Below are 113134 nucleotides of genomic sequence, written 5' to 3' on the forward strand. Positions count from 1 at the left end.
CCGGCGCGCCGACCTCCTCCGCGTAGCGCAGGATCAGCTCGACGTCGCGGTTCTGCCGGGCCGGGACGTACACCAGCACCGCGTCGTCGGCGGTCAGCGGGAGCATCGCGTCCGCGAGCCGGAAGCCGGTGTCGTCGCAGTGCCGCGTGACCAGCCCGCGGCGGGCGAGCCGGAACGCGGCGTACTCGGCGCAGACCGACGACAGCCCGAGTCCCCAGGTGAACACCATCCTGGCGGCGAGCAACAGCCGCGCCGCCTCCTCGACCGCTTCCGGCGCGAGCTGGCGCTGCATTTCCTGCAGCCGCTCGGCACTGTCGGCCATCACCCGGTCGATCTGGCGCGACCCGGTCGACCCGAGGTTCTCCATCGCCGCGCTCAGCCGGACGGTCGGCTCGGTGCGCGCGGTGAACGTCTGGCCGAGGTGGCGTTTCAGCTCCGGCAGCCCCGAATAGCCGAGCGCTTTCGCGGTGCGGACCACGGTCGCGTCGCTGGTCCCGGCCGCCGCGCCGAGGTCGCCCGCCGACGAGAACAGCACCTCGTTCGGATTGGCCAGCATGAACCGGGCGACCTGGCGTTCCGCCGGCTTGAGGTCGTCGAGCCGGGCGCGGACGTGGTCGTCGAAGTGGTCGCCGCCGAGATAGGTAGTGGACATGACACCCTTGACTGGACGTAGTGGCTACTACAAGATGCCGGAGGGTTCTCCGTTGTGTAGTGAACCCTACCCGCCGGCTCGACGAGGAGCACTCATGAGCACAGATCAGCCCCTGGTACGGCTGCGCGGCGTCGGCAAGTCGTTCGGATCGGCCCGGGTGCTGACCGGGATCGACCTCGACGTCCGGCGCGGCGAGGTCGTCGTGGTCATCGGCCCGTCCGGGTCCGGGAAATCGACGCTGTGCCGCTGCGTCAACCGGCTGGAGACCGCGGACGAGGGCTCGATCGAGATCGACGGCCGCCCGCTGCCCGCCGAGGGCGCGGACCTCGCCCGGCTGCGCGCGGACGTCGGCATGGTGTTCCAGTCCTTCAATCTCTTCGCGCACAAAACCGTGCGGGACAACGTGATGCTCGGCCCGGTCCGCGTGCGCGGGCTCAGCCGCGACGACGCGCGGAAACGGGCCGACGAGCTGTTGGAACGGGTGGGCGTCGGCGCGCACGGGGACAAGTACCCCGCACAGCTGTCCGGCGGTCAGCAGCAGCGGGTCGCGATCGCCCGCGCGCTGGCGATGGAGCCGCGCGTGCTGCTGTTCGACGAACCGACCAGCGCGCTCGACCCGGAGATGATCCACGAGGTGCTCGACGTGATGACCGCGCTCGCCGCCGACGGCATGACGATGATCGTGGTGACCCACGAGATGGGTTTCGCCCGCAAGGCCGCCGACCGCGTCGTCTTCATGGCCGACGGCCGGATCGCCGAATCCGCCACGCCGGACGTCTTCTTCGGCTCGCCGCAGACCGAACGCGCCCGCGATTTCCTCGCCCGCGTGCTCAGCCACTGAGCCTGGAGGCCTCCGTGTCCGCTCCCCTCACCCGCCGAGCCGCGCTGCTCGCCGCCGGCACCGTCCCCTTGCTCGCCTCGTGCAGCGGCGGAACCACCCGCACAGCAGGCAATCCCGCCTACGCCACGCTCGACCAGGCCGACGCCGTCGCGCGCGGACCGGTCGGCGTCGACCTGCCGGAAACGCCGACGCTGCGCCGGATCCGCGACCAAGGCGTCCTGCGGCAGTCCGCTTCGGTGACCACCCCCGGGTTCGGCATGATGAACCCGGCGACCGGCAAGATCACCGGCTTCGACATCGGAATCGCCCAGCTGCTGGCCAAATACCTGCTCGGCACGCCCGAGGTGGACAGCATCACCGGCGGCGCCGACACGCGCGAAGCGATCCTGCAGAACCGATCCGTCGACGTCGCCGTCTGTACTTACACGATCAGCAAAAGCCGGGCACGGCTTGTCTCGTTCGCCGGGCCGTACTACCTCGCGCGCTCCGGCATCGTCACCGCGGCGGACGGTCCGCAGGTCACCGCCGTGCGCGATCTGGCCGGGAAAGACGTCGCGGTACAGCCCGGCGCGGCACAGGAAGCGCTTCGGAAAGCGTGTCCGCAGGCACGTGCGGTGGTGTTCGAGGAGTCGAGCCAGTGCGCCGCCGCGGTCCGGCAGGGCCGGGTCCAAGCGTGGTCGGCGAACACCGCGATCCTGCTGGGCAAAGCGGCGGTCGACGCGCGGCTGCGGATGACGCCCGCGACGTACGGAAGCAGCCCGTTCGGCATCGGGCTGCCGAAGGACGATCCGGCGTTCAAGGAGATCGTCGTCGGATTCCTGCGGCGCATCGCCGCCGACGGGAGCTGGCGGCGGCTGTGGGAGCAGACCGTCGGCCCGCTCGTGTCCGGTCCCGCCCCCGAGCCGCCCGTGCCCGGCTCCGTCCCCGGCTCCTGAAGGGAGATCACCCGTGCTTTCCGGTCACGCCGGGGAAATCCTCGGCGGTTTCACCACCACTTTGCTGCTCACCGCGTGCGCCTTCCCGCTCGCGCTCGTCCTCGGCTGCGTCGTCGCGATCTGCCGGATCAGCCCGGTCCGGCCGCTGCGCGCCGCCGGACGGCTGTATGTCGACCTCGTCCGCAATTCGCCGTTGCTGCTGATCGCCGTGCTGCTCATCTTCGGACTGCCCGACGCCGGTGTGCTGATTCCGTTGTTCTGGTGCCTCGTGCTCGCGCTGGGCGTCTACTTCGGCGCGTACGTCTGCGAAACCGTCCGTTCGGGCATCCGCGCGGTGGATCGCGGGCAGGTCGAGGCGGCCAGGGCGATCGGGCTGCCGTTCCGCCGGGTCGTGCTCGATGTCCTGCTGCCGCAAGCGTTCCGCGCGATGGTGCAGCCGCTGGGCACGATCCTGATCAACGTCGCGCTGGGGTCGGCGCTCGGCGCGGCCGTCGGCGTGGACGAACTGACCCTCGAAACCCGCTCGTTCAACCTCGAAACCGCCGAACCGATCCTGGCCTTCGCCGTCGCGGCCTGCGGTTATCTCGTGATCAACCTGGCGGTCAGCGGGGTCGTGCGGCTCGTCGAGCGAAAGGTCCGGGTGCTCCGATGAACGACGACATCCTCTTCGACGCACTCGGCCCGAAAGCCAAGGCCCGGTTGCGCACCGTGTCCATCCTTTGCGGACTCGTCCTGCTCGGGCTGCTGACCCTCGTCCTCGTCAAACTCGGCGCCTCCGGCCAGCTCGACCCGGCCCGCTGGGCGATCCTCGTCGACGGCGCGATGCTGCGGTTCCTGGTGCAGGGCTTGGCGATGACGCTGCTGGTCGGACTGGTGTCCACGGTGCTGTCGGTCGCGATCGGCGTGCTGCTCGCGCTCGGCAGGCTGAGCCGGAAGCGGTGGCTGAGCTGGCCGTCCGCCGCGGTCATCGAGTTCTTCCGCGCGATGCCGCTGCTGCTGATCCTGTTCTTCTTCATGTTCGGGCTGCCGATCCTCGGCGTCCGGGTGCCGATCTTCTGGCAGCTGGTGCTGGCGATCGTCGCGCACGCCGGGGCGATCTTCGCTGAGATCGTGCGCGCCGGGATCCTCGCCGTGGGCCGGGGCCAGAGCGAGGCCGGGCACGCGATCGGCCTGCGGCACTGGGAGGTCATGACGTTCGTGGTGCTCCCGCAGGCGGCCCGCGCCCTCGCGCCCGCGCTGATCAGCCAGACCGTGCGGGTGATCAAGGAATCCAGCCTCGGCTACGTCGTCGGCATCGCCGAACTGCTCAACAACGGCAAGGTGCTCGGCGAGTTCAGCGGCGACTTCATCCAGGCCTACGTCGGGGCCGGGCTGCTCTACATCGTCGTCAACATCGCCCTCTCGCGGGTCGCCGAACGGCTCGCGAACCGCAAGAAAACACTCGTCCAGGAGCCTTCGTGACCTTCCCCTCCGCCGCCCCGTCCGACGCGGGCCTCGACGCCCAACGCGTGCGCGGCTTCCTGCACCGGCTGACCGCCGACGGGATCTCGCTCGACAGCCTGCTCGTCTACCGCTCGGGCAAGCTGGCCTTCGAACACTACTGGTGGCCCTACCGCAACGACCGTCCACACACGACACACTCGGCGACGAAGTCCTTTGTCGGCACCGCAATCGGCCTCGCCCTGGACGAAGGCGTGCTGCGCCTGGACGACCGTCTCGTCTCGTTCTTCCCGGAACTCGTTCCGCCCGACGCGTCGGAGCACCTGCGCGCCATCACCGTCGAAGACCTGCTGACCATGCGAACCGGCCACCGCGTCGGCCTGTCCGGCAAGACCTGGCGACTGCTGAAAACCAGCTGGGTGCGGGAATACCTGCGCACGCCCGTGGACCTGCCGCCGGGCAAGACGTTCACCTACTCCAGCGCGACGTCGCACATGCTGTCCGCCATCGTGCAACGGGCATCAGGCCTTTCTGTCTACGACTACCTGCAACCACGGCTGTTCGAGCCGCTCGGTTTCGCCGGACACACCTGGGACACCGACCCGGAAGGCATCTGCTCCGGCGGGAACGGCTTGAGCCTGCGCAGCATCGACTTCCTGAAATGGGGCGTCCTGCACCTGCACGACGGCCTCTGGCAAGGCGACCGGATCCTGCCCGCCGGATGGGTGCGCGAGGCCACCGCGTGGCACGTGCAGAACGCCGACGCCGGAAGCTGGAACGGCACCGAATTCGTCCCGTCCGCCTCGGCCGGAGACGAACGCCCGGAGGGTTACGGATACCAACTGTGGCTCGACGCCGACGGCGGATACCGGGCGTCTGGAATGTTCGGCCAGGACGTCTTCGTACTCCCCCAACACGACGCCGTTGTCGCCACGACAGGCAGCATCACGCACGGGAAGCACCGCCTGTTGTCCGGTCTGGTGCATGACCTGCTGGTGCCCGCCTTTACCGGCACTCCTTCCCCTGCCGCCGATGCTTCGTTGGCTACCGAACTCGCTGTTGCTGCTCCCGCGCTTTCGCCGACCACCGTCGAGTTGGACGGCCAGCGGTACGAATGCGAGTCCAATGAGGACGGACTGTCTGCTATCTCGTTCACTGTGGACGGTGATGTCCTTGTGGTGACCTTGGACGACGATCGCGGCTGTCATTCAGTCCGTTGTGGACTGTCCACGTGGGTCGAGTCGGATACCGGAGTTACCACCTGGCAACTGCACCACTCGTATCAGGCCGAATCGACGCGTGTCCTCGCCGCCGCGCAGTGGAGTTCCCCGGGGATGCTGGTGCTGGAGTGGTACTTCGTGGAATCGCCGTTCCACGACACGATCACCATCGAGTTCGGTGACGGCCAACTGCGGTGGCATCGTCGGACCAATGTGAACAGCGGGCCGACGGAGCGTCCGGTGGTTACCGCCAAGCTCGTCTGACGGCGTACGATCCCGCGGATGAGCCGGGTGGCCGGGATCGCCGAGCTCGTGCGGACGCGCGGGCGACGGATGGTGAGCGCCGCCGACGACGTGGACGAGGTCGTCGGCGCGTGCAGCACCGCCCTGCGTCCGCACGCGTTGCTGGTGCGCGATCGCCGGCTGTCCGCGCGGCTCGATCACCTCGCCGCCGGCTCGGTTTCGGTGAACCGGCTGCGGTACGGCGCGGCTGTGCGCATCTCGGAACTGGCTCCCGAACAGGACGAATTCCTGCTTTCGCTGCCGGTGAGCGGCCGGGCGCGGTTCGCTTACGGCACCACGAGCGCGGTGCTGCGGCCGGGGGCGGCGTCGGTGGTGAATCCGTACCGCTCGTTCCAGCTCGACTTCGACGACGCGTTCGACCAGGTCGTGCTGCGCCTCGACCGGCCGCTGGTCGAGCGGACCGCCGCACTGCTCGCCGGGACGCCCGGCACGGTCGCGGTGCAGTTCGACCTCCGGGCGGACACCGTCTCCCCCGGCGTGCTGGCACTGGTCGAAGCGGCGGTCCACCTTTCCGCCGAGGGCGCGCGGCCCGGGCATCTCGAGGCGCTGCTGGCCGAGGCCCTGTTGCTCGGCCACCCGAACACCCTCAGCGAAACCCTTGCCGCCGAGACGAAAGCTCCCTCGTCGGCGCGGGTCCGGCGCGCGATGGACTACCTGCTGGCGCACCTGCCGGAGTCGTTTTCGATGGCCGAAGTGGCCCGGCATTGCGGGGTGTCCCTACGCAGCCTGCAGATCGGCTTCCGCCGCGAAACCGGGCGGACCCTCAGCGAATGGCTCCGCGAACAGCGTCTCGACCGCGCCCACGCGCTGCTGGCCGCGGCGGATCCCGCCGGCGCCACGGTGACCGCGACCGCGCTCGCTTGCGGCTTCGTGCATCTCGGCGATTTCGCCACCCAGTTCAAACGCCGGTTCGGCGAATCGCCGTCCGCCGTGTTGCGCGAAACCGACGACGGCAGTTCGCGCAGGCGATAGTCCTGGCACGGCGGGCCGCGCAGACTCTGCGCAACGCAAGTCCGCGCTGCTAAAGGAGAACGCCGTCATGCCACTATCCACTGAGGACAAGCTCGCGATCGTCGAGCTCTCGAACGCCCAGATGCGCGCCCTCGACAACCACGACGTCGACGGGTGGGTCGATGCCTGGATCCCGGACGGGCAGTTCGTTTCCACCTACGGCACCTTCACCGGCCGCGCCGAGCGGGTCGAGTTCATCAAGGGCCACATCGCGGCGGGCAAGGAGGACGGCGCCCGCCACCTGCTGACGAACTACGTCGTCACCGGCGAAGCCGACCGCGCGACCGTCACCTGCCTGGTCGCCAAACTGCAGGTCGAAGCACCGCCGTTCGTCATCGCGACCGGCGTCTACCAGGACGTCGTGGTCCGCACCGCCGACGGCTGGCGTTTCGAATCCCGCCGCCTCGACATCGACCGCGGCGTCTTCGCCCGGGCCGAGGCGGCCGCGCGATGACCGGCTTGGCTGTCGAACGGTGGGGAGAATCCGGCCCGCCGATCGTGATGGTGCACGGCAGCCTGAATTCGGCCGCCGCCGCGTTCAGCGAGCAAAAGGTGCTTGCCGACCGGTTCCGGATCATCGCGCCGTACCGCCGGGGATACCGGCCCAGCCCGCCGACCGACCGGATCGACCCGGACCGCGACGCCGCCGACGTCGCCGAACTCCTGGGCGACGGAGCGCACCTGCTCGGCACGTCGATGGGCGGAGTGGTGGCCATGCGAGCCGCCGCGCTCGCGCCGGGCAAAGTCTGGTCGCTGACCGTGGTCGAACCGCCCGCGCTGCCGAACGGCGCCGGCCGCCCCGCCGCCGACCGGCTCGCCGACGCCCTTCGAAACTGCTGGGCGGCTGCCGAAGACAGCGAGCCGGCGACGTTCGTGGCCCGGTTCCTGCGGGTGTTGAACGTCGATCTGCCGTTGCCGTCGCCGCTTCCGCCACCGTTGCTGGAGGCCGCCCGCAATCTGATGACGGAACGGCCTTGGGAAACGGGTGTCCCCTCGGAGGCGCTGGCCCGCACGTCGTTCCCGAAACTGGTGGTGACCGGCGGCGGCACTCCTGGATTCGAGGCAGTCGCCGACGCCCTGGCGGAAACATTGCCCGCGAAGCGGGTGTTGTTCCCCGGCAGCCCGCACGCGGTGCAGCGGATCGGGCAACGGTTCAACGACGAGTTCCTGGCTCACCTGAGCCGTTGAGACGAGGGAGGGCCGGCCCGGCCCTCCCTCAGGCCCGCTCCCCCAGCGACCGCACGAACGCCTGCGTCGTCCGGTGTTTCGGCGTTCCCAAAACCTCCTCCGGCGTGCCGAGTTCGACTATCGTCCCGCCGTCCATCACCGCCACGCGGTCCGACACCTGCCGGGCGAAGCCGATCTCGTGGGTCACCACGATCATCGTCATCGTCCGTTCCGCGAGCCGCCGCATGACGCCGAGGACTTCGCCGACCAGCTCCGGATCGAGCGCGGACGTCGGCTCGTCGAACAGCATCACGTCCGGCTCCATCGCCAGCGCCCGCGCGATCGCGACGCGCTGCTGCTGCCCGCCGGACAACTCGCGCGGATACGCCGCGTGCTTCTCCGCCAATCCGACCGACGCCAGCAGCTCGTGCGCCTGCTCGGTGCACGCACTGCGCGACCGGCACAGGACCCGGGTGGGCGCTTCCAGGATGTTCTCCAGCACGGTCAGGTGCGGGAACAGGTGAAAGCCCTGGAACACCATCCCGAACCGACGACGCTGGCGAGCGGCGGCACGGTCGCTGAGCGGGTAGTACGTGTCGCCTTTGCGCGTGTAGCCGATCAGCTCGTCTTCGAGCCGGATCTCGCCGCCGTCCACCGTCTCCAGGTGGTTGACGCAGCGCAGCAGCGTGCTCTTGCCCGAGCCGGACGGGCCGATCAGGCACACCACCTCGCCCTGGCCGACGTCGAGGTCCACGCCGCGCAGCACCTCGAGCGGGCCGAAGCTCTTGCGCACGCCGGACAGCCGCAGGAACGTCATCGCGAGTTCTCCTTGCCCGGGCGGCCCGCGGTGAACCCGCGGCCGAAACGGCGTTCGAGGTAGCGCTGGCCGATCATCGCGAGGCTGGTCAGCACGAGGTACCACAGGCAGGCGACCAGCAGCAGAGGAATCGTCTGGTAGGTGCGGCCGTAGATGAGCTGCACGGTGGTGAGCAGTTCGGTGTAGCCGACCACCGACACCAGCGAGGTGTTCTTGAACATGGTGACGAGTTCGTTGCTCAGCGGCGGGATGATCACGCGGATCGCTTGCGGCAGAACGACTCTCCGCAGTCGCTGCCGCCCGGTCATCGCGAGTGCGGTCGCGGCTTCCAGCTGTCCCGCCGGCACGGACAGGATCCCGGCGCGGAAGATCTCCGCGCTGTACGCCCCGAGCACCAGCGCGAGCCCGACGACCGCCGCGGAGAACTGCGAGATCAGCCGGTTCGTCGGCACGCTGAGGAACTCCGGGCCGAACGGGATGCCCAGCGACAGTTTCGGCAGCAGCGCGCCCAGGAAGAAGATCAGCAGGAGCAGCACCAGCGCCGGGATGGCGCGGATGAACCAGATGTAGGCGGTCGCGACCCAGCGCAGGACCGGGTCTCCGGACAGCCGCATCAGCGCGACGACGACGCCCACGACCAGCCCGGCCGCGCTGCTGATCAGGGTCAGCAGCACTGTGTTCAGCAGGCCGCGCAGGATGTCGGCCGAGAACAGGTAGCCCCCGACGAGCCGCCAGTCCCAGCGCGGGTTGGTGATCAGGAAATGCGCGAACATCGCGGCCAGCACGAGCGCGACGCCCGCGGTGAGCCAGCGCGCGGGCTGCCGCCGCCGGGCGAACCGGACGCCCGCCGGGGCCTCGACCGGCGCGCGGGTGGAGGTGGGGATCGACATGAGGACTCCTTCGGGACAGCCCGGGCGGCGGCCGTCGCGGGGACGGCCGCCGAGGGGTCAGACGGTGACGAACTCGCCGAGCGTCCGTTCGGTGTGCGGATAGGGCGCGTCGTTCTCGTGCCCCGCGACGCCGAGCCCGGCCAGCGCGGCCACGATCTCCGCGCCGCGTTCGCCCGCCAGCTCGACCGCGCGGACGTTGTCCTCGATCTGCGCGATCCGGGTGGACCCGAACAGCACCGACGCCGTCGCCGGCTGCGCCAGGCAGAACGCGAGCGCGAGCTGCGACGGGCTCGCGTCGAACGAGGCCGCGATCTCCCGCAGCCGCGGCACGAGTTCCTTGATCCGCTCGCGGATGCCGCCGGTGTCGATGCCGATCTTGCGGCCGGGGTCGAGGTTCCCGGCGAGGATCCCGCCCTCCATCGTGTCGGAGGCGTGCAGCGAGATCCCGGTGTCGGCGAACAGCTTCTGGTACTCCGCGCTGTCCACGACGGACCGCCGGGCGACGCTGTACTTGAGCTGGACCAGCTGCGGCGTCGGAATCCCCTTCGCCGCGGCGTGGTCGTAGGCGGTGCGAAGATCGGCGGCCGACCAGTTCAGCGCGCCCCAGCTGCGGGCCCGGCCGCTGGTGACCAGCCCGGCGAGTTCCTCGGCGATCGCCGGGACGTCCATCCCCGGCCGGGGGTGCTCGGTGATGATGACGTCGACGTACTCGGTGCCGAGCCGGACCAGGGACTCGTCGAGCTGTTCGGCCAGCGGCTGGCGCGGATAGTCGAAGTACCACACCTTTTCGGCGATCGCGTAGTCCTCGCGCGGTTTCCCGACGACGTCGAGGATCCGGCCGAGCAGCACCTCGGTATGCGGTTTGTCGCGGTAATAGGCGACGTCGAGGAAATCGATGCCGAGGTCGAACGCGCGCCGGACGAGCGCGACGCCCGCCTCGAACGTCATCCGGCTGTAGGTGTTCCACGACCCGAGCGACAGCGCGGAAACCTCGGGTCCCTCGCGGCCGATGCGGCGGTAATCCATGCGTTTCTCCTTCTTCGGTGGACCGGGCGGCTCAGAACCGGGAACCGTTGACCGCGATCCGGTCGACGGCGATCGAGCCCTGCCCCCATTCGTCGAGGATCTTGCGGTAGGTGCCGTCCTCGACGAGCTTCTGCAGCGCACGCTGCGCTGCGTCGCGCAACTGCTGGTCGTCCTTGCGGAACCCGGCCGCGTACGGCGCGAGCCAGTGCACGCCGTCGCCGGTCAGCTCGAACTGGCCGGGATTCTGTTTGATCAGGTAGTTCGCCGGCGCGATGTCGTTCCACGCCGTTTCGACGCGGTCGCTCTGCAGGGCCAGCACCATCGCCTGCCCGTCGGCGAAGGCGTTGATGTTCACCGCGGGCTTGCCCTTGCCGACGCACTCCTTGCTGACCCGCTGCGCGTCGGTCTCCTCGATCGACCCGCGCCCGATGGCCAGCGACCGGCCGCACAGATCGTCGATTCCCTTGACGCCGTGCGGGTTTCCGGAACGGACCATGAGCGCGGTGCCGCCGCGCAGGAAGTCGACGAAATCCATCGTGCCCTGCCGGGATTTGAAGTCCCCCACCGACATCACGGCGTCGAACCGTCCGGAAAGGACTCCCGGCATCACGTTGCCGCCCTCGGTCCGCACGACCTGCACGTCCAGCCCGAGCAGCTTCGTCCACGCCTTCGTCAGGTCGACCACCACGCCGGTGATCTCGTTGTTGTTCTTGCTGTCGACGAAAGCGAGCGGCGGAACGCTCGCGCTGGTCGCGACGGTGATCGTCTTCTTGTCCCGGTACCGCTGCGGCACCAGCGCGCTGAGACCGGCGTCGACCTGGACCGCGGCCTCCGCGCCGGCACCTTTCTTCTGCGCGCCTTCCGGTGCGGGCTCCTGCGGAGCGGCACACCCGCTCAACGCCACGAGTGCCGCGCACGCGGCGGCGACGCGCCCTCGGGTTCGGTGTCGCATCGAGACCTCCATTGCTCTCTCGGACGCCGGGAACGCTAGAAGCCGCTCAGGAACATTGTCAAGGCTTTGACGTTCAACCTTTGACAATCTCGCGGAACCTGGCATGATCGAGAGGCGTGAGGGAGCCCGAAGCCGCCGAACCGGATTACTGGACTTTCGTCGACCACGCGGTCCGCTCGGTGAGCGAAACCCTGCCCGAGGTCGACCCGGACGCGATGCGCCTGGTGATGACCCTGCACCGGGCCACCGACCTGCTGTCTTACGACCTGCACGCCCGGCTCGGCGAGATCAAGCTGAACGAATCGGCACAGCTGAGCAGCACCGGTTTGCGGCTGCTGCTGGTGCTGTCGGCGTCCGGCCCGCTGGAACTGCGCCGGGTGGCGGCCCTGTCGGGCATGAGCCGCGCGGCCGTGTCAGCCGCGGTGGAGAACCTCGCCTCGAACGGCCTGGTCGGGAAGGAACCGTCGCGGGAAGACCGGCGGACGGTGCTGTTGCACCTGACCCCGGAGGGGCAGAAAACGTTCGCCCGCTGCTTCGCGGCCTACAACGCGGGAGAGCAGCATTGGGCGGCAACGCTGACGGCCGAGGAACGGGGTCAGCTGGTCGGGTTGCTGACGAAGTTGATGCAGACCAAGGACGTGCAGCGGCGGGCGTGACGGCGGAACTCCTCAAGCGTCTGAGCCGAACCGGCCCCCGCGAGTCACTTGCTTACCCCTGATCGGACTACTCCGAGGTTTCACGCCCAGCGCGACGAGGTATCGCTGCGGACGACGACGTCGTTCTGAGGAGGCGACATGCACGCACAGCGCGGAGACTGGCTGGTCGTGAAGGGAATCCACGTGGACGTGCCGGAGCACCGGGGCCGCATCGTGGCGGTGGGTTCGCCGGACGGAGGGCCGCCGTTCACCGTCCGCTGGCAGGGCGCGGACCACGAGTCGACCGTCTTCCCGGGCCCAGACGCGATCGTGCTGACCGACGCGGAGATGGCCGCGCAGGACGAACAGGCCCGGGAGCGGGTCGAGGGGCTGGGCGCCTTGCAGCACCATCTCCCGAGCGGCGCGTAACAACCGGCGCACGCACGGCGATCCAGAGCGGGCAAATGCCGTCCGTCGAAGGTCGCCTATGTCGTTCTATCTGCGTACGAGGGTCAAGGTCGGTCCGCTGCGCGTCAGCATGTCGCGGGCCGGGCTCGGCGCGTCCGTCGGCGTGCCCGGGTTCCGCGTCGGCACCGGTCCGCGCGGTGCTTACGTCACGCTCGGCGGCGGGCTGGTCAGTTATCGGACGACGACCCGGTCAACGGCTCCGAGCGCACCGCCGCTGCTGCCCGCGAGCGACGTCGTCATGGCCGACATCACCGGCGCGACCACCCTCGAAATGGCGGCCGCCGATTCGAGCGAGTTCGTCGGCCAGCTCAATGCCGCGGCACGGTCGATGCGATGGTGGCCGTGGGTCCTGGTGCTCGCGCTCGCGCTGGCGGGCGCGTCGCTGTGGACACTGCTGGCCGGGGTGCCGCTCACGGTGTGGGTTTTCCTCAAGGACCGGATCCGGCGGACCGTCGTGGTGTTCTACGACGTGCAGGACGCCGAGGAGGCGCAGCGCTTCCAGGGACTGGTCGACGCCTTCGGACCGGTGCGGGAGGCGCGGCGGGCGTGGCACGTCGTCGCGTCGGGGGCGTTGTCGACGACGCGTCAGCACAAGGTCAACGCCGGAGCATCCGCGCTGGTCAAGCGGCACTCGCTGGACCGCGGCATCGGCGGCCCGCCGCAGCTGTCCGCGAACATCGCCGTCCCGTCGCTCGCCACGAGCCATCGGGCGGTCTATTTCCTGCCCGACCGGGTTCTGCTGCGCGAAGGCAAGCAGTACGCCGACGTCCAGTACGGAGAGCTGCGGATCGAGGCGGACGTCCAGCGGTTCATCGAGAGCGGTTCGGTGCCCGGCGATGCCCGCGTCGTCGGGCACACCTGGCAGTACGTCAACGTCAAGGGCGGGCCGGACCGGCGCTACAAGAACAACCGGCGGCTCCCCGTCCTCGAATACGGTTCGGTGCGGCTTTCCGGGCCGAACGGCTATCGCGCGACCTTCGACTTCTCGACTCCGCGAGCCAGCTCGGCGCTGGCGCGATCGTTGCGGGCGATGACCGCGCCCGTCGCACCGCCGGTGGTGGTCGCACCGCCTGCGGCACGGCCCAAACCGGACCGGATCCAGGACGCGCCGGCCGCCCCGCTGATCCGGCGGCGGCTGTCGGCGGACGGACGAATCGCGATCGTCGGCGAAGCGCATTACCAGCCCGCGCTGCAGCGGGCGGCGAGAGGAATCGCCGCCGGTGAAGGCTTCGACCAGCATCTCCCGGTCGTCGCGCTTCTCGTGCCGGAACCGCAGAACCCGCACGATCTCCACGCCGTCCGCGTCGACGCGATCCACCCCGGCGGAACCGAAACCGTCGGCTATCTGTCCCGTTCGGACGCCCGCAGTTACCAGCCCGCTCTCCGTGCGCTCGGCAAAAGCGGCTATGCCGGCACCTGCCCGGCGCGGATCACCGGCGGCGGAAACGGCCGCCGCTACGGGATGTACCTGCACCTCGCGGGCCCGGACGCGCTGGAGATCACCAATCTGCTCGCCGAGGCCGATCTTCTCGCGCCGGAGCGGACGGTCACCGTCACCAAGGAGGAAAACCATCAGAAAACCTTGCGGCACTACCATTCCGGCGTGCTGCGCACGATCGTCGCCGCCGAGCTCGCACCGTCCACTGTGTCCAGTGGCAAGCACAAGGGTTCCTACGCGATCGAGGTCCGGCTCGACGGGCAGCGCGTCGGCGAACTGACCGCGGCGATGAGCGCTCGCTATCGGCACCTCGTCACTGGCGTCCCGCGGTGCGAAGCGTTCATCACCAGCGGCGACCGCGGATTTCAGATCGACCTCCGGCTGCCGAAGACCGACCCTGCCCCGCGCTGAGGCTATTTCCCCACCCGGTTCCCGATCCACCGCCCGACCTCGATCAACACCAGCCCCACCGCCGCGCAGCCCACTGCTGTCAGCGTGTACCTGGTGTTGCTCGGATCCAGCTGGAAAATCTCCCGGGTCCACGGCAACAGGAACATCAACGCCGAAACCACCGCCATGGTCGCGACCAGCGCCGCCTTCCACCACGTGTACGGCCGCGCAACCACCGCCAGCACCCACAATGCCAGCGCCATCAACGTCATCAGTGCCGTAGTGCTCGCCTGCACCTGCGCGGCGTTAGTGGTCGCATGCCCTGGATGCACCAGGATGTACGACACGAACGACGCCGCACCGATCACCACCCCGGCTGGAATCGCCATTCGCAGTACGCGGCCGACGAAACCGGGGCGCGCGCGGTCGTTGTTGGGAGCCAGCGACAGCACGAACGCGGGCAGCCCGATCGTGAACCAGCCGACGATCGTGACGTGCCGGGGCAGGAACGGATACGGCATCGCGTCCTGCCCGATCAGCCCGGGCACGCCGACGATCAACGCCAGCAGCACCGAGTACACCGTCTTGGTGAGGAACAGATTCGCGACGCGTTCGATGTTCCCGATCACCCGGCGACCCTCGCCGACGACATGCGGCAAGGTCGCGAAAGCGTTGTCCAGCAAGACAATCTGCGCAACGGACCGCGTCGCCGGGCTGCCCGCGCCCATCGCGACGCCGACATCGGCGTCCTTCAAGGCGAGCACATCGTTGACCCCGTCGCCGGTCATCGCGACGGTATGCCCGCGAGCCTGCAACGCGGCGACCATCGACCGCTTCTGCGCCGGGGTCGCGCGGCCGAACACCGCGGTCTCTTCGAGCTGCGAAGCCAACTTCCCGGGGTCTTCGGACAGCGTCCGCGCGTCAACGGGAGCCTCGCCGCCGGGCAGGGCCAACGCGCGGGCCACGCCGCCGACCGACACCGCGTTGTCGCCCGAAATCAGTTTCACCGCTACGCCTTGGGCAGCGAAGTAGTCCAGCGTCTCGCGAGCGTCGCCGCGGATCTTCTGTTCCAGCACGGCCAGCGCCACCGGCGTGACCTTGCCCGGCCCGTCCGGCGCGTCGACCGCGTTCGCGGCCCGGCCGAGCAGCAGCACCCGCAGGCCCTGCGCGCCGATCCGTTCCGCTTCCGCGCGTTCCTCCGACTCGGCCGGCAGCAGCACGTCCGGCGCGCCGAGCACCCAGTCGCCGTGCTCGCCGAACGCCGCGCCGCTCCATTTCCGCGCCGACGAGAACGGCACCACGGCGGTCGGCGTCCAGTCCGGCGCGGACGGGCAGCCCTCGGCGATCGCGACCAGGCTGGCGTTCGGCCGCGGGTCGGCGGCGGCGAGCGCGGCCAGCACCGTCTCGGGAGCCTCGCCCGCTTCCCGCAGCCGCCGCAGTTCGGACAGCCGCATCGTGTTCTCGGTGAGCGTGCCGGTCTTGTCCGCGCAGACGACGTCCACGCGAGCCAGGCCCTCGATCGCGGGCAGCTCGTTGACCAGGCACTGCCGCCGCCCCAGCCGGATCACGCCGACCGCGAACGCGACCGACGTCAGCAGGATCAGCCCCTCGGGCACCATCGGGACGAGCGCCGCGACCATCCCGCGCAGCGCGTCGGGCAGCTGCTGCGAACCGGAGAGCTGGTTGTAGATCGACAGCGCGCCCGCCGGGACCAGCAGGTACGTGATGACCTTCAGGATCTTGTTGATCCCGTTCCGCAGCTCCGAATCGACCAGGGTGAACCGGCCCGCCTCCTCGGCCAGCTTCGCCGCGTACGCCTCCGAGCCGACCTTCGTCGCCCGGTACGCGCCGTTCCCGGCCACCACGAAACTGCCGGACATGACCGGGTCGCCCGCGCGCTTCACCACCGGATCCGACTCGCCGGTGAGCAGCGATTCGTCGACCTCGAGCGCGTCCGCGGACAGCACCTCGCCGTCGACCACGACCTGGTCGCCCGCGCCGACCTCGATCACGTCGTCGGCCACCACCTCCTCGGGGGCCAGCTCGCCGCTGACCCCGTCGCGGCGCACGCGCGGGCGCACCTGGCCGACGATCGCGAGCCGGTCGAGCGTCCGCTTGGCGCGCAGCTCCTGCACGATGCCGACGACGCTGTTCGCCACGATCACCCCGGCGAACAGCCCGTCCAGCAGGTAGCCGGTGGAGAAGATGATGACCGCGAGCACCGCGAAGATCGCGTTGATCCGGGTGAAGACATTCGACCGGACGATCTCCCACGCGCTGCGGCTCGTGCGCGAGGGCACGTCGTTGGTCCGTCCCTCGGCGACCCGCTCGGCCACCTCGGCCGCGGTGAGCCCGCGCGTGCTGTCCTGCGTGAGCAGGCCGTCGTCCCCTGGCATGGCTTCGACCTTACGCAGTTTCCGGGCAAAACCGTCACGTCGCCGCCCCTGGCGGGTCCGCCCGTTCGGGTGACTCGGCGCAGCTCACCGGCCGAGGCGGGTCGCGCGGACCTCCCGGGTTCCGATCAGATCGAGGTGCACCTCGCGGCGCGCGAACCGCCATTCGCCGCCGGTTTTCGCGTAGCGGTCGAGGTAGTGGAGGTGCCACACCGCGTCGGAGAATCGGCCGTCACGCGGACTGACGTGGTGGGCGACGCAGGTGACCCGTCCGCGCGCGGTGGCGGGGTGATCGCCGGGGTCGAAGACGACGCCGGTGACGCCGTGTGCGGTCAGGGACACCTCCTCAAGGACGGACAGGACGGCAACCACGTCTTCGGGACCGCGATGTTCCCGGACCGGACCGAAGTCGCGCGGCGGATTCGGCAGGACAAGCACTCCGTCGTCGCCGAACAACTGGGCGACGCCCGCGAAGTCCCGCTCGTCGACGCGCGCGGCGTAACGGTGCACGAGATCGTGCAGCGCGATCCACTCCGCCACGGGGATCACCCGCGTTTCCTCGAACGGCCGGTCAGTGCGATGAAGGAGAAGAACACCGGGCCGAGCTTATGGACCACGACGGCACAGCGGCGGCACGCGTCCCGAAGACCGGGAGACGGGTCAGCTCAGCCACTGCTTCGGCGGCGGGTAGACGTACCGCGCGATGGTCGTGCTGACCCAGCCGATGCAGAAGCCGCCGAACACCGGCAGCACTAGCTGCACCTCGTGTCCGCCGCGGAGCAGGCCGGTGAGCAGGAAGACGAGTCCCCACGCGACGAGCAGCCCGACGCTGTAGGTCCAGTAGTTGCGATACCTGCGCATGGCGGCCTCCCGATGCTCTCCTCCCCGAGTGTTCCTCGCGCAGGTCTCGATTGCAGGGTCACCGGGAGGTTTTCGGCATTCGGCGCAGTTCAGACCAGCACGCAATCCCCGCATTTCGGGCCGTCGCGGTCCGGGGCCGCCCGGTAGAAAAGACAGCAGCTGCGGCGACGGAATCGGCCGTGCTCCCGAGTCGCGGTACCGGAAAGTTCCGGCAATTCCTCCAGCGCGGCGACAATTCCGGCAACCCGGTCAGTCCACTCCGGACGCTCGGACCGCAGCACCGTCACCGCTCCGTTCAGCGCCGACGCCACGTTGCCCCGCCGGACGTTCCGCGCCAGCGAGAACTGCGCCATCGCCTCGTCCAACCGCGCCAACGGACCGCGCAAGACCCGCGACGCGAAGGCACTGACCACATCGGACTCAACCGGCGGGTTTTCCTTCAACGACAACGGAAAGGCACCACCGAGCTTCGGCTGCCACCACGCCGTCGAGTAATCCGGCACCGCTCCCGCCCCGACCGCGAGACCCAGCGCGGGCGAGATGATCCGAGCCGCCAGCCCGAGATGCGCGATCGACGCTGCGACCCGCACTTCCACGAAATCGCCGCCGAGCACGGCCCGGTTCTGCGCGACGCGTTCGCGCAGCACCGGGCCGTCGTCCAGGACCTCGGACAACGGACGCCACGGCTCCGCCGGTTCCTCGGCCGAATGCGTGTCGACGGCGAAGAACGGGCCCAGTCCGGTCAGCGGGCTCACGCCTCGACGGTAACCGCGCGCCCGCGGTCGAGCACGCGTTCGGCGAGCGGGCCGAACACGAGCGCGATGGTGCCCCACAGGATGACCTGCGCCAGCACCGAGTAGAGCCGGAACCCGACGAGCGTGTCGGCGGGGAATCCGGGATACACGATCTGGCCGTCGGGACCCTTGAGCGGCAGCGGGGTTTCGCTGGTCTGCGGGCCGTACTCGGCGACGTTGCTCGCCAGTGAACCCAGCGAGGGCAGCATTGCCATCAGCAGCGCGCACAGCACCACGAACCCGGCGCCCGCGACGAGCGTCGCGTTCCAGTTGCCCAGCTTCGGGGCGAGCCGCTTGCCCGCGACGACGGCCGCGACCAGGAAGATCACCGACGCGACGACCATCGTCAGGTACAGCCCGGTGCGCGCGCCAATGGTCGCTTCGTGCCCGATCGCCGGCGGGTTGGCCGGGTATTTCAGGAACGGCACGAGGTACAGCGACAGGAATCCGGCCCCGGCCACGAGCACCGCCAGCACCCGAGCACGGATCCGGCCGACGCGGCCCAGCAGCACGGTGTACGTCACCGCGAACAGCAGGCCCATCGCAACGCCGAAGAGCACCATGCCGAGCCCGATGCCGAGGTTGCCCTGCACGGCACGGCTGAAAATCTCGTGCCCCTCGTGCTCGGTCGGCATCCCGGCGGCCTTGTCGAGCGCCATCTGCGCCTCGTCGCGGCCGGATTCGTAGTCGATGGCCGCCTGGGTCAGCGGTTCGGCGAAGATCCGGGCGAAGACGAACGCCAGCAATCCGCCCAGCGCTCCGGCGAGGAGGCCGCGCAGAATCAGCTTGTTCTGCATTGTTCGGTTGTCCGTTCCGGGCGCGTCAGTGGCAGGGGAAGCCGAGGAAGTGCCGCGCGTCGTGGACGAACTCGTGCACGTGCGTGTCGCTGCCGAAGATCGAGACCGCGCCCTGGTCGACGCCGATGAAGTAGTACAGCAGCAGCGCGCCGACGATGGTGGCGCCGAGCAGCAGCGCGGCTTTCGACACGGGCAGAACGACCGGGGTGGACCGGTCGGCCGGAATGGTGGCCATGGCTCTCCTTCGGGATGACGCGTCCCTTGCGGGTGGACCTGACGACGGCTCCTCGACCTGACTCGCCCGGGATGGGCACACAGTGGCGCGACCGTGCCGGAATCTCACCGGCTTCGGGAAGCCGTCGCGCGAGCAGCACCGTACGGCGGTGTCCGGCCGGTCGTCAATCGCCCGAGCGTCCGGGGTGTCCGCTATCGCCTGGTTTGCGCAGCCAGTGTGCGCGGGGTCGCACCGAACGGAGCAAGGCCCCTCACGCGGGGTCCGGGCATCGCGCCGGCGAGGCAGGCAGCTCCGCCAGCCGGTTGCTGTCGGCGAGCAATTCGGCGGGCCCGAGACCGGCCAGCGAGCACGGCAGCTCGACGAGCCGGTCCCGGTCGGCCTCCGGCTTCTCGAGACCGCCGATGTCCGCCACCCGCCGCGGGACTTCCGTCAGCGGCAATCCAGCGTCGTCTCCCCGGCGGCGAGCGCGGCGTCGATGCGGCGGTTCGCTTCCTCGGTCCCCATGGGGGCAAGTCAATCAGGTCCGCGCGCGAGGCGTTGCGCGGTCGGCGGGAAAGCTATACCGTGCCTGAACTAGAACAGGTTATAGTTTCGGCGGGGCGCGGGACGAGGAGCGGACATGGCAGCCAGGGTGGCCCGGAAGAGCGAAGCCGACTACGTGGTCGTCGGGTCGGGCAGCTCGGGGGCTGCCGTCGCCGGGCGGCTCGCGGAGTCCGGGGCCAGCGTGATCGTGCTCGAAGCGGGCAAGAGCGACGAGCAGCTGCTGTTGCGCAAGCCGGGGTTGGTCGCCCCGTTGCACGCGGTGCCCCAGCTGAAGAAAATGAGCGACTGGGGCTTCTACTCGGTGCCGCAGAAACATGTTCTCGATCGGCGCATGCCGGTGCCGCGCGGGAAGGTGCTCGGCGGCTCCAGTTCGGTCAACGGGATGGTCTACGTCCGCGGCAACCGGGCGAATTTCGACTCCTGGGCGGCCGAGGGCAACACCGGCTGGGACGCCGACAGCGTCAACGCCGCGTACAAGCGCATGGAGGACTTCGAGGACGGCGAGAACGCCTTCCGCGGCGCGGGCGGGCCGATCAAGATCACCCGCAACAAGATCCCGCAGGAAGGCACGCTGCAGTTCCTCGACGCGACGGCCGACGCGATCGGCTGCGACATCATCGACGACTACAACGGCGAATCCCAGGAGGGCGTCAGCCGGATGCAGCAGAACGCTGCCGACGGCCTGCGCTACAGCGCCTCGCGCGGCTACCTGCACCACCTCGCGCCCCGGACGCTCGAGATCCAGTCCCGGGTGTTCGTGCGGAAAGTGGTGATCGAGAACGGCCGCGCGACCGGCGTCGAGGTGACCGACGCCAACGGCACGCGCCGCACGGTCCGGGCGGGCAAGGAGGTCATCCTCGCCGCCGGGTTCGTCGGGTCGCCGCAGCTGCTGATGCTGTCCGGGATCGGGCACGCCGAGCACCTCAAGGAGCACGGCATCGACGTGCTCGCCGATCTGCCGGTCGGCGACAACCTGCACGACCACATGTTCCACGCGCTGACGTTCCAGGTGTCCTCGTGCAAGAACAAGGGCACCGCACCGTATTTCGCCCGCGGGATGGCCCGCGAACTGCTCAAGCCGGGTTCGACGTTCCTGGCGAACTCGGTGTTCGAGGCGCTCGCGTTCCTCAAGACGTCGCAGGCCGCGGACGTCCCGGACCTGCAGCTGCACCTGCTGCCGTGGGCGTACGTGTCGCCGAACCAGGACGCGCCGGTCCGGCATCCGGTCGACAAGCGGCCGGCGCTGACCGTGCTCACCACGCTGATCTACCCGAAGAGCCGCGGCACGATCCGGCTCGCCTCGGCGGACCCGGCCGCGGCGCCGCTGATCGACCCGCAGTACCTCTCCGACCCGGCCGACCTCGAGGTGCTCGGCGAGGGATCCGAGATGGTGCGCGAGATCTTCGCGTCGAAGGCGTTCAAGGGCTCGGTCAACGAGGAGATCCACCCCGGCAAGCAGCTGCGCGGCCAGGAACTGCGCGACGCGATCCTCAACCGCGCGACGTCGGTCTACCACGGCGTCGGCACCTGCCGGATGGGCGTGGACGACCTGGCCGTCGTCGGGCCCGACCTCAAGGTGCGCGGGGTCGACGGGCTGCGGGTCTGCGACGCCTCGATCATGCCGTCGATCACCGGCGGCAACACCAACGCGCCCTGCATCATGATCGGCGAAATGGGCGCGCAGCTGGTCCTTTCCGGCAACTGACGGGAGCGCGAGACCCATGACCCTCACCCCGGTCCGGCCCACCCGCCCGGCTTCGGCGACCGACGAATTCCTCCGCGGGCTCGTCGCGCGCGTGCCGGGTTCGGGCGGCGCGGTGTGGCCGCTCACCGAGGTCTACACCGGCGACGTCCTGGTGGACCTGCCGCAATCGACGCCGCCGGACATCGAGCAGGCGTTCGCCACTGCGCGGACGGCGCAGAAGAAATGGGCCGCGACACCGCTCAAACAACGGCTCGCGGTGTTCCGGCGGGCGCATTCGCTGTTCATCTACCGCGCACGCACGATCGCCGACCTGATCCAGGTCGAAAGCGGCAAGAACCGGCGGATGGCGATCGAGGAAACGTGCGATCCGCCGATGATCATGAGCCACTATCTGCGGCGCGCGCCCAAACTCCTGGCTCCGACGCGGCGCGGCGGACCGGTGCCGCTCGTGTCGTCCTCGACCGAGATCCGGGTGCCCAAGGGCGTGGTCGGGATCATCGCGCCGTGGAATTTCCCTTTCGCTACCGGTATTTCCGACGCTATCCCGGCGTTGATGGCGGGTAACGCGGTGGTCTTGAAGCCGGACAACAAGACCGCGCTTTCGCCGCTGTATGGCGTGCAACTGCTCGAAGAAGCCGGGCTGCCGCGGGGCCTGTTCCAGGTCGTGTGCGGCGAGGGCCCGGACGTCGGCCCGACGCTCATCGACCAGGCGAACTACGTCATGTTCACCGGTTCCACCGCCACTGGGAAGGTGATCGGCGAGCAGGCGGGCCGGAACCTGATCGGCTGCTGCCTCGAACTCGGCGGCAAGAACCCGATGATCGTGCTCCCGGACGCCGATTTCGCGGACGCGGTTCCGGGCGCAGTGTTCGGCGCGTTCGGGAACACCGGGCAGATCTGCATGCACATCGAACGGATCTACCTGCCGGAGTCGCGCTACGAGGAATTCAAGGAAGCCTTTGTCGCCAAGGCTTCTTCGCTCGACGTACGGGCCGCTTACGATTTCGGCCCGGAAATGGGCTCGCTGGTTTCGGTGGACCACATGAACCGGGTCAAGTCCCATGTGGACGATGCGGTCGAAAAGGGAGCCACCGTCCTGTGCGGCGGCCGTCCCCGGCCGGATCTCGGCCCGGCGTTCTTCGATCCGACCATTCTGGAAGGCGTCACGAAGGACATGCTGTGCGGGGTCACCGAAACATTCGGCCCGGTGGTGGCCTTGCATCGGTACCGGACGGTGGACGAGGCCGTCGAATTGGCCAACGACACCGATTACGGGCTGAATGCTTCGGTGTGGGGCAAGGACCTTCGCGCAGCTTCCGCGGTGGCGACCCGGTTGGAGACGGGCAACGTCAACGTGAACGACAGCCTGGCGACGGCGTACGCCGCCAAGGGGACTCCGTCCGGCGGCGTGAAGACGTCCGGAGTCGGTGCCCGGCACGGGGATCAGGGGCTGTTGAAGTACACCGACGTGCAGAATCTGGCGGTGTTGAAGAAGCCGGTGATGAGCCCGCGGCCGGGGCAGAAGTACGAGAAGTACGTAGAAGGAATGCTGTCCGGACTGAAGATGATGCGGCGGCTCAGGATCCGTTAGCCGGTCATTCTTCGAGAACCGGTATCCGGTCGGCGAGCACGCTGAAATACGGCTGGCTCCGCCAGTTCTCACGGTTGCCGATCACATACAGCCGGCGCTTCGCCCGCGAAACGGCGACGTTGAGCAGGTTCGGTTTCTCCGCGGCCCATGCTCGCGCCCGCTCCCGGTGGTCCGGGGTGCCGAGCACGAGAATCACCACGTCGGATTCCTTGCCCTGCATGGTGTGCACGGTGCCGACGTTCGTCTTGGCGAACTCCTCGCCCAGCACGTCGCGGCCGATTCTGCGCGAACCGCGCACGACCGCTCGGAACGGGCTGGCCACCCGGATGTCCTGAGCCTGGACGCCGTCCCGCCGGAGCTGCCGGAGCAGGTCGGCGAGCGCCTCGCCTTCGGCGGGCAGCCAGTGCTCTTCCGACGCGCCGGACTGCACGTGGATCCACCCGTTCCGCCCTGGGAACTCTCCCTCGTGACGTGTCCCGTACACCATGAGGGTCCCGCCGTAGGCGATGTCGTTGGAAATCGCGAACATCGGCCGGTCGCACCGGCGATGCACTCGCAGCGGCGCGCCCACCCAGGCGGCGCCGCTGCCGTCCGAGTCCGCGAGCGCGGTGCCGTACCGTGCCATCCGGTCGGCGATCTGCTGCGCCGACGCGGCGTCCGGCAACCACTGCTCGTCCACCTGGCAATGCCGGCGAAGGACCTCCTGCGCTGACGACGGCAGCGACACGATCGGCTCGAGCTGCCGCGGATCGCCCACGATCACCGACCGCCGGGCCCGCCAGATCCCGCCGACGACTTCCTGCTGCGTCGCCTGTCCCGCCTCGTCGATGAACAGCCAGCCCAGCGATTCCCGGCCGAGTCCCGCGAACAGCCGCGGCAGGGACGAGAAGGTGGTCGACACCACCGGCACGACCATGAACAACGCCTGCCACGCCGCGAGCAGAACGGCGGGCTCGGGCTTGACCCGCCCCTTCAGGTACGCCTCGATCGCGGCCAGGTTGTCGCGCAGTCGCGGTTCGGCTCCGAGCACGAACCTTTTGTGCAGCCGCAACGCTTCGAGAAACAGGCGGCTGCGCGCCGCGGTGAACTCGGCGTCGGCCCAGGGCGCGCAGCCCTGGAACTCGTCGTCGCTGTCGAAATCCAGCGGGAACGGCACGTTCCCCGGCCAGCGCCGGCGGCCTTGCTCGATACGCGCGCACACATCGGCGAACGTCCGCTCGGCCGCGTCCCTCACCTGCACCGCCTGCTGCCAGGCCGCGGTGGCGGCAGCCAGCTCCGCTTGCCAGCCGACCGCGACCCGGTACGCCTGTTCGCACCCCTGTTTCGCTGCCGCGCGACGGCCCCGAAGCTCGTCGGCGAGGCTCGCCCACTCGCGGCCCGCTCTGAACCAGGTGGACAGCTGGATCCAGAAGCCGGGCCGGCTGAGCGCGTGGTGCTTGGACTCCTCGTCCTCGTCCGCGAACACCTTCCGGGCCTGCTCCAGCGCCCGTTCCGCCGCGGCGACCTGACCTCGCGCGTGCTCGCCCCGGCGAGCCGCCGCGACGACCTGGTCCGCCGCCGCGTCGCGGGCGGCCCGGCATCCGGGATGCGCGGCCACGGCGTCGGCGACTGCCTGTCGTTCCGCAGCGAGCCGCCGAACGTCGGCCAGAGCGTCCTTGAACCGCTTGACCGCGCGGGCCCAGTCCGCGGCCGTTTCGGGTTTCCGTTGCGCCTGCTGGAGGATGTGCAGCATTCCGGAGAGCTTCTTCCTCGCCTGCTCCGGCGAGCCGTTCTGCCCGGCAGGTTCCGGCCGGCTCTGGCCGTCTCCCCACCAGAACCGGCTGGCGAACCGGTTCCGGTTCTTCATGCTGCCGAGCGTCGCGGCCATCAGTCCCCACGCCGGGGCGTCGAGGACGTGCGAGGCGAGGTCGGTGAAGTAGTCCGCGTCCAGTGCTTCGGCCGCGGCTCCGCCCACAGCCTTGACCCCGGGAATTTCGGCAGTGACGTTCTCCGCCGCGCCGTTGTTCGCGGTGGCGAGCACCACTTCGAACCCGGTCAGTTCGGGCCGCGGGCGGTACACGTAAGCAGTGTGCTTCGCATTCAGGGCGACGCTGCCGACCTGCCCGGCGAAGGCGTCGACCGGGTGGTGCAGCGCGGCGAGCCGTTCGGCCCGGCGGACGACGATGCCCGCGAGCACGTCGCGCAGCATCGTCGTCTTCCCGGTCCCCGGCGGGCCGTTCACCGCGAACAGCCCGCTGCTGTCGGCGAGTTCGGCGAAAATCCGGTCGACCGCGAACTGCTGGCTCAGCACGAGGGGCTTTCCGACGTCGGTCGGCCACCGGCCGGGCGGAATGCTGCCGGGGGTCACGCCCGCTACGACCGCGTCCGGGCTTGCCCGCACGTCGACCCGGTCGGCGACGGGAAGGGCGTGCGGCGCGGTCAGGTACCGCAGGAGCCCTGGGCCCGCGTTCCCGCTCCGCAGCTCTTGTTCGATCCTGCCCAGATCCTTCGCGATGAAGCTGTTGAGGAAGTTCTGCTCGCCCGCCTCGGCCGACTCCCGGACCGGCACCCGGACGCACTTCACGCGGACGCCGGACGGCCGCAACGCGGCGAGACCGAGCTCTCCTGCCAGCGAAGACACCAGCCGGTGCACATCGGCCGCGGTGAGCCGCGGCCAGCCGTCCTCCTCTTCCGGGGCCGGCTCCTCCGCGGCGGAGCCGGACGGCTGCTTCTCCGCTGCCTTCTCTCGCGTGCGCGGGGTCAGCAGCTTCTCCGCGAACGCGCCGGCGACGCTGCCGGCGATCCCACCTATGACGGGGCCGGCGACCGAACCCACCGCTGCGGCAGCCACCGTCGTCACCGCGGTCCCGGTGGATTTCGCCCCCGTCTTCCACGCTTCGGCCGCGGCGTTCTTGACCTGGTCCCCGGCGGCCCGCGCGACCTTGCCCATCATCGATCCGCCCGGTTCGGCGCGGTCGTCGTCCTCCGGCGGAGCGGTCTTCGCCGACGGCGGGACCAAGCGGTCCAGCTGCCTGGCGAACTCGCGTTCCTCTGCCTCGAATCCGTCCAGCCAGTTCCGCGCGCCCGGCCCCGGCGAGCGCGTGCGGCCGACGGCCCATGCGCAGGCGGACAAGGTCGCGGAGTTCTCCACCAGGCAGCCCTTGTCGTCCACGGTGAACGCCAGCAGCGCGGTGTTCCCGTCGAGCCGCGCGTCCGGTTCCTTGGCGTCGCGGCCCAGAGCCCGCACGAGCTCGTCCCGGACCGCCGACAGTTCGTACAACCCGCCGTACACGGTGAACTGCCAGGTCGTCCGGGGTCGCACCGGAAGGCGCCACACCGGGTGGCCTTCTTCCCAGGGTGCCAGGCCGCGCGGAGAAAGGTCGAACACCACCTGATCGCTGTCGGCGCCCGGCCGGGTGTTCGGTTTCTTCGGCACGTCCTGCGGAGTGAACATTTCGACCATCCGCCAGAATCGCACGATTTCCGCCGCGCGAGCGCCGTCGCCCACCAAGACCCCCTCGTTCCCTCGCCCGGACGCGACTGTACCCGCGACGATCATCTGCTTTTCCGGCGGCCATTCCGTGGAATATTCCAACTCGCCGAACCGCAATGATTCGCTTATCAATTGCGATTTCAGGGGCAGGAATCCGGCATTACTACGAATTCAACGGAACGGACTCGGTAAGTTCGATCGCCGACACCGGTCAAGCCTTCGCCGCCGCAATGGACTGACGCACCACCTGAACCACCTTGCCGTCCGCCTCGGTCAGCCCGTTGAGCCGGGCGCGGCGCGTCAACAGGCCGCCCAATACCAGCTCGACCAACTGCGCGCCCACCTGCTCCGCCGACACCGGGCCGGTCGGGTCGAACCACGTCCACGCCCATTGCGCCGAGCCGAAGATCAGCAGGCTCTGCACCTCGACGTCGCACGGGCGGAACTCCCCCGCCGCGATCCCTTCGGACAGCACCGCCCGCACCAGGTCCAGGTATTCCGCGCGCATCCGGCGGCCCTCGGCCATCGCTTCGTGGTCGGCCAGCCGGACGACCTCGCGCTGGAACGCGACGGTCGCCTCCCGGTCCACCACTTGGTACAGCACGAACGCGTACAGCAGCCCGGCCAGTTGCCGGGTCGGGGTCGGGAGGCGGGCGCGGATCAGCGCGGCCTCGGCGAGCCTGCGCCGCATGTACGACTCGTGCAGCGCGGCGAGCAGCCGGTCCTTCGTGCCGAAATGGTGCACGATCGTGCCCTTCGACAGCCCCAGTTCACCGGCGATGTCGGAGAAGTTCGTGGCGTCGTACCCGCGTTCGGCGACGTAGCGGGTGAACGTCGCCAGGATGTCCCCGGCGCGGCCTTTGGGTGGCATCGGCCCACTGTAACCGAAGGTTTGACCACTGACCGTCCGTACGGTTACCTTCGTCGTGGTCCCCGGCGACGAAGGAGTCTCGGCATGGCATCGAGCTTGGCGCAGTGGATTGCCCGGCGCAGCACCGTCACCCCCGAGTCGGTCGCGCTCGTGGCCGCCGAGACCGGCGAGCGGATCACGTACGCCGATCTCGAACGCCGGGTCGCGGGGCGAGCGGCGGCGCTGCGCGAACTGGGCGTGCGCAAGGGCGACCGGGTGGCCTTGCTCGGATTGAATTCCACCGGCTACCTCGAAACGCTTTTCGCGGTGGCATGGCTCGGCGCGATCACGCTGCCGATCAACTTCCGGCTCGCGGCGGCCGAAGTCGAGTATCTGCTCGACGACGCCCGGCCGGTGGTCGTGGTGCACGACGACACCTTCGCCGCGCTCGCGAAGGAGGCTTCCGGCGCTCGGACGCTGGTCAACAACAGTGAACTCGCCCGAGAGGGCCGCGTCGCGCCCGAACCGACCGGGCCGGACGACGTCGCGGTGCTGATGTACACCTCCGGCACCACCGGGCGACCCAAGGGCGCCATGCTCACGCACGGCAACCTCGAGGCGAACGCGATCAACGTGCTCACCTCCGGGGAAGGCATCCTCCCCTCGGACATCACGCTGACGGTCGCCCCGCTTTTCCACATCGGCGGGCTGGCGCTGTTCACCCTGCCGCTGCTGTACGCGGGCGGCACCGTGGTGGTCGCGGGCAAGTTCGATCCACAAGAGACACTCGCGCTGATCGAGCGGGAGAAGGTCACCGTCCACTTCATGGTGCCCGCGATGTGGGCGGCGATGACGCAGGTCCCGGATTTCGATTCCTACGACCTGTCGCGACTGCGGTATCTGCTGTGCGGCGGCGCGCCGTGCCCGCTGCCGGTGATCGAATTCTACGAGGGCAAAGGACTGACCTTTGTGGAGGGTTTCGGGATGACCGAGCTCTCCCCCGCCGCGCTGGTGCTGGAATCGGCGTTCGTGCGCTCGCACGCCGGGTCCGTCGGACGGCCCTTCCTGCACGTCGAGGCGCGGATCGTGGACGAACGCGACGACGACGTGCCCATCGGGACGGTCGGCGAACTGGTGCTGCGCGGCCCGAACGTCTTCGCCGGTTATTGGGGCCTGCCCGAAGCGAGCGCCGAAACCCTGCGCGGCGGCTGGTTCCATTCCGGCGACCTGGCCCGCAGCGACGCCGACGGTTTCGTGACGCTGGTGGACCGCAAGAAGGACATGATCATTTCCGGCGGCGAGAACGTTTACCCGATCGAGGTCGAGCAGGTGCTGCACCGGCATCCGGACATCGCCGACGTCGCGGTGATCGGTGCGCCGGATCCGCAGTGGGGCGAAACCGTGATCGCGGTGGTGGTTCCCGCCGGAGACTCGCTCGACGGGGACGCGGTGATCGCTTATTGCCGCGAAAGGATCGCCGCTTTCAAGTGTCCCCGCCGGGTGGAGGTGGTGGACGAGCTTCCGCGCAATGCCACCGGGAAGCTGCTCAAGCGAGAGCTTCGCGCGCGATACACGGATTCCGCCGCTTCCGTCTCCCGGTAAGCCGGCTCAGATGAACCGCCACAGGTGATCCGGCGTCCCGTTGTCGTCCCACTGAGTCACTTGTGCACCGTCCGCAGTGGACTGCTGGTCGACCGCCATCACCTTTCCACTGTGGACATTCACCAGTTTCCACCAGCCGCCGCCCGCGTCCACGATGCGCCACAGGTGATCCGGCGTTCCGTTGTCCTGGAACTGCTGCACGTGCGCACCGTTGTCCAGGCTCTGGTCGTGCACCGCGAGCACCTTGCCGCTGTTGCGGTTCATGATCCGCACCGTTCCGTCGCCGCTGTCCACGACTGTCCACACGTGATCGACCGTGCCGTTGTCCTGCCATTGCGTCACGTCGGCAGTGTCCGAAAGCGACATGTCCTGCACCGCCAGCAGTTTCCCGGATCGCTGGTTCTGGATCCGCCGCCACGACGTCGTCGAGGCGGCTGGGCGCGGCAGCAAGGCCAAGTATCCAGCGGCGACCGGGCGCGCTTGGAAGCCGGATTGCCGGGCGTCGGCGACGAAGTACCAGTCTGAGAACGGAACCCGCGAACCAGTGGTGTTGGCGAAACTGTAGACGCCTTCGACAAGCGTCGTGCGGATGCCGGTGTGGTCGGTCAGCCAAGCGGCCGTCCACAACTCCCAGTCGGCTTTGGTGTAGTCGTGGCGAAGGTCCAGCGGGACGCCGTGCGCGCCTCGTTTCGACTGGTACCAGGCGGCTTCCCGGGCAGCAGTGCCGAGCGGCACCAGGTCGAGGCCCAGCAGCCGGTCCGCGAAACCGTTGTACTTCAGGCTCCAGGTGCCCGGCTGGTCGTACGCCATCCGCAGGTGCGAGCCGTCGTCGGCCAAGCTCGTCCATTGGCTGATGTACGACCGCGAGATCGAGCGGTACCGCAGGGCATCGGCGGAATTTCCGGTGACATCGGCGAGAACGGCCATCGCGCCGACCCCGATGATGCCTTTCAACGCGAGGTTGGCGCTGTGCGCGATCCAGCCGGTGAAGTCGTCGGTCTGGTTCTGGTTGCCCGGATCGAGAGTGTTGCCCACCAGGTATTCGGCCCATTGCCGCAGAATTCCGTAATGAGCGCTGACGAATGCCTTTCCCGCCGAGGAATCCAGGCGCTGCGCGACCGCGGCGGACATGATGAGCATGTTCGCCGATTCCTCGACCGGCATGCTTTCCTCGTTGCCGTCGTTGTGCCCGGCCGCGTTCGGATAGGACGCGCCGATGTCGTGTTCCGAGAACGTCATCGGCCAGCCGCCGTGCTCCGCGTAATCCAGCACCGGTTCCAGCAGCAACCGGACGAAGTCCGGCGAGAGATGGAGGTAGCCGGGCAGCGCCGGATAAATCACGTCCACTGTGGACACATTGCCGCTGGACGAGATCTCCTTCAGGAACGCCCACGGCGAGCCGTTCCGGTCGACCAGCTCGGTGCCGCCGAACGCCTGGCGCAGGGCGAGCGCGCAGATCGCCGCGTAATGGTCGCCGGCCGCGGCGGACGCTTCGCTGTCGATCCGCTGGTCCAGCGCGATCCCCGCGGCGAGCGCGGCCGGGTAGTCGGCGTGGAACCACGCGACCATGTCCTGCCAGGAGGACCAGTAATGCGTCCACCACGGTGCCAGTTGCGCACCGAGGTAGCTGACCGCAGGCGTGCGGATGTGCCCGATCGCCACCACCAGCGGATCGGCTGCCGCGCCCGGCTGGATCGTGCCCAGGTCTTTGGCGAACGCGAGAACCGGCCAGCGGTCGTTGATCGCTCTCGGCTGGTCCGGATCGCTCGTCCCGGGCAGCGCTGCCCCGTTCGCCGACGCCGCGCGCACGACCGTGTCCTGCCCGATCTGCCAGGTCACCCCGGCCGAAGGCGCCGCGACCACGAGCGAACCCCAGCGCGGCTGGTCGTGTCCGTCCTCGGCGAGCGCAGTCGGCGAAGCGGCCTGGACGCTGAGCGAGGTGATGCCGCCGGATTCCTGGTGCTGCCAGCCGACCGGAGTGGCCGAATCCCATTGCAGCCACTCTGCCGACGAGTCGAAATGCAGCGAAACGCTATGTGCCCGGCCGTCAGTGCTCGCGGCGGCGACGGTGATGTAGCCGAACGGCACGCATTGCCGTTGGAGGTTGCCGGGGTCTACCGGCGAGAAGAAGGTGACGGTGAGGGTCACGCCGCCGCCGGTGAGTTCGTAGATCGAGCGGGTCGCGGTGACCTGCAAGGAGTTCTGCGTCATCGGGGTCAGGCTCGGACCGGACGGCAGCTGCGGCGCACCGGCGAACACGCACGCGGTGCCGTCGATCCGGGCGATGCCGCACAGCGCGGTGATGTGCCCGTTCCAGAACGTCGACCAGGTGCCGGGCAGGGTGTCCGCGGCCTGCCAGGTCGAGAGATACGGCGAGCGCACCACGAGCGGCGTCGCGGGCGGGCGCAGCGTGCCCGCCGGAGCCGCGGCGGCGGTGGACTGGACCAGTTCCGGAAGGCACCAGAGCGCGACCCCGGCGGCCGCGCCGGTGCCCGCCCAGCGCAGGGCGGCGCGGCGGCTGACTTCGCGGGGAGATGCGGAGGAGGACATCGACAGCTTCTTTCGGTCGGCTACCGGACACGGGAAAGAAGAAACCGAGCGACCTCAGTGTGGCACCGCGATACAACGTTGTAAATCTGCCGAAAGCACTGACAAACGCTGTCCTTTTCGGGACAGCGCTTGTCAATTCCCGCTACCGCCCCGCGGCGTACCCCTGCGCCCCGCGCGAGTTCGCGGCCGCCGACAGGACCCCGGTTTCCGGGTCCTTCGCCACCGCGCACAGCCGCCCCTCCGACCAAGGCTCGCCGACCGTGACGTCGTGCCCCCGGCTTTCCAGCGCGGCGATCACCTCCGCGCCGATCCGCGACTCCACAGTCACGCTGCCCGCCGCCATGCCGCGCGGGTAGAACGAACTCGGGAAGCTGTCGGTGTGCCAGTTCGGCGCGTCGATCGCGCCTTGCAGATCGAGGCCGCCGCGGACCTTGTCGCGCAGTGCGGTACCGAGGAAGAAGTGGAAGTTCCACTGGTCCTGCTGGTCGCCGCCGGGGGTGCCGAACGCCATCACCGGGACGCCGTCGCGCAGGGCGAGCGACGGCGAGAGCGTGGTGCGCGGCCGTTTGCCCGGGGCGAGCGAGTTCGGCAGGCCCGGGTCGAGCCACGCCATCTGCAACCGGGTGCCGAGCGGGAAACCCAGCTCCGGCACCACCGGGTTGGACTGCAGCCAGCCGCCGCTCGGGGTCGCGGCGATCATGTTGCCCCAGCGGTCGACGACGTCGAGGTGGCAGGTGTCGCCGCGGGTCAGGCCGTCCTTCGCGACGGTCGGCTCCCCCGCCCCGATCGCCGACGCGGTGACCCCGCCGCCCGCGACGTAGTGCACGTGCCGGCTCAGCCGGGGCGTGCGGCCTTCCGGGCTGCCCGGCCGCAGGTCGAAGGACGCGCGCTCGCCGATCAGCTTGCGCCGGGCCTCGCTGTACTCCGGGGAAAGCAGCGCCTCCATGGAGACTTCCGTGCTGTCGCCGTACCAGGCCTCGCGGTCGGCCATCGCGAGCTTCGTGCCCTCGATGAGCCGGTGGTAGTACTCCGGCGTCGCGTAGTCCAGCTCGTCCGGCAGGAGCGCGAGCTGCTGCAGGAAGGACGGACCTTGGCTCCACAGCCCGGCTTTCGCGACGGTCCAGCCGTTCCAGGTGCAGGTGACCGGGTCCTCGTACGTCGGCCGGAACGCGGCGATGTCGTCGGCGGTGAGGGTGCCCGCGTGCCGCTCGCCGGACGAGTCCATCGCCGGTTTCGCGGCGAAGGCGGCGAGCGCTTCCGCGACAAACCCCTCGCGCCACGCCTTCCGCGCCGCCTCGATCTGCGCTTCCCGGTCGCTCCCGGCCGCCTCCGCTTCGGCGATCAGCCGTCGCCAGGTCTCGGCGAGCGCAGGATTCTTCAGCAGGCCACCGGGTTTCGGCGCGACCCCGCCGGGCAAGTACAGCTCGGCCGACGTCGTCCATTCGTTCTCGAACAGTTCGCGGACGGTCTCCACCGTCGCGCCGACGCGCTCGACCGCCGGATGGCCGTCCGCCGCGTAGTGAATGGCGTATTTGAGGACCTCCCGCAACGACTTCGTGCCGTGGTCGTGCAGCAGGAGCAGCCACGCCTCGACCGCGCCGGGCACCGCGGCGGCGAGCGGGCCGGTGCCGGGGACGAGGTCCAGGCCGAGCGAGGTGTAGTGCTCGATCGTCGCGCCGGCCGGCGCGGGCCCCTGCCCGCACAGCACCTTCGGCGCGCCGCCTGCCGGGGCGAGGATCATCGGCACCTCGCCGCCCGGCCCGTTGAGGTGCGGTTCGACGACGTGCAGCACGAACGCCCCCGCGACCGCCGCGTCGTAGGCGTTGCCGCCGTCCTCGAGAACCGCCATCGCGGCCGCCGAGGCGAGCCAGTGGGTGGACGACACCATGCCGAAGGTGCCCTGCAACGTCGGGCGCGTCTGGACCATGGGCCCTATCGTCGCGCGCGGGCTGGCGGTACGTCAAAGACATCTGAGGCACCAGTCCGATAGCGTATCGCTATGGAACGCCGCCAGCTGGAGTACTTCGTCGCGATTGCCGAGCACGGCGGGTTCACGCACGCGGCGAGGGCGTTGCGGGTGGCGCAGCCGTCGTTGTCGCGGGCGATCGCGAAGCTGGAACAGGACCTCGGCGTCGAGCTGTTCCACCGGGTCGGCCGCAACGCGGTGCTGTCGAACGCCGGCGAACTGCTCGCCGAACGCGCCCGGCTGGTGTTGCGCGACCTGGACGCCCTGCGCGCTGCCGCGCGGATGGCGGGCGACGGGCCGGCCGGGCGGATCGACGTCGCGGCCACGTCGTCGTCCGCGCTGGAGCCGGTGATCAGCATCGTCGCCGAGATGCGCACGCGGTATCCGGGCGTGCTGGTGAGCACGTCGGCGGCGTTGTCGGCGGCCGAGGTGGTCGCGATGGTGGTGCAGGGCCGGTGCGAGGCCGGGGTGTGCGGGAGCGCGGAACGCCCGGTCGGGCCGGGTCTGATCGCACACCACCTGCGGGACGAGGAACTGCTGCTGGTCGCCCCGCCCGGTACGGAAATCGGCTCGGACGGGGCCGTGGAGCGGGCTGAGCTCAGCGGGATGCAGTTCGTGGTCACCACGTCGCCGACCGCGGTACGCGGTTTCTTCGACCGGCTCGCGGCGACCGTGCCGGACCTGTCGATCGCGGCCGAGGTGGGCGACCGGAGCGTGGTACTGCCAATGGTGCTGCGCGGGATCGGCGCGAGCCTGATGCCGGACGGCTGGGCCGAACTGGCCCGCCGGGCCGGTGCGGAGGTGCTCCGGTTTTCGCCGCCGGAAACACTCCCGCAGTGGCTGATCTACCGGTCCGGGCCGATTACCGCGGCGACTCAAGCATTTCTGGACATCGCCACAGGCGGGACCGCCAGCATCGGCGCGTCTTGCCCTGAACGTCCATGACGCCCCTAATGGACTAGACCGCTTTCACCCGATCCCGAGGCCGCGCCGTCCGGTCGCGTTCAGCTGTTCCGGGGCGAACCGGTCCGGCCAGGAGCGCTCGTAATGCTCGGGCGGGAAGTCCGACGGACTGGAACCGGTCTCGAACGCCTCCCGCACCGCCCCGGCGTACGCCTCGTTCCGCGGGCACCACGGCGCGGCCGGGATATACATGACGTTGCCCCAGCCCTGCTGGTTCTTCACCGGCGCGACGCTGTGGATCAGATCGCAGTGCCACCACACGGAATCCCCGGCCCGCACGTCCGGAATGCCGCTGGAAGCCCGCAGCAGCAAGGAATGCCATTCCTCGCTGGCCGCGAACACGTGGTTCACCAGGACGCCGCACATGTCGTCCTCGGGCACGTCGGCCAGCAGCGGGCGCAGCATCAGGTAGCCCATCGCCTCCGGAATCGGCACCGCGTGCAGTACGCCCTGGTCGTGTTTCATGTCCGACAACGCGGTCCAGCCCTGGAAAGTGCGGAAAACCGAGCACATCGTCGAACCCTCGAACTGCGGCCCGGCCGTGCGGTGCGCGGCGTCCCACGGATCGTAGGACTCGACGGTGCCGTCGAACAGATGCCGGAACGCCCGCTGGTACGCCTCGGTCATCCAGAGGTCGAGCGTGCCCGGGTCGAGATGCGAGCCGAGACCGCCGGAATCCGCGCCCGGCGGACGGCGGCGGATGCGGTCCGGGTACAGCGAATCCCGGCCCGGGTCGAACCACCGGACGCCGTCGGATTCCGACTTCCACCGCGCGTTGAGGAACGCTTGCACGCGCGCCATCCGGTCGCTTTGCCGCGCCTCCATCTGCGCCGGAGACCAGTAGATCGGGTAGATCCCGGCCCGGGAGACGAGGCTGCCGAAGAAGTTGTCGCCGGGACCGCGGTAGTTCTCGAAGAACCGGTTGCCCTCGACGTAGTCGACGATCCCCTTGTCCCACGCCAGCGCCTGCTCGCGCGGGAAGTGCCCGCGCACGATCAGGCAGCCGCGCTTCCGGATCCGGTGCAGGTCGTCTTCGGAGACCCGTCCCGCCTCGATGTCGGCGTACTCCAGCACCGGCCAGATCTCTTCGCCGCATGCTTTCGCCGCCTCGATCTCCTCGACCGCGGCGGCGACGCGAGCCTCGATCACCGCGAACACCTCTTCCACGGTGCGCCCGGACGCCTCGATCCGCGCCCGCAGCGCGGTTTTGGTCTCGCGAATCGCGGCCGGGAGGTCGTCCGGCGCGGTCTCCCAGTGCGGCAACGGGGGAAGCTGCATAGCGCTCGCTCCATTCAGGAAGGGCTCCTTACTGAATCGACGGTAAGGCGCCCGCGCGGATTCAGGCAACAGTCCTGACTAAATCGGCTAGACTCGCGCCGATGACCCCGGCCAAGCCCTCCCTCGACCTGCTCCGGTCGCTGACCGACGAGCACGTCCTGCGGGCGCTGCTCGCCGAACGGCAGCTGACGCGCGCGCAGATCGCCGCCCGCACCGGCATTTCCAAGCCCGCGGTCGGCGACAGCGTCGCCCGGCTCGCCGAGGCCGGCCTGCTGCGCGACACCGGCGAACGCACCACCGGCCGCGGCCGCGTCGGCACCTACTACGCACTGGCCGACGACCTCGGCACGGCCCTGGTCGTGAGCATCGGCCACGACGGCGCGGTCGCCGAAGCCGTCGACGTTTTCGGCGAGGTGCTCGCCCGGCACGTCGAAGACCTCGGCCGCCCGGTACGTCCGCGGAAGGTCGCCCAGGCGCTGCGCAAGGCCGCCGCCCGGGTCGCCGCCGACGCGGGACCGCTCCGGCTCGCGGTCGTCAGCGCCGCCGATCCGGTCGACCGGGCCACCGGGAAACTCGTCCACCTGCCCGATTCCCCGTTCCTGCTCGGGGAACTCTCCCCCGCCGACGTCCTCGCGCCGGTCGTGACGGGCCCGGTCACCGTGGACAACGACGTCAACTGGGCCGCCCGCACCGAACAGGCCGCCGGCGATTTCGCCTACCTCTTCCTCGGCGAAGGCCTCGGCTGCGCGGTCGTCGCCGATGGCGAAGTGCGGCGGGGACACGCCGGTCTCGCCGGAGAGATCGCGCACGTCCTCACGCGCGGCGCCAACGGCCAGGCGACGACGTTCATCGACGTCTTCGCGGATCTCGGTGTCCGCCAACCGGATTCGACCACGATCGACGTCGCCGCCCTGCGAACCGCGATCAAATCCGACGACGTCCTCGACACCCTCGCCGAGGCGATCTGCGGCGTGCTGCTCGCTCTGGTGACGGTGTCCGACCCGGAACTCATCGTGCTGGGCGGTCCATGGGGCCCCGACGTGCTCGACGCGGTGTCAGACCGCTTCGCACAACTGCCGCGCCATGTCCCACTTCGCGCCCCGCGCGCCACGGACTCCCCCGCCCTGACCGGCGCGCGCGACGAAGCCGTGCGCGCCTTACGGAGCGCCGTTCTGACGGTCAGCCCTTGATGGTCTTCTTGATCCAGTCCAGCTGACCGAAGACGTCGCCGTCGGCCGCGAGGCTGCTGCGGTCGGATTTGCTGGTGACCCCCACCAGCGTGTCGCGATCGACGGTGGACATGACCGGACCGCCGGAGTCGCCGCCCGCCGTGACGCCGGTGGTGGTCAGCGCGCAGAAATCGGTGCCGCCGGAGACGGTCATGCCCTCGCAGCGCGGGTCGTCGGGGTCGATGACCTTCGCGTCCACCTGCTTGAGCACGTCGGATTGGCAGCTGTTCTCGTCGCCGGTGCAGGTCGCGCCCCAGCCGAGCTGCCGAACGGTCTCGCCCGGCCGCACCGGTCCGCCGGTCGGCAGCTTCGCCGGGGTGACGTCCATCGGGGTGACCTTGATCAGCATGAGGTCGGCGAGCGTGTGGTTGTTGCGGCTCCCCGGGACCGGCTTGACCACGGTGCCGAGCCGCTGGTCGAGATTGCCGACGCGAAACTCGATGCGCGAATCGGCGATGGGCTGCGCGGCCTCGGCGAAGCAGTGGTCGGCGCTGATGATCCACTCCCGGCTGATCGCGGTGCCGGTGCATTCGGGCCTGCCGTCGACCAGCATCCGCACCGCCCATGGTCCGTAATGGCTGACCGAACCGCCGATCACCGCCGCTGCCGGAGCCGCCGCCGCGACGGCGATCAGGGCGGCTGCGGAGGCCAGGACGGCCCATCGGCGGAGGTGCATGGGGAGGACGTCCTTTCGGCAGCTTCGCGGTGACAACAGCAAGACGCGTCGGCTGGCGACGGGTTGCTCGGTGACCCGATCGGGTCGGAACCGGAAAACCTTTGCGACGGGCGCGCGGATTCTCCTGCGTTGGTCGCTCATCAGACTCTCGGCCGCGAAGGTGACCCGCCCCGTCCGCCGACGAAGAGTTCCGCCGGTTGACATGTCGGAAACTCCCGACATAACGTAGCGTCATGCCCGACGACGTCTTCCTCGCTCTCGCCAGTCCCGTCCGGCGGCGGCTGCTGGAGATCCTCGCGGACGGCCCGTGCACGGCCGGCGACCTCGCGGCGCGGTTCGAGTTGAGCCGTCCCGCGGTCGCCGAGCATCTCAAGGTGTTGCGGGACGCCTCGCTGGTCCGCGACGAACCCGTTGGGCGGCAACGTTTTTACCACCTGAAGAGCGACCCGCTCGAGCAGGTCGGCGAATGGCTGCACCCGTTCGAACGGTTCTGGCGCGGCCGCCTGCGCAGCATGGCCGACCTGCTGGAAAACGAGGAGGAAACCCCGTGACGTACGCCCGGATCGGCAGCATCTCGGTCGACCAGTTCATCGCCGCCGCGCCGGAAAAGGTCTGGCGCGCGCTCACCGATCCCGAACTGCACGCCAAGTGGTGGGCACCGGGCGACATCGGCCCGGACGTCGGGCACGAGTTCCACCTGGACATGCCCGGATTCGGCTCGATCCCTTGCCGGGTCATCGAATCCGAGCCGCCGTCGAAGTTCGTCTACACCTTCAACGGCGACTGGACCCTCACCTGGACGCTCGTCGCCGAGGGCCAGGGCACCCGGCTCCTGCTGAACCACTCCGGCTTCGACCTCGACGACAAACGCCAGGCGGACGCGTGCGAGCGGATGGGCCCGGGCTGGCGCGACGGCGTGCTGCCGCGGCTGGCGAAACTCGACCTCGGCTGAACTCAGCGGCGAGCGTAGACAACCGCTTGCGGCACTTCGCTGTCCAGCTCCTCCACCCACTCCGCCTCGACGCTGAACCCGGCCTCGCGCAACCACTCCGACACCTGCGCGGGACGCCGGCGATAGACGTGCACCTGCATCGGATGCCCGCCGTACCCCTGCGTCTTCAGCCGCGCCACGTCGCCGACGTGAAAGCCGATCGCGACCGGCGCTCCGGGCCGCAGCACGCGGTGGAACTGCGCGAGGGCGGTGGGCACCTCGTCGTCCGGGACGTGGATCAGCGACCACCACGACAACAGCCCGGCCATCGAAGCGTCGGGCAGCGGAAGCGCGGTCATCGAACCGACCGCGAACCGCAGCCCGGGGTGGTCCCGCCGCGCCACCTCGATCATGCCGGGCGACAGGTCGAGGCCGAACGCGTCCAGCCCGAGGCCGTTCAGGTGCGCGGTGACGTGCCCGGTGCCGCAGCCGACGTCGGCCACCGGGCCGGTTTCCCGCACCAGCGAGGCGAACAATCCCAACGTCATGCGCAGCGACGGGCTTCGGGCGATCGAGTCGCGCAAGCGGTCGGCGTAGCTGGCGGCGACGGTGTCGTACGAGGTCCGGGTGTCGGTCAGCCACGTCTGCACGACGGCCACGCTAGCCCACCGGCGCGCCGAACCACTGGCGAATCGCGGGCTCCAGACCGTCCGGATCACCGGCCCACGCCACGTATCCGTCCGGACGGACCAGCATCGCTTCGGCACCCGTCGCAACGCGGTTCACCCGGTCCGCCCACCGCGTCGCGAGAGCGCCGAATTGTCCGTCCGGGTCGACGAGAACGCCACGTCCGGTTCGCAGTTCCGGGCCGAGGTCGGGCGCGGGCAGGCCCACCAGCGGATGCTCCTCGCTGCCCGGGACGACGTAGCGGATTCCCATGCCGGACAACAGGTCGTCCAGCAGATACTGAACTTCGGGCAGCCCCGCCAAATCCGCGAACAACGACCGGGCCGCGGCCGAGTCGGGGCCGTCGTCCAGGAGCAGCGACTGCGCTTGGACGTTGCGCAGCACCGCCGCGCCGACCGGATGCCGTTCCGCGTGGTAGCTGTCGAGCAACCCCTCGGGCGCGGTGCCGCGCACCGCCGCGACGAGCTTCCAGCCGAGGTTCATCGCGTCCTGGATTCCGGTGTTCATCCCTTGCGCGCCAAGGGGAAGATGCACATGCGCGGCGTCGCCGGCGAGGAAAACGCGGCCGTGGCGGTACCGCGCGGCTTGCAGCGCGGCGTTCGTGATCCGGCGCGCGTAACGGACTTCGACCAGCTCCACCCGGTCGCCGAAGACCGTCTTCAGCCCGGTGCGGAGTTCGTCCTCGGTGACCGGGACGTCCCGTTCCAGCGACCAGCCGGGTCCGCCGAGCGTCAGTCGGCGCAGCGGCCGTCCCTCGACGTCGACACCGAGCGGGAACACCTGTGCGCGGTACCCCTCCGGGGTGATCGTGTGCATCGGGACCTCGGCGCTCAGCCGCACGTCGGCGGCCACCGTGGTCGCCGTCCCCGGACGGCCGGAGAACTCCGCGCCCAGCAGCTTCCGGACCGTGCTGCGCCCGCCGTCGGCGGCGACCAGGTACTGGGCCCGGATCACCGCACCGTCGGCGAAGGTCGCGGTGACGCCGTCCGCGTCCTGCGCCAGACCGACCAGCTCGTGGTTTCTCCGGATCCGGATTCCTTGCGCGGCAAGGTGTTTCTCCAGGAATCCCTCGATCGCCACCTGCGGGACCGACCGCCACGGGAACCGGTGCCGCTCGCGGACCAGCGGCAGCAAATTGCCCGCGAAATGCGCGGTAGTGACCGGATAGTCGCCGGTGGCCAGCAGCGGTTCGAGCAGGCCGCGCTGGTCGAACGCCTCCTGGGTGCGGGACTGCAGCCCGCCGGCCTTGGACAGTTCGCTGGCCCGCGGCAGCCGGTCCGCCAGCACACAGGACACGCCGGCGAGCTGGAGTTCGTTCGCCATCGTCATCCCGGTCGGACCGGCGCCGACGACAAGCACCTCGGCAGTCATGATCTCTCCCTCGTGGGTCGGTGTTCGGAACCGACTCTCGGCCCGCCAGGAGCCCGCGAGCCAGAAAGCGACCGGATAGCGGCGGATTCCGACACGAGTACGCTTAACGAGGTGGATTCCGACTACGACGATCTCGACCGGCAGCTCGTGCACGCCCTGCAGATCGACCCCAGGGCTCCGTTCAGCGCGATCGCCGGGGCACTCGGTGTGTCGGATCGCACCGTCGCTCGCCGCTACGCCCGGCTCCGGTCGACCGGAGCGGTCCGGGTCATCGGCGGCGTCAACGAAGCGGCTTCCGGTGCGGTGCAATGGTTCCTGCGCATCCGGTGCGCGCCCACCGCTGCGAGCGCAGTCGCCGAGGCCCTCGCGCGGCGGCCGGACACCGCGTGGGTGAGCCTGACGTCCGGCGGAACCGAAATCACCTGCACGGTCCGCCTCGAAAACGCAGCCGACAGCGAAGCGTTGCTGCTGGCCAAACTGCCCCGCACGCCACGCGTCGAAGGCGTCACCGCGCATTCGGTGCTGCACGCGTTCTACGGCGGCTCCGACAGCATGGTCGCCAAAATCGGCACGCTGGACGACGCCGCCGTCGCCCGGTTGCGTCCGCCACCGCTCCCCCGCCGGCCTGGCCCGGCGACACTCGACGACGGCGACCGCACGCTCCTCGCCGCCCTCGCCGACGACGGCCGCGCCGGATTCGAACAGCTCGCCGCCGCGACCGGCTGGTCCCCGACCACTGTCCGCCGCCGCATGGCGGAACTGCGCGCACGGGACGTGCTGTACTTCGACCTTGACCTCGACTGGCGGTTGTACGGCAAGGGAATCCGGACACTGCTGTGGCTTTCGGTCGCCCCGGCGGCCCTGGAGGAAACCGGCACCGCGCTCGCCGCGCACCCGGAAGTCGCGTACGCCGCTGCGACCACCGGCCCGACCAACCTGTACGCGACAGTGGTGTGCGCGAGCCACCAAGAGTTGTACCGCTACCTCACCACCAGCGTCGCCGCGCTCCCCGCGGTCACCCACGTGGAAACGGCACCGGTGATCAAGACGGTGAAACAGGCAGCGAACCGGCGGTGACGCAGTACGAACGGGCGCCATCCCGGTCGGCGGTTGACAGCGCGCGGATCACCCGTCGATGATGCGTTCGGCCTTTCCCGGTGGGAAATTCCCGAACGCGTCCGCGAAACTGTCCCCGACTTTTCGAGGAGACATCGATGTCATCGGTCAGCCGTCGCAGATTCATGCACCTCGCCGCGGCCACGGCGGCCGGCACGGCTTTGCCCGCGAGCATCGCGCGGGCGGCTTCGGTGCCGGCCGCCGTGCGCACCGGCACCCTCGCGGACGTCGAGCACGTTGTCGTGCTGATGCAGGAAAACCGGTCGTTCGACCACTATTTCGGCACCCTCAACGGCGTCCGCGGCTTCGGCGACCCGCGCCCGGTCTCGCTGCCGAGCGGGAAACCGGTGTGGCACCAGGCCGACTCCTCCGGCGCCGAAACGCTGCCGTTCCGGCCCGCCGAGGACAACCTGGGCCTCACCTTCATCGAGGACCTCAACCACGACTGGAACGGCACGCACACCGCGTGGAGCACCGGCCGGTGGGACAAGTGGATCCCGGCGAAGACCAGCACTACGATGGCGTATCTGACGCGCAAGGACATCCCGTTCCACTACGCGCTCGCCGACGCGTTCACCGTCTGCGACGCCTACCACTGCTCGATGCTGTCCTCGACCGACCCGAACCGGTACTACATGTACACCGGCTGGACGGGGAACGACGGTTCCGGAAACGGGCCGGTGCTGGGCAATGAAGAATCCGGGTACGGCTGGACCAGTTTCCCGGAAATCCTGGAAAAGGCCGGGGTTTCGTGGAAGATCTACCAGGACGTCGGCAACGGTCTCGACAAGGAGCACAAGTGGGGCTGGACCGATGACGCGTACATCGGCAATTACGGCGACAATTCGCTGCTTTACCTGACCCAGTACCAGAAATCCGCGCAGGGCACGCCGCTCTACGACAAGGCGCGCACCGGCACGAAGGCCAGCGCGGGCGACGGTTTCTTCGACCACCTCGCCGCGGATGTCAAAGCGAACCGCCTGCCGCAGGTTTCCTGGATCGTGGCCCCCGAAGCGTACTGCGAACATCCGGCGTGGCCCGCCAACTACGGCGCCTGGTATGTCTCCGGCGTGCTCGACGCGCTCACGTCGAATCCGGACGTGTGGAGCAAAACCGTCCTGCTCATCACGTACGACGAGAACGACGGATTCTTCGACCACGTCGTCCCGCCGTACCCGCCGCGCGACGCGAACTGGGGCAAATCGACGGCGAGCGTCGCCGGGGAATGGTACGAAGGCGGCGCAGCCGCATCGTACACCAAAGCAATGCCTTATGGACTCGGGCCGCGCGTGCCGCTGCTGGCCGTTTCGCCGTGGAGCACCGGCGGCTGGGTCTGTTCGCAGACTTTCGACCACACCTCGCTGATCCAGTTCGTGGAAAAGCGTTTCGGCGTGCACAACCCCAACATTTCACCGTGGCGCCGCGCGGTGTGCGGGGACCTCACGTCGGCGTTCGATTTCACCGGAGCCAACAGCGGCGTCCCGCCCCTGCCCGGCACCGGCGACTACCAGCCGCCCGCCGACCACAGCACCCCGCCGACCTACCACCCGGTGCCGCCGTCGAACGGTTCGCTGCCGAAGCAGGAACCCGGCACCCGCAAAGCCCGCGCGCTGCCGTACGACCTGGCCGCGGACACCGAAGCCCGCGACGGCCGGATGTACTTCACCTTCGCCAATCTCGGCGACGCCGGAGCCGGATTCCACGTGACGTCCCGGATGCGTTCGGACGGGCCGTGGCCGTACACCGTGGAAGGCCGCAAGTCGGTCACCGACAGCTGGCATCTGCCGAGCGGCGCGGGAGATTGGTACCAGTACTCGGTTTTCGGCCCCAACGGCTGGCTCCGCGAACAGGCCGGGACGATCGGCGGCTTGGGCCCGGAAGTCACCGCACGGCACGACGCGGGCTATGTGACGGTGACGTTCAAGAACCCGACTAGCCGGACGGTCACCTTCACCGGCGTGGACGCATACGCGCCTTCGGAGGCTTACCGGTACACGCTCGCCCCGGGCACCTCGCGCGCGGTGCCGAAGTGGGGCGTCGCCAATGGCTGGTACGACATCACGGTCAAGGCGGATCACGACGGAAAGTACGTCCGGCGTTTCGCTGGCCACGCGGAGACCGGCCAGGCATCCACAAGCGACCCGGCTATCGCGACCAGCTGATCGTCTGTGAGGGGAACCCTCCGGGAATCAGATTCCCGCAGGGTTCCCCTCACGACTTACGGAAGCCAGCCACCACCAGACCGATCACCGTTAGCAGCGCCGCCAGCCCGCCGAACCCCGCCCCCAGCGTCGCCGCCGACGCGATCGCGCCGACCAGCAGCGGTCCGCCCGCGTCGCCCAGTTCCCGGCCGACCTCGGCCGCCCCCATCGTCTGCCCGAGCCGTTCCTTCGGCGCGGAACCGGCCAGATGCGCGAACCCGATCGGCGTCGCCACCCCGACCCCGACGCCGATCGCCACCGCCGCGACCACCACTCCCACGAGACCCGGCACGAACGCGCCCAACGCCAGCCCGGCGGCGGTCAGCAGCAGCCCGCCGGCCATCCCCCATCGGTCCGGGATCCGCCCAGCGTCCCGGAGCCGGCCCGCCCACGGCTGCACCAGCGCGGAGCACAACGCCAGCACCGACACCACCGCGCCGGTCGCCACCGTGCCGAGTCCGCTCGCCGCCCCGGTGACCGGCAGGAATCCGATCCCCACCGCGAGCGCCCCGGTCGTTCCGGCGAGCACCGCGGTCGGCCGCAGGAAGCCAGGTTCAGCGAGCCGGCGGGCAAGGTCGACAACGGTCTGTCGCTGCCGCGGCAACGGTTCCGGCGCGGGCACCACCAGCGCGGCCCATCCGGCGACAACGAAAGCCAGCACCGCCAGGGTGCCGAACAGCAAGGAGAATCCGCCCAGCGTGATCAGCACGCCGCCAAGCAACGGGCCCAGCGTGTACCCGACGCTCTTCCACGCGCCGTAACCGCCGAACGCCCGCCCCTGCCGTTTCGCCGGCGACAACCGTGCGACGAGCGCCCCGGCCGCGGGCGAGAAGGCCGCCGCGGCCGCGCCTTGACCGAATCGCGCCAGCCCGACCGCCGCCGGGTTTCCCGCGACGACAAAGGCCGCCGACGCGAGCGCGAACGCCAGCAACCCGCCGAGCAGGACCGGCCGCGGCCCGATCCGGTCGGCCAGCGAGCCGAACACCGGCTTCAGCACGACCTCGGCCCCGTCGTAGACCGCGAGCAGCAGTCCGAGGGTCAGCAAGGAATCGCCGTGCGTGTACGCGCCGAGGCTGGCGGCGATGCTGTGCGCGCCGAACGCGGTGACGAACCCGGCGGCGTACAGCGGACGCAGCTTAGCAGAACGCATCGGAAACCCTCACATCTGGTGCAGGGCTTGGAAAACCTGCTCGGTGTAGTCCGCGAGCCGCTCGGCGCACTGCTTCAGCTGCTGCTCGGCCTCCGCCGCCGAGGGCGCGCCGAACACGTCCCGCGCCTTCAGGTCCCGATGCCAGCGCCGCAACCGCTCAAGGCTCTGCTCTTCCTCTTCCAGTTCGGCCATCGTGAACTTGCCGATCCGGATTTCCTTGTCGATCTCGGCGTCGAACTTCCCGCAGTCGGCCAGGAACTCCGTCCACTCCTCTTCCCGCTCGGCAGTGAACAGCTCCACCAGGCGCGAACCGTCCCGTTCCGCGGCGTCGAGCGTGATCACCTCGCCGTCGCCGCGTTCGGCCAGCTCGACGGCCCGCGCGACGCCGCCCGCGAACCCGGGCACGTCCGGCACCGCCCAGGCGCCCTGCCCGAGCGACAACGCGCCTACCCGCCGCAGCTCACGCCACACGGCGACCCGATGCCGCGACGGGCCGGACGGCACCCGAACCACCAGCACCAGCCACTTGTCGTCTGCCACAGTGCTGAATGTATCACGTGTTACATTCAGCCAGGTAGCGCCGCGAGGAACGCGCCGACCGTCCGGTCCGCCAATGCCCGACGGTCCGCCATCGGCAGCGAGAGACACTGCAGCGTCACGCCGTCGATCATGGCGAACACCTGCGCCGCGACATCCTCGGACAACCCGGCGTTGACATACCACTGCCGCAGCTCGCGATCGAGGTTCGCGTTTTCCTTCTGCAGCACCGGATCCACGACGGCTGCCGCCGTGTACGCGAGCCACACCCGGGCCCGCCGGGCGCGCGGTTCGTCCAGCGGCAGCCACAGCTCGACGAAGTCGGCGACCGATTTCGGTTGCGCCGCTTCGATTTCGGCCAGGAACTGCTCGCCCGCGTACTCGAAACCGGCGCGCACGAGGTCGCTCTTCGTGCGGTAGTAGTACTGCACCTGAGCCGGGGAAACGCCCGCCGCGGCGGCGACCGTCCGCACACTGAGCGCGCCGATTCCCTGCTCCGCCAACACATTCAGCACCGCGTCGAGCACATGGGTGGCACGCTTCACTGCCGGGACGCCCGCCACGCGACCGCGACCAGTTCAAGCACCCCGATCACTCCCACGACCACGCCGGCCTGCCGCAGCCCGATCACCGGCGTCTCGACGTCGTGGAACACGAAGTACAGCACCGCGCCGACGATCACCATCAGCACGCCGACCGCGATCTGCCCCAGTTTGCCGTTCATCGCACCCCTCCTATACGACCGTACAGGACTAGCCGGTTTTCCGCGCCGCCACCCGCTCGACGATCCCGGCCTTGCTCCGCTCCGCCCGCTCCACCGCGAACCCGGCCGCGGCGAGCAACGGCAGCGGCCGGCGGGTCAGGTAATCCCCCAGCCGGGACACGGTCAGCTTCTCCAGCAGCCGCTGACCAGCGAGAACGAAGCGGCGATGACTGCCGACGTGGTCCAGCAGCAGCAACCGGCCGCCCGGACGCAGCACCCGGTGCATCTCCGCGATGGCACCGCGTTCGTCCGGGACGCCGCACAGGCCCAGCGTGCAGACGACGGTGTCGAACGTGCTGTCCGGGAACGGAAGGGACTGCGCGTCCGCCTCGGTGAGCGTCGCCTCGCGGCCGGTCTCGGCGGCGCGCCGACGGGCGAGATCCAGCATCGACGGGCTGAGGTCGATCCCGGTCAGCCGCACGTCCGGCGGGTACAACGGCAGGTTCCGACCGGTCCCGACGGCGACCTCCAGCACCTCCCCCGAAGCCTGCCCGCACACCCACTCGCGGCCGTCGGCGAGCAGCGCCCGCTCGAACCACGCGATGTCGCGGTCGTAGCGCGGCGCGGCCTCGTCCCACGTCCGCCGCAGCCAGTCCGGTCCCCGTTCCGCCATCGTCGCGAACTCCTCTCGATCGAGCGCTGCCCCGGCTACCCTCGCATCCCGTGGGGCGCTTCGACTACGACGCCGAACCGCACGCCGGGCTGGTGTCACAAACTCCCGGCGGCCGGCGTCCTATGGGCGATCGACCCCAGAACGCGAAGGAGCCATCCATGACAGCGCCCGGCGAAGCGAGCCCGGACCTCGCCACCGAGACCTTCCTCGCCCACCGGAACCTGCTGTTCACCGTGGCCTACGAGATGCTCGGCTCGGCCGCCGACGCCGAGGACGTGCTGCAGGAAACCTGGCTGAAGTGGGCGGGGGTCAACCTCGAGGAGATCCGCGAGCACCGCGCCTACCTGGTCCGGATCACCACCCGCCAGGCGCTGACCCGGCTGCGCACGCTCGGCAGGCGCAAGGAGTCCTACGTCGGCACCTGGCTGCCCGAACCGCTGCTCACCGCGCCGGACGTCGCCGAGGACGTCGAACTGGCCGACAGCGTTTCGACGGCGATGCTGCTGGTGCTCGAAACGCTGCGGCCGACCGAGCGCGCGGTGTTCGTGCTGCGCGAGGTCTTCGACGTGCCCTATGACGAAATCGCCGAAGCCGTCGGCAAAACCCCGGCCGCGGTACGGCAGATCGGGCACCGGGCGCGGTCGCACGTCTCGGCCCGCCGCCCGCGCGGCGACGTCACGCCCGCCGAAACCCGCGGCGCGCTCGACGCGTTCAAGAAGGCCGTCGAAACCGGCGACCTGCAAGGCCTGCTCGACCTGCTCGCCCCGGACGTCGTCTTCCTCGGCGACGGCGGCGGCGTCAAGCAGGCGGTGCCGCGGCCGATCGTCGGCGCGGACAAGGTCGCGCGACTGCTGGCCGCCGGGAGCGCCCAGATCCCCGCGCCGCTGCGCCCGATGCAGGTCAACGGGCATCCGGCGCTGGTGCTGAAGCTCGACGGCGAGGTCGACACGGTGCTCACGCTGCGCATCGACGACGGCAAGATCACCGGCCTGTACGCGGTGCGGAATCCGGCGAAGCTGTCGCACATGGACACGGAAACCGCCCTCCGCCGCTGACTCCTCGCCGGTACTACGGAAAGTAGCCCCGACGCTGGCGCGCGCCACCCGGTCGGACCATGCCATCCTGGTCCGGCCAGGGGCGGCCCGAGAGGCCGCCGCCGTACCGAGGAGAGGACCGACGTGGGCGTTGTCAGCTGGATCGTGCTGGGCCTGATCGCCGGAGTGATCGCGAAGGCCCTCATGCCGGGCAAGGACCCGGGCGGCTGCATCATCACCATCCTGCTCGGGATCGGAGGCGCGTTCGTGGGCGGCTGGATCGGCAAAACGCTGTTCCACACCCAGCTCGGGACGTTCTTCGACCTGCGCACGTGGGGTCTCGCGGTGCTCGGCGCGCTGGTCATCCTGACCGGCTACCGGCTCATCGTGGGCGGCCGCCGCCGCGACTGACCCGCACGGGCGGCCCGCTGCCGGACGCGGCGGGCCGCCCCCGCTCCGCGGCTTCCCGGACTCACCCGCACGGGGCGTCGAATCGAACTCGACCCCGGATTCCGGCCGGATTTCGTGGCAGAATCAGCGGAGAAGTCCCGGCCAGGTCGACGGGCGGAGCGGACGATGGCGCTGCGCGACCACGAACAACACCAGCTGGACGAGATCGAGCGATGCCTCGCCCAGGAAAATCCGCGCCTTGCCCGCCGGTTCGAGAAGTTCCGCCCCATGCCCGCGGTCACCTTCGCCGCGGCCGCGCTCGGCGTGCTCAGCGTGTTCCTGACCGGCCTGGTCACCCTGGTGGTCGGCTTCGGAATGGGCTCAGCCGCCCCGATCGCGGTGGGCGCGGTGCTCACGACGGCGATTCCGCTCGCGATCATCTGGTTTTATCGTTGCCATTGGCGTTGAGGCTCTCGTACGAAGCTTGCGGTGCAGCGCGAAGCCCGTATCCACGACGCCAGCCGCGCCCTCGCTCACGCCCCATGCAGCGACACGCCCCGGGCGGACCGGCGGGCAAGGCGAACCCGCCTCGGCGACGGCCGAACCGGCTCCGCGCATGCTGGCAGCCGAACCCGGCAGCAACCCGACCCGCGCTCACACCTCAGCCAGCGACCCGCCCCCGGGCGAATCGGCGGTACAGCGCGAATCCCGCGATCGCGGTGACCAGTTCCCAGGCGACCGTCGTGATCACCGAGACCGACAGGACGTCGAGGCGGTCCGGCGACGAGGCCCGGAGCTGGCCGCGCGCGTCCATGCGGATGCGGGTCAGGCCGCGGGCCGCCGGGTCGGAGCGCAGCGGGATGTTCGCTTCCTCGGCCCCGCCGTCCGGGGCGGTCCACGTGACGCGCCGGGTGTCGGGCATCGCGGCGCCCTCGCTCCCGCGCAGCGCGCCGGATCCGGGCTCCACGGCGGCGACGACGGACCGGCCCGGCGCGCGGTCGATCGCCGCCGAGCCCTGCCGGTGGATCCACAGCCCCAGGCAGATCCCGGCCAGCGCCGAGACCGCGACCGCCGCGGCCAGGACCGGAAGGAGGAACACGCGCCCGCGCGCCGCGGACGCGCGGAAACCAGAAGCCATGATCCGAGAATGCCGCGAAAACCGGGAACGCGGCAGGGTTCGCGGACAAATGTGCCCAAGTCGCAGGAAAAAAAGCCCGCCGCGGGCAATCCGAGCCGGGATCGATGTCCGATTTCACCCGTTCTTTTCACTCATTCGTGGGTAACACCACACTGAGGCAACTCGGCCGCCGCAGCCGGATCGGCGAGGCGCGTTCCATTCCGCGCCGGCCGCCGGTCGTGCTGACACGTCGTTTATTGCCGCCGTCTTCCGTTAGTACGTGGAATTCTCCCCCGCGCGCCCCATCATTCCCCGCCGGAAGCGCTCAGCAACGCGAGTCCGGTGGCCGTCGCCGCGTGCCGGACGGTCTTCCCGTCCTGCTGGCTTTCCACCAATCCCGCACGGCGCAGGACGCCCGCGTGCTTGCTCGCCGCGACCGGTGTCACGCCGATCTCCCCGGCCAGTTCGGCGGTGGATCTCGGGATCGTCAGCGCGTGCAGCGCGCGGGCGCGGGTCGGGCCGAGCAGGTCCGGCAGCGGGTCCTGAACGGCGTCGCCCGCGGTGATCGCGGGCCGGGCCAGTACCACCGGCGGTTCTGGTCCGGTCGCCGGATCCGGTTCCACGACCCGGAAATAAGCCGGGATCACGAGCAAGCCTCCGAAGTAGACACTGCGATCCGTAGGAGGTTCGCCGAAGAATTCCGGTCCCTCCCAGGGGATCGCGGCACCGGACCGTTCCGGGTGGACGGCCGGAGTCTGCCGCGCGAGGCTGTACGACGTGAGCAGCGTGCGCGCCCCGTCGGCCACGTCCCCGACCCACGACGGCGCGACACCGTGCACGAAGAACGTCTGAAGGTCAGCCCGCAGCCTCGTTTTCTCCACGCGCACGACGCCGTCCCCCGCGACCGGACCGATCTCCCGTCGCCGCTCCGCCGGTCTCAGCACCCCTGTGCGGCGGACCGTCGCCTCGCCGCCGGAGGGCAGCGCCTTCACCGCCCGGTTGCGGAACTCCAGCGCGGGCGCCGGACGGGGTTGCGGAAGCAGCCCCTCCCGCCGAAGCTGCTTGCGGGCACGAGCCGACCAGACCCGCAGCCCGCCCGCCGGGCGGCGGCTCTGCAGCGCGGTGAGGCTCAGCACCAGTTCCCACAGCGGATCGGGGCCGGTGCGCCGCCTCGTCCGGCCGAAATCGTCGTCGGTGAAATGAATGCGCAACGCCATGTGCTCCCCCTGCCCCCCGACATGGTTGCGCTTCCAGGGTGCCGCGCCGGTCCGCCGCTGTCCAGGCACTTGTTCGATCGAGGGAAAGAACCCACCGAATGCGAGCGAATCTCGCTGAATCAGGTGGTCCTTGCCGCAGACGGCGGCGCGCGAATCGGCATCCGCATTCGGCGGGCGTGCAGCGTGCACGTCCGGATGCACCCGGATCCAGGCCGTGCAGGCGGCTGCCGGGATGCGCGGACTACCAGCGGTTCCCGACATTCGTCGCAGCGATTTCCCCCAGCCGGGCGACTAATTGCGCCGAAACCCGCGAAACGGGGCCCGGCCGCGTGGGCCGGACCCCGTTTCCGGTGCTTCAGTGCGTCGGGCTCAGCCGAGCAGGAGGCCGTTGCCGCCGGCGACGGCGTTGTCGAAGCGCTTGCTGATCTCGGCCCAGTTGAAGATGTTCCACAGGGCGTTGACGTAGTCCGGCTTCACGTTCTTGTAGTCCAGGTAGAACGCGTGCTCCCACACGTCGACCAGCAGGATCGGCACGGTCGGCAGGATCAGGTTGTTGTGGTGGTCGCGCAGCTGCTGGGTGATCAGCGTCTTGCCGATCGGGTCCCACGACAGCGCGCCCCACCCGTTGCCCTGGATCGTGGTGGACACCGCGGTGAACTGGGCCTTGAACTTGTCGAACGAGCCGAACGCCTCGTCGATCGCCGCGGCCAGCTCGCCGGTCGGCTTGTCCCCGCCTTCCGGCGAGAGGATCTTCCACCACACCACGTGGTTGGCGTGCCCGGCCAGGTTGAACGCCAGCGTCGTCTCCAAGCCCACGATCGAGCCGAAGTCGCCCGCCTCCCGCGCGGCGGCGAGCTTGTCCAGCGTGTCGTTCGCGCCCTTGACGTAGGTCGCGTGGTGCTTGCTGTGGTGCAGCTCGTTGATCTCGCCGGAGATGTGCGGCGCGAGGGCACCGTAGTCGTAATCGAGTTCGGGCAGCTCGTACCGGGCCATGGGGCCCTCCTTCTGTCTTCGACATCAAGTCTTGCCCCCTCGAACCTAGTAGCACACCCGCACCCCGGGCGAGCGGGGGCGGCCTCGGCGCCACGGGCTGGAACCTGGTTGAGTGAATGTTCAACTTCCAGTACGGGGCGCCTTCGCCGACCACTCAGCGTGACCGTTTCGTCCGCCCCGCCCCGGTTCCCCCGGTGCCAGGTACGGTTGCTCCCATGGCGACGTCCCGGCTCGGCAGCGTGCAGCGGGTGCTGCTGCTGTTCGCGCTGGCACTGGGCGTCGCCGTGATGCACCACGTGCCTTCCCCCGATGCCGGGCATGCCATGACCAGCCAGATGTCCGTCGAGGCGCACTCGGCCTTGCCAGCCCCGGCCGCCGAGTCCGGCATGCCCGCCGGCGAACACTCGATGCTGCACCTCTGCCTGGCAGTCCTGTACGCGGCGGGCGCGCTCGTCCTGGGCCTGCTGGCCTTCCGCCGCTACCCCGTCGTGAAGGCCATTTTCGACGGCACTCGCGGCTCCCCCGCCGCCGACCGCCCACCCGACAGACGGGGCCGGACTGTCCTGACTTCTCTCTGTGTGTTGCGAACCTGATCGGTATTCCCTTTCCGGTCTTTCCTCGCAATTTTCCTTTTGAGAGAAGGTTTTTTCGTGCGCAGAATCTTTTTCAGCGGTGCCGTGCTGACCGCGTCACTCCTGCTCGGCGCCTGCAGCGGCCCGGACTCGCCCGCTCCGGCGCCCAGCTCGCAGGCGGGGCACAACGCCGCTGACGTCACGTTCGCCCAGCAGATGATCCCGCACCACCAGCAGGCGCTGGAAATGGCGAAAATGGTGCCGTCGCGCAGCAGCGACCCGAAGGTCGTCGACCTGGCGGGCCGGATCGACCGGGCGCAGGACCCGGAAATCCGGCAGATGCAGGGCTGGCTGAAGACCTGGGGCGCCGCCGCGACGAGCCACTCGATGCCGGGCGGCCACGAGATGTCCGGCGACCACGCGATGACCGGCATGATGTCCGACGCCGACATGAAAAGCCTGGACGCCGCCAAGGGCCCGGCCTTCGACCGATCGTGGCTGGACATGATGATCAAGCACCATCAGGGGGCGGTCGAGATGGCGAAGACGGAGCTCGCGCAGGGCTCGGATGCCGGGGCGAAGGCGCTGGCGCAGCGGATTATCGATGCACAACAGGCGGAGATCGCCGAGATGCAGGGGTTGTTGAAGGGCTGAAGCCCGGGGCACCGGGGTCGTTGGGCGGCTCCGGTGCCTCTGTTTCGCGACGCTCCTCTGTGGACGATCCGCGCACAGCAGGCCGCGGCCGTTGAGATACCAGGGTCGATGCAGGCGGTTCTGGTGTCTCTGCTTCACGGCATGGCGAAGCGGACCACCGACGCACGGCACGCTAAGGCTGTTGAGATACCAGGTCGATGCCGCAGGGCACCGGGCAGAAGTCGCCGGGGTGAAGTCCAGGCGGAGGCGCGATCCAGTGCCACCGTGCAACGTTCACCCGTGCGGCTTGCGGCGGAGGCAGTCACTGCGCAAGAACGGCGACGCCACTGTGCCCGGGAGCGGGCATCTGGTCGAGATTGAGCACGAGACCACCGCCTCCCTGTTGCCAACCCACCGGATAACCCGACTGCCGTCAGGAGAAGCGCACGCAGCAACCCGGCGGGCCCATCCCGGAGTCGAACCCGGCCTCGCCGCGACCGCGCGCACGGTGGTGCCGTGCTCCCGGAGCGGCGTGCACCGACGGTGGCTGGGCCTGCCCACCGCGACAGGCCCAGCCGTCCGTCACCCGGTCAGGGCCGGGAGCGGCGGCGGCGCGAGAGCAGCAGCAGTGCTCCGCCTCCGGCGAGCAGGGCGAGCGCTGCGATGCCCACTGGGATCAGTACCACGCCGGTCGACGCCAGCGGTGGCGTCGGCGGTGGCGTCGGCGGTGGTGGCTGGACCGGCGGCGTCGGCGGGGCTGTCGGCGGGGTCGGTGGCGTAGGCGGCGTCTTCGTGAGCGGCGTGGTCGTCTTGCATCGCTCGTCGCTCGAGGGGTCGGGGCAGTTGGTGCCTGGCGTGGTCGAGGAAATGACGTTGCGCAGGCTCTGCCCGTCGCCGACGGGGGTCTTGACCTTCACGCTGTAGGTCACCGTCGCGATCGCACCCAGCGGCAGGTCTCCGGTCCAGGTCAGGCGGGGTGCGGTGTAGGTCGTCGAGCCGGTCGAGGCGGTCGCGTCGTTGTTGTACGTCGCGTTGGTGAGGACGCCGGTCAGATCGTCGGTGAAGGTGGCGTCCTTCAGGTCGGTCTGGCCGGTGTTCCGCGCGGTGACGGTGTAGGTGACCTGGTCTCCCGCCTTCGCCTCGGTGACGCTCGCCTTCTTCTCCAGGATCAGTCCCGCGACCGACGTCGTGGTCCCGCAGCGCGGGTCCGTCGACTCCGGCGGGCAGTTCGTGCCCGGGGTGTCCGACGTGACCACATTCGCCAACCGATGATCGCCCTTGACCGGGTTGTTCACGGTGACGCTGTAGGTGACCGTCGCCGAACCGCCCACCGGGAGGTCGCCACTCCACGTCAACCGTGGCGCCGCATAGCTCACCGAGCCGATCGAAGCCGCGGCATCATTGCCGTAGGTCGCATCGTCGAGGACATTCGACAGGTCGTCCGTGAAAGTCGCGCCGGGCAAGGGCGTCTGGCCGGTGTTCTTCACCGTGACCGTGTAAGTGACTTTGTCCCCTGGCTTGACGTCCTTCTTGTCCGCGACCTTCGTGATGTCCAAGCCCGCGACGGGAGTCGTGGTGCCGCAACGCGGATCGGTGGATCCGGGAGGGCAGTTCCCGCCGGGAGTGTCCGACGTGACCACGTTCGCCAACCGATGATCGCCCTTGACGGGATTGTTCACGGTGACGCTGTAGGTGACCGTCGCCGAACCGCCCACCGGTAGGTCGCCAGTCCACGTCAACCGTGGCACCGCATAGCTCACCGAGCCGACCGATGCCGCAGCATCGTCCCCGTAGGTCGCATCGTCCAGCACCTTCGACAGGTCGTCCGTGAAAGTCGCACCAGGCAATGGCGTCTGGCCCGTGTTCTTCACCGTGACCGTATAAGTGACCTTGTCCCCTGGCTTCGCCTCCTTCTTGTCCACGACCTTCGAAATGTCCAACCCAGACACCGGCGTCGTCGTCCCGCAGCGCGGGTCCGTGGAGCCCGGCAGGCAGTTCGACCCCGGCGTGTCGGACGTGACCAAGTTCGTCAGCCGGTGGTCGCCCTCGACCGGCTTCGCCACAGTCACGCTGTAGGTCACCGTCGCCGAAGCACCCACCGGAAGATCGCCAGTCCATGTCAATCGAGGAGCAGCATAAGTGACCACACCGACAGAAGCGGCCGCGTCGCCGTCATAGGCAGCGTCGTCGAGGACCTTCGACAGGTCGTCCGTGAAGGTCGCGCCGGACAACGGTGTCTGGCCGGTGTTCGTGACAGTCACCGTGTAGGTGACCTTGTCCCCGGGATTCGCCGACGGCTTGTCCGCGACCTTGCTGATCGCGATGCCGGACACCGGCGTCTCGGTGCCGCAGCGCGGGTCCGTCGACCCCGGCGGGCAGTTCCCGCCCGGAGTGTCCGACGTGACCACGTTCGCCAACCGATGATCACCCTTGACGGGATTGTTCACGGTGACGCTGTAGGTGACCGTCGCCGAGGCGCCGATCGGCAGGTCGCCGGTCCAGGTCAAGCGCGGCGCGGCATAAGACACGGAACCGGCGGACGAAGCGGCGTCACCGTTATAGGCGGCGTCGTCGAGGACCTTCGACAGGTCGTCGGTGAAGGTCGCGCCGGGCAGCGGAGTCTTGCCGGTGTTCGTCACGGTGACCGTGTACGTGACCTTGTCCCCGGGGTTCGCGGACTGCTTGTCGACCTTCTTCTCGATCGTCATCCCCGGCAGCGGCGTCAGGGTCGAGCACTTCGGGTCCGTCGAACCGGGCTCGCAGTTGCCGGGCACGGGCGTGCTGACTGTGTTGCGCAACTGGTGGTCGCCGGTAACCGGATTCTTCACGGTGACGCTGTAGGTCACTGTCGCGGAGGCACCGACCGGCAGGTTGCCCGTCCACGTCAGCCGCGGCGCCGTGTAGGCGGTCGAGCCCACCGAGGAAGACGCGTCGTCGTTGTAGGAGGCGTCGTCCAGCACCTGCGCCAGGTCGTCGGTGAAGCTCGCGTCCGGCATCGGGACCTGGCCGGTGTTGGTCACCTTCACGGTGTAGGTGACCTTGTCGCCCGGGTTCGCGGTCTGCTTGTCGACAGTCTTGGCGACCGTCAGCTCCTTGCCCGGCGTCGTCGTCGAGCACGACGGGTCGGTGGAACCCGGCGGGCAGTTGGTGCCGGGGGTCGAGGACGTGACGACGTTGTGCAGCTTCTTGTCCCCCGGATCCGGGTTCTTGACCGTGACGCTGTACTTCACCGTCGCGGAACCGCCGATGGGCAGGTCGCCGGTCCACGTCAGTTTCGGTGCGGTGTAAGAGACTTGCGCGGCCGGAGCGGCATCGTTGTTGTAGTCGGCGTCGTCCAGCACCTGGGACAGGTCGTCGGTGAAAGTCGCGCCGGGCAACGGGGTTTGGCCGGTGTTGGTGACGGTGATCGTGTAGGTCACCTTGTCGCCGGGCACGACCTGGTCGCGGTCGGCGGATTTGGCGATCCGCATTCCCGACACCGGTGTCGTGGTGCCGCACCGGGGATCGGCGGAACCGGCGGCGCAGTTGCTGCCCGGGGTGGCGGAGGTGATCGTGTTGGTCAGTTTGTGGTCGCCGGTAACAGGATTCTTCACGGTGACGCTGTAGGTGACCGTCACCGAACCGCCTACCGGGAGGTCGCCGGTCCACGTCAGCCGGGGCGCGGCGTAGGAGGTTTGCGCGGCTGGGGTGGCGTCGTTGTTGTAGACGGCGTCGTCCAGCACCTGCGACAAGTCGTCGGTGAAAGTCGCGCCGGACAACGGAGTTTGGCCGGTGTTCCGGACGGTCACCGTGTACGTGACCTTATCGCCGGGGTTCGCGCTGGTCTTGTCGACGGTCTTGGCGAACTCGATCCCGGACACCGGCGTCGTGGTCGAACACGCCGGGTCGGCCGAACCCGCGACACAATTGTTGCCTGGCGTCGTGGAGGTGATCGTGTTGATCAGTTTGTGGTCGCCTGCAACGGGATTCTTCACGGTGACGCTGTAGGTGATCGTCGCCGAAGCGCCGACCGCGAGGTCTCCTGTCCAGGTCAGCTTAGGCGCGGCGTAAGACACCGAACCCACCGAAGCCGAGGCATCGCCGTCGTAAGAGGCGTCATCGAGCACTTTGGACAGATCATCGGTGAAAGTCACGCCGGGTAACGGAGTCTGGCCGGTGTTCGCGACGACGACGGTGTAGGTCACCTGGGCGCCGGGGTTCGCGGACTGTTTGTCGGCCTTCTTCTCGATCCGCATTCCGGACACGGGAGTCGTCGTCGAGCACGCCGGATCGGTCGAACCCGCGGCGCAGTTGTTGCCCGGTGTCGTGGACGTAACGGCGTTGACCAGCTTGTGATCGCCAGTGTCGGGGTTGTTGACCTTCACCGAGTACGTCACCGTCGCGGTCCCGCCGACGGGCAGATCGCCGGTCCACGTCAGCAGCGGTGCCGCATAACTCACCGAACCGGAAGAAGCCGACGCATCACCGACGTACGAAGCGTCATCCAGCACTTTGGACAGATCGTCCGTGAAAGTCGCACCGGACAATGGAGTCTGTCCGGTGTTCGCGACCGTCACGGTGTACTTCACGGTGTCGCCGGGCTTGGCGCTGGCGGGATCGGCGGTCTTGCTGATCCGGATTCCGGAGACCGGCGTCGTGGTGCCGCACCGAGGATCAGTGGACCCGGCCGCGCAGTTGCTGCCTGGCGTGGTCGACGTGACTGTGTTGACCAGCTTGTGGTCGCCGGTCACGGGATTCTTCACGGTGACGCTGTAGGTGATCGTCGCCGAACCGCCTACCGGGAGGTCGCCGGTCCAGGTCAGTTTCGGTGCGGTGTAAGAGGTTTGCGCGGCGGGAGCGGCGTCGTTGTTGTAGACGGCGTCGTCGAGGACCTTCGACAGGTCGTCGGTGAACGTCGCGCCGGGCGCGGCGACCTGGCCGGTGTTGCGCACGACCACGGTGTAAGTCACGGTGTCGCCGGGATTCGCCGACGCCTTGTCAGCGATCTTGGCGATCTCGATTTTCGTGCCGGGCACCACCGTCTCCGCACAAGAAGCGGTGGCGTCGTCCTTGCACTGCCGTTCCGGCGGGACGGTCGGCGGCGGGCCGTCGGTCACCTTCGCGCGGTTGATCAGCGTGGCGCCGATGGTCGCGTCGTCGATCCGGACGTGCACGGTCAGCGTGGCCTGGCCGCCCGGAGGGATCGCCGCGGCGTGCCATTGCACCGGACCGGTCCCGGTGACGGTGCCGCTCGTGGTGTCCGCACTGACGAAGGTCGTGCCGGGCGGGAGCGTGTCGGTGACGGTGGTGGGCGGCACCGCGATGGGGCCGGTGTTGGCCAGCGTGACGGTATAGGTCAGCTGGTCGCCGGGCAGCGCGGTCGCCTTGTCCACGACCTTCGCCAGCGTGTACTCCGGCGCCGCGACCACGTTGCGGACGGTGTTGCTCGTCCGCGTCTGCTCGCGGCCGGTCTGCTTGCCCTGGAAGGCCACCGACGCGGTGTTGTCGAGACGAGTGCCGGGCGCGACCGTCGGCGAAACGGTGACGCGGAACCCGAGGTGCGTGCTCTGTCCTGGGGCGAGGTCCGGCAGCTGGCAGGTGACGACTTGGCCGGCCGCCGTGCATCGCGGGTCCGAACCGGCCACATAGGACACTCCGGCGGGCAGCGTGTCGGTGACGACCACGCCGGTCGCGGTGTCCAGGTTCGTGGTGCTGCCGTCGGGGTTCCGGTTGGCGACGTCGAGCCCGTAGGAGATCTCGCCGCCCTGCCCGACCCAGCCCGGCGGGCGTTCCTGGAGGTTGCCCTCGGGGTCGTTGGACTTGACGATCTGCAGGTTGGGCTCGTTGGCCTCGGTCATCAGCCAGACGGTCTGCGGGTACAGCGCGTCGCCGGTGGTCCCGACCTTCAGCTGGGCCCGGTCCGAGCCGGCGGGCAGTTTGCCGGTGACGTCGACCGTGCGCGCGTCGTAGCCGAAGTTGTTAGCCGGATTCGGCGTGCGGTCGGTGACATTGCTGCCGGTGCCGTTCGTGGCGACGCGGTCGATCCGGCTGCTGAACGCGTTGTTCGTGCTGGTGCCGCCGGGCGCGGGCAGCGTCAGCCGCTGCAGCGACGCGGCGTCGCGGCCGAATTCGAGGTAGTCGCCGGAGATGTTGGCGTCGCCGTCGCCGACGACCACGCCCATGGTGGCCGACGGGGCGTGGTCGCCCGGGCTCCGGATGCCGTTCAGGTCGATGGTGGTGGAGGTGGGGCTGGCGCCGCCGCGGACCACGTCGAAACCGTCCCAGATCTGCAGGTAGCGCAGCGGATCGGTGTCCAGTTCGTAGGCCACGACCAGCGACCAGCCGCCCCAGCAGCCGAGATTGCTGGCGGAGTTGGCCGAGTTGCCGCGGCAGGCTTGGAGGTCGGCGACGGTGTAGGAGCCGCCGCCTGCCTGTTTGACCAGCCCGGTGACGTCCTTGACGCCCGCGTGCGCGGTGATCTGCGGGGATCCGCTGCCGAGCGCGTCGAACCAGTCGTAGGTGTCGGCGGTCAGCCGCTGGTAGGTCGCGGAACCCGGGGCTTTGAACGCGACCTGGTTCGCGCGGGAGGCGTCGCCGGAGTCGGCGTTCGAGGAGATCGGGTTGACCTGCCAGTACAGCCGGGCGGAGAGGACGGTGGCACCGGGCGGGACGGTCAGGTTCGCGCTCGAGGCGGTGTTGCCCGGGGCGGCCGGGTCGCTTTTGACCCAGTAGCCGTAGGTGGAGTTGTTCGCGGTCTCCCCGCAGGACGTGGGCACGGTGCCACAGCTGACGACCGAGTTCGACGCCATGGTGATCGCGCCGTGGGCGACCGTCGAGAACGCCGGGTCGGGGCCGATTTTGCGCGGCGAGCCCAGGCCTCTCGGCTCGACCGCCCTCGGCTGCGGTGCGGCGGGCGGCGCCGAGGTGGTCGGGGTGGCCGGGGTGGTGCTGGTCGGCGCGGGGGCAGCCGAACTGGACGGCGCCGGGCTCTCCTGCGCCGAAGCCGGAGCCGCGGACGGGCTCGCGGACGGAGCCGCGGACGGGCTCGCCGGGCTGGCGCTGGGCGGCAGGGTGGCGCCCATCGCGGGCGCGGCGCTCGCGAGGCTCAGGGCGAAGACCACGGCGAGAGCCGCGGCGGCGCGCTTCCCGCGGGAGCGCATGAATCCGGAACGACGGGCCATCACGAAAGCTCCCACGGCAAAGGACGGAATTGTCGAGCTGCTTACCCGCGTTCATCGACACCTGGCAGGAGAATTCGTACCGCGCTCTCCCCCGCGACGGGGAGGCAGCGGGCCCAGAATCACCACATAGGGGGAACCCGGGCAGGTCAGCAGGGGTGCGAACGTGAAAAAGCCCCGACTGGCCTCCGATTCCGCGCGCTATCCGCGACGCCCTGAGGGGGTGTTGCCATTCCGGCCCGGATTCGCGCCGGAACCGCGACGCGAAAATGTGTCGGATCCGGCGGCCGCGCCGGGCAGCCTTCGGGGATTGTTCGCGCGGAAATCCGCCGGAATCGGCCCGGCGTTCGAGACCGTGCTCCTAGCGACCTGATTCCGCCGCGGTTCGCAGCGGGGCCCCGACCTGGTGCAGGTGCGCCAGGACGTCCGCGTAGGTGCGGAACAGCCCGCCCTGGCTGTAGCTGATTCCCCGGGCGGCGCAGAAGTCCCGCACCAGCGGCTGCGCCCGGTGCAGGGTCGCCATCGGGATGCTCGGGAAGAGATGGTGCTCGATCTGGTAGTTCAGCCCGCCCAGCGCGTAGGTCGCCCAGCGGCCGCCGCGGACGTTGTGCGACGTCAGCACCTGGCGGCGGAGGAAATCCAGCCGGTGCCCGGGTTCCAGGTGCGGCATCGCCTTGTGGTTCGGCGCGAACGAGCATCCCATGTAGACACCCCACGCGGCGTGGTGCACGACGACGAAGACCGCGGCGATTCCCGGCGGCAGCAAGAGAAACACGGCCGCGAGGTACGCGGCGAGGTGGACGGCGAGCAGCGTCGCGTCAAGCCGAGGGGACCGCGTTCCGCCGTGGCGCACCGCCTTGATCCCGGACCAGTGCAGGTCGATGCCTTCCAGCAGCAGCAACGGAAAGAAGAGGAAAGCCTGGTATTTCGCCATCCAGCGCAGGAAACCCGCCTTCGCGCGGCCCTGCCGGCGAGTGAACGCCAGGGCGGGAATGTCGATGTCCGGGTCGGCTTCCTCGAGGTTCGGGTTCGCGTGGTGCCGGGTGTGCTTGGCGACCCACCAGCCGTAGCTCAGCCCGACCAGCGCGGCCAGTGCCGTTCCGGCGGCGTCGTTCGCGCGGCGGGTCCGGAAAATCTGCTTGTGCCCGGCGTCGTGGCCGAGGAACGAGAGCTGGGTGTAGGCGACGGCCAGCAGTGCCGCCGTGCCGAGCTGCCACCAGCTCGCCGCACCGAGCGCGAGCAGCGTCCACGCCCCGCCGAACGCCAGCAACGCCGCTGCGGCGCGGACGAGATAGTGCACCGGGCGGCGGCGGAACAAACCCGCCTCTTTCACCAGCGCCGAAAGCTCCGCGAACTCGCTGCCGTGTCCCGGGCCGTCTGCCGGTCTGTCCATTTTCCGCTCCGCATCGGGTGGCGTGCCGGACAACCGCAGTGGTTCGACAGAAGTGGAGGCCCGCGACCGGGGTCCTGCCGTCGAGCCTACACCCGGAGAAATCCCTTATCCGGATGGCAAGACCATTCCAAGACTCGTAATTCCTTGCCCACCAAGGGATTCTGACGTGTCAGCGAGACTCCGCCGACTGCCGAATCCCCCGTTCCGGGCACGCGGCGGCGCGCACCGGGCCGCCGAGGGTGTATCGTCAGCAGTGTCCGAGAACATCTTGTGCGCCGACAGTCCGGGCCGATCGCGGCCAGGGCGAACGCACGTCATGTCGTCGGGCCCACGGCACACCACCGTCACCCTCGCGGCCTGTCAGCCGCCGAGCTGCCCTCGCTTCGGTCGCACCCGCGGCATCAGCCAGTGGCGCCCTTCCCGGACGGCGGTGGTGCGACGTGGCCCATCCGCCCGGTTCCTCTTGGCCCGTCGCGGTCCGTCTTGCCCGGAAAGGTAAACCCATCACCGCACCAGTCAGCTCTCCGCTCTTCAGCCATCCCGTCGCCGAAAGCCCGCGCCCCGGCGCCCTCGTCCGCCCGCAGGAGGACCGGTACGGCGGCCTGTTCCGCCAACCCGCCGTCTCGCCGGACGACCGGACCGAACCGGCCCGCCCGCGGAGCCGTCGCCGCTGACCCTCTCGCCGCAAAAATTAGGTTCACTCTAAATCTAGAGAGTGTGTAACATTTGCTCTCGGGTGGACCAGGCGAAGGGGCATCGACCATGAGCGACGGACCGTCGCCGGCGGAACTGGCCGGATACGTGCGGGTGGCGCGCGACCACCGCGAACACGAGCGGTACCACTCGGTGCTCAAGCTCGAGGAGTCGGCGGCCTGGCGGCGCGATTCCAACGCCTTGAAACTGCTGGCCGCCCGGTGGTCGGACAGTCCGGCGCCCGACCGGCTCGACCCCTCGCACGGCGCCGTCGGCTGCGTCGATCTCAACGACCCGGCCGTGGTCGCGACGACCGGAATCCTCTTCATGGAAGGCGAGTCCGAACCGGCGGAACTCACCTCCCTGCGGTCCCGCTTCGAGCAGGCCGCCGTGCGCTATCAGCGGCTTTCCGGCTGGCTGGGCGAGCACATGGCGGCGGAATGGCCGCGGCTGCGCTCCCTGCTGGTCCCCGATCTCGTCGAAGCCGCTCGCCCGCGGTTCCGGGCGCTGACTCGCACCACCGAAGCGGCCAACGCGTACAGCCTCGTCGCCCGGCTGCTCGACTCCGCCGTCCACGCGCTCAGGGCGCAGGACCTCACTCCCGAGGGCGTCCGCCGCGATCCCGCCGCTGCGGCGAAGATGGTGCTGACCGCCTCGTGGTTCCTCGATTCCGCCGCCTCCGCCCTCGCCGAAGCCGGTGCGCAGCTCGGGTTGTCCGATCCTGATTGGACAAGCTTCATCGAGCTCGCCGAGGCCTGATTTTGTGCGGTTCAGCTGGTGTTTCCGTCAGGCCTGCCGCTTGACCATCTCCGCGATCCACACCGGCGCGTACGGCGAGGTGCAGTTCGGCGGGGTCGGATAGTCCTTGAGCACTCCCAGCCGCTCCCCGATGCCGATCGCGCGGGCGCGCAGGCCGGGGTTCTCGATGCCGATCTGGGCGAGGCAGTGGTTCATCGCCCACTGCAACCGCGCCGGGGCGGTTTTCATCTCGGCTTCGATGACGTCGAGGAGCCGGCCGAGGTCGAGCCCGTCCGGCTTCTTGGCGACGCGGTCCACGGTGAGCGCCCACCCCGCGCTCGCGACCACCGGGTCGGGATCTTCGAGCCAGGCGGTGCGGAGTTCCTCGGCGTGGCGGCTCTTCTTGACGATGTTCGCGAGGAGCCAGTCGTGGACCTTGGGGGTGCCCGCCTCGCGCAGCATCGCGTCGAGGTCGTCGCGGTCGAACTGCTTCGGGCGGGCGACGAGGAGCGCGAGGAGACGGGCGTTGGTGTCGCCGGTCTGCCAGAGTTCGCGAGCCAGGTCGGGTTGGGCTTTGAGTTCCTTCGCGAGGGCGCGGAGTTTGGTGAGGTTGACGCTGTGGTCGTCGCCGTGGTTCTCGTTGACGGCGCGGATTTTGGGGTCGTGCAGCTCCGCGAGCCGGTCGAGGACCCCGGCGAGGGTTGCTTCGGCCACGGGAACCTCCCTGCTCAGGCGTGGACGCGATCGAGGCTACGCGAAAGGGGTCGGGGTAACGCGCACGGAGCGGGGAACGTCTTTCTGGCATGACCCTGACCCGCCTCGCCATCGCCGCCATCGCGCTGGCCTTGGTGCTGGCCGGGTGCACTGAGAACCCGCCTGCCCAGCACGCCGTCGCAGGCCCACCGCTGGCGAGCCAGTCCGCTCCCGAACCAGCCCCGTCCACGACAACAGTCCCGGTCGCGTCGCCACCGGCTGCCTCGACTTCGGCCAAGCCGACCGGCACGCCCAAGACCAGCACGTCACAAGGCAAACGACGCGATCCCTCGACCGGCCCGGGTTGCGGCCAGCGGGCGGTCAACGCGGGCAAGTTCAACCCCCGCTGCAAGGAATACCAGGGCTACCTCGACCCCGGCGGCCCCGGCCGTCCGAAGACGTCCGGCGAGATCCAGCGCGAATGGGCCTGCCAGCAGGGTCAGCTGCCCGCATCGGAATGCTGACCCGCAGCCAGGAACTCCTCCGGAGCGGGGATCGGCACCCGCACCCAGTTGTTCACCCGGGTGAACGTCGCGCCGCCCATGCGGCCCACCGGGTGGTACACGTCCTGGTCCAGCCGGCCGTCCGGGCGCAGCAGGCGGTCGTCCACCGCGACTCCGACCACCTCGCCGAAGACCAGGTGCGAGCCCCGGAACTCCTCGATCTTCACCAGCGTGCATTCCAGGCTCGGGCCCGCCCCGGCGGGATGCGGCGCGGCGATCCGCACCCCGGGCGTCCACGACAGACCCACGTGTTCCGCCTCGTCCACTGAAGAGTCCACTGTGGACGCAGTGCGCGCGACCAATTCCTCCTGGCCGCTCAGTGCGATCGTGATCGCGAACTCCCGCTGGGCCTCGATATTGACCAAGGTGTCTTTCGGCGCTTCCGAAATCGAGAACAGCACCGTCGGCGGGTCCATGGTCAGCGGCGCGAAGTAGCTGAACGGCGCGAGGTTCCGCACCCCCGCGCCGTCCACTGTGCTCACCCACGCGATCGGCCGCGGGACGACGGCGTTCTTCACCATCCACACGAAAGCGCCGCGGTCAGCGTCGGTGTTGCTGCTGTACACGAAACCTCACTCCGTCACTACCTGTCCCCCGAGCATGGTCAGTTCCGACCGTACGCTGAGCAACTCCGGACCCGCAGCGGTGACCGGATCGTGGGCGAACACCGCCAGGTCGGCGAGGGAACCTACACGGAGCGTTCCCTTGACGGACTCCGCGTGTTCCAGCCACGCCGGGCCAGTGGTCCACAGACGCAGCGCCTCCTCCCTGGTCAGCGGGTCGGCCACCATGGAGAAGGCGTTCGGGCCGGGCAGACCGGTGAAGGTCACGACGCCGCGGCGCCAGTCCGGCACGGTCACCGGGGCGTCCGAGCTGTCGGCGACCGCCACGCCGTGGTCCAGCAGGGCTCGCGCGGGGAAAGCGTCGGCCCACCGCTCCTCGCCCAGCACGCGGACCATGGACGGGCCGCTGTAGGTCCGCATCAGCGAACTGGTGATGACCCCGATTCCGGACCGCGCCAGGCGGGAGAGCACGGCGGTGGACAAGAAGGTGCCGTGGATCAAGGCGTGCCGCGCCTCCGGCCAGGGGTCGACAGCCTGGGCCGCCTCGATCGCGTCGACTACCGCGTCCGCGGCCCGGTCCCCGGTCACGTGGACTTGCACGCGCACCCGCCGGACGTGGGCGGCCAGGATCAGTTCGTGCAGCTCACGCACGCGCGCGTCGTCGTCGGGGCCGAAGGTCACCAGGCTGCCGTGCCCGCCGGACGGGTACGCCGAGTGCATCCACGCGGTGCAGTGCGTCGGCACGCCGTCGGCGAACAGTTTGATGCCGCCGATCCGCAGCAGGTCGTCGCCGACCGAGAAATCCGTCTCGTCCAGCAGTTCCGCCAGCGAGGCGGCGGACGTCGCCGGCGACGGCCAGTTCCAGTGCAGCAGCGCGGTGATCCGCATCCGCAGCCGGCCGGCGGCGTGCAGGTCCCGGTAGTCCTGCCACAGGTCCGGCGGGACGATCGGATCGGTCACGCTCGTCATCCCGAGGGCGTTCAACCGTTCCATGCTGCGCACGATCGAATCCAGCCGGACGGACCGGCTCGGTTTCGGCACCAGCGAGGCGACCAGTTCCTGCGCGCTTTCCACGAGTACCCCGGTCGGCTCGCCGGCGGAGTCCCGCACGATCTCCCCGGCTTCCGGATCCGGTGTCGCCGGGGTGATCCCGGCCCGCGCGAGCGCCGCACTGTTCGCCCACACCTCGTGGGACGACGCGTGATGCAGCACCGTCGGTTGCGAGCCAGTCACGCCGTCGAGCCAGGCACGGGTCGGCACCGCTCGGCCGTCGGCGAATTCGGCGATCGTCGTTTCCCGCCAGCCGCGGCCGACGATCCACTCCCCCGGCGGCGCACCCGCCAACGCACGGGCTACCGAGGAAAGATCCGACGCGGCTGAAAGGTCCACACAGAACTCCGGACCGGCGGCGGCGTGGAAAGCCAGGTGCAAATGCGCGTCGTTCAGTCCAGGAAGGACAGTCCGGCCCGCCAGCTCGACGACCCGCGCGTCCGGTGCGGCCGCGGCGGAAACCGTCTCGTCGTCGCCGACCGCGGCGATCCGGCCGTCCGACACCAGCACCGCCGAAACGGCCCCTACTGCCGGATCGAACGTCCGGACCACTCCGCCGCGCAGCAGCACATCCTCGGTCATACCGCCGCCAATTCCGGGACTTCGGCGCTCGGCACCACGGCCTGATGCTCTGGATGCCAGGCCGCGATCACCTCGTCCCCGGGCCGATGCTCGTGCGCGACCCCGGCCGACAACACCGCGCACCCGCGCGCCCCGTCGGAATACCGCAGCCAGATCCGCGTGTGGTCGCCGACGTACACGATGTCGGTCACCTGCGCGCTCGCCCGCTGGTGTCCACTCGGGACAGGATCTGAGGAAGTGTGCAGGGTCAACCTTTCCGGCCGCACGATCGTCACCTCCCCCGGCGTCAGCGACAACGCATTGGACTCCCCGACGAACTGCGCGACGAACAACGTCTCCGGCCGCTCGTACAATTCCTCCGGCGTGCCGACCTGTTCGATCCGGCCGTCGTTGAACACCGCGATCCGGTCCGACAGCGTCAGCGCCTCCTGTTGATCGTGCGTCACGAAGAGGAACGTCATGCCCAATTCCCGGTGCATCCGCGCGATTTCCCGCTGCAACTGATCACGCAGCTTCTTGTCCAGCGCACCCAAAGGCTCGTCCATCAGCAACGCGCGCGGTTCGTATACTACGGCCCGCGCCAGAGCGACGCGCTGCTGCTGGCCGCCGGAAAGCTGGCGCGGCAACCGATCCCGCACCGCCGACAATCCGACCAGTTCCAGCACGTCGTCCACCCGCCGTGCGATCTCCGGCTTCGGCACCTTGCGCTGCGTCAGTCCAAACGCGACATTTCGCGCCACCGACATGTGCGGGAACAGCGCGTACTGCTGGAAAACCACCCCGAGGTTCCGCCGGTGCGGTTTGAGCCGCGAGATCTCCTGACCGTCCACAGTGATCGATCCGGACGTGAGCGGGGTGAATCCGGCGATCATCGACAGCATGGTCGTCTTGCCCGAACCGGACGGGCCGAGGAAGGTCATGAACTCGCCGTCGGCGATGTGCAGCGAAACGTCGTCCACGGCGGGCCGGTCGACGCCGGGGTACGCCTTCGTCACGTGTGCGGTCGCGATTCCGTCAGTCATGATTGCTCTTTTCGGCGCAGAACGGCGGGGACGAACAGCAGGATGGTGGTGAACACGACGATCAGGCTCGACGCGGCCGCGATCGTCGGGTCGATTTCCAGCACGATCGATTCGTACATTTTCACCGGCAGCGTCTTGATCGCGGGCGTCTGCAGGAACAGCGCGACCACGACCTCGTCAAACGACGTGGCGAAGGCGAACACGAAACCGGACAGCACGCCGGGAGCGATGATCGGGAGCACGACCTTGCGCACCGTCGTCCAGCGCGGCGCGCCGAGGCTCGCCGACGCTTTCTCCATGATCGGGTCGTACCCGGCGAGGCTGGTCTGCACCGAGGTGAGCACGAACGGCAGCCCCAGCACCGCGTGCGCCAGCACGAAACCGAGCATCGTGCCGTTCAGCTGCCAGCGCAGGAAAACGCCGTAAATCGCGACCGCCACGACGATGCCGGGCAGGATCATCGGAGCCATCAGCAGCTGCCGGGCGATGCCCCTCCCCCGCCGCATCCGGTCGAGCGCCAGCGCGGCCGCCACGCCGAGCACGGTCGCCAGCGCCGCGGCGAGCACCCCGACCTGGACCGAATTCGCCAGTGCGGCCAGCCATTGCTTGCTGGTGAAGAACTCCGCGTACCAGTGCCACGACCAGTCCTTCGGCGGGAACTCGAACGTCGAGCCCGCGCCGAAGCTCATCGGGATCACCACGAGCGTCGGCGCGACGAGCATGAACGCGACGAGCGCGACCCACACGCGCAGGCCCCAGCCGAGGCTCCGCTGCCGCACCGCGGCGGCCCTGCTGATGGACGGATTGTCAGCCACGGTCGGCACCTCCAGCCGCACTGGTGCCCAGCGGCGCGGCCACGCGGCTGAGCACGGCGAGCACCACGAGCGTGACGACCAGCAGGATCGTCCCGAGCGCGCCGGCGCCCGCGAAGTCCAGCAGGTCGTTGACCTGGGTGCCGATCACCTGGGCGACCAGCGCCTGCTGCGGCGTGCCGAGCAGCGCCGGGGTGATGTAGAAGCCCAGCGACATGATGAACACCACCGACACCCCGGCCAGCACGCCCGGCATCGACAGCGGCACGTAGACCCGCAGGAACGCGACCGGACGCCGCGCGCCGAGGCTGCCCGCCGCGTGCAGCAAGCTGCGGTCGATGCTCAGCATCGAACTTTGCAGCGGCAGCACCATGAACGGCAGCATCACCTGCACCATCGCGACCGTCACGCCAGCCACCGAACCCAGCAGCACAACCCCGTCGATGCCGATCGCCGACAGCACCCGGTCGATGACGCCGCCGCGCTGTTCGAGCACGTACCAGGCGAAGTTGCGCGCCATCAGGCTGGTCCAGAACGGCATCAGCACCAGCAGCGTCAGCACCGACCGGGCGCGACGGCCGACGAGCGTCATCGCATACGCGTAGGGATAAGCGATGACGAGCGTCGCCACGGTGATGATCAGCGCGGTCCGCAAAGTCCGCAGCAGCACGCGGATCTGCACCTCGTCGCCGAGCACCGCCAGGTAATTGCCGACCCCGAACGACGGTTCGGTGAAGCTCCGCCACAGGATCACGGCGAGCGGATAGAAGAAGAACACCAGCACCACCGCCGCGGCGGGGAGCAGCAGCCACGAGGTCCGCCGTTTTTCGCGCCCGGCCCGCGGCACGGCCGGGACGCGGGTCGCCACGGCGGTCATCCGGTCGTCCAATCCGACCACGCCTTCACCAGCTCGGGCCGGTTCGCCGCCCAATAGCGCACGTTGCTGAGCACTCGCAAGTCCTCCTTGCCCTCGCCCCAGATGTCGAGCTGGCGGCCGATCTCCGAACGGGCGGCGGGGGCGGCCGTGTTGGCCGGTCCCACGCCCGCCCGCGCGGCGAAGTCCGCCGCTTGCGCCGGTTGCGAGGCGAAGCGGATGAGCTTCTTCGCCTCCTCGGCGCGTGCCGTCCCCTTCGGCACCACCAGGACATCCCAGGTCACCGGAACTGGGATGTCAGGCACCACTTTCCAGTTCGTCGCACCGGCCTTGAGCAGCGAGAACGCCCGCGCGCTGACGATCAGCGCCATGTCCGCCTGCCCGCCGGCCATGCGCTGCTGCTGGTCGCCGTAAGTGCTGCTGATGGCCAGCTGCGGCCGGATCCGGTCGTACGTCCGCAGCGCGCGGCGCATGTCGAGCGGATACAGCTTGTCCCGCGGCACTCCGTCGGCCAGCAGCGCGGCCTCGATCGTGCCGACGCTCGGGTCGCCGCCGTAGATGATGCGGCGTCCGGGGAACTGCTTCGGGTCGAAGAAATCCGCGAGTTTCGTCGGCGGATGCTTGCCGTAGACCTTCGAGTCGTACATCAGCATCATGCCGAAGAACGCGTCCGGCACCCCGCAGTCGGTGAGCGAGCCCTCCGGGAACCCGGAAGCCTGCGCGCCCATGTCGACGGGTTCGAGCAGGCTCCCGCACACCGCGGCGGCCGCGGACGCGTCGGTGTCGACGACGTCCCAGGTCACCTTCCCGGCCTCGACCATCGCCTTGAGCTTGGCGTTGCTCGACGGGCCGTCGAGGGTGACCGTCGTCCCGGTCTGCTTCTCGTACGGGTCGAGCCACGCGGCGCGCTGGCCCGCCTGGTACGCGCCTTGGCCGTAGGAAACGAACACGAGCGAGTTCGGCCCGCCCTCGGAAATCGCGCAGCCGGCGGTGGTGAGCAGAAGCGCGGCGGACAACAGCGTCGGTATCCGGCGTCTCATGGCTCCTCCGTTCAGCTCGCCGCGGCGGCGACGTGCTTGCACAGCACGTCGGCCAAAGTGTCGATCTGGTCCTCGGTGATCACCAGCGGCGGGGACAGCACGATGCTGGTCCCGGACGCGCGGACCACCACGCCGTCCGCGCGGCAGCCCGCCTGCACCGGTGCGGTGGGCCGGTCCGCGAACTCGATGCCGAGCATCAGGCCGACCCCGCGGACCTCGCGCACGTGCGGCAGTTCGGCGAGCGGGTCGAGCCGCTCGCGCAGCCGGGCGCCGAGGACGGTGGCGCGGTCGAGCAGGTTCTCCTTTTCGATCAGGTCGAGGTTCGCCAGCGCGACCGCGGAGCCGACCGGGTGGCCGTTGTAGGTGAAACCGTGCAGGAACGCCGCGCCTTCGGCGAGCTCCAGCACCCTCCGTCCAATGAGGACCGCACCCATCGGAATGTACCCGCTGGTGAGCCCCTTCGCGGTGACGATCATGTCCGGCTCGATGCCGAAGTGCTCGCTGCCGAACCAGTGCCCGGTGCGGCCGAACGCGGTGACGATCTCGTCCACGATCAGCAGAATCCCGTGTCGCCGCAATACTTCCTGCACGCGCGGCCAGTAGCCCTCGGGAGGCGGCACCATCCCGCCGACGCCGAGCACCGGTTCCCCGATGAACGCGCCGATCCGATGTGGACCGATCTCCTCGATCCGCTTCTCCAGCTCGGCCACCAGAATGTCTGTCGCGTTGGGACCGTGCTCGATGCCGTGCGGTTTGCCGAGCCATTCGACGTCCGGCAGCAGCGGACCGTACCCGGCGCGCAGGCCTTCGATGCCGGTCGCGGCCAGCGAGGCGCCGCCCATGCCGTGGTAACCGCCGTGCCGCGCCAGCACCACCGTGCGCTCGGGCGAACCGGCGTGATGGAAGGCGAGACGAGCGAGTTTGATCGCGGTTTCGTTGCCTTCCGAACCGCCGTTGGTGAGGAAAACGCGTTCCAGACCCGCCGGGGCGAGCGAAAGGAGGCGTTCGCCGAGGCGGATCGACGGGGCGTTGGAGTAGTCGCCGAAGGACGAGTAGAACTCCAGCTTGCGGATCTGCTCGGCGGCGACGTCGGCGAGTTCGGCGCGGCCGTGGCCGACCGGGCACTGCCACAGGCCGCAGGTGCCGTCGATGTACTGGTTGCCTTCGGTGTCCCAGAGCAGCGCGCCTTCACCGCGGTCGAGGACGAGCGGTTCGGCGGGGTCGCCGATGACGGTGTGCGGGTGGATGAGGGTGCGCTGGTCGGCAGCGGCGAGGTCAGCGGTGGTCAATGCGGATTCCTTTCGGGGAGCGGTTCAGAACCGCAGAGCGACGGCTTTGGTCTCGGTGTAGGCGTCGATGCCTTCGGCCCCGCCTTCGCGTTCCTGGCCGGAGTTCTTCTGGCCGCCGAAGGGAAGTTCCGGACGCACCGGCGCCGGGTCGTTGACGCCGAACACGCCGAAATCGAGCCGGTCGAGCGTGCGCCAGATGCGGCGCAGATCGGTGCCGAACACGTAGGCGGCGAGGCCGTAATCGGTGGAGTTGGCGAGTTCGACGGCCTCGTCGTCGGTGCGGAAGGCCGACACCGCGAGCACCGGGCCGAACGTTTCCTCGCGGCTGATGAGCATGTCCGGGGTGACGCCGTCCAGCACGGTGGGCTCGAAGAAATGGCCCGGCAGCGCGGGATCCGTCCACCGGTTGCCGCCGACGAGCACGCGCGCGCCCTTGCCGACCGCGTCCGCGACCTGGTTCTCCACCTTCGCCAGCCCGGCCTCGTCGATCAGCGGACCGACGTTGGTGCCCTCGGCGTCGCCCCGGCCGACCTTCAGGGCGCTGGTTTTCTTTTCGATCAAGGAAAGCAGGTCGTCGCGGACGCTTTCGTGGACATACAGCCGGTTCACCGCGGTGCAGCTCTGCCCGGCGTTGAAGAATTTCCCGGTAACGACACCCGCCGCCGCGGCTTCGAGGTCGGCGTCCTCGAACACGATCGCCGGCGAGTGCCCGCCCATTTCGAGCGACGTGCGGCGGAGGATGTCGCCGGTCTGGCGCAGCAGGCCCAGTCCGACCTCGGTGGAGCCGGTGAAGCTGACCTTGCGCAGCCGCCGGTCGGCGAGCAATTCTCCGACGAGTTCCGCGGGCCGCGTGGTGGTCAGCGACTGGAGCACCCCGGCGGGCAAACCGGTGTCCTGCACGATTTCCAGCAGCGCGGTGGCGATCAACGGGGTCTGCTCGGCCGGTTTCGCGATCACCGGACAGCCCGCCGCGAGCGCGAGCCCGACCTTGCGAATCAGCATGCTGGCCGGGAAGTTCCACGGCGTGATCGCGAGCACCGGGCCGACCGGCGAGCGCAGCACGAGCCCGGGACCGGCCGCGTTCGCCGGCGTGACCCGCCCGTACGCGCGGCGGCCCTCCTCCGCGGCCCACTCCAGCATCCGGGCGGCCCCGGCCAGTTCGCCGTTCGCCTCGGCGAGCGGTTTCCCGTTCTCGCGGCTCAGCAACGCGGCCAGTTCTCCTTGCCGGGCGCGGATTCCGGCGGCCGCGGCGCGCAGATGGCCGCTGCGGGTCTCCGGATCGGTGTCCGCCCAGCCGCGGGCGGCGCGCGCGGCCGCGGCCAGTGCGTCCCGCGCCTGCTCGGGCCCCGCGTCGGCGGCCTGGCCGAGGACGGCGAGGCTCGCGGGGTCGACGACGTCGAACGTCGCCGGGGCGGAATGCCAGCGGCCGTCGATCAGCAAGGTCGCGGCGGCGGTGTCGGGCATCGGGTACGCCTTTCGGTTCGGCGGCTTCGGGGATGCGCCGAGTCTGACCCCTAGGTGTTGATTAAGTCAACACCTGAGCGACGAGGAAATTCCGGATAGGACAGTGGGAAGTTCTTGCAGCGCAACGATATCCGGCAACACTTCGACCCCGGCGGCGTCGAGCGCGGCCGGGGCGGGAGTCCGGGTTCGGTTAACGCGCGGCCGCGAGCAGGCCGCGCAGGGCTTCGAGCGCCGGGCCCGGATCGACGTCCGGATCCGCCGCCTGGTGCAGGAACATTCCGTCGAGGGCGTAGAACACGAGCTGGGCCAGCCCGCCGTCGGCCGACAGTTCCTTGCCGACCGCGGCGAGATAGCCGTCGTAGAGCCGCCGCACGACCGGCCGCAATTCGGGCCGCCGCGCCGCTTCCACGACCAGCTGGTACTGGAACACTTGCAGGTCCGCGCTGTCCCGGAACCGCTGGCGCACCTCGGGACCGTCCGCGTAGACGCCGGTGCGGGCGCCGATCAGGCCGTTCTCCGCGCTCTCCTCCAGCACCAGGTCCAAAGAGGACTGGAGGAGGTCGTCGATCGAGGAGAAATGGTGCTGGACCGCGCCGGTGGTGCAGCCCGCCGCCCGCGCGACCGCACGGTAGGTGAGGCCGCGCAGCCCGTCGGAAGCGACCACGCCGACCGCCGCCCGCCGCAGGGCGAGCTTCGTCCCGGTCGGGTCGTCCGCGGTTCCGGACCGGCTCATCCGCACCTCCTCGGCTTCGTCCGGGCGAGCGTACATTACATCTGTAATGTGAACCAGAGCGAAGGGTGCCCCGAAGACAACTAGCGAGCTGCAACGGCTTCCGGTCAGGCTTTTACAGCCGCCAACGCGGCGAGCACCCGCTCCCGGGTCGGCACGTCAAGGCGGCAGGCGTCCGCCGCCACCGGCCCGGGCGTGCCCATGACGTCGACCCCGTCGACCAGGATCGTCGGCGAACGGTAGCTGCCGACGCGTTCGACGACCGCCGCGTCGAGGCCGCTCTCGGCGAGGCACTCGGCCACCAGCGACCGGGCCGCTTCGGCGTTCGGGCAGTCCGGGGCGGTCAGCAGTTCCACCCGCGTCCCGCGGATCTCCGGCCCCGGTGCGCACATGAGCTCAGCCTAGGCGGAAATCCGTCCTTGACAATCCGCTTCCGGAAAAAGCTAGGGTGGCCCAGGACGTCGAAAGCCACAGGCCGGTAGGTAGTCCGGGCGGCGCGCCGCGCTCGTACCCGCACCTTTCCGGTGCGTCCAGCACGTCCCCTCGTTCCATATCCAGAAGGGGAATTCGCTATGCCCGGAAAACCTCGCGTCCTGATCATCGGCGGCGGCATCGGCGGGCTCGCGCTCGCACAGGGATTGCACCGCGCCGGGGTTGCCGTCACAGTCCGCGAACGTGACATCCCAGCAGCCGGCCGGTTGCAGGGGTATCGCCTGCGGCTCGACCCGCACGGCCTCGACGCGCTGGACCGGCTGCTTCCTGCGCCTCTCAGCCGGGCGATCTGGGATGCCAGTTCGACGCCGTCGCGTACCAGTTACCTCACCGGGACGCCGCCGGAGGAACCGGTCGAACGCAACGTCTCGATCAACCGGCGCACACTGCGCGAGATCCTCCTGCACGGGCTGGACGACGTCGTCGAGTTCGGCCGCGAATGCACCGGGTACCGCCTGGACGACACCGTCACCGCGACGTTCGCCGACGGATCCACTGCTTCAGCGGACGTCTTGGTCGCCGCCGACGGCGTGAATTCGGTTATCCGACGCCAATACCTGCCGCACGCCCGCGTCATGGACACCGGCGTGCGCATCATGTACGGCCGCTTCCCGCTCACCCGCGAGACCGCTGCGCTGATCCCCGACGAGTGGTTCGGGATCTACCGCGGGCTCTTCGGCCCGGACCACCAGCACATCGGCATCGCCCCGGTCCACTCTCGGCGTCCGCCGTCTCTGCCAGGGCTCACCGACACCAGCGACTACGTGATGTGCCTGTTCGCCGCCCGCACCGAACTGCTGCCGTGCTCCGACGACGAACTCCGCGCTGCGACCGGGCGCGAGTTGCGGGACATGACGGTTTCGTTGGCCCGCAAATGGAATCCGAAAGCCAGCGAGCTGCTGGCCCTCGCCGATCCCGAGACGGTGTTCCCGATCTTCATGCGCACCAGCGTGCCGGTCGAGCCGTGGCCGACCACGTCGGTGACCCTGCTCGGCGACGCGATCCACGCGATGAGCCCTGCGGTCGGCGTCGGCGCGAACACCGCCCTGCGCGACGCCGAACTGCTCGCCAGGAAGCTCACCGAGGCCGACCTCCTCTCCGCGCTGCGGGCATACGAGACCGAGATGATCAACTACGGCTTCGACGCGGTCCGGACGTCCGCGAAGTTCGGCGCGCTGCGGATGGGCCAGCCCCCGCTCACGCGGGCTTGAGCAGCGGCACGTCCCGGCACACTTCGCGGAACCCGACGCCGTAATACAACTCCCGCGCCGACGGATGTCCAGGCGCGCCAAGACAAGCGACCGTCGCGTGGGCAGCTCCGGCTGCCCGCGCACGGTCCATGCCGTGCAGCAGCATCGCTCGGCCCAGCCCCCGCCGCCGGTAATCCGGATGGGTGCCGACCGGCTCGAACTCGACGGTCTTGTTCGCCTCGTCCAGCCACATGATCGCCGACGCCGCCATCCTCCCGTCCGGCGCTTCGACCAGGACATGCAGGTCACCGCGATACGCCGGGGTCGCGCGGACGCCCTCGTAGCCTTCCAGCGTGTACGCGGTCACGCCCCACGCGGCCACATGCGCCCGCACAGCCGCCTCCGGTCCGGCCTCGGCGGCGGTGCGGAAGCGGAACCCGTCCGGCAGCACCGGCGTTTCGAGCACCTCGAGGTCGCGTTCGTTCAGCTGCGTCCAGGACCCGGTGTCGCCGAGGCCGTCCGGATCGGGCCCGTAGCCGTGCGCCGCCCAGCGTTCCAGGCCGAACTTGTCGGCCGCTCCGGGAAGCACGGTGCGTTCGAGGCCGTCCGCGGTGGCGTCGAACCAGTCGATCACGTCGTCGACCAGCCCGGCGTGGTCGGGATGGACCTGATATGCCAGGTAAGCACCGGTGACGTCTTTGACCGAGCCGTCGTTGAGCCGCACGCTCCGGGGCAGTTGCGCCCAGCCCCACGCGACGAGGTCGTCGCCGGCGAACCACAGCCGACGCATCCAGCTCGCGCCTTGTGCGGCGTGCGCTCTGCCCCAGTTCCAGGCCAGCTCGCCGTAGGAGGCGTCGCTGTTGACGAGTTCCGGGCGCACGGCAGTGATCCGCTGCGCGAGCTCCTGCATGAGCAGCACGTCCGCGGCGGTCAGCAGATCGGTCATGACCGGACTCTGTCAGGCGGGCGGCCGGACGTCGACCGGTTTTCCGCCGCAGCGGCGGATCACCGCGTCGGCGAGCAGGTCTGTCGGGTCCAGCACCCCGGTCGCGTTTCCCGCCACCAGCGGGAGTTCGGTGCACGCCAGCACCGACAACGGCACGTCGACCTCCGCCAGCGCCCGGTCGAAATGTGCCGCTCCACCGGCGAGGTGGCCGCGTTTCACCGCCGCCACCGCTGCGTCGACTTCCCGCTGCCCCGCCTCGGACGGCACCACCCACTCGACCTCGGGCACTCGCCGTTGGTACAGCCCGGCGGCGATCGTCCCGCGAGTGCCGAGCAGGCCGACCGGACCCGTCCGTCCGGCGAGGAAGTCCGCCGTTTCCGCGACCATGTCCACGAACGGCACCCCGCTGTCCGCGGCCAGCCGGGACAGGAAGAAATGCGCGGTGTGGCAGGGCATGGCGAGCACGGACGCACCGAGATCCCGCAGTTTTTCCGCCCCGGCAAGCAAAGCCGGATACGGGTCGGTGCTCCCGTCGAGCACCGCGGCGACCCGGTCCGGCACCGTCGGGTCGGCCCAGATCGCCACCCGAAGGTGGTCCTGGTCGCGCTCCGCGACCGTGCGGGCGATGAGCTTCGCGTAGAACTCCGCGGTCGCCGCGGGACCCATGCCGCCGAGGACGCCCGCGATCACTGGAACGCGGACCGGTAGCCGAACAGCCCGGCGACGCCGCCGGTGTGCACGAAGACGACGCGGTCGGTCGCGGCGAACCGGCCTTCCGCGATCCCGCCGAGCAGGCCGGCGAAGCCCTTTCCGGAGTACACCGGGTCCAGCAGGATCCCTTCGGTCTCGGCGAGCAGCCGCACCGCGTCGACCATGGACCGGGTGGGCACGCCGTAGCCCTCGCCGACCCAGCGGTCGTCCACCAGCACGTCGTCACGGGAAACCTCGGTCCCGAGCAGCTCCGCCGTCCGGACGGCCAGCCCGTGCACCGCGTCGATCTGCCGGGCTTCCGGCTGCCGCACGCTGACGCCGAGCACCCGCGCCGGGCTGTGCACCGCGCGCAATCCGGCGACGAGCCCGGCCTGCGTGCCGGTGCTGCCGGTCGCGTGCACGACCCAGTCGACCGGGACCGGCGCGGCGTCCAGCTCCAGCGCACACTGGACGTATCCGAGGGCGCCGATCGGATTCGACCCGCCGCCCGGGATCACGTACGGCCGCCGTCCCTCCGCGCGCAGTTTCGCTGCCACGTCTTCCATCGCCGCTGACATATCAGTTCCGGCCGGTACCCGGTCCACGATGTCCGCACCGAGCAGTTCGTCGAGGAACACATTGCCGGAGTTCTCGTACTCCTCGTCGCGCACCTGCCGCTGTTCCAGCAGCAGTTTGCAGGCCAGTCCGGCGCGCGCGGCGGCCGCGGCGGTCTGCCGGGCGTGGTTGGACTGCGTCGCGCCCTGGGTGATCAGCGTGTCGGCGCCCTGCGCGAGCGCGTCGCCGACGAGGAATTCCAGCTTGCGCGTTTTGTTGCCACCGGTCGCCAAACCGGTGCAGTCGTCGCGTTTGATCCAGAGGTCCGGTACGTCCCGGTGGCGTTCGCGCAATCGCGCGGTGAGCCGGTCCAGCGGTTCGAGCGGGGTCGGGAAATGTCCGAGCGGGAAGCGGGCGAAGCGCGTCGTCTGTACCACGGACGCCATCGTGCTTCCCTCGCCCGGCCGCTGTCCACCGCGTCCATTGCGAGTTACGGATGCAGTTCGGCCCGGATCACCCGCGCCGCCCGTGCCAGCCGCTCCCCGATCGCGCCGATGTCCGCCGGACCGGTCAGGTACACCACCGCGAGCGCGGCCGGATGCTGCCCGGGCACCGCGAGCGGCACCGCGATCGACGACAGCCCGGGAATCACCTCGTCATGACTGGTTTCGTACGGCGCTGTCCCGCCGCGCAGCTGCTGCAGGATCGCGCGACCCGGCGCGCCGTCGGTGATCGGATGCCGGCTGCCCGGGCGCTGCGCCACCGCCGCCGTCGCCTGCCGCGGTTCGACGCTGGCCAGCGTGACCACGGAATCCTCGCCGTCGAGCGTCGCGAGGAACGCCGTCATGCCGAGTTCGTTCGCGAGCACGGTCAGCTCGGGCAGCGCGGTCGACTGAAGATCGCGGGAAACGTTGCGCGCCAACGCCGCCAGCCGCGCCCCCAGCTCCAGTTCGCCGTTCGCGCCGCGCACGACCAGCCCGTGGTCCTCGAGCGTGCGCACGATGCGGTAGGTGATCGACCGGTGCAGCCCGAGCCGCGAGGCCAGCTCGCCGATCGACAGCGGCGCGTCGGCCTCGGCGAGCACTTCGAGCGCGGTGAGCCCGCGCGACAACGTCTGCGACCCGGCCGCTTGCTTGGCTTCCGTCACGACTCGGTCCTTCCCCGCGGGGTCTTGTGCACCGGCGCGGCCCACCTTAGCATCGTCGTACTCAATAATTGAACAACGAGTTCTATTATCGAACACGGTCCCCTCTGGTGCTCACAGTGAGGTGAGGAAATCCATGCAGTTCCACCACCACGGCTACGTTTCCGGCGAACCGCGCGTCCTGCCCGCCGCCGGAACCGGAATCGACCGGCCCGCGGAACTGCCGGACGAGGTCGACGTGCTGATCGTGGGCACCGGCCCCGCGGGCATGATCACCGCCGCGCAGCTGTCCCGGTTCCCGCACGTCACCACGCGCATCGTCGAACGCCGCGGCGGACGGCTCGAGGTCGGGCAGGCGGACGGGATCCAGGCGCGCAGCGTCGAGACGTTCCAGGCCTTCGGTTTCGCGAACCGGATCGTCGAGGAGGCGTACCGGATCACCACGATGTCGTTCTGGAAGCCCGATCCCGCCGATCCGAAGCGCATCGTCCGCTCGTCGCGCGTGCCCGACGACCCCACCGGGATCAGCGAATTCCCGCATCTCATCGTCAACCAGGCCCGGGTGCAGGACTATTTCGCCGAGTACATGGCCCATTCGCCGAGCCGGATGACGCCCGATTTCGGCCTGGAATTCCAGTCGCTCACCATTACCGAGGGCGACGAATACCCGGTTACCGTCACGCTGCGGCACACCGCCGGCCCGCGCACCGGCGAGGATCGCGTGGTCCGGGCCAAATACGTGGTCGGCTGCGACGGCGCCCGCAGCGCGGTGCGCGAATCGATCGGCCGGCAACTCGTCGGCGACCAAGCGCTGCACGCGTGGGGCGTGATGGACGTCCTCGCCGTCACCGATTTCCCGGACATCCGCACGAAATGCGCCATCCAGTCCCACGACGGCGGCAATATCCTGCTGATCCCGCGCGAGGGCGGCACATTGTTCCGGATGTATGTCGATCTGGGCGAGGTGTCCGAGGACGACCACGGCGCCGTGCGGAAGACGACGATCGACCAGATCATCGCGCGCGCCAACGCGATCATGAGTCCGTACACTGTGGACGTCAAGAACGTGGCCTGGCACAGCGTGTACGAGGTCGGCCATCGCCTCACCGACAAATTCGACGACGTTCCCGTCGGCGACACCCGGCTCCCGCGCGTCTTCATCACCGGCGACGCCTGCCACACGCACAGCGCGAAAGCCGGGCAGGGCATGAACGTCTCGATGCAGGACGGGTTCAACATCGGCTGGAAACTGGGCCACGTGCTCGACGGCCGCGGTCCCGCTTCGCTGCTGGCCACCTATTCCGCGGAACGCCAGCTGATCGCGAAAAACCTCATCGATTTCGACAAGGAATGGTCGACCCTCATGGCGGCCCGGCCCGAGGACCTGGCCGATCCGGCGGAGCTGGAAGAGTTCTACGTGAAGACCTTCGAGTTCCCGTCCGGTTTCATGACGTGCTACCAGCCTTCGGTGCTCATCGCCTCGCCGGAACACCAGGATCTGGCAACCGGGTTCCCAATCGGCAAACGGTTCAAGTCGGCACCCGTCACGCGAGTCTGCGACGCGAACACGGTCCACTTAGGACACCACGCCCAGGCCGACGGCCGGTGGCGCGTCTACGTCTTCGGACCCGCCGCTCCGGTGGCGGATTTCGCCGACTGGCTGGGGAATTCCCCGGACTCCCCGGTCGTGGCCCACACGCCGAAGAACCTGGACGTCGACGCCTGGTTCGACGTGAAGGTGATCTACCCGCGGCCGTACGAGGAGGTCGATCTCGGCGAGGTCCCGGAGATCTTCCTGCCCCGCACCGGTCCGTTCTCGCTGATCGACTACGAGAAGGTCTATGCGTCCGAAGACATCTTCGCCGACCGCGGCATCTCGCCCGGCGGCGCGGTAGTGGTGGTCCGGCCGGACCAGTACGTCGCGAACGTCCTTCCCCTCACCGCTACCGCCGAGCTGGCCGCGTTCTTCGCGCCGATCTTCAGCGCCGAGTAGCCGGGGAAGGCTCGGCGGGACAGAAGCGGTCCCGCGCCGGGAAGTTCCCGCCGACCAGGTACGCCGTCGTCGTGTCGTTGAGGCAGTTGTTCGCGCCCGCACCGTAAGCGACGTGTCCGCCCTGGTCGGCGGTGACCATCCGGGCCCGGGCGCCGAACGCCCAGCGCGTGCGCAACGCCCCGGGCAACGGCGTCGCCGGGTCGCGCAGGTTCTGCACCATCAGCACGTCGGCCGGTCCTTGGCCGGTGATCCGCACCTTCTGCTCCACCGGCGCGGGCCAGTACGCACACGCCCGGATGTTGGCGGCGTATGCGCCGTACATCGGATACCGCGCCCGGTCGATCTCGACGTTGCGCTGATAGGTCCGCACCGACGTCGGCCACTGCGAATCCCCGCAGATCACCCCGAGGTAGCCGACCGGGAAGCTGCCGCGATCGCCGGTCGCCTTCGCGGCGGCTCCGGGGAGCGGCTGATGCGTGTCGAGCAGATGCCAATACGTGGCCAGCTCAGGGAAACCGGCGTCGTTCCGGATTTCCCCGGACGTGAAGCCGCGGAACGCCGTCCCGTCGAACCCGGACTCCGGCTTGCGGTCCAGCCGGTCGGCCAGCTCGTAGTACTTCTTCGTCACTGCCGCCGGAGTGGTACCCAGGTGATAGTCCTGGTCGTGCTTCGCGGCGAAGTTGGCGAAGTCGGGGAACCGCTGCTGGAAACCCATGCCTTGCGCGCGCAACGCCGCGACGTCGTATCCCTCCGGCGGCAAGCTGCTGTCCAGCACGATCCGGTCGCTGCGGTCCGGGAACAGCGTCGTGTACACCGCGCCGAGGTAGGTGCCGTACGACTCGCCGTAATAGGAAATCTTCGCCTCCCCCAAGGCTTCCCGGATCCGGTCCATGTCCCGCGCCGTGTTGGCGGTGGTGATGAACGGCAACAAGTCGGCAGTCTCGGAACTCGTGCACTGCTTGGCGATCCGCTTCGCCAACTCGGCCGACTTCGCCACGTCCGCCGGGTTGTGCGGATAGGGCGGGTTGGCCGCGAGCGTCTTGTCCGCGTCGTTCAGGCCGCAGGTCAACCCCGCGCTGGAGCCGATCCCGCGCGGATCGAAGCCGACGATGTCGTAGCTGTCCCGCACCGCCTGCGGAAACGGCAGCAGCGCCGGGACGCGCGACCCGGCGAGACCCGGCCCGCCGGGGTTGACCAGCAGCACCCCGCGCCGCTTCTCCGGCTTCGCCGCGGACAGCCGGGACACCGCGAGGTCGATCGTCCGCCCGTCCGGATGCCGGTAGTCGAGCGGAACGGTCACGGTCGAGCACTGCAGGCCGGGTTGTCCTGGGCAGGCGCTCCACCGCGGCCCGGCCGAAGCGGGGGCAGCCGAAACCACCCCCGCCAGCACCGCGACGGCAAGCGCGATCGGCATGGTCTTTCGCATTCAGCTCTCCTCTTCGCATCGGAATCGCTGATTCACCACACCAGCCGCCGCCGGGCCGGACCCCTGCCATTTGTCACCCCCGCAGCACGGCGGCGAGCCCCTCCCGCAGATCCCGGACGAAGTACTCCGGCACTTCCAGCGACGGGAAATGCCCGCCGCGTTCCGGCACGCGCCACCGGACGATCTGGCGGAACCGCTCCCGCGCCCAGGGACGCGGGGTCTTCTCCGTGTCGCGGGGGTACATGGTGATCGCCGCCGGAACGTCCACGCGAAGCTCGGGGTCCAGCGAATTGTGGCTCTCGTAGTAAATCCGGGCCGCCGACGCCCCGGAGCGCGTCAGCCAATACAACGTGACGTCGTCCAGAACGCGGTCCCGGGAAATCGTCTCGAACGGACTGTCCTCGGTGTCCGACCATTCCGCGAATTTGTCCACGAGCCAGGCGAGCAGCCCGACCGGCGAGTCGACGAGCGAGTACCCGATGGTCTGCGCCCCGGTCGCCTGGAGTTTCGCGTACGCTCCGCGACGCCGCCAGAACTGGCGGGTTTCCTCGGTCCACCGGCGCTCGTCCGCGGTCAGGCCGTCCGTCGGCAGTCCGGGCGGGGCTTCCGCGAACAGCGTGTGGACGCCGAGAACCCGCTCCGGGAACCGGGCGGCGAGAATCGTGGTGATATTGCCGCCCCAGTCGCCGCCATGGGCCAGGAACTGGCGATATCCGAGCCGGTCCATCAATTCCACCCACGCGGCCGCGATCTTTTCCGTGCCCCATCCCGTCGTGGCCGGTTTGTCGCTGTACCCGTATCCGGGCAAGGACGGGATCACGACGTGAAACGCCGGCGCGCTGGCGTCTTCGGGATCCGCCAGGTCGTCCACGATGTCGACGAACTCCGCGACGCTGCCCGGCCATCCGTGCGTCAAGATCAGCGGGACGGCGTCCGCGCGCGGGGACCGGCGGTGCAGGAAGTGGATCCCCAGCCCGTCGATGACCGTCCGGAACTGGCCGATCCGTTCGAGGCGCGCCTCGAACGCGCGCCAGTCGTACTCGGTGCGCCAGTAGTGCACGAGGTCGACCAGGTCGGCGAGCGGAACGCCCTGGTCCCAGCGGCGGGGACCACGCACCGTCTCAGCCTCCGGAAGCCTCGCCGCGGCGAGCCGCGCCCGGAGATCGTCGAGGTCAGCGTCGGTCGCCCGGGCTTCGAATGTTGCTACTTCGCTGGTCAGAGCGGTCATGGGTCCTCCTCGGGTCGTTGGAACCGGCTTAGACGGTTCTAGCAGTCGCCCGCGTCCGAGCGCAACCGGCTAAGCTGGTTCCATGCCTGCCGCGTTCCCCGACTTCCGCCTCGGCACCGTGCTCGCGACCAGCTTCACGGCGACCCTGACCGAGCGCCGCGGCGATTCCGTCGAGCGCATTCCCGTCCCGCAGCGGCTCGCCGATTGGCTGGCAGTGAGCGGCCTCGCCGTGGAGTCCTGCACCGACGAGCAACTCGAGCTCGCCCGGGAACTGCGGGAGTCGATTCACGCCGCCGCGACCGCGGCCGCGCTCCAGGACCCGCTCCCCGCCGACGCGGTCGAAATCATCAATGCCCGAAGCGCGCAGGGCCAGGCGTCGGCGGTCCTGACCCCGGACGGCAAACGGCGCTGGCAGCTCAACCCGGCCACCGCCGTGGAGGACGCCCTCGGAGTGATCGCTGCCGACGCGATCAGCATCATTTCTGGCGAACGGGACGGCAAACTCGCCTTGTGCGCCTCGCCGACCTGCCAGGCCGCGTTCTTCGACACCAGCCAGAGCCGCACCCGCAGATGGTGCGACATGAACACGTGCGGGAACCGGCAGAAGAAGGCGCGCTTCAACGCGAATCGCGCGGCGGCGAAGTGAGCAGCTTGTGCGGCCGGTCCCCGTTGAACATCCGAGCTAGGGCTCACAATGTAGGCGTGACCAGCGAAAAGCTGGCTCCCTTTTCTTGCCGGACGACCACTGTCGGGGAACTGTAAGCCGCCCGTCGCCGCAGCGAATTCCCCACGGTTCCGCGCTCGCCCGCGTCACCTGTCCACGTCCTCGGTCCCGCCGATGACGGACGCCCCGGAATTGTCGGTCCCCGGATTTACCATGGCGGGCACATCCGAGGAGGTGTGCACATGCGGGACGCCGTGCTGGAGGCTGCGAGGTTCCTGACTGCCGGTCGCACCCGGCAGCTCACGCTCGAGGACGTGGCCGACCACGTCCGCTACAGCCCGTTCCACCTGGCGCGCGCGTTCGAGCGGGAGATCGGCCTGCCGCCGGGGAAATTCCTTGCCGCGCAACGGTTCCAGCTCGCCAAGGAGTTGCTGCTGGACACCGGTGAAAAAGTGGTCGACATCTGCCACGAGGTCGGGTTCTCCGCGCCGGGCACGTTCACCACGCGGTTCACCGCGGCGGTCGGCGTGAGCCCGCACCGGTTCCGGCAGCTGCCCGGCCTCCTCGCCGAGCACCCGCCGGAACCGGTGCGGGTCGCGGGCCCGGATTGCGCGGGCGGAGCCGTCACCGGCCGCGCGCTGCTGAGTCCGGCGGCGGTCGCCGCGCTCGACGGAGCCCCGGCGGTCTATGTCGGGCTGTTCGCCGCGTCGTCCGCGCGCGGCGTGCCCGTCAGCGGCTCGCTTCTAGGGCCGGATCTGGAGTTCACGCTCGTCGACGTACCAGCTGGCACGTACCGGCTGCTGGCCTGCGCGCTGCCGTCAGCCGCCGATCCGCGCGCGCAGCTGGCGCCGAGCGTGCAGGCGGTCGGCTCGGCTGCCCGGCCGGTGCGGATCCGGGCCGGGCCGGTGCCGCTGCGCCAGGACGTCCGGCTCGACGTCGCGCCCTCGTGGTCGCCTCCGGTGCTGGTCGCGCTGCCCCCGCTGGCGTCGGAGGGAGCGCAAGAATGGAGAGGCGGCGCGCGGCTGGCGAGATTAGGTTGAACCAGGTCACAGGGCCGTTGTCAGGGAGAAAGCATGCCTGGAGTTCGAATTCTGGTCGGCACTCGCAAAGGTGCATTCATCCTCACCTCGGACGAAGGCCGCACGCGCTGGGAGGTCGACGGGCCGCACTTCGGCGGCTGGGAGGTCTACCACGTCGCCGGCTCGCCCGCGGATCCCGACCGGCTGTACGCGTCGCAGTCCACGTCGTGGTTCGGTCAGCTGATCCAGCGTTCCGACGACGGCGGGAAGACCTGGAACCAGGTCGACCACGACTTCGCCTACGAGGGCGGGGCGGGCGACCACCTCTGGTACGACGGAACGCCGAAACCGTGGGAGTTCACGCGGATCTGGCACCTGGAACCGTCGCTGACCGACCCGGACACGGTGTACGCGGGCGCGCAGGACGCGGCGCTGTACCGCAGCACCGACGGCGGGAAGAGCTGGCGCGAGCTCACCGGGCTGCGCAAGCACACGTCCGGACCGGGCTGGCAGCCGGGCGCGGGCGGGCTGTGCCTGCACACGATCATCCTCGACCCGCAGAACTCGAAGCGGATGTTCGCCGCGATCTCCGCCGCGGGCGCGTTCCGCAGCGACGACAGCGGCGAAACCTGGCAGCCGATCAACCGCGGCTTGCACTCCGACGGCATCCCGGACCCGGACGCCGAGGTCGGGCACTGCGTGCACCGGATCGCCCTGCACCCGTCCCGGCCGGACGTGCTGTTCATGCAGAAACACTGGGACGTCATGCGCTCGGACGACGCGGGCGAACACTGGCGGGAGATCAGCGGCAACCTGCCGAGCGACTTCGGCTTCCCGATCGCCGTGCACCCGCACGAGCCGGAAACGGTGTACGTGGTCCCCATCCACAGCGATTCCGAGCACTACCCGCCGGAGGGCAAGCTGCGCGTATACCGCAGCCGCACCGGCGGCAACGAATGGGAACCGCTCACCGCGGGCCTGCCGCAGGAGAACTGCTACGTGAACATCCTGCGCGACGCGATGGCCGTCGACACCTGCGACGAGGCAGGCATCTACTTCGGCACCACCGGCGGACAGGTCTACGCGTCGAACAACGCGGGCGACAGCTGGACCCCGATCGTGCGCGACCTGCCCGCGGTGTGCTCGGTCGAGGTGCAAACCCTGCGATGACCACCGTCGTGCGCGTCAAGCTGCCCACGCACCTGCGCCGCCTGGCGAAGGTCGAGGGCGAAATCCAGCTGCCGGTAGAAGACCCGCCGACGCGAGACGCCCTGCTGGACGCACTGGAACTCGCGTACCCGCAACTGCGCGGCACGGTCCGCGACACGACCACCGGCAAACGCCGGGCGTTCGTGCGGTTCTTCGCGTGCGAGGAAGACCTGTCGAACACCGCCCCGGACACCGCCCTGCCCGCCCCGGTCCTCTCCGGAGCCGAACCGTTCCTCATCATCGGAGCCATGGCAGGCGGCTGACCACGAACCACCGGCCGAGGGGAAGAACCCCTGGCCTCGGTGCGTCCCGGGGGCGCACCGAGGCCAGGGGCTCACGCGTGCTGTGCCGGATTTCCCGCTGCCGGAGCGGCCTTCGCGGGCCGGGGCCGCCGGGCAGGGCAGACACGTGCTCCCTGGCCGAAGCCGCTCACTTCAAGACCGAGCGCAGTAACGCCAAGCAGCTCAAGACCCAGCGCAGTCACACCAAACAGCTCAAGACCCAGCGCAGTCAACCAAGCAGCGACTCAAGGGAACCGGCTCCCCCGAAGCCGATTGCCGCCGACGCCCGAGCTGACGAACGCCGCGCGGCGCGCCGGAGCCCGGCCAGCGAAAACCCGGTACCGCAGACACGGTCACGGCACCGCTAACCCCTCAACGGCGGAACCAGATCAGCTCCGCACCGGCTTCACCGGGTCGTGCCCCAGCGACATCAACCCCTGCCGCCATCCCGCGTCCCCCGCCACGGGTTCCAGGTCGTCGCGGCGCGAGGCGTGCACTCGGTCCACCACGTCGCGCATCACCTCGACGTCGTTGTCGTTCACGTCCGACTTGCGTTTGCCCAGGATCGACAGCACCTTCCGGCCGGTCGCGGGGCCCGCGCGGTCCGGCAAGGGTTCGGTTTCCGGGCCTGCCTCCCGGGTGCGCAGCCAGTCGGCCAGCTCTCGTGAGGTCATGTTCACCACCCGGTGGAATTCCGTCCACAGTTCTTCGTCCACGTGCGTGGCCATCTCGATCACCTCCCGGCGTCGCGAGTGTGGTTACCCGGACGGCGCGCAGGCAAACCCGGCAGCGTCGAGTCCACATAGGACCGCGCGCGGGCGGCGATGCGTGCCAGTGCGGCATGTCCTGGCTCCGGCGTGCCCGACCGGACGCCTTCCGCGATCGCCCGGTGGTCCTCCCACGACCGGGTGAGATCGCCGTGTTCGGCGAGTTCTTCGCGGAGCCGGTCGGCCATCAGGCGGCGCAGCGGGAGGCGGATCGCGAGCATGCTGCGCAGCAGGATCCGGTTGTGCGCGGCCTCCGCCAGCGCGACGTGGAACTCGGCATCGGCTTCCAGGAAACGGTCACGGTCGGTCAGCGCCGCCGCCATCCGGTCGACCAGATCCGTCAAGACCGCCAGCTCGGCAGCGGTCCGGCGGCGGGCGGCCAAGGCGATGATGGTCGCTTCGATCGACTCCCGGGCTTCGACCAGCTCGCGGTACTCGGCTACGTCCGAAGCACCCAGCTGCCACGGCACGAAACTGCTGGTCTCGGGTTCCAGCACGAACGTGCCGACCCCCTGGCGCGTCTCGACCCAGCCGCGCGCCTGCAGCGTCCGGATTGCTTCCCGGACGGTCAGCATCGACACCCCGGCCGAGGCCGCGAAGTGACGCAGCGATGGCAGGACGGTCCCGGGAGGCCATTCGCCGCCGAGGATTTTCCGGGTCATCTCCTCGACCAGCGAGTCCACCACGCTCACCCGCCGCACCCGGGCCAGTTCCGGCGGCGGTCCCCTCCGTCCCGAGGTCATCGGGCCAGCGTACGGATTGACGACACTGTTTCAAACACCTAAATTCAGCATTGGGATGCCCACCGAAACTGACCTGCTCGCCGACCTCCGCGCGCACGTGCGCGGCGAGGTCCACGCCGACGTCCGCCGCCGCGCCGAGTACTCCACCGACGCGTCCAATTACCGCGTCGTCCCGAAGGTCGTCGTGCTGCCGAGGGAGACCGGCGACGTTCTCGCGACTCTCGAAATAGCCCGCCGCCACGGCGTTCCGCTGACCAGTCGCGGCGGGGGCACGTCGGTCGCGGGCAACGCGATCGGGCCGGGCGTGGTGATCGACTTTTCGCGGCATCTCAACCGCATTGTCGACTTGGATCCCCAGTCGCGGACCGCGGTCGTCCAGCCTGGCGTGATCCTCGCCGACCTCCAGCGCGCCGCCGCGCCGCACGGACTGCGCTTCGGACCCGACCCGTCCACGCACGCCCGCGCGACGCTCGGCGGCATGATCGGCAACAACGCCTGCGGCCCGCACGCGATCGCGTACGGCCGGACTGCGGACAACGTTCGCGAACTCAGCGTGGTCGACGGCACCGGACGCCAGTTCACCGCGGGCCCTTCCGACGCGGTGCCGGGCCTCACCGAGCTGATCGACACCCGGCTCAGCCTGCTGCGCACCGAGTTCGGCCGGTTCAGCCGTCAGGTGTCCGGCTACTCGCTCGAGCACCTCCTGCCGGAGAACGGCCGGTCGCTCGCCCGCGCGCTGGTCGGCACCGAAGGCACCCTGGCGGTCACGCTGGAGGCGACCGTCGATCTGGTCGACATCTCCCCCGCGCGATTGCTGGTCGTGCTCGGCTACCCGGATATGGCGACCGCCGGCGACGTCGTGCCCGGGCTGCTCCCGCACCGGCCGCTGGCTGTCGAAGGGCTCGACGCGCGACTGGTCGACCTGGTGCGCAACCACCGCGGCGCCGTGCCCGCACTCCCGGACGGCGCCGGCTGGCTGATGATCGAGGTCGGCGGCGAGACGGAAGCCGAGGCCCGGCACAACGCCGAACGCCTGGTCAAAGACTCCCAGGCGCTCGACCACGTCGTGCTGGCGCAAGGTGCCGAGGCAGCCGCGATGTGGCGGATCCGCGAGGACGGGGCCGGGCTCGCTGGCCGGACCCCGACCGGCGAGCAGGCGTGGCCCGGATGGGAGGATGCCGCGGTCCCGCCCGAACGGCTCGGCGCGTACCTGCGGGATTTCGACGCTCTCCTGGACGAATTCGGCCTCGAAGGACTCCCCTACGGCCACTTCGGCGACGGCTGCGTGCACGTCCGGCTCGGCCTGCCGCTCGAACGCGACGCGTCGGTGTTCCGCGCGTTCATGACCGCCGCCGCGAAACTGGTCGTCGGCTACGGCGGTTCGTTCTCCGGCGAGCACGGCGACGGCCGGGCGCGCGGCGAACTGCTGCCGCAGATGTACTCGGCGGAAACGATCGAACTGTTCGGCGCGGTCAAGAATCTCTTCGATCCCGGCGATCTGCTCAACCCGGGCGTCGTCGTCCGGCCCCATCCGCTCGACGCCGATCTCCGCCGCCCGCAAGCACATCCGCTCCCGGTCGTCGCGGGCGGATTCTCCTTCGCGCACGACGGCGGCGACTTCACCCGCGCCGTGCACCGGTGCGTCGGAGTCGGGAAATGCCGTGCGGACAACCGGACGGCAGGCGGTTTCATGTGTCCGTCCTATCTCGCCACTCGCGACGAAAAGGACAGCACGCGCGGTCGCGCCCGGGTCTTGCAGGAGGTCGCGAACGGTTCGCTGGTCTCCGGATGGTCGGACGACGCGGTGCACGAATCGCTCGACCTTTGCCTGTCGTGCAAGGCATGCAGCAGCGACTGCCCGGCCGGAGTGGACCTGGCGCAGTACAAATCCGAAGCCCTGCACCGGAAATACCGGAACCGGCTCCGTCCGGTCTCGCATTACACGCTGGGCCGGTTGCCGGACTGGATCCGTCTGCTGCACCGAATCCCCGTGCTCGGCCCGCTCGTCGTGAACGCCCTGATGTCGATCCGGCCCGTCGAGAAGGTCCTCTTAGCATTGTCCGGAGTGGACACGCGACGTCGCGCACCGCGGTTCGCCCGTCGCTCGTTCACCGGATCCCAGCGCAGGATCCGCGAGCAGGGGCCGGAAGTGGTGCTGTGGGCGGATTCCTTCTCGGACGGCATGGACACCGACGTCGCCGAATCCGTCGCGGCGGTGCTCGCCGATGCCGGATACCGTGTGCTCGTCCCGCCGCGGCGTCCGTGTTGCGGGCTCACCTGGATCACCACCGGCCAGCTCGACACCGCCCGCCGGAAGCTCCGCGACCTCGTGCACACGTTGCGCCCGTACGCGCAGGCCGGGCTGCCGATCGTCGGCGTCGAACCGTCGTGCACCGCCGTCCTGCGGTCCGATCTGCTCGACTTGTTCCCCGACGATCCGGACGCCGCAACGGTTTCCGGCGCGGTCACCACGCTCGCGGAACTTCTCGCCAAGACAGAAGGCTGGCAAGCGCCTGACCTGTCCGGCGTCACAGTGGTGGCGCAGCCGCATTGCCACCAGCATTCGGTGATGGGATTCGAGGCCGACCGAGCACTGCTCGCGGCGACCGGCGCGGAACTGCACACTCTCGCCGGATGCTGCGGTCTGGCCGGGAACTTCGGCATGGAACGCGGCCACTACGACGTTTCCGTTGCCGTCGCGGAAAATGCGCTACTTCCGGCGCTCCGCGAAAACCCGGACGCCGTGTTCCTCGCCGACGGTTTCTCCTGCCGAACTCAAGCCGATCAGCTGGCCGGCGTGCGCGGCGTCCACTTGGCACAGTTGCTCAAGCGACGCTGACACCTGGGGTCAGCTGTCCCAGAATCCTTGACGTTCCAGCAAAGCGACCGCGCGCTCGCCGCCGTCCGAGAAGTGCTTCTCCACAATGGACCGTGCCCGTGAAGCCGAGCGAGCGCTGAGCGCGTTGAGGATCTTCCGGTGGTCTTCGTGCGCCTTGCCGGGCCAGTCCTCGTGCGCCTCGTAGAACCCGTGCGACACCGTTTTCGCCAGGATGCCCAGGATCGAGACCAGCCGGCGGGAATCGGCGGCGTAGTTGATCCTGCGGTGGAACTCGAAGTTCAGCCGTTCCTGTTCGGCCCGGTCCACTCCGGACTCCATCCGGTCCGCGAGATCGTGCAAGGCCTGCAAGCTTTCCGGCGACAGATTCTTCGCCGCCCGCTCGGCGGCCAGACCGGAGACGAGACCGAACACGCGGTAATGGTCGCGGATGTCGTCGCGCGTCATCCGCGCGACGAACGCGCCCCGGCGGGCGATGTGTTCCACCACGCCCTCGTGGTCGAGCGTGATCAGCGCTTCCCGGATCGGCAGCTTGCTGATGCCGAGTTCGTCGGCCAGCGCATCCTGATCGATCTTCTCCCCGGCGCGCAGCTGCCCGGAGAAGACCCGTCGCCGGATCTCGTGCGCGGCCAGCGCTTTCAGGTTCGCCGGGCCGCCGCGGCGCGGTCCCGCGCCCGTGGTGTCGGGCATCGCCTCAGCCTCCCCCTCCGGCGAACGTCTTCCGGATAAAGTATTACATAAGCCCTTCTGCTCGACGCGTACTCGTCCCTGCTGTTCGAGCGGGTTGCCCGCGGCATTCCTGATAACGTGTTCAGCGGACGGCCCCGCCCGAGACAGGATCCGAGGAACCCATGTCCGAACCGGAAGCCTGGGAACCGTACGCCCGCACCAGCGAAGAAGTCGTCGAACCCGGTCCGGTCGCCGCGTTGGCCGCGCTGTTCGACAACGGGCTCCCCGCGCCGCGCGAAGGCGACGAGCTGCCGCCGCTGTGGCATTGGGTCGCACTTCCGCGCTGGCCGGTGTCGTCGCGGCTCGGCCTCGACGGTCATCCTGTGCGCGACGATTTCCTGCCGCCGGTGGACCTGCCGCGGCGGATGTTCGCCGGCGGCGAGGTCGTCGTCCACCGTGCGCCGAAGGTCGGCGAGACGGTGCGCCAACGCTCCATTGTGGACTCGGTCACCGAAAAATCGGGCCGGTCCGGGAAATTGGTGATCGTCCAGGTGCGCACGGAACTGTCCGGAATGGACGGAACGCCGTACGTCGAGGAGCGCCAGGACATGCTCCACCGCGAAGCCGGGCCGTCCTCGTCGCCCGCGGTGCCGGAAACCGCCGCGGCACTGGAGCCAGCAGGGTCGCCGTTTCGCCGGACCGACGGGCAAACCTGGGAATTCGTCACCGATCCGACGCTGCTCATGCGGTTTTCCGCGGCCACCGCGAACGCACACCGCATCCACTACGACTGGCCATACGCGACGCGAGTGGAAGGTTATCCCGGCCTGGTCGTGCACGGACCGCTGATGTCGCTCGCGCTGGCCGAGGTGCTGCGCCTCGACTCCCCTGCCTCGCGGGTCCGCCGGATCAGCCACCGCAACCAGGCGCCGCTGTTCTGCGGCCAGCCCGCGCAGCTGCGGGTCAGCCCCGGCACCCGGTCGGTCGCGCTCGACCTGCTCGGCCCGTCCGGCACGAGCACCAGCCTCGCCGTCGAACTGGACGAGGAAGGCGCCTGATCTGGCGGCGGCGTCCGCACCGATGGCATGGTGGCGCAGGTGTTCCGGACGACGGAGGGAAGCTGAATGAGCCGCTATGCGCAGTTCGAGAACCTGCGGGTCGACGGGCCGGACGAGGACGGCGTCATCGAACTCGTCCTGGACGCGCCGCACCTCAACGCGGTCAGCGATGCCGCGCACGGCGAACTCGCCGACATCTGGCGCGAGTTCGACCGCGATCCGGCGGTGAAGGCCGTCCTGCTGCGCGGCGAGGGCAAGGGGTTCTCCGCGGGCGGATCATTCGACCTGGTCGAGAAGCTGGCGAACGACTTCGAGGCCCGGTCGCGCACCATGCGCGAGGCGCGTAATCTGGTCTACAACGTCATCGACTGCTCCAAGCCGACCGTCTCCGCGATCCACGGCCCGGCCGTCGGCGCGGGCCTGGTCGCCGGGTTGCTGTCGGACATCTCGGTGGTCGCCGCCAACGCGAAGATCATCGACGGCCACACGCGGCTCGGCGTCGCGGCGGGCGACCACGCGGCGGTGTGCTGGCCGCTGCTGTGCGGCATGGCGAAGGCCAAGTACTACCTGATGACCTGCCGTCCGATGACCGGTGCCGAGGCGGAGCGGATCGGGCTGGTGTCGCTCTGCGTCGAAGAAGAGGACGGGCTGCTGCCGACCGCGCGGGAGATCGCGCACGAGCTGGCCAACGGCGCGCCGAACGCGATCCGCTGGACCAAGCAGAGCCTCAACCTCTGGTACCGCCAGCTCGCGGGCGCGATCTTCGACTCCTCGCTGGCGCTGGAGTTCTACGGTTTCGCCGGTCCCGAGGTCCGCGAAGGCCTCGCCTCGCACCGCGAACGCCGCAAGCCGGACTTCACCCGGGTGCACGAGTCCTAAGTAGACGGTCGGCCGCGGAAACTTCGGCCCGCACCGAACGGTTCCCGCGGCACGATTGCCCGGTGACCGCAACGACCTCCACCCGCAGGCAACGGCTGGCGCTGATCGCGCTGTGCCTCCCGTTTTTCATCGTCCAGCTCGACGCGACCGTGGTGAACGTCGCCGTCGAAGCGATCCGGCGCGATCTCGGCGGCGGGCTGGGCGGTGAACAGTGGGTGATCGCCAGCTACACCATCGCGCTGGCCGCGGGCATGCTCACCGCGGGTTCGCTCGGCGACCGTTACGGTGCGCGACGGGTCTGCGTGGCGGGGACCGTCGTGTTCGGCGTCGGGTCCGCCCTGTGTTCGCTGGCCCCGACCCTGCCGGTGCTGATCGTCGCGCGGACGCTGCAGGGCGTCGGCGCGGCCGCGTTGCTGCCGTGTTCGCTCGCGCTGATCGTGCGGCAGTTCCCGGAACCGCGGGCCCGAGCGCACGCGCTCGGCCTGTGGGGCGGCATCGCGGCCATCGGACTCGCGACCGGCCCGGTGGCGGGCGGCGTGCTGATCGCGCTGGCCGACTGGCGGGCGATTTTCTGGGTCAACGTCCCGTTCGCCGCCCTCGCCATCGTGCTGACCTGCAAGTATGTCGTCGAATCACCGCCGAGGGAGCGCCGCCTCGATCCGTACGGGCTCGTCCTCGGCACCGTCGCCCTGTCCGCGCTCGCCGGCGGGCTGATCCAGGTCGGGCGCTCCAGCTGGGCGCTCCCGCTGATCGCCGCCGGGGTGCTGACCGGCATCGCGTTCGTCTTGGCCGAGCGACGCCGTCGCGATCCGATGCTGCCGCTGGCGATCTTCTCGTCCCGCCCGTTCTCCGCGGCGAGCACCGCCGGGCTGCTTTTCAATTTCTGCCTGTACGGCGCCCTGCTGTGCCTGTCGCTGTATCTGCAGGGGCCGCTGCACCAGTCCGCGTTCGCGACCGGCATGCTGACGCTCCCGCTCACCGTCGCGATCGGCATCGGAGCCACCGCGAGCGGGCGGCTCACCGCCCGCTTCGGCGCCCGCGTCCCGATGCTGACCGGGTTCAGCCTCGCCGGACTCGGCGCGATCCTGCTGGCCGCGGCCGATTCCCTGCCGCTGGTGCTGATCGGCGGCGTAGTGCTGTGCTGCTGCTCGATCGCGATGCCCGCGATGACGTCGGTCGCGATGTCGACGCCGCCCGAGGAGCACACCGGGCTGGCGAGCGGGGTGTTGAACACGGCGCGGCAGACCGGTGGCGCGTTGGGCACCGCGGTGCTGGGCACGCTGCTCACGGCGGGCTCGACGATGTCACTGAGCGTCCCGCTGACGTTGGCCGCCTTCGGTTATGCGGCGGCGGTCGGGTGCACTTTGCTGGCCACCCGCCGACGGGAGCTGTCGATGGCTGCTCACTGACCGTCGGGTTCGTCGTGCTGACCTGGCCCGCGCTTTTGCTGATGTCGCTGGGAAATCCGGTGCTCGCCGTCGTCGGCATGGTGGTGCTGGGCCTGCTGATCGCGGCTTACGACGGAGCCGCGGGCGCGGGTATGGCCGAGCTGTTCCCGCCGCGCATTCGCTCCGGCGCGATCGCGATTCCGTACAACATCGCGGTTTCGCTGTTCGGCGGCACCGCGCCGTACATCGCGACTTGGCTCGTCGCCGCCACCGGGTACAAGCTTTCCCCGGCCTTTTACATCATGCTCGCCGCCGTCATCACCCTCGTCACCGTGCTGCGCGGGATCCGCGAAACCGCCGGACCCCGCGCACGCTGAAGCTCACGGCACGAGCAACGTCGCCCGGTGCACCAGCCACTCCAGCGGACCCCGCCGTCGCCAATGCCGCCACGCCACGGAGGCGGCCAGCATCACCGCGACCACCGTCGCCAGGAACACGAAAGAATACGGCTTCGGCACCAGCTTCAACACCGCGAAATGCGCCGCGTACCAGGTGAAAGCCATCCCGCCGGCCGCGGCGAGCGGCCACAGGGCGCGGCGGCCCAGCGGGCGGTCCAAGGCGATCAGCAGGCCGCCGAGCAGCACCATCGCGACGCCGATCATGAGCACGATGCCGAGCGGGCTGGTGGCGTAGAGCGAACCGTCGGTCGGCATCGCCAGGAGCACCTGCCACGGCATTCCGGGCGGCGGGGTCGTCGCGATCGCGTCGGCTCCGCCCAGCGGATAGGTCGCGATCCACGAACCCAGGATCGACGCGGTGGCGAGCACGAAACCGGTGTACAGCAAGCGGATCCGGACCTGATGCGCGCGCAGGTCGAGGCGGCCGATCGCCATTCCCGCCAACGCCAGCGGCAGGCCGTACGCGACCTGGAAACCGCCGCCGAACAGCACCATTCCCTTGAAGAACTCGCCCCACTGCTCGGGATGGGCGAAGATCGCTAGGCCGCTCGCAGTCTCAGCACCGGAGCGCAGCCAATCGGAATGGGAATTGAACACCCAGAACGCGTAAAGCGTCACTGCCGGAACAGCGATTCCGGAGAGAACGAACAACGTCCGCGCGCGCAGCCGGGTCAGCGGCAGCAGGAGGAGCAGGAGCACGGCGTAGTACTCGATCACCGACATGCCGTACTCGTCGATCGCCAGGCTGAGCACGAACAGCACCACCGCGCGGATCGCGAGCCTGCCGCGGGCGCGCCACCGTTCGTTCCCGGCGTACGGGGCCGCGCCGCCGGTCATCAACGCCGCGGACAGCCCGAACAGCAGCACGAACAGGCTCATCGCCCGCGACGACGTCTGCATGTTCAGCCACGTCAGGAACCCGGGAGCCTGGTCGGGCGGGCCGCCGTGCAGCCAGCCGCTGGCGAAGAAATGCTCGATGAACACCCCGACGATCGCCAGCGCGCGCACCGCGTCCACGCCCAGCAGCCGTCCCTTCGGCACCCGGGTCTCCGCCGGGTCCCGCACCGCTTCCGTCCTCATCGGACTCCTCTCTCGTGCCAGTACCCGGCCAAGGTAGGAACGGCGGATCACCGGCCGCCGGGAATCGCGTTGCGGTGGCCCGGAGGAAACCCATCGGTCTGGTAACAGCGCTTCCCGAGCGGCGCGCGGACGGCAAAATGGCTACTGTGCAAGGCATGCGGAGGACAGCGGTCGCGACGGTTGCGGTGCTGTCGCTCACCGCTTGCTCCGGTGTGGACGGTGTGCGCGTCGCCGGCCCCGCTCCGCCGGCAGCGGCCGCCCCGGCACCGGCGAACAACCCGCACGGCCCGAGCGTGGACGCGGTCGCCCTGCTGCGCGCGGACCCCACGGTCAGCGCGAGGACGAAGGCAGCGCTGCGACCGTGTCCGCACGGTCCCATCGCCGGGTCGTATCCGGTCAGCGCCGCCTACCACGAGCTGACCGGCGAGGTCGACGTCGTGGTCAACGTGTATCCGTGCGGCGCGGTCGGCGCTCCCGGCACCGGCAGCAGCGGCGCGACAGGCGTGCCGGTCAGCGCGTACCTCGGCGGCTACGTCTACACCGTCAACGGGAAACAGCTGTTCAAGCTGGAGAACTCCGGCGCGATGCTGACTGTGCTCGACGGACAGCTGGCGACGATGTCGGCGACCGGGCCGAACAACGGGGTCGCCCGCTACCGCTGGACCGGCAACCGTTTCTCGCCGGAGTGAGAGGGGACATGACGCAGGTACTGCTCGTCGAGGACGACGACGTGATCCGGGAGGCGACGCAGCTCGCCCTCGAACGCGCCGGATTCAGGGTGTCGACGGCCGCGGACGGGCTCGCCGGGCTCGAACAGTTCCGCGCGCAGCCGCCGGACGTGGCGTTGCTCGACGTGATGCTGCCCGGGCTCAACGGCGTCAGCCTGTGCCGCCGGATCCGCGAGGAGAGCCGGGTGCCGGTGCTGATGGTCTCCGCCCGCGACGATTCGGTCGACGTCGTGCTCGGGCTCGAAGCCGGTGCCGACGACTACGTCACCAAACCGTTCGACACCTCGGTGCTGATCGCGCGGATCCAGGCGGTGCTGCGGCGAAGCGGCTGGTCTGGGCCGGAGGAGGACGCGTTCGTCCGCTTCGGCGACCTTGAAATCGACCGCGCCGGGCTGGACGTCCGCCGAGCCGGGCAGCCGGTGGACCTGACCCCGACCGAACTGCGGCTGCTGCTGCGTTTCGCCGAATCGCCCGGCACTGTGCTGAGCCGGGACACGCTGCTGGCGAGTGTGTGGGATTACGCGTGGGGCGGCGATACGCGCGTGGTCGACGTCCACGTGCAGCGGTTGCGGGTGAAGATCGGCCAGGAGCGGCTGCAAACCGTGCGGGGCTTCGGATACAAGCTCCGCTCCGAGCCGTGAAACTCTTCCCGGCCACGCTTCGGTGGCGGCTGACCGCGGCGGTGACCCTCGTGTCGGCCGCCGTCGCTTTGACGCTGAGTTTGTTGGTGCACCAGCAATTCGCGCGCACGCAAGCCGACCAGGCGCGGCACGCGCAGGACGAATGGATCCAGCTGCTGCTGCGCAATCCCGGTGTCGACGGGCAGCTCGACGATCCGGCCCTGCCCGCTCCCCTCCGCGACGCGGTGCGCGGCGGCAACCGAGCGACCTATTTGGACGGACCGGTTCTGTGGGCAGCCGCCGAAACCGGCGGTCACGTCGTCTCGGTGCGGGTCAGCTACGCGGCGCAAACGCAGGCACTGGCCACTTTGGACCAGGAACTGCTGGCGGGTTCGGCGGTGGTGACCGTCGCCGGGGCGTTGCTGGGCGTCGTGCTCGGCGCCGGGATGGCGCGTCGGCTACGGCGGGCCGCCGACGCTGCCCGGGACGTCGCGAACGGTGCTCCGGCCCGGGTGCGCGACGCGATCGGCCCGCGCCCGCGCGACGAAGCCGCCGATCTCGCGCAGGCGGTGGACGCGATGGCGGATGCCTTGCAGGCACGGCTGGCCGCGGAGCAACGGGTCACTGCGGACATCGCGCACGAGCTGCGGACTCCGGTGACCGGCTTGGTGACCGCGGCCGAACTGCTGCCGCCCGGGCGTCCGGCGGAGCTGGTCCGCGACCGGGTCGCCGCGCTGCGGTCGCTGGTGGAGGACGTACTCGAGGTGGCTCGCTTGGACACCGCCGCCGAGCGGGCCGAGCTGGCGGAACTCGATCTGGCGGAGTTCGTCCGGCGGCGGGTGCCGGACGCGGTGGCCCCGGCCGCGGTCCGGGTCCGGACGGATCCCCGGCGGCTGGAGCGGATCCTGGCGAACCTGCTGTCGAACGCGGCCAAGCACGGGGCCCCGCCGGTGACGGTCGAGGTGTCGGGCCGGTGCGTGGCGGTCAGCGACCGCGGGCCCGGGTATCCGGAGGTGCTGCTTCGCGAGGGACCCGCGCGGTTCCGGACCGGCACGGACTCCCGGGGCGGCGGGCACGGGCTGGGGTTGACGATCGCCGTCGCGCAGGCGCGGGTGCTGGGGGCGGAGCTGGAGTTCGGGAACCTGCCGGGCGGCGGGGCGCGGGCGGTGTTGCGGCTGCCGGAGTCGACCGGACCGAGCGGTGATTGACGGAGTTCTCCTGCGGCGGGCGGCCAGGCCCGGGGAGCGTTCGCGGCAGCCGGGACCGGCGAGCGTTCGGCGGTCGGGCCCGGCGGGGTTCGCGGCGGCCAGGCCCGCTGAACGTTCGCGGCGGGCAGGCCCGGCAGCCGGGCCCGGCGAGGTTCGCGGCAGGCCAGGCCCGGCGGGGTTCGCGGCAGGCCAGGCCCGGCGAACGTCCGTGAGGGCCACCCTGCGGGAATCTGATTCCGTGAGGGTTCCCCTCACGAACACCGGCGGGAGCGAAAGCCGTCAGGGTGGCCCTCACGAACCTCCGGCGGAAGCGAAAGCGTGAGGGTCCCCCTCACGAACACCGGCGCCAGCGGAAGCCCGTCAGGGTCCCCCTCACGAACCTCCGGCGGGGAGCGGAAGCTGTCCGGTTGTCGGCCTTCTCAAACCCCCTCCGGGATGACAAGCTGCTCACCAGCCGGTCGTCTCCGCACCGGTTCGCATGATGACAACGTTGTCAGCCCTGGAGGTAGCGCGTCCATGTGGTCGCAGAAGAGACGGGTGACCGCGGTCGCGGCGGCGGGCTTCGTGGTCGCCGGGCTGCTGTCCGGCACGGCCGCCACCGCCACCGCCAGCGCGGCGACGGCGGATCCGGTGTCGCTCGTCAATCCGTTCGTCGGCACGCAGAACTTCGGCAACACCTTCCCCGGAGCCAGCGCGCCCTTCGGCATGGTCCAGGTCAGCCCCGACACCGGCGGCCAAGGCGGGTACGACTACCAGCAGAACTCGATCTACGGCTTCAGCCAAACCCACCTGTCCGGCGTCGGCTGCGGCGTGATGGGCGAACTGCCGGTCATGCCGACCACGGGCGCCGTCGATTCCGTGGACAAGAACGCCTACAAATCCGAGTACAGCCACGACGACGAGAAGGCCGAACCCGGCTACTACCGCGTCGGGCTGAAGAAGTACGGCGTCAACGCCGAGCTCACCGCCACCCCGCGCACCGGCTGGCAGCGCTACACCTTCCCGTCGACCGGCCAGGCGAACGTGCTGTTCAACACCGGCCAGGCGAACCAGTCGGTGAAGGATTCCGAGATCCACGTCGTCGGCGACCGGACCCTCGAGGGCCGCGTGCGCGCGGGCGGCTTCTGCGCCGGGCACGACGAGCACACTGTCTACTTCACCGCCACGTTCGACCGTCCTTTCGCCTCCTACGGGACCTGGCGCGGCACCACCCGCACCGCGGGCAGCCGCGACGCCGCGGGCACCGGCGGCAACGGCGCGTGGGTCAGCTTCGACGCCGCCACTGACCACGATGTCGTCCTGAAGGTGGGGCTCTCCTACACCGGTCTCGCCGGCGCGCGGGACAACCTCGCGAAGGAAACCAGCGACAGCTACGACTTCGACGCCACCCGCGCCGCATTGCGCAAGCAGTGGGCGGACCGGCTCGGTGCGATCAAGATCAGCGGCGGCAGCACCGAACGGCAGACCGCGTTCTACACCTCGCTGTATCACGCGCAACTGCACCCGAACCTGGCTGGCGACATCAGCGGCGACTACGCCGGTTTCGACGGCAAGGTCCATCGCGCCAACGGCTACACGCCGTACCAGAACTTCTCCCTCTGGGACACCTACCGCCCGCAAAACCAGCTGCTCGAAATGCTGGAACCGCAGGTGGCGCGCGACGTCGCGCTGTCCGTGCTGGCGATCGGCCGCGACGGCGGCTGGCTGCCGAGATGGGCGCTGGCGGGCAGCGAAACCAACATCATGACCGGCGACCCGGTGACTCCGTTCCTTGTCGAAGCCTGGTCGAAGGGCTTGCTGGCCGGGCACGAGGACGAGGCATACACGCTGCTCAAGAAGAACGCGACCAGCACGCCACCCGCCGATTCGCCGTACAACGGGCGTTCCGGGGTCAACTACTACAACGACCGCGGCTACATCCCGAGCGGCCTCACCCTCGGCAAGGACTGCGCGGCCAAGGGCGGCGACAACGACTGCGAGCATCCGACGTCGGCGACCATGGAGTACTCCGCCGCCGACGCCGCGCTCGCGTTGATGGCCAAGGGTTTGGGCCACCAGGCCGACGCGCGCATGTTCGCCGACCGCGGTCAGTGGTACCGCAACGTCTGGAACGCCGCGGACAAGCAGTTCCGGCCGCGCACCACCGACGGCACCTGGCTCACGCCGTACAACCCGGTCGACGCCGACCACCAGTTCCACGAAGGCGGCGCCTACCAGTACCAATGGCTGGTCCCGCAGGATCCGGCCGGGCTCGCCGACCTGATGGGCGGCAAGCAGGCGACCGAAAAGCGGCTCGACTCCTTCTTCGCCTACGACAACCTGCTCAAGGACCCGGCGGGCACCGCCCGCAAGGACTGGATCGCCAGCCCGTACGACTACTACGCCAAGGCCACCTACAACCCCAACAACGAACCTGACCTGCTGTCCCCGTACATGTACAACTGGGTCGGCGCGCCGGCGAAGACCGCGACCGTCGTCCGCGCGGCGATGACGCTGTTCACCACCGGACCGGACGGCATGACCGGCAACGACGACCTCGGCACGATGTCCGCCTGGTACGTCTTCTCCTCGCTCGGCCTCTACCCGACGATGAGCGGCGCGAACTTCCTCGCGGTGTCCAGTCCGCAGTTCGAATCGGCGACCGTCCGGATCGGACAGTACGAGGGCAAGCAGGGAGGCACGCTCACCGTCACCGCGCCGGACGCGAGCGACGCGAACCGTTACGTGCAAAGCGTTTCGCTCAACGGGCGGGACGTCCGGCAGACCTGGCTCGACTGGTCCGCGGTCGCGCATGGCGGCAACCTCGCCTATCAGGTCGGCTCGACGCCGTCCCGCTGGGGCACGCAGCCGGGCACGGAACCGCCGTCGGTCAACAAATCCGCTGGGGATCTGCGTCGGCACGTGGACGCGACGCTGCGGCCGAGTTCGGTAGTGCTGCCTCAGCAATCTTCAGCGCAGACTGTCCACTTGAACCTGGACGTGCTCGGCCAGAACCCCGGAGCACAGCCGGTCTTCGTGACCTCATCGGCGCCGTCCGGCTGGCGAGTGCAGACCGACCAGTTGCAGCTGCTGTGGTCTTTCCGGCTGCCGACGCAGAAGACCGCACCGGTCGCGGTGACCGTCCCGGCGAACACGCCAGTCGGCACGTATTCGGTGCAGATCAAGGCATCCGGGCCGGGCGCGAATACCGTCACCCGCACCGCGAGCGTCGAGGTCCGGGAACCGACGGTGTGCGCGTCGACGTCCGGGACCCAGTGCGCGGTCGATCTCGGCCACGACCGCAATCACGACGGAACCGCGACCGTCGCGGCGTCCACCGAGGGCAACTTCGACGGCAGCGGCTGGAGTTACGACGCTGACCTGATGCCGCGAGCCGGAACCTTCGTCCACAATGGAGTCACCTACGCGGCGGCCGATCCCACTGGCACCGCGGCGAACTTCGTGGAAGCACGCGGGCAATCGCTGCTGCTGCCCGCCGGGAAGCACCAGGCGGTGCAGCTGATCGGCTCGTCGCACAACGGTCCGGTGCCCACTTCGCTGACCGTGCACTACAGCGACGGATCCAGCGCGGATCTCCCGGTGACGTTCGGCGACTGGGCCGGTTCGACGCCGTCCGGCACGACCGTCGTGCTCGACATGCCGCACCGGATCAAGGCGGGCAGCGGGGTCGACGGCCCGCCGGTGCGGTTGTTCGGCATCGCCTCCACAGTGGACAGCGCCAAGACTGTCCAGTCGGTGAGCCTGCCGAACGACCCGCGCGTCCAGCTCTACGCCATCACCCTGGCCTGAGCCCGGCCGGGTTCGCCGGATCCCTCCCCTTAGTCCGGCGAACCCGGCCATCCCCCCGTTCCCCCAGAAGTCTCAGGCAGCCGCGGGCACTGCCGCGACCCGGCCCATCGCCTCCGCGTAGCACGCCTCGAACGAATCCAAAGTGGACTCCAGCGCGTGCCCGGCGATCATCTTGCCGCTCGCCGCCCCCATCCGCGCCAGCGTCGCCGGGTCGGCGACCACCGCGTGCAGCCGCTCGGCCAGCTCCCCCACGTTGCCCGGTTCGAACAGCCAGCCGTTGTAGCCCGGACGGCACAGGTGCGGCAGCGCCATCGCGTCCGCGACCACCACCGGCTTCCCCGCCGCCATCGCCTCCATCGTCGCCAGGCTCTGCAGTTCGGCGACGCCCGGCATGCAGAAGAGATCCGCGGCCGCGTAGGCGTCCAGCAAGTCCTCTTCGGACACAAAACCGCGGAACCGCACCCGGTCGGCGATCCCGAGTTCGCCAGCCAGCTTTTCCCAGTCCGCGCGGCAAGAACCGTCGCCGACGATCTCCGCACGCAGGCCAGGCACGAGCGCGACCGCGCGCAACAGCTCGTCGACGCGCTTCTCTTCGTCGAGCCGTCCGACGAACAACACCGTCGGATCGTCGGAGGTCCGCGAAACCGTGCGCAACCGGTAGCGGTCGATGTCGATGCCGCACGACACCGGGATCGCTCGCTCCGGGAAACCGTTGTCGTGCAACAGTTCCACCGCACGCGGGGTCGGCGCGGTAACTACGCGGGCTGTCGAGAACACGCGCGTCAAGTCGCGCCATGCCCACCGCGACGCCGCGCCGCGCAGCCACGTCGGCACTCGCACGTGCCCGAACAGGTTTTCCGGCATGAAGTGGTTCGTCGCCACCCCGGGAATGCCCATCGCGGCGGCGTGCTTCAGCACATACCTTCCGACCACGAAATGCGCCTGGACGTGCACGAGGTCGGGCTGCAACTCCTCCAACAGCGCAGCCACGTCCTTGCTCACCTCCCAGGGCAGGCCGATCCGGAAGGTGCGGTGGAACGGGGTGCGGTGCGACCGGACCCGGTGCACCACGACGTCGCCGTCTCTTTCGGTGCGCGCCGGGCCCTCCGGGTCGACGCTGATCACGTGGACCTCGTGGCCGCGGCCGGCGAGACCGGTGGACAGCCGGTACGCGAACTGCGCCGCGCCGTTGACGTCCGGAGGATAGGTCTCGGCGGCGACCACGATGCGCAAAGGCAGGTCGTCGTTCACTGGGTGCTCCGATCTGGTGGAATGGACAGAAGAAGAACTGCCGCGGCTCAGCACGGCGACGCCGCCGACCGCCAGCACCGCCGCGGTCAGCGCGACCGCGGTCGCCGCGGCGTCGAGGTGGGTGGCTTCGCCGAGCACCCCGGCGCCGAGACCCACTGCGACCAGCGGATCCACGACGGTCAGGCACGCGACGGCGAGGTGCGGCGGACCGCATCGGTAGGACAACTGCACGAGCCAGCCGCCGACCAGCAACGCCGTCACCATCGCGGCGACGGACACCGCGGTGCCGAAATCGACGGTCCCCTCGCGGATTTCGAGGGAAACCGCGCGCATCAGCACCGAAACGAAGCCGTAGGCGGCGCCGCCGGCCGCGCCGAAACACAGTCCGCGGACCGACGGACGCGAGACGATCGCGCCGATCAGCGTCAGCAGCGCCACGACCCCCAGCACCAGCAACGCCGCCCGCGTTTGCGCGTCGGCGCCGACCTCGGTGCTCGTGGTGCTGCCCGCGGCGACGGTCACGAACGTCCCGACGCCGAGCATGGTGACCGCGACCGCGGGCAGATCCCGCCGCCGCCGGTCGAGAATCGCGGTGATCGCGACGGCGATGACCCCGACCGGCTGCACGACGGTCAGCGGAGCCATCCCCAGCGCGACCGCGTGCACGCCCGCGCCCGAACCGAGCAGGGCCAGCCCGCCGAGCCAGCGCGGCGCGCGGATCAGCTCCCCGATCCGCGGCCGGCCGGGCAGCCCGGTGACCACGCCGTGCTGCAGAAGCGCGCCAGCGGAAAAGAAAACCGCGCCGAGCACGGCGAGCGCGATGGCGAGGATCGTCATGAGGCCACCTCGGTCCGGGCCGTCGCGGCGATCGCGAAGGGCTGTGCCAGCGCGACCGCGTGCACGCCCGCGCCCGAACCGAGCAGGGCCAGCCCGCCGAGCCAGCGCGGCGCGCGGACCAGCTCCCCGATCCGCGGCCGGCCGGGCAGCCCGGTGACGACACCGTGCTGCAGAAGCGCGCCAGCGGAAAAGAAAACCGCACCGAGCACGGCGAGCGCGATGGCGAGGATCGTCATGAGGCCACCTCGGTCCGGGCCGTCGCGGCGACCGCGAAGGGCTGTGCCAGCGCGACCGCGTGCACGCCCGCGCCCGAACCGAGCAGGGCCAGCCCGCCGAGCCAGCGCGGCGCGCGGACCAGCTCCCCGATCCGCGGGCGGCCGGGCAGTCCGGTGACCACGCCGTGCTGCAGAAGTGCGCCAGTGGAAAAGAAAACCGCGCCGAGCACGGCGAGCGCGATGGCGAGGATCGTCATGAGTCCACCTCGGTCCGGGCCGTCGCGGCGACCGCGAAAAGCTGTGCGTAGAGCAGGGCGTACAGCACGCGCTCGAACAACCCCAGAAATTCAGGTACGGACTGCTCCAGCAACGGCGCGTGGGCCAGCAGAAAGGCGAGCGAAGCGGCACCGGCGGCCAGCGAAAGCCAGCGCACCGCTGTCGCTTCCGGCCGGCGGCGTGCCAGCAACCATCCCGCCAGCGGCAGGCACACGAACATCGCCGCGCCGGCATACCGGTGCACCGCACCGGAAAACGACGTCTCCACGCCGGTCGGATCGGTCGGGAAGAACGTCGCGACGACCAATCCGGCCGCCCACAACGCGATCAGCACCGATTCCGGGCTGCGTTTCGGCAACCCCTGCTTGAGCAACGCGTGCCGGACCAGCAACGACGCACCGGCCAGCCCGAGCGAGGCCGCGGCCAGCAGCACCGCACTCCCGGGCGGAAAGACGTAATCGCTGATGACGTCGCGGACCGGGTCGATCGTGCCCGCCGCCACCAGGTGCAACAGGAGAATCGGCACCAGCGAGAAAGCCAACGCGCCGGCAGCGATCGCGGGCGCCGCCGCCTTGGCCTTCCGCGTTATGAGGGTCACATCGATCAGCATGCTGGCGGCCGTGACTGCCCGGCATCGGGGAACACCCTGAGATGCACCCCGGTAATCCGCGGCGCACCCCGGGGCTTTTTGCCCCTTGATCGGACCGGAACGCGCGCCTCCGGTTCGCCGTCGGCCCAGTCGGACAAATCGCCTCAAGGCGCGCTGAATAGGTCGTTATACAGCTGCCCCGCGCGTCGCGATCTTACTGTCCTTTGTGGACTTCCCGGGTCCCTCACCCGGGTGGATGTCAGTTTCCGCGGGCGAGGCCGCGAGCCGCCGCCCCTTCCCTGCTGACGGGGCGAAACCGGGCGGTGGCTTGGCGCGTTCGCCGGGTGCGTCCCGGTTGCCGCGGTCTTGGCCCCGTGTTCAGATCCCGGCGAACCCAGCCGAAGGAGCGCAATTCTCATGCAGAGGGCACTCGTCAAGGCGGTCGTCGGGGCCGCAGCCGTCGTCGCGCTGGTCAGCGCGTGCGGGTCGGGCGGATCGAACGACTCGTCCGGATCCGGAGCGTCCGGGCAGAACACCGCCCAGTCCAGCGGAGCCGCACAGCCCAGCGGAGCCAACCAGTCCGGCGACGCCGGGCAGAACGGCGCGTCCGGCCAGAACGGAGCCCCCGGGCAGAACGCCGGCGGCCCGGCCGCGCAGACGGTCACCGCCGCGATCCAGCAGGCCTCGCAGGCCTCGCCGATCAAGTTCGAGCCGGAGAAGGCGGAATTGACCGCCAAGGCCAAGGAAGGCCTCGCCGCGATCGCGAAAGCCATGCAGGGCAACGATGTCAAGCTGAAGGTCGAGACCCACGCCGGCTACCCGGACGCGGACAAGGCCAAGAAGCTGTCCGAGGAGCGCGCGCAGGCGATCTCGACCGCGCTCGAAGGCGACGGCGTGGCCAAGGACCGCATCCAGGCCGAGCCGAGCGGAAGCGAGAAGGCACAGGGCGACCAGGCGTTGGACACGCAGCTCAGCGTCGCTTCGTGACTCCTGCCCCGTCCCCCCGCCGGCATTACCTGGTCGGGCCGAGCGGCTATCCGAACTTCGGCGACGAACTGATCGCCGCGGCTTGGATCCGCCGCTTGGCCCGCACCGAGCCGGACGCGGAAGTCTGGCTCGACACCCATTCGCCGGGTCCCGCACAGCATTTGTTCGGCGACCTGCATCCGCGTTTGCGCTGCACGGACACCTTGTGGCGGCTGTGCGGCGAAGCGCCGTCGGACGATCCGTGGGAAGTCGCGTCCTGGGTGCGGTCCGCGGTGCACGACCCCGGTCGCGCGCCGCGCTGGGACGCGGGGATCGAACTGCTCGGCAAGCTCGACGTCGTGCATCTGATCGGCGGCGGTTACGTCAACGCGCTGTGGCCCCGGCACCTGGGACTGGTCGCCGGGGCCGCCGCGGCCGCGCAGCGTTCCGGAGCCCGTTCGGCGATGACCGGACAGGGTTTCGTCCCCTTCCCGCCGGGCGCGGCCGTATTGTTGCGCGCGCTTGCCGAGCGTTTCGACGTCGTGGACGTCCGCGACGATCCGTCCGCCGAACTCCTGCACGGCGTCGCGGGTGTCGAGCGGTCCTGCGACGACGCTTTCCTTGCGCCGCAACCGCCGACGACGCCCACGACGCGCGAGTTCGTCCTGTGCATGCAGTCGGACATCGGCACCGAGCGACCGTCCTCGCTCGCCGCCCAGGTGCTCGGCCTGGTGCGCGAGTGGCGGCTGCCGCCGGGCGAACTCGCTGTGGTGGAAGGGATTCCTCGCGTCGACCGCGAGGTTTTCGCGTTGCTGGAACACGAACTGCCCGGTGCGGAATTCCACCCGTTCCGCGACGTGTGGCATCGCGGTCTCCCGCTCGCGCCCGGACAGACCTGGATCTCCAGCCGCTTCCATCTGCATCTGGTCGCCGCCGCGGCGGGCGCGACCGGCGTGGCAGTCGACGTTTCGCCGGAGTACTACACCACGAAACACCAAAGCCTCATCGAACTCGGCTCCGGATGGACACTCGTCCCAGCCGGTGCCGAGAAACCACCGGAACGCCCTTCCGGCAACGGTTTCCCGGCACACGTGCTGCACCACTGCGCGAACCTCAAACGCTCGGTCGCCGAAGCCGTCTACGGTCCGGAACTGCCCAAGACCCGCACCCGGTGGCCGCGGCTCAGTTGAGTTTGCTGCGGCTCTGATCGGCGAGCGCGCCGAGGCCGATGCACAACGCACCCGCGATGAACAGCAGCGAAACACCCCAGGTCGCGTGCGTCGCGGAGGCTTCCACGATCGCCAACGCGGCCAGCGGGGCCAGCCCGCCGGACACCGCTCCCCCGACCTCGCGGCCGGTGCCCAGCCCGGTCGAGCGGACCTCGGCCGGGAACTGCTTGGCCAGGAACGCTCCTTGCGCCGACAGCATCGCCGGAACCACGATGCCGGTCGCCAGCACGAGGCCGAGCCAGATGAACCAGCTGCTTCCGGTGTCGAGCAGCCAGAAGAACGGGAACGCCAGCAATCCCGTCGCGACCCCGCCGGCGACCACGACCTTCTTCGCGCCGATCCGGTCGCTGATCCACCCGGCGATCGGCACCGTCACGATCGCCGTCGCGCTCGCGATGCTGATCCCCAGCGCGCCGATATTCGCCGGCACGCCACGGAAATTCGTCAGGTAGGCGAGCGAGAACGTCTTGAACACGTAGCTGACGCCGTTGTAGCCGATGGTGATCACCATGACCACCGCGAGCGCGCGCCAGTCACTGCGGAACAGCTTCACCAACGGCCGGTTCGCCCAGCCGCGCGGCCGGTTTTTCTTGCTGCGCACCAGGTTCTCGAACTCCGGGGTTTCCGGAACCCGGCGGCGCACCCACAGTCCGACGCCGACGAGCAGGAAGCTGGCCAGGAACGGGATCCGCCAGCCGAACCCGTGCAGGAACTCCTTGTCCAAAGTGGTCAGTCCGGCGACGGCGAGCGAGGAGACAAGCAACCCGACGTTCACGCCCAGCGCGGGCCACGAACCTTGCCGCCCGCGTTTGCGCGGATCAGCGTGCTCGTAGGCGACTGCGATCGCGCCGCCGAATTCCGCCCCGGCGCCGAGTCCTTGCAGCAGCCGCAGCACCACGAGCAGAACCGGCGCGAGAAGCCCGGCGCTCGCGTAACTCGGCAATAATCCAATGCCTGCCGAGGAAACGCCCATCAGCACGAAGGTCCACGACAGCACTTTCTTGCGCCCGATCCGGTCGCCGAGCGCACCGAACACGATGCCGCCGATCGGGCGGGCCAGGAAGCCGACCGCGAAGGTCGCGACCGAGGCCATCGTCGCGGCGGCGTCGTTGCCGGGCGGGAAGAAGACGTGGCCGAACACCAGCGCGGCCATCGACGCGTAGAGATAGAAATCGAACCACTCGAGCGCGGAGCCGACGACCACCGCGACCCCGACTCCGCGCGGGGCTTTCCGGGTCGTTCCGACGCTGTCGTCCACAACACTGGGCATGGTCCTGCTCTCCGGAACTGGGGCACAGGCGAGCGGAAGCCAGCCGGCGCGCGCCGTTGCGTGCGTATTTGGGAACGCATGATGCGTATATCCGGATGCTAAGAGGCCGCAGGGTCGGCGGTCAAGGGGGTGGATCGAGGGTCGTGCGTGTTGATCACGGTTCTAGCCGCGCCCAACACGCACGCGGTGAGTCAGCTCTGGCGCGCGGCTTCCCAGCGCTTCACGACCGCTGCGGTGATGCCGGCGAGCGCGTCGCCGATCTCCGGCAGGCGGCCGGAAATCCGCGTGGTCGGGCCCGCGACCGCGATCGCCGCGACGACCTCTCCGTCGACCAGGATCGGCCGCGCCGCCGCGCTCACGTCGGGCAGGGTTTCGCCGCGGTTGAGCGCGACGCCCTCGGCGCGGACGGTGTCGAGTTCGTCCATCGCGGCCCGCACGCGCTCGGCGTCCGGGAGCACTGACTTCAGGTACGCCTCGCGCCGGCGCGCCGACCAGTACGCGAGAACGATCTTGCCCGCGCTCGGCGGATACAGCGGTCGCCGCGTGCGGAGCGGTGCCGAGTAGCGGATCGGCTGCTCGGACTCGACCGCGTCCACGTAGATGAGCGAATCCCCGACCTCGGCGCCGAGCATCACCGTCTCGCCGAACCGGCGGCGCAGCTCCTCCAGGGCGGGCCGGGCCGCGGTCGCGATGCCGGGCAGGCCGCCGGTGAGCAGGTTCCCCAGCGCCGGGCCGAGCCGGTAGGCACCGTCGGCCTCGACCAGGTAGCCGGTTGACACCAAGCCTTTGACCAGGCCGAACACCGAGGATTTGGGCGCGTCGAGAGCGACCGACAGCTCGTGCAGCCGCATCCCGGGCTGCCGCGCGACGCACTCGAGGATGCTGGTGACGCGGCCGACCGTCCGGTGCGCCTTGGCGCTCGACTCGGTCATGACAGCCTCCCCTGCGTTCGCAGATACGAACCCTATCGCGCCGACCGCCCGGAACGGCGCTTGACCCGAACCGCGCGCCGCCTTACGTTGGACGTATATCCGAACTTAGCGTTCTCATATACGCACGATGGAGAGCAGCACTGTGGACTTCCAGCTGAGCCAAGACCAGGAGGACATCCGGCGCGCCGTGCGCGAGCTGGCCGCCCGGTTCCCCGACGAGTACTGGGCCGAACGCGACGAACGGGCCGAGTTCCCGCGCGAGTTCTACGACGCGTTCGCCTCCGCGGGCTGGCTCGGCATGGCGATCCCGGAGCAGTACGGCGGCGGCGGGCTCGGCATCCTCGAAGCCGCGCTGCTGCTGGAAGAAGTGGCCGCGTCCGGGGCCGGGATGAACGGGTGCAGCACGATGCACCTGACGATCTTCGGGCTGAACACGATCGTCAAGCACGGCAGCGAGGAAATGCGCCGGGAGATCCTGCCCGGCGCGGTCGACGGGTCGCTGCACGTCTGCTTCGGCGTGACCGAGCCGGACGCGGGCACCGACACCACGCGCATCTCCACCTTCGCCCGCCGCGACGGCGATTCCTACGTGGTGCACGGCCGGAAGGTCTGGATCACCAAGGCGGGCCAGTCGCAGAAGATGGTGCTGATCGCCCGCACCACGCCGCGCGAAGAGGTGGAGAAGCCGACCGACGGCATGTCCCTGTTCGTAGTGGACATCGAGTCCGACGCGGTGCAGCTGCGCGCGATCCCCAAGCTCGGCCGCAACGCGGTGTCCTCCTACGAGGTGCTGATCGACGGGCTGCGGGTGCCGGAATCGGCGCGTGTCGGCGAGGAGGGCAAGGGCTTCCGGTACCTGCTCGACGGGCTCAACCCGGAACGCATCCTGCTCGCCCACGAAGCGCTCGGCATCGGCCGCGCCGCCCTGCGCCGCGCGGTTCGCTACGCCGGGGAACGGCAGGTGTTCGGCCGTCCGATCGGGCAGAACCAGGGGCTGGCGTTCCCGCTGGCCGAGGCCGCGACCAGGCTCGACGCGGCGGAGCTGATGGCGCGCAACGCCGCCTGGCGCTACGACCGCGGTCTGCCGGCCGGCAAGGAGGCGAACATGGCGAAATGGCTGTGCGCGGACGCCGGGTTCCAGGCCGCCGACCAGGCGATCCAGACCCACGGCGGGATGGGCTACGCGCGGGAGTACCACGTCGAGCGCTACTTCCGCGAGGCGCGGCTGCTGCGGCTCGCGCCGATCAGCCAGGAAATGGTGCTGAACTACGTGTCCCAGCACGTGCTCGGGCTGCCGAGGTCCTACTGATGGGCGCGCTCGACGGGCTGCGGGTGCTGGACCTGTCGCGGGTGCTGGCCGGGCCGTACTGCACGCAGATGCTGGCCGACCACGGGGCCGAGGTGATCAAGGTCGAATCGCCCGCCGGGGACGAGACGCGGGGCTGGGGTCCGCCGTTCCTGTCCGAAGGGACCAGCGCGTACTACGCGAATCTCAACCGGGGCAAGAAGAACATCGTGCTCGATCTGTCCGGTCCGGACGGTCGTTCGCTGCTCGGCACCCTGCTCGCGGGAGCCGACGTGGTGGTGGAGAACTTCAAGGCGGGCACGCTCGCGCGCTGGGGCTGGCCGGACGAGACGATCCGGGCGGAGTATCCGGCGCTGATCCATTGCCGCATCACCGGGTTCGGCACGGACGGACCGCTCGGCGGGCTGCCCGGGTACGACGCGGTGTTGCAGGCCTATGGCGGGCTGATGAGCGTGAACGGCGAGGCCGACGGGCCGCCGTTGCGGATCGGCGTGCCGGTGGTCGACGTGGTGACCGGGGTGCTCGGGTTTTCCGGGATCCTGCTGGCACTGCACGAGCGGGCGCGGTCCGGGCTCGGGCAGCTGGTGGATTGTTCGTTGCTGGACACGGTGATCAGCTTGCTGCATCCGCATTCGGCGGCGTGGCTGGCTGACGGCGCGGTGCCGCAGCGGACAGGGTCCGCGCATCCGTCGATCGCGCCTTACGAGACTTTCTCGACGGCGGACGGGCTGTTCTTTGTCGGCGCGGGGAATGACCGGCAGTTCGCGGCGTTGGTCGACGTGCTCGGTGCGCCTGGGCTGGCTTCCGATCCGCGGTTTGCTTCGAATGCCGACCGGGTCAGCAATGTGGGTTCGTTGCGGGCCGAGCTGAGTGTCCTCATCAGACAGTACAAACGGGACTCCTTGACCGAGTTGTTGCTGGCGAAGGGAGTTCCGGCTTCGCCGGTGCACGATATCGCGGAGGCGATGAACGCGCCGCAGGTACGGCACCGGGAAATGGTCGTGGAACGGGACGGGTATCGCGGGGTCGGGGTGCCGGTGAAACTCGGCCGTACGCCGGGGTGCGCCGCGGAATCGCCGCGACCGCCGGGAGCGGATACCCGGGAGGTGCTTGCCGCGGCGGGGCTGTCCGCAGAAGAAGTCGATGCCGCGCTCTCCATCGGTGCGGCGCATACGCAGCTCAAGCCGCAGCGGTCTGACTGAGTGGTGGCAGTTCGGCTTCACCCGCGATGCCAGGGCTGGGCTTTGCGCCAGGTCAGGTACTCGTCGAAGATGGCCGCCGTCCCGCGGGGCTGAGCCTGCTTCTCGAAGAACTCGTCCAGCAGCGAGAAGAGCAGGTCGTTCGCGGTGTCCCGGCCCGCACCGGCGGCTTCGTCGCGCCAGCCCTCGTGCGGTCCGGGAAGCCTGTGAGCAGCTGCCCGCCGTTGCCGGTGTCGACGCCGAGGAGGAACGTGCAGTAGTCGTGATAACTGCCGTCCAGCCCGTAAAGCCCCGGGTATCGGCGGATCTCGCCGAACAGTTTCCGG

General features: G+C 69.7%; 104 protein-coding genes and 1 riboswitch (2 of these 105 running past the window's edge). Of the genes, 46 read left to right on the forward strand and 58 right to left on the reverse strand.

The window, feature by feature from the left end; genetic code table 11:
- Positions 1 to 652 carry the 5' portion of a MurR/RpiR family transcriptional regulator gene (locus FKO37_RS32755; RefSeq protein WP_134662417.1) on the reverse strand. It extends 221 nt beyond the left edge of the window, so 652 of the gene's 873 nt are visible here — the first part of the coding sequence; the start codon lies at positions 650 to 652; its stop codon lies off the left edge, out of view.
- A gap of 94 nt (positions 653 to 746) precedes the next feature.
- Between FKO37_RS32755 and FKO37_RS32760 the strand changes: the two genes are divergently transcribed.
- The 8 genes from FKO37_RS32760 to FKO37_RS32795 all read left to right on the forward strand — a co-directional run bounded on the left by FKO37_RS32760 (position 747) and on the right by FKO37_RS32795 (position 7590).
- Complete coding sequence (locus tag FKO37_RS32760) at positions 747 to 1493, forward strand: amino acid ABC transporter ATP-binding protein (RefSeq protein ID WP_134662418.1); 747 nt, start codon at positions 747 to 749, stop codon at positions 1491 to 1493.
- Positions 1494 to 1507: 14 nt separating this feature from the next.
- Positions 1508 to 2428, forward strand: a complete 921-nt coding sequence (locus tag FKO37_RS32765; RefSeq protein ID WP_134662419.1) for a transporter substrate-binding domain-containing protein — start codon at positions 1508 to 1510, stop codon at positions 2426 to 2428.
- A 13-nt stretch (positions 2429 to 2441) separates the two neighbouring features.
- A complete protein-coding gene (locus FKO37_RS32770) occupies positions 2442 to 3080 on the forward strand; it encodes an amino acid ABC transporter permease (RefSeq protein WP_051729800.1) in 639 nt (212 codons plus the stop codon).
- Positions 3077 to 3889, forward strand: coding sequence for an amino acid ABC transporter permease (locus FKO37_RS32775; protein ID WP_037820155.1), 813 nt, complete (start codon positions 3077 to 3079; stop codon positions 3887 to 3889). The genes FKO37_RS32770 and FKO37_RS32775 overlap by 4 nt, the downstream gene beginning before the upstream one ends.
- Positions 3886 to 5352 (forward strand): serine hydrolase, encoded by a 1467-nt coding sequence (locus tag FKO37_RS32780; protein WP_238607031.1) that lies wholly within the window; start codon positions 3886 to 3888, stop codon positions 5350 to 5352. Before FKO37_RS32775 ends, FKO37_RS32780 begins: the two co-directional genes overlap by 4 nt.
- 18 nt (positions 5353 to 5370) lie before the next feature.
- Positions 5371 to 6363, forward strand: a complete 993-nt coding sequence (locus FKO37_RS32785; RefSeq protein WP_238607032.1) for an AraC family transcriptional regulator — start codon at positions 5371 to 5373, stop codon at positions 6361 to 6363.
- 67 nt (positions 6364 to 6430) lie between these two features.
- Complete coding sequence (locus FKO37_RS32790) at positions 6431 to 6856, forward strand: nuclear transport factor 2 family protein (protein WP_037820151.1); 426 nt, start codon at positions 6431 to 6433, stop codon at positions 6854 to 6856.
- The gene (locus tag FKO37_RS32795) at positions 6853 to 7590 is read left to right on the forward strand and encodes an alpha/beta fold hydrolase (RefSeq protein WP_238607033.1); all 738 of its coding nucleotides are present in this window, start codon (positions 6853 to 6855) and stop codon (positions 7588 to 7590) included. Before FKO37_RS32790 ends, FKO37_RS32795 begins: the two co-directional genes overlap by 4 nt.
- A gap of 28 nt (positions 7591 to 7618) precedes the next feature.
- Here the strand turns inward: FKO37_RS32795 and FKO37_RS32800 are convergent, their stop codons facing one another.
- The 4 genes from FKO37_RS32800 to FKO37_RS32815 are packed head-to-tail and all read right to left on the reverse strand — an operon-like array spanning position 7619 to position 11254.
- On the reverse strand, positions 7619 to 8386 hold the full coding sequence (locus FKO37_RS32800) for an amino acid ABC transporter ATP-binding protein (RefSeq protein WP_238607034.1): 768 nt from the start codon (positions 8384 to 8386) through the stop codon (positions 7619 to 7621).
- A complete protein-coding gene (locus tag FKO37_RS32805) occupies positions 8383 to 9276 on the reverse strand; it encodes an amino acid ABC transporter permease (protein WP_037820147.1) in 894 nt (297 codons plus the stop codon). Before FKO37_RS32805 ends, FKO37_RS32800 begins: the two co-directional genes overlap by 4 nt.
- A gap of 57 nt (positions 9277 to 9333) precedes the next feature.
- On the reverse strand, positions 9334 to 10302 hold the full coding sequence (locus FKO37_RS32810) for an aldo/keto reductase (protein ID WP_238607035.1): 969 nt from the start codon (positions 10300 to 10302) through the stop codon (positions 9334 to 9336).
- A gap of 31 nt (positions 10303 to 10333) precedes the next feature.
- Positions 10334 to 11254, reverse strand: a complete 921-nt coding sequence (locus FKO37_RS32815) for an ABC transporter substrate-binding protein (protein ID WP_238607036.1) — start codon at positions 11252 to 11254, stop codon at positions 10334 to 10336.
- A 116-nt stretch (positions 11255 to 11370) separates the two neighbouring features.
- On the opposite strand from FKO37_RS32815, the gene FKO37_RS32820 reads away from it, so the two are divergent.
- From FKO37_RS32820 to FKO37_RS32830, 3 genes are all read left to right on the forward strand, one after another.
- Positions 11371 to 11910, forward strand: coding sequence for a MarR family winged helix-turn-helix transcriptional regulator (locus FKO37_RS32820; protein ID WP_238607037.1), 540 nt, complete (start codon positions 11371 to 11373; stop codon positions 11908 to 11910).
- 138 nt (positions 11911 to 12048) lie between these two features.
- The gene (locus tag FKO37_RS32825; RefSeq protein ID WP_037820140.1) at positions 12049 to 12318 is read left to right on the forward strand and encodes a DUF1918 domain-containing protein; all 270 of its coding nucleotides are present in this window, start codon (positions 12049 to 12051) and stop codon (positions 12316 to 12318) included.
- Between the two features lie 58 nt (positions 12319 to 12376).
- A complete protein-coding gene (locus FKO37_RS32830) occupies positions 12377 to 14206 on the forward strand; it encodes a DUF4236 domain-containing protein (protein WP_238607038.1) in 1830 nt (609 codons plus the stop codon).
- Positions 14207 to 14208: 2 nt separating this feature from the next.
- On the opposite strand, the gene FKO37_RS32835 is transcribed toward FKO37_RS32830, so the two are convergent.
- From FKO37_RS32835 to FKO37_RS32865, 7 genes are all read right to left on the reverse strand, one after another.
- Positions 14209 to 16581 carry an HAD-IC family P-type ATPase gene (locus FKO37_RS32835; protein WP_238607039.1) on the reverse strand — a complete coding sequence of 791 codons (2373 nt, stop codon included), beginning with the start codon at positions 16579 to 16581 and terminating at the stop codon, positions 14209 to 14211.
- Positions 16582 to 16665: 84 nt separating this feature from the next.
- Positions 16666 to 17127, reverse strand: a complete 462-nt coding sequence (locus tag FKO37_RS32840; protein WP_238607040.1) for a nuclear transport factor 2 family protein — start codon at positions 17125 to 17127, stop codon at positions 16666 to 16668.
- A gap of 111 nt (positions 17128 to 17238) precedes the next feature.
- Positions 17239 to 17439, reverse strand: a complete 201-nt coding sequence (locus tag FKO37_RS32845) for a hypothetical protein (RefSeq protein ID WP_037820131.1) — start codon at positions 17437 to 17439, stop codon at positions 17239 to 17241.
- 89 nt (positions 17440 to 17528) lie between these two features.
- Entirely contained in the window at positions 17529 to 18194 is a 666-nt protein-coding gene (locus FKO37_RS32850; protein WP_238607041.1) for a (2Fe-2S)-binding protein, read from the reverse strand.
- A complete protein-coding gene (locus tag FKO37_RS32855) occupies positions 18191 to 19030 on the reverse strand; it encodes a CbtA family protein (RefSeq protein WP_238607042.1) in 840 nt (279 codons plus the stop codon). Before FKO37_RS32855 ends, FKO37_RS32850 begins: the two co-directional genes overlap by 4 nt.
- A 25-nt stretch (positions 19031 to 19055) precedes the next feature.
- The gene (locus FKO37_RS32860; RefSeq protein WP_009077103.1) at positions 19056 to 19265 is read right to left on the reverse strand and encodes a CbtB-domain containing protein; all 210 of its coding nucleotides are present in this window, start codon (positions 19263 to 19265) and stop codon (positions 19056 to 19058) included.
- A 56-nt stretch (positions 19266 to 19321) separates the two neighbouring features.
- Positions 19322 to 19377, reverse strand: a riboswitch (cobalamin riboswitch).
- A gap of 138 nt (positions 19378 to 19515) precedes the next feature.
- On the reverse strand, positions 19516 to 19704 hold the full coding sequence (locus FKO37_RS32865) for a hypothetical protein (protein WP_238607043.1): 189 nt from the start codon (positions 19702 to 19704) through the stop codon (positions 19516 to 19518).
- Positions 19705 to 19884: 180 nt separating this feature from the next.
- Here FKO37_RS32865 and FKO37_RS32870 point away from each other — a divergent pair, with 180 nt between their 5' ends.
- A complete protein-coding gene (locus FKO37_RS32870) occupies positions 19885 to 21513 on the forward strand; it encodes a GMC family oxidoreductase (protein WP_037820124.1) in 1629 nt (542 codons plus the stop codon).
- A 16-nt stretch (positions 21514 to 21529) separates the two neighbouring features.
- Positions 21530 to 23104: a succinic semialdehyde dehydrogenase gene (locus tag FKO37_RS32875; RefSeq protein WP_238607044.1), complete on the forward strand. Its 1575-nt coding sequence runs from the start codon at positions 21530 to 21532 to the stop codon at positions 23102 to 23104.
- Between the two features lie 4 nt (positions 23105 to 23108).
- Here FKO37_RS32875 and FKO37_RS32880 read toward each other — a convergent pair whose 3' ends face one another.
- Complete coding sequence (locus tag FKO37_RS32880; protein ID WP_238607045.1) at positions 23109 to 26591, reverse strand: DEAD/DEAH box helicase; 3483 nt, start codon at positions 26589 to 26591, stop codon at positions 23109 to 23111.
- A gap of 196 nt (positions 26592 to 26787) precedes the next feature.
- On the reverse strand, positions 26788 to 27447 hold the full coding sequence (locus FKO37_RS32885) for a TetR/AcrR family transcriptional regulator (protein ID WP_238607046.1): 660 nt from the start codon (positions 27445 to 27447) through the stop codon (positions 26788 to 26790).
- A gap of 84 nt (positions 27448 to 27531) precedes the next feature.
- Between FKO37_RS32885 and FKO37_RS32890 the strand changes: the two genes are divergently transcribed.
- Positions 27532 to 29028 (forward strand): long-chain fatty acid--CoA ligase, encoded by a 1497-nt coding sequence (locus tag FKO37_RS32890; RefSeq protein WP_238607047.1) that lies wholly within the window; start codon positions 27532 to 27534, stop codon positions 29026 to 29028.
- Positions 29029 to 29034: 6 nt separating this feature from the next.
- Here FKO37_RS32890 and FKO37_RS32895 read toward each other — a convergent pair whose 3' ends face one another.
- Together FKO37_RS32895 and FKO37_RS32900 are read right to left on the reverse strand one after the other, a co-directional pair.
- Complete coding sequence (locus FKO37_RS32895; protein WP_238607048.1) at positions 29035 to 31578, reverse strand: glutaminase domain-containing protein; 2544 nt, start codon at positions 31576 to 31578, stop codon at positions 29035 to 29037.
- A gap of 142 nt (positions 31579 to 31720) precedes the next feature.
- Complete coding sequence (locus FKO37_RS32900; protein ID WP_037820117.1) at positions 31721 to 33505, reverse strand: gamma-glutamyltransferase family protein; 1785 nt, start codon at positions 33503 to 33505, stop codon at positions 31721 to 31723.
- A gap of 72 nt (positions 33506 to 33577) precedes the next feature.
- On the opposite strand from FKO37_RS32900, the gene FKO37_RS32905 reads away from it, so the two are divergent.
- Entirely contained in the window at positions 33578 to 34489 is a 912-nt protein-coding gene (locus FKO37_RS32905; protein ID WP_238607049.1) for a LysR family transcriptional regulator, read from the forward strand.
- A gap of 24 nt (positions 34490 to 34513) precedes the next feature.
- Here FKO37_RS32905 and FKO37_RS32910 read toward each other — a convergent pair whose 3' ends face one another.
- Positions 34514 to 35785 carry a YbiU family protein gene (locus FKO37_RS32910; RefSeq protein WP_037820114.1) on the reverse strand — a complete coding sequence of 424 codons (1272 nt, stop codon included), beginning with the start codon at positions 35783 to 35785 and terminating at the stop codon, positions 34514 to 34516.
- A 101-nt stretch (positions 35786 to 35886) separates the two neighbouring features.
- Here FKO37_RS32910 and FKO37_RS32915 point away from each other — a divergent pair, with 101 nt between their 5' ends.
- Complete coding sequence (locus tag FKO37_RS32915; RefSeq protein WP_238607050.1) at positions 35887 to 36975, forward strand: ROK family transcriptional regulator; 1089 nt, start codon at positions 35887 to 35889, stop codon at positions 36973 to 36975.
- On the opposite strand, the gene FKO37_RS32920 is transcribed toward FKO37_RS32915, so the two are convergent.
- Positions 36965 to 37690: a trypsin-like serine protease gene (locus FKO37_RS32920; RefSeq protein WP_238607051.1), complete on the reverse strand. Its 726-nt coding sequence runs from the start codon at positions 37688 to 37690 to the stop codon at positions 36965 to 36967. The genes FKO37_RS32915 and FKO37_RS32920 overlap by 11 nt on opposite strands.
- A 233-nt stretch (positions 37691 to 37923) precedes the next feature.
- On the opposite strand from FKO37_RS32920, the gene FKO37_RS32925 reads away from it, so the two are divergent.
- Positions 37924 to 38241, forward strand: a complete 318-nt coding sequence (locus FKO37_RS32925) for a helix-turn-helix transcriptional regulator (protein ID WP_037820108.1) — start codon at positions 37924 to 37926, stop codon at positions 38239 to 38241.
- Positions 38238 to 38642 carry an SRPBCC domain-containing protein gene (locus tag FKO37_RS32930; RefSeq protein ID WP_238607052.1) on the forward strand — a complete coding sequence of 135 codons (405 nt, stop codon included), beginning with the start codon at positions 38238 to 38240 and terminating at the stop codon, positions 38640 to 38642. The genes FKO37_RS32925 and FKO37_RS32930 overlap by 4 nt, the downstream gene beginning before the upstream one ends.
- Before the next feature lie 2 nt (positions 38643 to 38644).
- On the opposite strand, the gene FKO37_RS32935 is transcribed toward FKO37_RS32930, so the two are convergent.
- Positions 38645 to 39280, reverse strand: coding sequence for a class I SAM-dependent methyltransferase (locus FKO37_RS32935; protein ID WP_238607053.1), 636 nt, complete (start codon positions 39278 to 39280; stop codon positions 38645 to 38647).
- A gap of 1 nt (position 39281) precedes the next feature.
- Positions 39282 to 40679 (reverse strand): FAD-dependent monooxygenase, encoded by a 1398-nt coding sequence (locus tag FKO37_RS32940; protein WP_238607054.1) that lies wholly within the window; start codon positions 40677 to 40679, stop codon positions 39282 to 39284.
- A gap of 111 nt (positions 40680 to 40790) precedes the next feature.
- Here FKO37_RS32940 and FKO37_RS32945 point away from each other — a divergent pair, with 111 nt between their 5' ends.
- Positions 40791 to 41756, forward strand: coding sequence for an Lrp/AsnC family transcriptional regulator (locus FKO37_RS32945; RefSeq protein ID WP_238607055.1), 966 nt, complete (start codon positions 40791 to 40793; stop codon positions 41754 to 41756).
- A 137-nt stretch (positions 41757 to 41893) separates the two neighbouring features.
- On the forward strand, positions 41894 to 43957 hold the full coding sequence (locus FKO37_RS32950) for a phosphocholine-specific phospholipase C (protein ID WP_238607056.1): 2064 nt from the start codon (positions 41894 to 41896) through the stop codon (positions 43955 to 43957).
- A 49-nt stretch (positions 43958 to 44006) separates the two neighbouring features.
- On the opposite strand, the gene FKO37_RS32955 is transcribed toward FKO37_RS32950, so the two are convergent.
- The 5 genes from FKO37_RS32955 to FKO37_RS32975 are packed head-to-tail and all read right to left on the reverse strand — an operon-like array spanning position 44007 to position 47059.
- Entirely contained in the window at positions 44007 to 45146 is a 1140-nt protein-coding gene (locus FKO37_RS32955) for an MFS transporter (protein WP_238607057.1), read from the reverse strand.
- Positions 45147 to 45155: 9 nt separating this feature from the next.
- Positions 45156 to 45686, reverse strand: a complete 531-nt coding sequence (locus tag FKO37_RS32960; protein WP_238607058.1) for a Chromate resistance protein ChrB — start codon at positions 45684 to 45686, stop codon at positions 45156 to 45158.
- 26 nt (positions 45687 to 45712) lie between these two features.
- Positions 45713 to 46228, reverse strand: coding sequence for a TetR/AcrR family transcriptional regulator (locus tag FKO37_RS32965; protein WP_238607059.1), 516 nt, complete (start codon positions 46226 to 46228; stop codon positions 45713 to 45715).
- The gene (locus FKO37_RS32970) at positions 46225 to 46407 is read right to left on the reverse strand and encodes a hypothetical protein (RefSeq protein ID WP_238607060.1); all 183 of its coding nucleotides are present in this window, start codon (positions 46405 to 46407) and stop codon (positions 46225 to 46227) included. The genes FKO37_RS32965 and FKO37_RS32970 overlap by 4 nt, the downstream gene beginning before the upstream one ends.
- A 28-nt stretch (positions 46408 to 46435) precedes the next feature.
- Complete coding sequence (locus FKO37_RS32975) at positions 46436 to 47059, reverse strand: class I SAM-dependent methyltransferase (protein WP_037820090.1); 624 nt, start codon at positions 47057 to 47059, stop codon at positions 46436 to 46438.
- A gap of 158 nt (positions 47060 to 47217) precedes the next feature.
- Between FKO37_RS32975 and FKO37_RS32980 the strand changes: the two genes are divergently transcribed.
- The 3 genes from FKO37_RS32980 (at position 47218) to FKO37_RS32990 (ending at position 48951) form a co-directional block, all read left to right on the forward strand.
- Complete coding sequence (locus FKO37_RS32980; RefSeq protein ID WP_043833161.1) at positions 47218 to 48114, forward strand: RNA polymerase sigma-70 factor; 897 nt, start codon at positions 47218 to 47220, stop codon at positions 48112 to 48114.
- A gap of 123 nt (positions 48115 to 48237) precedes the next feature.
- Entirely contained in the window at positions 48238 to 48504 is a 267-nt protein-coding gene (locus FKO37_RS32985) for a GlsB/YeaQ/YmgE family stress response membrane protein (RefSeq protein ID WP_037820087.1), read from the forward strand.
- 165 nt (positions 48505 to 48669) lie between these two features.
- The gene (locus FKO37_RS32990; protein WP_037820086.1) at positions 48670 to 48951 is read left to right on the forward strand and encodes a DUF3040 domain-containing protein; all 282 of its coding nucleotides are present in this window, start codon (positions 48670 to 48672) and stop codon (positions 48949 to 48951) included.
- A gap of 193 nt (positions 48952 to 49144) precedes the next feature.
- Here the strand turns inward: FKO37_RS32990 and FKO37_RS32995 are convergent, their stop codons facing one another.
- The 3 genes from FKO37_RS32995 to FKO37_RS33005 form a co-directional block, all read right to left on the reverse strand.
- Entirely contained in the window at positions 49145 to 49621 is a 477-nt protein-coding gene (locus FKO37_RS32995; protein ID WP_205673463.1) for a hypothetical protein, read from the reverse strand.
- 284 nt (positions 49622 to 49905) lie between these two features.
- Positions 49906 to 50817, reverse strand: coding sequence for a helix-turn-helix transcriptional regulator (locus FKO37_RS33000; protein ID WP_238607061.1), 912 nt, complete (start codon positions 50815 to 50817; stop codon positions 49906 to 49908).
- Positions 50818 to 51186: 369 nt separating this feature from the next.
- Complete coding sequence (locus FKO37_RS33005) at positions 51187 to 51810, reverse strand: superoxide dismutase (protein WP_009077066.1); 624 nt, start codon at positions 51808 to 51810, stop codon at positions 51187 to 51189.
- A 215-nt stretch (positions 51811 to 52025) separates the two neighbouring features.
- Between FKO37_RS33005 and FKO37_RS33010 the strand changes: the two genes are divergently transcribed.
- Both FKO37_RS33010 and FKO37_RS33015 read left to right on the forward strand, forming a co-directional pair.
- Complete coding sequence (locus FKO37_RS33010) at positions 52026 to 52403, forward strand: hypothetical protein (RefSeq protein ID WP_238607062.1); 378 nt, start codon at positions 52026 to 52028, stop codon at positions 52401 to 52403.
- Between the two features lie 57 nt (positions 52404 to 52460).
- Entirely contained in the window at positions 52461 to 53036 is a 576-nt protein-coding gene (locus tag FKO37_RS33015) for a DUF305 domain-containing protein (RefSeq protein WP_238607063.1), read from the forward strand.
- A 569-nt stretch (positions 53037 to 53605) separates the two neighbouring features.
- On the opposite strand, the gene FKO37_RS33020 is transcribed toward FKO37_RS33015, so the two are convergent.
- Together FKO37_RS33020 and FKO37_RS33025 are read right to left on the reverse strand one after the other, a co-directional pair.
- Entirely contained in the window at positions 53606 to 60175 is a 6570-nt protein-coding gene (locus FKO37_RS33020) for a DUF11 domain-containing protein (protein ID WP_238607064.1), read from the reverse strand.
- 358 nt (positions 60176 to 60533) lie between these two features.
- Positions 60534 to 61565: an acyl-CoA desaturase gene (locus tag FKO37_RS33025; protein WP_238607065.1), complete on the reverse strand. Its 1032-nt coding sequence runs from the start codon at positions 61563 to 61565 to the stop codon at positions 60534 to 60536.
- Between the two features lie 762 nt (positions 61566 to 62327).
- Between FKO37_RS33025 and FKO37_RS33030 the strand changes: the two genes are divergently transcribed.
- Positions 62328 to 63017 (forward strand): hypothetical protein, encoded by a 690-nt coding sequence (locus tag FKO37_RS33030; protein ID WP_238607066.1) that lies wholly within the window; start codon positions 62328 to 62330, stop codon positions 63015 to 63017.
- 27 nt (positions 63018 to 63044) lie between these two features.
- Here FKO37_RS33030 and FKO37_RS33035 read toward each other — a convergent pair whose 3' ends face one another.
- The gene (locus FKO37_RS33035) at positions 63045 to 63710 is read right to left on the reverse strand and encodes a DNA alkylation repair protein (RefSeq protein ID WP_238607067.1); all 666 of its coding nucleotides are present in this window, start codon (positions 63708 to 63710) and stop codon (positions 63045 to 63047) included.
- Between the two features lie 89 nt (positions 63711 to 63799).
- On the opposite strand from FKO37_RS33035, the gene FKO37_RS33040 reads away from it, so the two are divergent.
- Positions 63800 to 64213: a hypothetical protein gene (locus FKO37_RS33040; protein ID WP_238607068.1), complete on the forward strand. Its 414-nt coding sequence runs from the start codon at positions 63800 to 63802 to the stop codon at positions 64211 to 64213.
- On the opposite strand, the gene FKO37_RS33045 is transcribed toward FKO37_RS33040, so the two are convergent.
- The 10 genes from FKO37_RS33045 to FKO37_RS33090 all read right to left on the reverse strand — a co-directional run bounded on the left by FKO37_RS33045 (position 64189) and on the right by FKO37_RS33090 (position 74070).
- Positions 64189 to 64818, reverse strand: a complete 630-nt coding sequence (locus FKO37_RS33045) for a flavin reductase family protein (protein WP_238607069.1) — start codon at positions 64816 to 64818, stop codon at positions 64189 to 64191. The two genes, FKO37_RS33040 and FKO37_RS33045, sit on opposite strands and share 25 nt — an antisense overlap.
- Before the next feature lie 6 nt (positions 64819 to 64824).
- The gene (locus tag FKO37_RS33050) at positions 64825 to 66447 is read right to left on the reverse strand and encodes an amidohydrolase (RefSeq protein WP_238607070.1); all 1623 of its coding nucleotides are present in this window, start codon (positions 66445 to 66447) and stop codon (positions 64825 to 64827) included.
- Positions 66444 to 67469, reverse strand: coding sequence for an ABC transporter ATP-binding protein (locus FKO37_RS33055; RefSeq protein WP_238607071.1), 1026 nt, complete (start codon positions 67467 to 67469; stop codon positions 66444 to 66446). The genes FKO37_RS33050 and FKO37_RS33055 overlap by 4 nt, the downstream gene beginning before the upstream one ends.
- Entirely contained in the window at positions 67466 to 68284 is an 819-nt protein-coding gene (locus tag FKO37_RS33060; protein ID WP_238607072.1) for an ABC transporter permease, read from the reverse strand. Before FKO37_RS33060 ends, FKO37_RS33055 begins: the two co-directional genes overlap by 4 nt.
- Positions 68277 to 69158: an ABC transporter permease gene (locus FKO37_RS33065; protein ID WP_240015637.1), complete on the reverse strand. Its 882-nt coding sequence runs from the start codon at positions 69156 to 69158 to the stop codon at positions 68277 to 68279. The genes FKO37_RS33060 and FKO37_RS33065 overlap by 8 nt, the downstream gene beginning before the upstream one ends.
- Positions 69155 to 70195, reverse strand: coding sequence for an extracellular solute-binding protein (locus FKO37_RS33070; RefSeq protein WP_238607074.1), 1041 nt, complete (start codon positions 70193 to 70195; stop codon positions 69155 to 69157). Before FKO37_RS33070 ends, FKO37_RS33065 begins: the two co-directional genes overlap by 4 nt.
- 11 nt (positions 70196 to 70206) lie before the next feature.
- Positions 70207 to 71484: an aspartate aminotransferase family protein gene (locus tag FKO37_RS33075; RefSeq protein WP_238607075.1), complete on the reverse strand. Its 1278-nt coding sequence runs from the start codon at positions 71482 to 71484 to the stop codon at positions 70207 to 70209.
- A gap of 24 nt (positions 71485 to 71508) precedes the next feature.
- Positions 71509 to 72948, reverse strand: a complete 1440-nt coding sequence (locus FKO37_RS33080; RefSeq protein ID WP_134731865.1) for an aldehyde dehydrogenase family protein — start codon at positions 72946 to 72948, stop codon at positions 71509 to 71511.
- 190 nt (positions 72949 to 73138) lie between these two features.
- Positions 73139 to 73681 carry a TetR/AcrR family transcriptional regulator gene (locus FKO37_RS33085; RefSeq protein WP_051729766.1) on the reverse strand — a complete coding sequence of 181 codons (543 nt, stop codon included), beginning with the start codon at positions 73679 to 73681 and terminating at the stop codon, positions 73139 to 73141.
- A 104-nt stretch (positions 73682 to 73785) separates the two neighbouring features.
- On the reverse strand, positions 73786 to 74070 hold the full coding sequence (locus FKO37_RS33090; RefSeq protein WP_238607076.1) for an alkylmercury lyase: 285 nt from the start codon (positions 74068 to 74070) through the stop codon (positions 73786 to 73788).
- Between the two features lie 180 nt (positions 74071 to 74250).
- On the opposite strand from FKO37_RS33090, the gene FKO37_RS33095 reads away from it, so the two are divergent.
- Entirely contained in the window at positions 74251 to 75381 is a 1131-nt protein-coding gene (locus FKO37_RS33095; protein WP_238607077.1) for an NAD(P)/FAD-dependent oxidoreductase, read from the forward strand.
- Here FKO37_RS33095 and FKO37_RS33100 read toward each other — a convergent pair.
- Genes FKO37_RS33100 through FKO37_RS33115 form a run of 4 tightly spaced genes read right to left on the reverse strand, consistent with a single transcriptional unit; the run spans position 75368 to position 78698 of the window.
- On the reverse strand, positions 75368 to 76306 hold the full coding sequence (locus FKO37_RS33100) for a GNAT family N-acetyltransferase (RefSeq protein ID WP_238607078.1): 939 nt from the start codon (positions 76304 to 76306) through the stop codon (positions 75368 to 75370). The genes FKO37_RS33095 and FKO37_RS33100 overlap by 14 nt on opposite strands.
- A gap of 12 nt (positions 76307 to 76318) precedes the next feature.
- Positions 76319 to 76996 (reverse strand): aspartate/glutamate racemase family protein, encoded by a 678-nt coding sequence (locus tag FKO37_RS33105; RefSeq protein WP_238607079.1) that lies wholly within the window; start codon positions 76994 to 76996, stop codon positions 76319 to 76321.
- On the reverse strand, positions 76993 to 77997 hold the full coding sequence (locus FKO37_RS33110; RefSeq protein ID WP_238607080.1) for a D-cysteine desulfhydrase: 1005 nt from the start codon (positions 77995 to 77997) through the stop codon (positions 76993 to 76995). Before FKO37_RS33110 ends, FKO37_RS33105 begins: the two co-directional genes overlap by 4 nt.
- Before the next feature lie 44 nt (positions 77998 to 78041).
- Positions 78042 to 78698 (reverse strand): IclR family transcriptional regulator, encoded by a 657-nt coding sequence (locus FKO37_RS33115; RefSeq protein ID WP_238607081.1) that lies wholly within the window; start codon positions 78696 to 78698, stop codon positions 78042 to 78044.
- Positions 78699 to 78831: 133 nt separating this feature from the next.
- Between FKO37_RS33115 and FKO37_RS33120 the strand changes: the two genes are divergently transcribed.
- A complete protein-coding gene (locus FKO37_RS33120; RefSeq protein ID WP_238607082.1) occupies positions 78832 to 80688 on the forward strand; it encodes an FAD-binding monooxygenase in 1857 nt (618 codons plus the stop codon).
- On the opposite strand, the gene FKO37_RS33125 is transcribed toward FKO37_RS33120, so the two are convergent.
- Together FKO37_RS33125 and FKO37_RS33130 are read right to left on the reverse strand one after the other, a co-directional pair.
- Complete coding sequence (locus FKO37_RS33125) at positions 80675 to 82114, reverse strand: alpha/beta hydrolase (protein WP_238607083.1); 1440 nt, start codon at positions 82112 to 82114, stop codon at positions 80675 to 80677. The genes FKO37_RS33120 and FKO37_RS33125 overlap by 14 nt on opposite strands.
- 73 nt (positions 82115 to 82187) lie before the next feature.
- Positions 82188 to 83342 (reverse strand): epoxide hydrolase family protein, encoded by a 1155-nt coding sequence (locus FKO37_RS33130; protein ID WP_238607084.1) that lies wholly within the window; start codon positions 83340 to 83342, stop codon positions 82188 to 82190.
- A gap of 82 nt (positions 83343 to 83424) precedes the next feature.
- Between FKO37_RS33130 and FKO37_RS33135 the strand changes: the two genes are divergently transcribed.
- The 4 genes from FKO37_RS33135 (at position 83425) to FKO37_RS33150 (ending at position 86497) form a co-directional block, all read left to right on the forward strand.
- Positions 83425 to 83988 (forward strand): ABATE domain-containing protein, encoded by a 564-nt coding sequence (locus tag FKO37_RS33135; RefSeq protein WP_238607085.1) that lies wholly within the window; start codon positions 83425 to 83427, stop codon positions 83986 to 83988.
- Between the two features lie 260 nt (positions 83989 to 84248).
- Positions 84249 to 85046, forward strand: a complete 798-nt coding sequence (locus FKO37_RS33140) for a helix-turn-helix transcriptional regulator (RefSeq protein WP_037819720.1) — start codon at positions 84249 to 84251, stop codon at positions 85044 to 85046.
- 33 nt (positions 85047 to 85079) lie between these two features.
- Positions 85080 to 86195 (forward strand): sialidase family protein, encoded by a 1116-nt coding sequence (locus tag FKO37_RS33145; protein WP_238607086.1) that lies wholly within the window; start codon positions 85080 to 85082, stop codon positions 86193 to 86195.
- Positions 86192 to 86497, forward strand: a complete 306-nt coding sequence (locus FKO37_RS33150; protein WP_238607087.1) for a MoaD/ThiS family protein — start codon at positions 86192 to 86194, stop codon at positions 86495 to 86497. The genes FKO37_RS33145 and FKO37_RS33150 overlap by 4 nt, the downstream gene beginning before the upstream one ends.
- Positions 86498 to 86904: 407 nt before the next feature.
- Here FKO37_RS33150 and FKO37_RS33155 read toward each other — a convergent pair whose 3' ends face one another.
- Together FKO37_RS33155 and FKO37_RS33160 are read right to left on the reverse strand one after the other, a co-directional pair.
- Positions 86905 to 87243 (reverse strand): DUF3140 domain-containing protein, encoded by a 339-nt coding sequence (locus FKO37_RS33155; RefSeq protein WP_037819851.1) that lies wholly within the window; start codon positions 87241 to 87243, stop codon positions 86905 to 86907.
- Positions 87244 to 87248: 5 nt separating this feature from the next.
- Complete coding sequence (locus FKO37_RS33160) at positions 87249 to 88025, reverse strand: FadR/GntR family transcriptional regulator (RefSeq protein ID WP_238607088.1); 777 nt, start codon at positions 88023 to 88025, stop codon at positions 87249 to 87251.
- 55 nt (positions 88026 to 88080) lie between these two features.
- Between FKO37_RS33160 and FKO37_RS33165 the strand changes: the two genes are divergently transcribed.
- Entirely contained in the window at positions 88081 to 90864 is a 2784-nt protein-coding gene (locus tag FKO37_RS33165) for an FAD-binding and (Fe-S)-binding domain-containing protein (protein WP_238607089.1), read from the forward strand.
- A 9-nt stretch (positions 90865 to 90873) separates the two neighbouring features.
- Here FKO37_RS33165 and FKO37_RS33170 read toward each other — a convergent pair whose 3' ends face one another.
- Positions 90874 to 91551, reverse strand: a complete 678-nt coding sequence (locus tag FKO37_RS33170) for a GntR family transcriptional regulator (RefSeq protein ID WP_238607090.1) — start codon at positions 91549 to 91551, stop codon at positions 90874 to 90876.
- Positions 91552 to 91712: 161 nt separating this feature from the next.
- On the opposite strand from FKO37_RS33170, the gene FKO37_RS33175 reads away from it, so the two are divergent.
- The 4 genes from FKO37_RS33175 (at position 91713) to FKO37_RS33190 (ending at position 95232) form a co-directional block, all read left to right on the forward strand.
- Positions 91713 to 92588: a MaoC family dehydratase N-terminal domain-containing protein gene (locus FKO37_RS33175; RefSeq protein WP_238607091.1), complete on the forward strand. Its 876-nt coding sequence runs from the start codon at positions 91713 to 91715 to the stop codon at positions 92586 to 92588.
- Positions 92589 to 92654: 66 nt separating this feature from the next.
- A complete protein-coding gene (locus FKO37_RS33180) occupies positions 92655 to 93467 on the forward strand; it encodes an enoyl-CoA hydratase/isomerase family protein (protein ID WP_238607092.1) in 813 nt (270 codons plus the stop codon).
- A gap of 62 nt (positions 93468 to 93529) precedes the next feature.
- Entirely contained in the window at positions 93530 to 94876 is a 1347-nt protein-coding gene (locus FKO37_RS33185; RefSeq protein ID WP_238607093.1) for an MFS transporter, read from the forward strand.
- Positions 94877 to 94890: 14 nt separating this feature from the next.
- Positions 94891 to 95232: a hypothetical protein gene (locus FKO37_RS33190; protein WP_238607094.1), complete on the forward strand. Its 342-nt coding sequence runs from the start codon at positions 94891 to 94893 to the stop codon at positions 95230 to 95232.
- 3 nt (positions 95233 to 95235) lie between these two features.
- On the opposite strand, the gene FKO37_RS33195 is transcribed toward FKO37_RS33190, so the two are convergent.
- The gene (locus tag FKO37_RS33195) at positions 95236 to 96393 is read right to left on the reverse strand and encodes a DUF418 domain-containing protein (protein ID WP_238607095.1); all 1158 of its coding nucleotides are present in this window, start codon (positions 96391 to 96393) and stop codon (positions 95236 to 95238) included.
- A 155-nt stretch (positions 96394 to 96548) separates the two neighbouring features.
- Here FKO37_RS33195 and FKO37_RS33200 point away from each other — a divergent pair, with 155 nt between their 5' ends.
- The 4 genes from FKO37_RS33200 to FKO37_RS33215 all read left to right on the forward strand — a co-directional run bounded on the left by FKO37_RS33200 (position 96549) and on the right by FKO37_RS33215 (position 102738).
- Positions 96549 to 97082, forward strand: coding sequence for a hypothetical protein (locus FKO37_RS33200; protein ID WP_134731881.1), 534 nt, complete (start codon positions 96549 to 96551; stop codon positions 97080 to 97082).
- A gap of 8 nt (positions 97083 to 97090) precedes the next feature.
- The gene (gene cseB / locus FKO37_RS33205) at positions 97091 to 97762 is read left to right on the forward strand and encodes a two-component system response regulator CseB (protein ID WP_037819745.1); all 672 of its coding nucleotides are present in this window, start codon (positions 97091 to 97093) and stop codon (positions 97760 to 97762) included.
- Positions 97759 to 98949, forward strand: a complete 1191-nt coding sequence (locus tag FKO37_RS33210; RefSeq protein ID WP_238607096.1) for a HAMP domain-containing sensor histidine kinase — start codon at positions 97759 to 97761, stop codon at positions 98947 to 98949. Before cseB ends, FKO37_RS33210 begins: the two co-directional genes overlap by 4 nt.
- Positions 98950 to 99465: 516 nt before the next feature.
- Positions 99466 to 102738 carry a GH92 family glycosyl hydrolase gene (locus FKO37_RS33215; protein ID WP_240014264.1) on the forward strand — a complete coding sequence of 1091 codons (3273 nt, stop codon included), beginning with the start codon at positions 99466 to 99468 and terminating at the stop codon, positions 102736 to 102738.
- A 72-nt stretch (positions 102739 to 102810) separates the two neighbouring features.
- Here the strand turns inward: FKO37_RS33215 and FKO37_RS33220 are convergent, their stop codons facing one another.
- Genes FKO37_RS33220 through FKO37_RS33235 form a run of 4 tightly spaced genes read right to left on the reverse strand, consistent with a single transcriptional unit; the run spans position 102811 to position 105915 of the window.
- Positions 102811 to 104826: a glycosyltransferase gene (locus FKO37_RS33220; protein ID WP_238607098.1), complete on the reverse strand. Its 2016-nt coding sequence runs from the start codon at positions 104824 to 104826 to the stop codon at positions 102811 to 102813.
- On the reverse strand, positions 104823 to 105062 hold the full coding sequence (locus tag FKO37_RS33225; RefSeq protein ID WP_238607099.1) for a hypothetical protein: 240 nt from the start codon (positions 105060 to 105062) through the stop codon (positions 104823 to 104825). Before FKO37_RS33225 ends, FKO37_RS33220 begins: the two co-directional genes overlap by 4 nt.
- Positions 105059 to 105298 carry a hypothetical protein gene (locus FKO37_RS33230; protein WP_238607100.1) on the reverse strand — a complete coding sequence of 80 codons (240 nt, stop codon included), beginning with the start codon at positions 105296 to 105298 and terminating at the stop codon, positions 105059 to 105061. Before FKO37_RS33230 ends, FKO37_RS33225 begins: the two co-directional genes overlap by 4 nt.
- Positions 105295 to 105915, reverse strand: coding sequence for a DUF998 domain-containing protein (locus FKO37_RS33235; protein ID WP_238607101.1), 621 nt, complete (start codon positions 105913 to 105915; stop codon positions 105295 to 105297). The genes FKO37_RS33230 and FKO37_RS33235 overlap by 4 nt, the downstream gene beginning before the upstream one ends.
- 408 nt (positions 105916 to 106323) lie before the next feature.
- On the opposite strand from FKO37_RS33235, the gene FKO37_RS33240 reads away from it, so the two are divergent.
- Both FKO37_RS33240 and FKO37_RS33245 read left to right on the forward strand, forming a co-directional pair.
- Positions 106324 to 106893 (forward strand): OmpA family protein, encoded by a 570-nt coding sequence (locus FKO37_RS33240; protein WP_238607102.1) that lies wholly within the window; start codon positions 106324 to 106326, stop codon positions 106891 to 106893.
- Positions 106890 to 108062: a polysaccharide pyruvyl transferase family protein gene (locus tag FKO37_RS33245; RefSeq protein WP_238607103.1), complete on the forward strand. Its 1173-nt coding sequence runs from the start codon at positions 106890 to 106892 to the stop codon at positions 108060 to 108062. The genes FKO37_RS33240 and FKO37_RS33245 overlap by 4 nt, the downstream gene beginning before the upstream one ends.
- On the opposite strand, the gene FKO37_RS33250 is transcribed toward FKO37_RS33245, so the two are convergent.
- Positions 108055 to 109371 carry an MFS transporter gene (locus FKO37_RS33250; RefSeq protein WP_238607104.1) on the reverse strand — a complete coding sequence of 439 codons (1317 nt, stop codon included), beginning with the start codon at positions 109369 to 109371 and terminating at the stop codon, positions 108055 to 108057. The two genes, FKO37_RS33245 and FKO37_RS33250, sit on opposite strands and share 8 nt — an antisense overlap.
- Positions 109372 to 109562: 191 nt before the next feature.
- Positions 109563 to 110303, reverse strand: a complete 741-nt coding sequence (locus tag FKO37_RS33255) for an IclR family transcriptional regulator (RefSeq protein WP_238607105.1) — start codon at positions 110301 to 110303, stop codon at positions 109563 to 109565.
- Positions 110304 to 110430: 127 nt separating this feature from the next.
- Here FKO37_RS33255 and FKO37_RS33260 point away from each other — a divergent pair, with 127 nt between their 5' ends.
- Entirely contained in the window at positions 110431 to 111612 is a 1182-nt protein-coding gene (locus FKO37_RS33260) for an acyl-CoA dehydrogenase family protein (protein ID WP_238607106.1), read from the forward strand.
- On the forward strand, positions 111612 to 112811 hold the full coding sequence (locus FKO37_RS33265; protein ID WP_238607107.1) for a CaiB/BaiF CoA-transferase family protein: 1200 nt from the start codon (positions 111612 to 111614) through the stop codon (positions 112809 to 112811). Before FKO37_RS33260 ends, FKO37_RS33265 begins: the two co-directional genes overlap by 1 nt.
- A gap of 52 nt (positions 112812 to 112863) precedes the next feature.
- Here FKO37_RS33265 and FKO37_RS33270 read toward each other — a convergent pair whose 3' ends face one another.
- Positions 112864 to 113134 carry the 3' portion of a hypothetical protein gene (locus FKO37_RS33270; protein ID WP_238607108.1) on the reverse strand. 8 nt of this gene lie beyond the right edge of the window, so only the last 271 of its 279 coding nucleotides appear in the window; the start codon falls outside the window, past its right edge — the gene reads right to left on this strand; its stop codon occupies positions 112864 to 112866.

Origin of the sequence: Amycolatopsis sp. Poz14, from assembly GCF_006704225.1 — a bacterium.
In the GTDB taxonomy this organism is placed as follows: Bacteria; Actinomycetota; Actinomycetes; order Mycobacteriales; family Pseudonocardiaceae; genus Amycolatopsis; species Amycolatopsis nivea.

Coding starts and splice junctions, on each gene's coding strand:
- FKO37_RS32830 (WP_238607038.1), top strand. CDS start 12,377: ATGTCGTTCTATCTGCGTACGAGGGTCAAGGTCGGTCCGCTGCGCGTC.
- FKO37_RS32790 (WP_037820151.1), top strand. CDS start 6,431: ATGCCACTATCCACTGAGGACAAGCTCGCGATCGTCGAGCTCTCGAAC.
- FKO37_RS33000 (WP_238607061.1), bottom strand. CDS start 50,817: ATGGCGTTGCGCATTCATTTCACCGACGACGATTTCGGCCGGACGAGG.
- FKO37_RS33255 (WP_238607105.1), bottom strand. CDS start 110,303: ATGACCGAGTCGAGCGCCAAGGCGCACCGGACGGTCGGCCGCGTCACC.
- FKO37_RS33180 (WP_238607092.1), top strand. CDS start 92,655: ATGAGCCGCTATGCGCAGTTCGAGAACCTGCGGGTCGACGGGCCGGAC.
- FKO37_RS32875 (WP_238607044.1), top strand. CDS start 21,530: ATGACCCTCACCCCGGTCCGGCCCACCCGCCCGGCTTCGGCGACCGAC.
- FKO37_RS32795 (WP_238607033.1), top strand. CDS start 6,853: ATGACCGGCTTGGCTGTCGAACGGTGGGGAGAATCCGGCCCGCCGATC.
- FKO37_RS33145 (WP_238607086.1), top strand. CDS start 85,080: ATGCCTGGAGTTCGAATTCTGGTCGGCACTCGCAAAGGTGCATTCATC.
- FKO37_RS33220 (WP_238607098.1), bottom strand. CDS start 104,826: ATGACGATCCTCGCCATCGCGCTCGCCGTGCTCGGCGCGGTTTTCTTT.
- FKO37_RS33080 (WP_134731865.1), bottom strand. CDS start 72,948: ATGCCCGACACCGCCGCCGCGACCTTGCTGATCGACGGCCGCTGGCAT.
- FKO37_RS32805 (WP_037820147.1), bottom strand. CDS start 9,276: ATGTCGATCCCCACCTCCACCCGCGCGCCGGTCGAGGCCCCGGCGGGC.
- FKO37_RS32870 (WP_037820124.1), top strand. CDS start 19,885: ATGGCAGCCAGGGTGGCCCGGAAGAGCGAAGCCGACTACGTGGTCGTC.
- FKO37_RS33150 (WP_238607087.1), top strand. CDS start 86,192: ATGACCACCGTCGTGCGCGTCAAGCTGCCCACGCACCTGCGCCGCCTG.
- FKO37_RS33040 (WP_238607068.1), top strand. CDS start 63,800: ATGACCCTGACCCGCCTCGCCATCGCCGCCATCGCGCTGGCCTTGGTG.
- FKO37_RS33170 (WP_238607090.1), bottom strand. CDS start 91,551: ATGCCCGACACCACGGGCGCGGGACCGCGCCGCGGCGGCCCGGCGAAC.
- FKO37_RS33005 (WP_009077066.1), bottom strand. CDS start 51,810: ATGGCCCGGTACGAGCTGCCCGAACTCGATTACGACTACGGTGCCCTC.
- FKO37_RS33250 (WP_238607104.1), bottom strand. CDS start 109,371: ATGCCCAGTGTTGTGGACGACAGCGTCGGAACGACCCGGAAAGCCCCG.
- FKO37_RS33160 (WP_238607088.1), bottom strand. CDS start 88,025: ATGACCTCGGGACGGAGGGGACCGCCGCCGGAACTGGCCCGGGTGCGG.
- FKO37_RS33020 (WP_238607064.1), bottom strand. CDS start 60,175: ATGGCCCGTCGTTCCGGATTCATGCGCTCCCGCGGGAAGCGCGCCGCC.
- FKO37_RS32835 (WP_238607039.1), bottom strand. CDS start 16,581: ATGCCAGGGGACGACGGCCTGCTCACGCAGGACAGCACGCGCGGGCTC.
- FKO37_RS33070 (WP_238607074.1), bottom strand. CDS start 70,195: ATGAGACGCCGGATACCGACGCTGTTGTCCGCCGCGCTTCTGCTCACC.
- cseB (WP_037819745.1), top strand. CDS start 97,091: ATGACGCAGGTACTGCTCGTCGAGGACGACGACGTGATCCGGGAGGCG.
- FKO37_RS32900 (WP_037820117.1), bottom strand. CDS start 33,505: ATGGTCCAGACGCGCCCGACGTTGCAGGGCACCTTCGGCATGGTGTCG.
- FKO37_RS33240 (WP_238607102.1), top strand. CDS start 106,324: ATGCAGAGGGCACTCGTCAAGGCGGTCGTCGGGGCCGCAGCCGTCGTC.
- FKO37_RS33175 (WP_238607091.1), top strand. CDS start 91,713: ATGTCCGAACCGGAAGCCTGGGAACCGTACGCCCGCACCAGCGAAGAA.
- FKO37_RS32950 (WP_238607056.1), top strand. CDS start 41,894: ATGTCATCGGTCAGCCGTCGCAGATTCATGCACCTCGCCGCGGCCACG.
- FKO37_RS33025 (WP_238607065.1), bottom strand. CDS start 61,565: ATGGACAGACCGGCAGACGGCCCGGGACACGGCAGCGAGTTCGCGGAG.
- FKO37_RS33095 (WP_238607077.1), top strand. CDS start 74,251: ATGCCCGGAAAACCTCGCGTCCTGATCATCGGCGGCGGCATCGGCGGG.
- FKO37_RS33215 (WP_240014264.1), top strand. CDS start 99,466: ATGTGGTCGCAGAAGAGACGGGTGACCGCGGTCGCGGCGGCGGGCTTC.
- FKO37_RS33120 (WP_238607082.1), top strand. CDS start 78,832: ATGCAGTTCCACCACCACGGCTACGTTTCCGGCGAACCGCGCGTCCTG.
- FKO37_RS33135 (WP_238607085.1), top strand. CDS start 83,425: ATGCCTGCCGCGTTCCCCGACTTCCGCCTCGGCACCGTGCTCGCGACC.
- FKO37_RS33125 (WP_238607083.1), bottom strand. CDS start 82,114: ATGCGAAAGACCATGCCGATCGCGCTTGCCGTCGCGGTGCTGGCGGGG.
- FKO37_RS32955 (WP_238607057.1), bottom strand. CDS start 45,146: ATGCGTTCTGCTAAGCTGCGTCCGCTGTACGCCGCCGGGTTCGTCACC.
- FKO37_RS33090 (WP_238607076.1), bottom strand. CDS start 74,070: ATGTGCGCACCGGGGCCGGAGATCCGCGGGACGCGGGTGGAACTGCTG.
- FKO37_RS32860 (WP_009077103.1), bottom strand. CDS start 19,265: ATGGCCACCATTCCGGCCGACCGGTCCACCCCGGTCGTTCTGCCCGTG.
- FKO37_RS32990 (WP_037820086.1), top strand. CDS start 48,670: ATGGCGCTGCGCGACCACGAACAACACCAGCTGGACGAGATCGAGCGA.
- FKO37_RS33110 (WP_238607080.1), bottom strand. CDS start 77,997: ATGGCGTCCGTGGTACAGACGACGCGCTTCGCCCGCTTCCCGCTCGGA.
- FKO37_RS32810 (WP_238607035.1), bottom strand. CDS start 10,302: ATGGATTACCGCCGCATCGGCCGCGAGGGACCCGAGGTTTCCGCGCTG.
- FKO37_RS33260 (WP_238607106.1), top strand. CDS start 110,431: ATGGAGAGCAGCACTGTGGACTTCCAGCTGAGCCAAGACCAGGAGGAC.
- FKO37_RS33085 (WP_051729766.1), bottom strand. CDS start 73,681: ATGAGCCGGTCCGGAACCGCGGACGACCCGACCGGGACGAAGCTCGCC.
- FKO37_RS32940 (WP_238607054.1), bottom strand. CDS start 40,679: ATGACTGCCGAGGTGCTTGTCGTCGGCGCCGGTCCGACCGGGATGACG.
- FKO37_RS33055 (WP_238607071.1), bottom strand. CDS start 67,469: ATGACTGACGGAATCGCGACCGCACACGTGACGAAGGCGTACCCCGGC.
- FKO37_RS32995 (WP_205673463.1), bottom strand. CDS start 49,621: ATGGCTTCTGGTTTCCGCGCGTCCGCGGCGCGCGGGCGCGTGTTCCTC.
- FKO37_RS33130 (WP_238607084.1), bottom strand. CDS start 83,342: ATGACCGCTCTGACCAGCGAAGTAGCAACATTCGAAGCCCGGGCGACC.
- FKO37_RS32775 (WP_037820155.1), top strand. CDS start 3,077: ATGAACGACGACATCCTCTTCGACGCACTCGGCCCGAAAGCCAAGGCC.
- FKO37_RS32910 (WP_037820114.1), bottom strand. CDS start 35,785: ATGCAGCTTCCCCCGTTGCCGCACTGGGAGACCGCGCCGGACGACCTC.
- FKO37_RS33010 (WP_238607062.1), top strand. CDS start 52,026: ATGGCGACGTCCCGGCTCGGCAGCGTGCAGCGGGTGCTGCTGCTGTTC.
- FKO37_RS33050 (WP_238607070.1), bottom strand. CDS start 66,447: ATGACCGAGGATGTGCTGCTGCGCGGCGGAGTGGTCCGGACGTTCGAT.
- FKO37_RS32895 (WP_238607048.1), bottom strand. CDS start 31,578: ATGTCCTCCTCCGCATCTCCCCGCGAAGTCAGCCGCCGCGCCGCCCTG.
- FKO37_RS32885 (WP_238607046.1), bottom strand. CDS start 27,447: ATGCCACCCAAAGGCCGCGCCGGGGACATCCTGGCGACGTTCACCCGC.
- FKO37_RS33140 (WP_037819720.1), top strand. CDS start 84,249: ATGCGGGACGCCGTGCTGGAGGCTGCGAGGTTCCTGACTGCCGGTCGC.
- FKO37_RS32915 (WP_238607050.1), top strand. CDS start 35,887: ATGACCCCGGCCAAGCCCTCCCTCGACCTGCTCCGGTCGCTGACCGAC.
- FKO37_RS32760 (WP_134662418.1), top strand. CDS start 747: ATGAGCACAGATCAGCCCCTGGTACGGCTGCGCGGCGTCGGCAAGTCG.
- FKO37_RS32815 (WP_238607036.1), bottom strand. CDS start 11,254: ATGCGACACCGAACCCGAGGGCGCGTCGCCGCCGCGTGCGCGGCACTC.
- FKO37_RS32905 (WP_238607049.1), top strand. CDS start 33,578: ATGGAACGCCGCCAGCTGGAGTACTTCGTCGCGATTGCCGAGCACGGC.
- FKO37_RS32920 (WP_238607051.1), bottom strand. CDS start 37,690: ATGCACCTCCGCCGATGGGCCGTCCTGGCCTCCGCAGCCGCCCTGATC.
- FKO37_RS33230 (WP_238607100.1), bottom strand. CDS start 105,298: ATGACGATCCTCGCCATCGCGCTCGCCGTGCTCGGCGCGGTTTTCTTT.
- FKO37_RS33200 (WP_134731881.1), top strand. CDS start 96,549: ATGCGGAGGACAGCGGTCGCGACGGTTGCGGTGCTGTCGCTCACCGCT.
- FKO37_RS32970 (WP_238607060.1), bottom strand. CDS start 46,407: ATGAACGGCAAACTGGGGCAGATCGCGGTCGGCGTGCTGATGGTGATC.
- FKO37_RS33265 (WP_238607107.1), top strand. CDS start 111,612: ATGGGCGCGCTCGACGGGCTGCGGGTGCTGGACCTGTCGCGGGTGCTG.
- FKO37_RS33225 (WP_238607099.1), bottom strand. CDS start 105,062: ATGACGATCCTCGCCATCGCGCTCGCCGTGCTCGGTGCGGTTTTCTTT.
- FKO37_RS32975 (WP_037820090.1), bottom strand. CDS start 47,059: ATGGCGGAACGGGGACCGGACTGGCTGCGGCGGACGTGGGACGAGGCC.
- FKO37_RS32855 (WP_238607042.1), bottom strand. CDS start 19,030: ATGCAGAACAAGCTGATTCTGCGCGGCCTCCTCGCCGGAGCGCTGGGC.
- FKO37_RS32890 (WP_238607047.1), top strand. CDS start 27,532: ATGGCATCGAGCTTGGCGCAGTGGATTGCCCGGCGCAGCACCGTCACC.
- FKO37_RS32825 (WP_037820140.1), top strand. CDS start 12,049: ATGCACGCACAGCGCGGAGACTGGCTGGTCGTGAAGGGAATCCACGTG.
- FKO37_RS32980 (WP_043833161.1), top strand. CDS start 47,218: ATGACAGCGCCCGGCGAAGCGAGCCCGGACCTCGCCACCGAGACCTTC.
- FKO37_RS33065 (WP_240015637.1), bottom strand. CDS start 69,158: ATGACCGCCGTGGCGACCCGCGTCCCGGCCGTGCCGCGGGCCGGGCGC.
- FKO37_RS32925 (WP_037820108.1), top strand. CDS start 37,924: ATGCCCGACGACGTCTTCCTCGCTCTCGCCAGTCCCGTCCGGCGGCGG.
- FKO37_RS33165 (WP_238607089.1), top strand. CDS start 88,081: ATGCCCACCGAAACTGACCTGCTCGCCGACCTCCGCGCGCACGTGCGC.
- FKO37_RS33030 (WP_238607066.1), top strand. CDS start 62,328: ATGAGCGACGGACCGTCGCCGGCGGAACTGGCCGGATACGTGCGGGTG.
- FKO37_RS32845 (WP_037820131.1), bottom strand. CDS start 17,439: ATGCGCAGGTATCGCAACTACTGGACCTACAGCGTCGGGCTGCTCGTC.
- FKO37_RS33195 (WP_238607095.1), bottom strand. CDS start 96,393: ATGAGGACGGAAGCGGTGCGGGACCCGGCGGAGACCCGGGTGCCGAAG.
- FKO37_RS32800 (WP_238607034.1), bottom strand. CDS start 8,386: ATGACGTTCCTGCGGCTGTCCGGCGTGCGCAAGAGCTTCGGCCCGCTC.
- FKO37_RS32785 (WP_238607032.1), top strand. CDS start 5,371: ATGAGCCGGGTGGCCGGGATCGCCGAGCTCGTGCGGACGCGCGGGCGA.
- FKO37_RS33100 (WP_238607078.1), bottom strand. CDS start 76,306: ATGACCGATCTGCTGACCGCCGCGGACGTGCTGCTCATGCAGGAGCTC.
- FKO37_RS33155 (WP_037819851.1), bottom strand. CDS start 87,243: ATGGCCACGCACGTGGACGAAGAACTGTGGACGGAATTCCACCGGGTG.